At 71.4% G+C, this 114,931-nt stretch carries 99 protein-coding genes and 1 riboswitch; of the genes, 32 read left to right on the plus strand and 67 right to left on the minus strand.

What is annotated here, in order from left to right; genetic code table 11:
* The coding region (locus ABD691_RS07330; RefSeq protein ID WP_344678690.1) for a M14 family metallopeptidase at positions 1–837 on the plus strand (837 nt) is incomplete at its 5' end.
* 120 nt (positions 838–957) lie between these two features.
* A complete protein-coding gene (locus ABD691_RS07335; RefSeq protein WP_344678691.1) occupies positions 958–2,241 on the plus strand; it encodes a hemolysin family protein in 1,284 nt (427 codons plus the stop codon).
* A 162-nt stretch (positions 2,242–2,403) separates the two neighbouring features.
* Here the strand turns inward: ABD691_RS07335 and ABD691_RS07340 are convergent, their stop codons facing one another.
* From ABD691_RS07340 to ABD691_RS07370, 7 genes are all read right to left on the minus strand, one after another.
* Positions 2,404–2,562, minus strand: coding sequence for a hypothetical protein (locus ABD691_RS07340; RefSeq protein WP_344678692.1), 159 nt, complete (start codon positions 2,560–2,562; stop codon positions 2,404–2,406).
* A 77-nt stretch (positions 2,563–2,639) separates the two neighbouring features.
* Positions 2,640–3,278, minus strand: a complete 639-nt coding sequence (locus ABD691_RS07345; RefSeq protein WP_344678693.1) for an ABC transporter ATP-binding protein — start codon at positions 3,276–3,278, stop codon at positions 2,640–2,642.
* Positions 3,272–4,219 carry an ABC transporter ATP-binding protein gene (locus tag ABD691_RS07350; RefSeq protein WP_344678694.1) on the minus strand — a complete coding sequence of 316 codons (948 nt, stop codon included), beginning with the start codon at positions 4,217–4,219 and terminating at the stop codon, positions 3,272–3,274. The genes ABD691_RS07345 and ABD691_RS07350 overlap by 7 nt, the downstream gene beginning before the upstream one ends.
* 26 nt (positions 4,220–4,245) lie before the next feature.
* Positions 4,246–5,157: an ABC transporter permease gene (locus ABD691_RS07355; protein ID WP_344678695.1), complete on the minus strand. Its 912-nt coding sequence runs from the start codon at positions 5,155–5,157 to the stop codon at positions 4,246–4,248.
* Positions 5,150–6,124 (minus strand): ABC transporter permease, encoded by a 975-nt coding sequence (locus tag ABD691_RS07360; protein WP_344678696.1) that lies wholly within the window; start codon positions 6,122–6,124, stop codon positions 5,150–5,152. Before ABD691_RS07360 ends, ABD691_RS07355 begins: the two co-directional genes overlap by 8 nt.
* Positions 6,121–7,710, minus strand: a complete 1,590-nt coding sequence (locus ABD691_RS07365) for an ABC transporter substrate-binding protein (RefSeq protein WP_344678697.1) — start codon at positions 7,708–7,710, stop codon at positions 6,121–6,123. The genes ABD691_RS07360 and ABD691_RS07365 overlap by 4 nt, the downstream gene beginning before the upstream one ends.
* Positions 7,711–7,785: 75 nt before the next feature.
* On the minus strand, positions 7,786–8,412 hold the full coding sequence (locus tag ABD691_RS07370; RefSeq protein ID WP_344678698.1) for a GntR family transcriptional regulator: 627 nt from the start codon (positions 8,410–8,412) through the stop codon (positions 7,786–7,788).
* A 93-nt stretch (positions 8,413–8,505) separates the two neighbouring features.
* Here ABD691_RS07370 and ABD691_RS07375 point away from each other — a divergent pair, with 93 nt between their 5' ends.
* Complete coding sequence (locus ABD691_RS07375; RefSeq protein ID WP_344678700.1) at positions 8,506–9,297, plus strand: carbon-nitrogen hydrolase family protein; 792 nt, start codon at positions 8,506–8,508, stop codon at positions 9,295–9,297.
* Here ABD691_RS07375 and ABD691_RS07380 read toward each other — a convergent pair.
* Together ABD691_RS07380 and ABD691_RS07385 are read right to left on the minus strand one after the other, a co-directional pair.
* The gene (locus ABD691_RS07380; protein WP_344678701.1) at positions 9,281–10,195 is read right to left on the minus strand and encodes a CPBP family glutamic-type intramembrane protease; all 915 of its coding nucleotides are present in this window, start codon (positions 10,193–10,195) and stop codon (positions 9,281–9,283) included. The two genes, ABD691_RS07375 and ABD691_RS07380, sit on opposite strands and share 17 nt — an antisense overlap.
* The gene (locus ABD691_RS07385) at positions 10,186–11,409 is read right to left on the minus strand and encodes an MFS transporter (protein WP_344678702.1); all 1,224 of its coding nucleotides are present in this window, start codon (positions 11,407–11,409) and stop codon (positions 10,186–10,188) included. The genes ABD691_RS07380 and ABD691_RS07385 overlap by 10 nt, the downstream gene beginning before the upstream one ends.
* A 71-nt stretch (positions 11,410–11,480) precedes the next feature.
* Here ABD691_RS07385 and ABD691_RS07390 point away from each other — a divergent pair, with 71 nt between their 5' ends.
* Positions 11,481–12,443, plus strand: coding sequence for a helix-turn-helix domain-containing protein (locus ABD691_RS07390; RefSeq protein ID WP_344678703.1), 963 nt, complete (start codon positions 11,481–11,483; stop codon positions 12,441–12,443).
* Position 12,444: 1 nt separating this feature from the next.
* Here the strand turns inward: ABD691_RS07390 and nadC are convergent, their stop codons facing one another.
* The 3 genes from nadC to nadA are packed head-to-tail and all read right to left on the minus strand — an operon-like array spanning position 12,445 to position 15,922.
* Positions 12,445–13,293 carry a carboxylating nicotinate-nucleotide diphosphorylase gene (gene nadC / locus ABD691_RS07395; RefSeq protein WP_344678704.1) on the minus strand — a complete coding sequence of 283 codons (849 nt, stop codon included), beginning with the start codon at positions 13,291–13,293 and terminating at the stop codon, positions 12,445–12,447.
* Positions 13,290–14,894, minus strand: a complete 1,605-nt coding sequence (locus ABD691_RS07400; protein WP_344678705.1) for an L-aspartate oxidase — start codon at positions 14,892–14,894, stop codon at positions 13,290–13,292. Before ABD691_RS07400 ends, nadC begins: the two co-directional genes overlap by 4 nt.
* Positions 14,891–15,922 (minus strand): quinolinate synthase NadA, encoded by a 1,032-nt coding sequence (nadA, locus tag ABD691_RS07405; RefSeq protein ID WP_344678706.1) that lies wholly within the window; start codon positions 15,920–15,922, stop codon positions 14,891–14,893. Before nadA ends, ABD691_RS07400 begins: the two co-directional genes overlap by 4 nt.
* A gap of 215 nt (positions 15,923–16,137) precedes the next feature.
* Between nadA and ABD691_RS07410 the strand changes: the two genes are divergently transcribed.
* The 4 genes from ABD691_RS07410 to ABD691_RS07425 are packed head-to-tail and all read left to right on the plus strand — an operon-like array spanning position 16,138 to position 19,418.
* A complete protein-coding gene (locus tag ABD691_RS07410) occupies positions 16,138–16,803 on the plus strand; it encodes an NUDIX hydrolase (RefSeq protein ID WP_344678816.1) in 666 nt (221 codons plus the stop codon).
* A 23-nt stretch (positions 16,804–16,826) separates the two neighbouring features.
* The gene (locus ABD691_RS07415; protein WP_344678707.1) at positions 16,827–17,507 is read left to right on the plus strand and encodes an LON peptidase substrate-binding domain-containing protein; all 681 of its coding nucleotides are present in this window, start codon (positions 16,827–16,829) and stop codon (positions 17,505–17,507) included.
* 45 nt (positions 17,508–17,552) lie between these two features.
* Positions 17,553–18,911, plus strand: coding sequence for a DUF8017 domain-containing protein (locus ABD691_RS07420; RefSeq protein ID WP_344678708.1), 1,359 nt, complete (start codon positions 17,553–17,555; stop codon positions 18,909–18,911).
* A gap of 9 nt (positions 18,912–18,920) precedes the next feature.
* A complete protein-coding gene (locus ABD691_RS07425) occupies positions 18,921–19,418 on the plus strand; it encodes a GNAT family N-acetyltransferase (RefSeq protein ID WP_344678709.1) in 498 nt (165 codons plus the stop codon).
* Between the two features lie 4 nt (positions 19,419–19,422).
* On the opposite strand, the gene ABD691_RS07430 is transcribed toward ABD691_RS07425, so the two are convergent.
* Positions 19,423–20,043, minus strand: a complete 621-nt coding sequence (locus ABD691_RS07430) for a DUF2567 domain-containing protein (RefSeq protein WP_344678710.1) — start codon at positions 20,041–20,043, stop codon at positions 19,423–19,425.
* Positions 20,044–20,209: 166 nt separating this feature from the next.
* Here ABD691_RS07430 and ABD691_RS07435 point away from each other — a divergent pair, with 166 nt between their 5' ends.
* Positions 20,210–22,186 (plus strand): arabinofuranosyltransferase, encoded by a 1,977-nt coding sequence (locus ABD691_RS07435; RefSeq protein WP_344678711.1) that lies wholly within the window; start codon positions 20,210–20,212, stop codon positions 22,184–22,186.
* 172 nt (positions 22,187–22,358) lie between these two features.
* On the opposite strand, the gene ABD691_RS07440 is transcribed toward ABD691_RS07435, so the two are convergent.
* Positions 22,359–23,579 (minus strand): cytochrome P450 family protein, encoded by a 1,221-nt coding sequence (locus tag ABD691_RS07440; protein ID WP_344678712.1) that lies wholly within the window; start codon positions 23,577–23,579, stop codon positions 22,359–22,361.
* Positions 23,580–23,680: 101 nt separating this feature from the next.
* Positions 23,681–27,271, minus strand: a complete 3,591-nt coding sequence (dnaE, locus tag ABD691_RS07445; RefSeq protein ID WP_344678713.1) for a DNA polymerase III subunit alpha — start codon at positions 27,269–27,271, stop codon at positions 23,681–23,683.
* A 163-nt stretch (positions 27,272–27,434) separates the two neighbouring features.
* Here dnaE and ABD691_RS07450 point away from each other — a divergent pair, with 163 nt between their 5' ends.
* The 4 genes from ABD691_RS07450 to ABD691_RS07465 all read left to right on the plus strand — a co-directional run bounded on the left by ABD691_RS07450 (position 27,435) and on the right by ABD691_RS07465 (position 31,513).
* Positions 27,435–28,406, plus strand: a complete 972-nt coding sequence (locus ABD691_RS07450; protein ID WP_344678714.1) for an AsnC family protein — start codon at positions 27,435–27,437, stop codon at positions 28,404–28,406.
* Between the two features lie 330 nt (positions 28,407–28,736).
* The gene (locus ABD691_RS07455; RefSeq protein WP_344678716.1) at positions 28,737–29,837 is read left to right on the plus strand and encodes a Re/Si-specific NAD(P)(+) transhydrogenase subunit alpha; all 1,101 of its coding nucleotides are present in this window, start codon (positions 28,737–28,739) and stop codon (positions 29,835–29,837) included.
* Positions 29,838–30,140, plus strand: a complete 303-nt coding sequence (locus ABD691_RS07460; RefSeq protein ID WP_344678717.1) for an NAD(P) transhydrogenase subunit alpha part 2 — start codon at positions 29,838–29,840, stop codon at positions 30,138–30,140.
* Positions 30,137–31,513 (plus strand): NAD(P)(+) transhydrogenase (Re/Si-specific) subunit beta, encoded by a 1,377-nt coding sequence (locus ABD691_RS07465; protein WP_344678718.1) that lies wholly within the window; start codon positions 30,137–30,139, stop codon positions 31,511–31,513. The genes ABD691_RS07460 and ABD691_RS07465 overlap by 4 nt, the downstream gene beginning before the upstream one ends.
* An 18-nt stretch (positions 31,514–31,531) precedes the next feature.
* Here ABD691_RS07465 and ABD691_RS07470 read toward each other — a convergent pair whose 3' ends face one another.
* The 12 genes from ABD691_RS07470 to ftsZ all read right to left on the minus strand — a co-directional run bounded on the left by ABD691_RS07470 (position 31,532) and on the right by ftsZ (position 44,027).
* Positions 31,532–31,825 (minus strand): hypothetical protein, encoded by a 294-nt coding sequence (locus tag ABD691_RS07470; protein ID WP_344678719.1) that lies wholly within the window; start codon positions 31,823–31,825, stop codon positions 31,532–31,534.
* Between the two features lie 99 nt (positions 31,826–31,924).
* Complete coding sequence (locus ABD691_RS07475) at positions 31,925–32,812, minus strand: RluA family pseudouridine synthase (protein ID WP_344678817.1); 888 nt, start codon at positions 32,810–32,812, stop codon at positions 31,925–31,927.
* 41 nt (positions 32,813–32,853) lie between these two features.
* Positions 32,854–33,474, minus strand: coding sequence for a signal peptidase II (gene lspA, locus ABD691_RS07480; protein ID WP_344678720.1), 621 nt, complete (start codon positions 33,472–33,474; stop codon positions 32,854–32,856).
* Positions 33,475–33,500: 26 nt separating this feature from the next.
* Positions 33,501–34,850, minus strand: a complete 1,350-nt coding sequence (locus tag ABD691_RS07485) for an aminotransferase class V-fold PLP-dependent enzyme (protein WP_344678721.1) — start codon at positions 34,848–34,850, stop codon at positions 33,501–33,503.
* Positions 34,851–34,881: 31 nt separating this feature from the next.
* Positions 34,882–34,997: riboswitch (SAM riboswitch) on the minus strand.
* 131 nt (positions 34,998–35,128) lie between these two features.
* Positions 35,129–38,287, minus strand: coding sequence for an isoleucine--tRNA ligase (gene ileS, locus ABD691_RS07490; protein ID WP_344678722.1), 3,159 nt, complete (start codon positions 38,285–38,287; stop codon positions 35,129–35,131).
* A gap of 228 nt (positions 38,288–38,515) precedes the next feature.
* A complete protein-coding gene (locus ABD691_RS07495; RefSeq protein WP_344678723.1) occupies positions 38,516–39,004 on the minus strand; it encodes a hypothetical protein in 489 nt (162 codons plus the stop codon).
* Positions 39,005–39,145: 141 nt separating this feature from the next.
* Positions 39,146–39,976, minus strand: coding sequence for a DivIVA-like cell division protein Wag31 (gene wag31, locus ABD691_RS07500; RefSeq protein WP_344678724.1), 831 nt, complete (start codon positions 39,974–39,976; stop codon positions 39,146–39,148).
* Positions 39,977–40,023: 47 nt separating this feature from the next.
* On the minus strand, positions 40,024–40,308 hold the full coding sequence (locus tag ABD691_RS07505; protein WP_344678725.1) for a YggT family protein: 285 nt from the start codon (positions 40,306–40,308) through the stop codon (positions 40,024–40,026).
* Between the two features lie 19 nt (positions 40,309–40,327).
* On the minus strand, positions 40,328–40,954 hold the full coding sequence (locus tag ABD691_RS07510) for a cell division protein SepF (protein ID WP_344678726.1): 627 nt from the start codon (positions 40,952–40,954) through the stop codon (positions 40,328–40,330).
* Between the two features lie 70 nt (positions 40,955–41,024).
* Positions 41,025–41,756 (minus strand): YggS family pyridoxal phosphate-dependent enzyme, encoded by a 732-nt coding sequence (locus ABD691_RS07515; protein WP_344678727.1) that lies wholly within the window; start codon positions 41,754–41,756, stop codon positions 41,025–41,027.
* Positions 41,753–42,469: a peptidoglycan editing factor PgeF gene (gene pgeF, locus ABD691_RS07520; RefSeq protein ID WP_344678728.1), complete on the minus strand. Its 717-nt coding sequence runs from the start codon at positions 42,467–42,469 to the stop codon at positions 41,753–41,755. The genes ABD691_RS07515 and pgeF overlap by 4 nt, the downstream gene beginning before the upstream one ends.
* Before the next feature lie 97 nt (positions 42,470–42,566).
* A complete protein-coding gene (gene ftsZ, locus ABD691_RS07525; protein WP_344678729.1) occupies positions 42,567–44,027 on the minus strand; it encodes a cell division protein FtsZ in 1,461 nt (486 codons plus the stop codon).
* A gap of 373 nt (positions 44,028–44,400) precedes the next feature.
* Between ftsZ and ABD691_RS07530 the strand changes: the two genes are divergently transcribed.
* Positions 44,401–45,318 carry an SDR family oxidoreductase gene (locus ABD691_RS07530; protein ID WP_344678730.1) on the plus strand — a complete coding sequence of 306 codons (918 nt, stop codon included), beginning with the start codon at positions 44,401–44,403 and terminating at the stop codon, positions 45,316–45,318.
* Here the strand turns inward: ABD691_RS07530 and ABD691_RS07535 are convergent.
* The 5 genes from ABD691_RS07535 to ABD691_RS07555 form a co-directional block, all read right to left on the minus strand.
* Positions 45,309–46,268, minus strand: coding sequence for a helix-turn-helix transcriptional regulator (locus ABD691_RS07535; protein WP_344678731.1), 960 nt, complete (start codon positions 46,266–46,268; stop codon positions 45,309–45,311). The genes ABD691_RS07530 and ABD691_RS07535 overlap by 10 nt on opposite strands.
* A 527-nt stretch (positions 46,269–46,795) precedes the next feature.
* Positions 46,796–47,596: a carbohydrate ABC transporter permease gene (locus tag ABD691_RS07540; protein ID WP_344678732.1), complete on the minus strand. Its 801-nt coding sequence runs from the start codon at positions 47,594–47,596 to the stop codon at positions 46,796–46,798.
* Positions 47,589–48,476: a carbohydrate ABC transporter permease gene (locus ABD691_RS07545; RefSeq protein ID WP_425565007.1), complete on the minus strand. Its 888-nt coding sequence runs from the start codon at positions 48,474–48,476 to the stop codon at positions 47,589–47,591. The genes ABD691_RS07540 and ABD691_RS07545 overlap by 8 nt, the downstream gene beginning before the upstream one ends.
* A complete protein-coding gene (locus ABD691_RS07550) occupies positions 48,473–49,789 on the minus strand; it encodes an ABC transporter substrate-binding protein (protein WP_344678733.1) in 1,317 nt (438 codons plus the stop codon). The genes ABD691_RS07545 and ABD691_RS07550 overlap by 4 nt, the downstream gene beginning before the upstream one ends.
* Positions 49,790–49,912: 123 nt before the next feature.
* Positions 49,913–52,288 carry an ABC transporter permease subunit gene (locus ABD691_RS07555; protein WP_344678734.1) on the minus strand — a complete coding sequence of 792 codons (2,376 nt, stop codon included), beginning with the start codon at positions 52,286–52,288 and terminating at the stop codon, positions 49,913–49,915.
* A gap of 140 nt (positions 52,289–52,428) precedes the next feature.
* On the opposite strand from ABD691_RS07555, the gene ABD691_RS07560 reads away from it, so the two are divergent.
* Positions 52,429–53,280, plus strand: a complete 852-nt coding sequence (locus ABD691_RS07560; protein ID WP_344678735.1) for an urea carboxylase-associated family protein — start codon at positions 52,429–52,431, stop codon at positions 53,278–53,280.
* A 35-nt stretch (positions 53,281–53,315) separates the two neighbouring features.
* Here the strand turns inward: ABD691_RS07560 and ABD691_RS07565 are convergent, their stop codons facing one another.
* The 10 genes from ABD691_RS07565 to ABD691_RS07610 are packed head-to-tail and all read right to left on the minus strand — an operon-like array spanning position 53,316 to position 65,166.
* Positions 53,316–54,545, minus strand: a complete 1,230-nt coding sequence (locus ABD691_RS07565; RefSeq protein WP_344678736.1) for a nitric oxide synthase oxygenase — start codon at positions 54,543–54,545, stop codon at positions 53,316–53,318.
* A 48-nt stretch (positions 54,546–54,593) separates the two neighbouring features.
* Positions 54,594–55,346: a cell division protein FtsQ/DivIB gene (locus ABD691_RS07570; RefSeq protein ID WP_344678737.1), complete on the minus strand. Its 753-nt coding sequence runs from the start codon at positions 55,344–55,346 to the stop codon at positions 54,594–54,596.
* Between the two features lie 28 nt (positions 55,347–55,374).
* On the minus strand, positions 55,375–56,844 hold the full coding sequence (murC, locus tag ABD691_RS07575; RefSeq protein WP_344678738.1) for a UDP-N-acetylmuramate--L-alanine ligase: 1,470 nt from the start codon (positions 56,842–56,844) through the stop codon (positions 55,375–55,377).
* Positions 56,841–57,932: an undecaprenyldiphospho-muramoylpentapeptide beta-N-acetylglucosaminyltransferase gene (murG, locus tag ABD691_RS07580; RefSeq protein ID WP_344678819.1), complete on the minus strand. Its 1,092-nt coding sequence runs from the start codon at positions 57,930–57,932 to the stop codon at positions 56,841–56,843. Before murG ends, murC begins: the two co-directional genes overlap by 4 nt.
* 38 nt (positions 57,933–57,970) lie before the next feature.
* The gene (gene ftsW / locus ABD691_RS07585; protein ID WP_344678739.1) at positions 57,971–59,377 is read right to left on the minus strand and encodes a putative lipid II flippase FtsW; all 1,407 of its coding nucleotides are present in this window, start codon (positions 59,375–59,377) and stop codon (positions 57,971–57,973) included.
* Positions 59,378–59,384: 7 nt separating this feature from the next.
* Positions 59,385–60,818, minus strand: coding sequence for a UDP-N-acetylmuramoyl-L-alanine--D-glutamate ligase (gene murD / locus ABD691_RS07590; RefSeq protein ID WP_344678740.1), 1,434 nt, complete (start codon positions 60,816–60,818; stop codon positions 59,385–59,387).
* Between the two features lie 40 nt (positions 60,819–60,858).
* Positions 60,859–61,938 (minus strand): phospho-N-acetylmuramoyl-pentapeptide-transferase, encoded by a 1,080-nt coding sequence (mraY, locus tag ABD691_RS07595; protein WP_344678741.1) that lies wholly within the window; start codon positions 61,936–61,938, stop codon positions 60,859–60,861.
* Entirely contained in the window at positions 61,935–63,404 is a 1,470-nt protein-coding gene (locus ABD691_RS07600) for a UDP-N-acetylmuramoyl-tripeptide--D-alanyl-D-alanine ligase (protein ID WP_344678742.1), read from the minus strand. The genes mraY and ABD691_RS07600 overlap by 4 nt, the downstream gene beginning before the upstream one ends.
* Positions 63,401–63,535, minus strand: a complete 135-nt coding sequence (locus ABD691_RS07605) for a hypothetical protein (protein ID WP_344678743.1) — start codon at positions 63,533–63,535, stop codon at positions 63,401–63,403. Before ABD691_RS07605 ends, ABD691_RS07600 begins: the two co-directional genes overlap by 4 nt.
* Positions 63,532–65,166 (minus strand): UDP-N-acetylmuramoyl-L-alanyl-D-glutamate--2,6-diaminopimelate ligase, encoded by a 1,635-nt coding sequence (locus ABD691_RS07610; protein WP_344678744.1) that lies wholly within the window; start codon positions 65,164–65,166, stop codon positions 63,532–63,534. Before ABD691_RS07610 ends, ABD691_RS07605 begins: the two co-directional genes overlap by 4 nt.
* Positions 65,167–65,461: 295 nt before the next feature.
* Here ABD691_RS07610 and ABD691_RS07615 point away from each other — a divergent pair, with 295 nt between their 5' ends.
* A complete protein-coding gene (locus ABD691_RS07615) occupies positions 65,462–65,968 on the plus strand; it encodes a CHAP domain-containing protein (protein WP_425565008.1) in 507 nt (168 codons plus the stop codon).
* Between the two features lie 43 nt (positions 65,969–66,011).
* Here the strand turns inward: ABD691_RS07615 and ABD691_RS07620 are convergent, their stop codons facing one another.
* The 4 genes from ABD691_RS07620 to mraZ form a co-directional block, all read right to left on the minus strand.
* Positions 66,012–67,856: a peptidoglycan D,D-transpeptidase FtsI family protein gene (locus tag ABD691_RS07620; protein WP_344678746.1), complete on the minus strand. Its 1,845-nt coding sequence runs from the start codon at positions 67,854–67,856 to the stop codon at positions 66,012–66,014.
* Positions 67,856–68,509 carry a cell division protein FtsL gene (ftsL, locus tag ABD691_RS07625; protein ID WP_344678747.1) on the minus strand — a complete coding sequence of 218 codons (654 nt, stop codon included), beginning with the start codon at positions 68,507–68,509 and terminating at the stop codon, positions 67,856–67,858. The genes ABD691_RS07620 and ftsL overlap by 1 nt, the downstream gene beginning before the upstream one ends.
* 115 nt (positions 68,510–68,624) lie before the next feature.
* The gene (rsmH, locus tag ABD691_RS07630) at positions 68,625–69,611 is read right to left on the minus strand and encodes a 16S rRNA (cytosine(1402)-N(4))-methyltransferase RsmH (RefSeq protein WP_344678749.1); all 987 of its coding nucleotides are present in this window, start codon (positions 69,609–69,611) and stop codon (positions 68,625–68,627) included.
* Positions 69,612–69,845: 234 nt separating this feature from the next.
* Entirely contained in the window at positions 69,846–70,277 is a 432-nt protein-coding gene (gene mraZ, locus ABD691_RS07635; RefSeq protein ID WP_344678750.1) for a division/cell wall cluster transcriptional repressor MraZ, read from the minus strand.
* Between the two features lie 552 nt (positions 70,278–70,829).
* Between mraZ and ABD691_RS07640 the strand changes: the two genes are divergently transcribed.
* The 3 genes from ABD691_RS07640 to ABD691_RS07650 are packed head-to-tail and all read left to right on the plus strand — an operon-like array spanning position 70,830 to position 75,361.
* Positions 70,830–71,879 carry an AAA family ATPase gene (locus tag ABD691_RS07640; RefSeq protein ID WP_425565009.1) on the plus strand — a complete coding sequence of 350 codons (1,050 nt, stop codon included), beginning with the start codon at positions 70,830–70,832 and terminating at the stop codon, positions 71,877–71,879.
* A gap of 3 nt (positions 71,880–71,882) precedes the next feature.
* Entirely contained in the window at positions 71,883–73,127 is a 1,245-nt protein-coding gene (locus ABD691_RS07645) for a DUF58 domain-containing protein (protein WP_344678751.1), read from the plus strand.
* Positions 73,124–75,361 (plus strand): transglutaminase TgpA family protein, encoded by a 2,238-nt coding sequence (locus ABD691_RS07650; RefSeq protein WP_344678753.1) that lies wholly within the window; start codon positions 73,124–73,126, stop codon positions 75,359–75,361. Before ABD691_RS07645 ends, ABD691_RS07650 begins: the two co-directional genes overlap by 4 nt.
* Before the next feature lie 213 nt (positions 75,362–75,574).
* Here ABD691_RS07650 and ABD691_RS07655 read toward each other — a convergent pair whose 3' ends face one another.
* Both ABD691_RS07655 and ABD691_RS07660 read right to left on the minus strand, forming a co-directional pair.
* Entirely contained in the window at positions 75,575–75,997 is a 423-nt protein-coding gene (locus tag ABD691_RS07655; protein ID WP_344678754.1) for a DUF3040 domain-containing protein, read from the minus strand.
* A 277-nt stretch (positions 75,998–76,274) separates the two neighbouring features.
* Entirely contained in the window at positions 76,275–77,000 is a 726-nt protein-coding gene (locus ABD691_RS07660; RefSeq protein ID WP_344678755.1) for a class I SAM-dependent methyltransferase, read from the minus strand.
* Positions 77,001–77,141: 141 nt separating this feature from the next.
* On the opposite strand from ABD691_RS07660, the gene ABD691_RS07665 reads away from it, so the two are divergent.
* The 3 genes from ABD691_RS07665 to ABD691_RS07675 are packed head-to-tail and all read left to right on the plus strand — an operon-like array spanning position 77,142 to position 79,427.
* Positions 77,142–77,990: a ParA family protein gene (locus ABD691_RS07665; protein ID WP_344678756.1), complete on the plus strand. Its 849-nt coding sequence runs from the start codon at positions 77,142–77,144 to the stop codon at positions 77,988–77,990.
* Positions 77,987–78,622, plus strand: a complete 636-nt coding sequence (locus ABD691_RS07670; RefSeq protein ID WP_344678757.1) for a LysE family translocator — start codon at positions 77,987–77,989, stop codon at positions 78,620–78,622. The genes ABD691_RS07665 and ABD691_RS07670 overlap by 4 nt, the downstream gene beginning before the upstream one ends.
* A 7-nt stretch (positions 78,623–78,629) precedes the next feature.
* On the plus strand, positions 78,630–79,427 hold the full coding sequence (locus ABD691_RS07675) for a DNA-formamidopyrimidine glycosylase family protein (protein WP_344678821.1): 798 nt from the start codon (positions 78,630–78,632) through the stop codon (positions 79,425–79,427).
* Here the strand turns inward: ABD691_RS07675 and ABD691_RS07680 are convergent.
* The 7 genes from ABD691_RS07680 to rimO all read right to left on the minus strand — a co-directional run bounded on the left by ABD691_RS07680 (position 79,379) and on the right by rimO (position 86,018).
* A complete protein-coding gene (locus ABD691_RS07680) occupies positions 79,379–80,650 on the minus strand; it encodes a uracil-xanthine permease family protein (RefSeq protein WP_344678758.1) in 1,272 nt (423 codons plus the stop codon). The two genes, ABD691_RS07675 and ABD691_RS07680, sit on opposite strands and share 49 nt — an antisense overlap.
* Positions 80,651–80,819: 169 nt before the next feature.
* Complete coding sequence (gene pspM, locus ABD691_RS07685) at positions 80,820–81,686, minus strand: phage shock envelope stress response protein PspM (protein ID WP_344678759.1); 867 nt, start codon at positions 81,684–81,686, stop codon at positions 80,820–80,822.
* A gap of 73 nt (positions 81,687–81,759) precedes the next feature.
* Entirely contained in the window at positions 81,760–82,590 is an 831-nt protein-coding gene (locus ABD691_RS07690) for a PspA/IM30 family protein (protein ID WP_344678760.1), read from the minus strand.
* Between the two features lie 218 nt (positions 82,591–82,808).
* Positions 82,809–83,294, minus strand: a complete 486-nt coding sequence (locus tag ABD691_RS07695; RefSeq protein ID WP_344678761.1) for a helix-turn-helix domain-containing protein — start codon at positions 83,292–83,294, stop codon at positions 82,809–82,811.
* Positions 83,295–83,474: 180 nt separating this feature from the next.
* Complete coding sequence (locus tag ABD691_RS07700) at positions 83,475–83,966, minus strand: CinA family protein (RefSeq protein ID WP_344678762.1); 492 nt, start codon at positions 83,964–83,966, stop codon at positions 83,475–83,477.
* The gene (gene pgsA / locus ABD691_RS07705) at positions 83,963–84,559 is read right to left on the minus strand and encodes a CDP-diacylglycerol--glycerol-3-phosphate 3-phosphatidyltransferase (RefSeq protein ID WP_344678763.1); all 597 of its coding nucleotides are present in this window, start codon (positions 84,557–84,559) and stop codon (positions 83,963–83,965) included. Before pgsA ends, ABD691_RS07700 begins: the two co-directional genes overlap by 4 nt.
* A gap of 46 nt (positions 84,560–84,605) precedes the next feature.
* Positions 84,606–86,018, minus strand: coding sequence for a 30S ribosomal protein S12 methylthiotransferase RimO (gene rimO, locus ABD691_RS07710; protein ID WP_344678764.1), 1,413 nt, complete (start codon positions 86,016–86,018; stop codon positions 84,606–84,608).
* Between the two features lie 118 nt (positions 86,019–86,136).
* Here rimO and ABD691_RS07715 point away from each other — a divergent pair, with 118 nt between their 5' ends.
* The 4 genes from ABD691_RS07715 (at position 86,137) to ABD691_RS07730 (ending at position 89,251) form a co-directional block, all read left to right on the plus strand.
* Complete coding sequence (locus tag ABD691_RS07715; protein WP_344678765.1) at positions 86,137–86,640, plus strand: amino-acid N-acetyltransferase; 504 nt, start codon at positions 86,137–86,139, stop codon at positions 86,638–86,640.
* A 91-nt stretch (positions 86,641–86,731) separates the two neighbouring features.
* Entirely contained in the window at positions 86,732–87,250 is a 519-nt protein-coding gene (locus ABD691_RS07720; RefSeq protein WP_344678767.1) for an amino-acid N-acetyltransferase, read from the plus strand.
* Positions 87,251–87,360: 110 nt separating this feature from the next.
* On the plus strand, positions 87,361–87,909 hold the full coding sequence (locus ABD691_RS07725; RefSeq protein ID WP_344678768.1) for a phospholipase: 549 nt from the start codon (positions 87,361–87,363) through the stop codon (positions 87,907–87,909).
* Between the two features lie 127 nt (positions 87,910–88,036).
* Positions 88,037–89,251: an alpha-hydroxy acid oxidase gene (locus tag ABD691_RS07730; protein WP_344678769.1), complete on the plus strand. Its 1,215-nt coding sequence runs from the start codon at positions 88,037–88,039 to the stop codon at positions 89,249–89,251.
* 473 nt (positions 89,252–89,724) lie between these two features.
* On the opposite strand, the gene ABD691_RS07735 is transcribed toward ABD691_RS07730, so the two are convergent.
* Both ABD691_RS07735 and ABD691_RS07740 read right to left on the minus strand, forming a co-directional pair.
* Entirely contained in the window at positions 89,725–90,993 is a 1,269-nt protein-coding gene (locus tag ABD691_RS07735; protein ID WP_344678770.1) for a sialidase family protein, read from the minus strand.
* A 240-nt stretch (positions 90,994–91,233) separates the two neighbouring features.
* Positions 91,234–93,750 (minus strand): FtsK/SpoIIIE family DNA translocase, encoded by a 2,517-nt coding sequence (locus tag ABD691_RS07740; protein ID WP_425565012.1) that lies wholly within the window; start codon positions 93,748–93,750, stop codon positions 91,234–91,236.
* A 213-nt stretch (positions 93,751–93,963) separates the two neighbouring features.
* Between ABD691_RS07740 and ABD691_RS07745 the strand changes: the two genes are divergently transcribed.
* On the plus strand, positions 93,964–94,707 hold the full coding sequence (locus tag ABD691_RS07745; RefSeq protein WP_344678822.1) for a lysophospholipid acyltransferase family protein: 744 nt from the start codon (positions 93,964–93,966) through the stop codon (positions 94,705–94,707).
* Positions 94,708–94,731: 24 nt separating this feature from the next.
* On the opposite strand, the gene ABD691_RS07750 is transcribed toward ABD691_RS07745, so the two are convergent.
* The gene (locus ABD691_RS07750) at positions 94,732–96,567 is read right to left on the minus strand and encodes a coiled-coil domain-containing protein (RefSeq protein ID WP_344678772.1); all 1,836 of its coding nucleotides are present in this window, start codon (positions 96,565–96,567) and stop codon (positions 94,732–94,734) included.
* Between the two features lie 161 nt (positions 96,568–96,728).
* Positions 96,729–98,414 (minus strand): class I SAM-dependent DNA methyltransferase, encoded by a 1,686-nt coding sequence (locus ABD691_RS07755; RefSeq protein ID WP_344678773.1) that lies wholly within the window; start codon positions 98,412–98,414, stop codon positions 96,729–96,731.
* A gap of 398 nt (positions 98,415–98,812) precedes the next feature.
* Here ABD691_RS07755 and ABD691_RS07760 point away from each other — a divergent pair, with 398 nt between their 5' ends.
* Both ABD691_RS07760 and ABD691_RS07765 read left to right on the plus strand, forming a co-directional pair.
* Positions 98,813–99,679: a helix-turn-helix domain-containing protein gene (locus ABD691_RS07760; protein ID WP_344678774.1), complete on the plus strand. Its 867-nt coding sequence runs from the start codon at positions 98,813–98,815 to the stop codon at positions 99,677–99,679.
* A gap of 9 nt (positions 99,680–99,688) precedes the next feature.
* Positions 99,689–99,877, plus strand: a complete 189-nt coding sequence (locus ABD691_RS07765) for a DUF397 domain-containing protein (protein WP_344678775.1) — start codon at positions 99,689–99,691, stop codon at positions 99,875–99,877.
* A gap of 39 nt (positions 99,878–99,916) precedes the next feature.
* Here ABD691_RS07765 and ABD691_RS07770 read toward each other — a convergent pair whose 3' ends face one another.
* Complete coding sequence (locus ABD691_RS07770; RefSeq protein WP_344678776.1) at positions 99,917–100,744, minus strand: restriction endonuclease subunit S; 828 nt, start codon at positions 100,742–100,744, stop codon at positions 99,917–99,919.
* Positions 100,741–104,499 carry a DEAD/DEAH box helicase family protein gene (locus ABD691_RS07775; RefSeq protein ID WP_344678777.1) on the minus strand — a complete coding sequence of 1,253 codons (3,759 nt, stop codon included), beginning with the start codon at positions 104,497–104,499 and terminating at the stop codon, positions 100,741–100,743. The genes ABD691_RS07770 and ABD691_RS07775 overlap by 4 nt, the downstream gene beginning before the upstream one ends.
* Here ABD691_RS07775 and ABD691_RS07780 point away from each other — a divergent pair.
* From ABD691_RS07780 to ABD691_RS07790, 3 genes are all read left to right on the plus strand, one after another.
* Positions 104,479–105,237 carry a phosphodiesterase gene (locus ABD691_RS07780; protein WP_344678778.1) on the plus strand — a complete coding sequence of 253 codons (759 nt, stop codon included), beginning with the start codon at positions 104,479–104,481 and terminating at the stop codon, positions 105,235–105,237. The genes ABD691_RS07775 and ABD691_RS07780 overlap by 21 nt on opposite strands.
* A gap of 175 nt (positions 105,238–105,412) precedes the next feature.
* A complete protein-coding gene (locus ABD691_RS07785; protein ID WP_344678779.1) occupies positions 105,413–106,993 on the plus strand; it encodes an alpha/beta hydrolase in 1,581 nt (526 codons plus the stop codon).
* Between the two features lie 115 nt (positions 106,994–107,108).
* Positions 107,109–107,516 (plus strand): MmpS family transport accessory protein, encoded by a 408-nt coding sequence (locus ABD691_RS07790; protein WP_344678780.1) that lies wholly within the window; start codon positions 107,109–107,111, stop codon positions 107,514–107,516.
* 25 nt (positions 107,517–107,541) lie between these two features.
* Here ABD691_RS07790 and ABD691_RS07795 read toward each other — a convergent pair whose 3' ends face one another.
* The 6 genes from ABD691_RS07795 to thyX form a co-directional block, all read right to left on the minus strand.
* Positions 107,542–109,266 carry a ribonuclease J gene (locus ABD691_RS07795; protein WP_344678781.1) on the minus strand — a complete coding sequence of 575 codons (1,725 nt, stop codon included), beginning with the start codon at positions 109,264–109,266 and terminating at the stop codon, positions 107,542–107,544.
* A complete protein-coding gene (gene dapA, locus ABD691_RS07800; protein ID WP_344678782.1) occupies positions 109,263–110,207 on the minus strand; it encodes a 4-hydroxy-tetrahydrodipicolinate synthase in 945 nt (314 codons plus the stop codon). The genes ABD691_RS07795 and dapA overlap by 4 nt, the downstream gene beginning before the upstream one ends.
* Before the next feature lie 130 nt (positions 110,208–110,337).
* Positions 110,338–110,964, minus strand: a complete 627-nt coding sequence (locus ABD691_RS07805; protein ID WP_344678783.1) for a TIGR03085 family metal-binding protein — start codon at positions 110,962–110,964, stop codon at positions 110,338–110,340.
* A 35-nt stretch (positions 110,965–110,999) separates the two neighbouring features.
* A complete protein-coding gene (locus ABD691_RS07810) occupies positions 111,000–112,424 on the minus strand; it encodes a serine/threonine-protein kinase (RefSeq protein WP_344678784.1) in 1,425 nt (474 codons plus the stop codon).
* A gap of 97 nt (positions 112,425–112,521) precedes the next feature.
* Positions 112,522–113,961: a serine/threonine-protein kinase gene (locus ABD691_RS07815; RefSeq protein WP_344678786.1), complete on the minus strand. Its 1,440-nt coding sequence runs from the start codon at positions 113,959–113,961 to the stop codon at positions 112,522–112,524.
* A gap of 124 nt (positions 113,962–114,085) precedes the next feature.
* A complete protein-coding gene (gene thyX / locus ABD691_RS07820) occupies positions 114,086–114,838 on the minus strand; it encodes an FAD-dependent thymidylate synthase (protein ID WP_344678787.1) in 753 nt (250 codons plus the stop codon).
* Positions 114,839–114,931 lie beyond the last annotated feature (93 nt).

Below are 114,931 nucleotides of genomic sequence, written 5' to 3' on the forward strand. Positions count from 1 at the left end.
TCCAGCGTCGGCAAGTCCTTCGAGGGCCGGGACATCCCGCTGCTCAAGATCAGCGACAACGTCGCGCAGGACGAGGACGAGCCCGAGGTGCTGTTCAACTGCAACCAGCACGCTCGTGAGCACCTGACCACCGAGATGTGCCTGCGGATCGTCAACCGCTTCACCGACGGATACGCCAACGACCCGGCCGTCAAGGACATGGTCGACAACCGCGAGATCTGGGTCGTCCCGGTGACCAACCCGGACGGCTCGATCTACGACGTCGAGTCCGGCCAGTACCAGGGCTGGCGGAAGAACCGGCAGGACACCGGCACCGACACCAACCGCAACTTCGACTACAAGTGGAACTGCTGCGGCGGTTCCAGCGACGACCCGAACGCCGAGGACTATCACGGTCCGCACGCCGCCTCGGCGCCCGAGGTCGCGGCGCTGCAGAAGTGGGTCGACTCCCGCGTGGTCAACGGCCAGCAGCAGATCAGGGCCCACATCGACTGGCACACCTACTCCGAGCTGGTCCTGTGGCCCTTCGGGCACACCAGCGACGACGTCACCGACGGCATGACGCAGGAGGAGTACGACCGGTTCGCCAAGGTCGGCGGCGAGATGGCGCAGACCAACGGCTACACCCCGCAGCAGTCGAGCGACCTCTACGTCACCGACGGCGACACCACCGACTGGATGTGGGGCAAGCACAAGATCTTCTCGTTCACCTTCGAGATGTTCCCGTCCAACGGCGGCGGCATCGACGGGTTCTACCCGGACGACGAGGTCATCGAGAAGGAGACCACCCGCAACGACGCGGCCGTGGACATCCTGCTCCGCGAGGCCGGCGCCTGATCCGCCTGGCGCTGGGGCGAGGAGGCCCGGGGTTGCCGACGCGGCCCCGGGCCTTCCGCTTTCCCGGAGCACCCGGCCCGACAGCCGGTCTCCGGTGCCCTGGGATGTGAGAATCCGCAGGTGGACAGTGTGGTGTTCAACCTCGGTCTGGTGCTGTTGTTCGTGCTCGTCGGCGGGTACTTCGCCGCCGCCGAGATCGCACTGGTGTCGCTGCGCGAGGGGCAGGTGCGCAAGCTCGCCGAGCACGGGCGCGGCGGTGCGCGGGTGGCCCGGCTGCGGTCGGACTCCAACCGGTTCCTGTCGGCGGTGCAGATCGGCGTCACCTTCGCCGGGTTCTTCGCCTCCAGCTACGGCGGCGCCACCATCGCGGTCCGGCTGCAACCCGGGCTGGAGGGCTGGGGGCTGCCCGCCGCGCTGGCCGCGACCGTCTCGCTGGTGCTGGTGACGCTGCTGGTTTCCTACCTGTCGCTGGTCCTCGGCGAGCTGGTGCCCAAGCGCTTGGCGCTGCAACGCACCGAGCGGGTCTCGCTGGCCACCGCCGGAGTGCTCGACGGCCTGGCCACGGTGTGCAGGCCGCTGATCTGGCTGCTGTCGAAGTCGACCGACGGCGTGGTGCGGCTGCTGGGCATCGACCCGGGTTCCCACCAGCAGGAGGTCAGCCAGGAGGAGCTGCGGGACATGGTGCGCACCAGCGAGCAGCTGACCGTCGAGGAGCGCAAGCTGCTCGACGACGCGTTCAGCGCGGCCGACCGGGTGCTCAGCGAGGTGATGGTCCCGCGCACCGAGGTGGACTTCCTGGACCGCACGATGTCGCTGGCCGACGCGGTGGAGGAGGTCTCGGACAAGCCGCACTCGCGGTACCCGGTCATCCGCGACACCGCCGACGACGTCGTCGGGTTCGTCCACGTCCGCGACCTGCTGACCAAGGGCGCCGCGGAGGTTTCGACCATCGGCGAGCTGGCCCGGCCGGTGACCGCGCTGCCCGCGAGCAAACCGGTGCTGGCCGCGCTGACGGTGATGCGGCGGCGCGGCGGGCACCTGGCGGTGGTGGTCGACGAGTACGGCGGGACGGCGGGCATCGTGACCGTCGAGGACCTGGTGGAGGAGGTCGTCGGCGAGATCTGGGACGAGTACGACGCCGGAGCGGTCCCGGCGCGGCCGTCGCCCGCGGGGACGCAGGAGGTCGACGGGCTGCTGCACCGCAGCGAGGTGGAGGAGCAGACCGGGATCGAGCTGCCGGAGGGCCCGTTCGACACGCTCGCGGGATTCGTGCTCAACGGCCTCGGGAGGATGCCGGTCGAGGGCGACTTCGTGGAGGCGCTGGGGCACCGGTTCACCGTGCGGGCGATGGACGGCCGACGGATCGCCCGGGTGTTGATCACCCGGGTTGAGCCTGCGGATTGAGTCCGCGGAGTGAGTCGGCCGTTCGGGGAGGCCAGTCCTTTTCCGACGCATGGGACTCCGAAGCGGCAGGACCGCTTCGGGCCGCGCGGATTGGCCCCGGCCGAGCGGTCCGTCCACACAGGACACGCCGGCCGCCCCGGGCGAGCCAATCCGCGCTCCGCGTCACGACATCAGCAGAACCACGGCTCCCACCACGATGCCGATGACGACCACGGCCGCCGCCGTGATCATCACCCCCCGCAGCTTCGGCCGTTCCTGCGCGACCTCGCTCTGCGCGCGCTCGCGCCACTGCATGAACGTGGTGCCTTCGCCCTCGCTCACGATCTCTCCCCTGCTCGTCGGGTCGGTCCCTCGGACGCATGGCGTGCGACCGGCGGTTCCAACCTTGTCACAACGCCTCAGCGAGATCCGAGCCGCACGGTCCGCCGCGCCCAGCGTTCCAGCAGGCCGTCGTCGTGGCTGATGGCCAGCACCCCGGTCCGGTCCGCCGCCACCCGGTCCTCGACCACCCGGACGAGGGATGCCGTGGTGGAGGCGTCGAGCATCGCGGTCATCTCGTCGCAGATCAGGTAGCGCGGGCGCAGCGCGAGCGCGCGGGCCAGGCAGGCGCGCTGCAACTGGCCGTCGCTGACCTCGTGCGGCCTGCGCCCGAGCAGCTCCTCGGTCAGCCCGACCAGGTCCGCGAGCTCGGCGACCCGGTCCGCCGTCCCGGTGGCGCGCAGCGGCTCGGCCACGATCTCGCGCAGCGTGAACCGCGGGTCGACCGCCGGGCGCGGCTGCTGGAAGACCACACCGATCGCGGTGCGCTGCTCGCGCGGTGCGGAGTGGCGGAACCCGGTGACCGGCGCGCCGTCCACCGCGACCTGCCCGGCCCACGGGCGCTGGAGCAGCGCCAGCACCCGGGCCAGCGTCGACTTGCCGCAGCCGCTCGGCCCCGACAGGCCGACGACCTCGCCCGGCGCGATCTCGATGTCGACGCCGTCGAGCACCGGCACTCCCCTGCGGTATCCGGCGACCAGGCCGGTCCCGGTCAGCACGGCGGGTGCGCGGCGACCCAGCGGTCGCCGTGGGCTCGCAGTTCCGGATCTCCCGTGCAGGAGCCGGACGGACAGCGCTGGCAGAACACGCAACCCCATTCCCGTTCGAGGCGGTCGAGTTCGGTCAGGGCGGGCGGATGACCCGGGATCGGCTCGAAGCCGCCCTCCGGCAGCGCGCCGAGCAGACCCGCGGTGTACGGGTGCCAGGGATCGGCGAAGACCTCCTCGGCGGGCCCGGCCTCGACGATCCGGCTCGCGTACATCACCGCGACATCGGTGGCGACCCGCTTGGCCGCGGTCAGGTCGTGGGTGATCAGCAGTACCGCGCGGTCGTCGGCCGCGGTCTCGGCCAGGAGGTCCACCGTCCTGTGGACCAGTGGGCGATCCAGTCCGGTGGTCGGTTCGTCAGCCAGCAGCACCGGTGGATCGCCCGCCAGCGCCAGCGCGATCGCGACCCGCTGCGCCATGCCGCCGGACAGCTCGTGCGGGTAGTGGTCGAGCTCGTCCGGGCGCAGGCCGACGCGTTCGGCGAGCTCGTCGGGGCCCGCGCCCGAGCCCAGCGCGCGGATCGCTTCGACGAGCTGGCTGCGCGCGGTGCGCACCGGGGTCAAGTGCGTGCCCGCCGACTGCGGCACCAGCCCGATCCGCCGCCCGCGCACCCGCTCGGCCAGCACCTGCTCCGGCGCCGACAGCAGCTCGACGTCGCCGGTCACCGCCCGGCCGCGGACCTGCGCGTTGGCCGGGAGCAGCCCGAGCAGCGCCGAGGCCAGCACCGACTTCCCGCAGCCGGACTCCCCGACCAGCGCCAGCACCCGGCCGCGCTCCAGGCGCAGCGACGCGTCGGTGACCGCGCGGACCTCGCCGCGCCTGCCGAGCAGGAAGCGCACCGACAGCCGGTCCAGTTCCAGCAGGCTCCCGGTGCTGCCAGAACCAACGCTCACAGCACCAACATTCCCAGCACCAACGCTCACAGCGCCAACTCCGATCTGCGGCGGGGGACGACCCGGTCCCGCCAGGTCGCGGCCAGCCCGGACACCGCCAGCGTGGTGGCCACCAGCAGCAGCGACGGGAACGCGACGATCCACCACGCGCCCAGCAGCACCGCCTCCCGGCCGTCGCCGAGGATGTTGCCGATGCTGGCCAGGTGCGGCGGCAGCCCGAGCCCGAGGAAGCTCAGCGCGGTCTCGTGCCACACCGCGTGCGGCACCAGCAGCACCGCCGAGAGCGCGGCCTGCGGCACGACCGCGGGCAGCAGGTGCCTGCGCAGGATCCGCATCCGCGTCGAGCCGCCCGCGACGGCGGCGTCGATGTAGGGGCGTTCGCGCAGCGACAGCACTTCCGCGCGGACGATCCGCGCGACGGTCGTCCAGTGCGTGAGCGCGATCGAGAGCATGACCGCGCCGAGGCTTCCCCGGTACAGCGCGACGATCACGATGCCCAGCAGCAGGTGCGGCACCGAGTTGACGGTGTCGACCGCGCGCATCAGCAGCCGGTCGGTCCAGCCGCCGACCGCGCCCGCGACCGCGCCGACCAGCGATCCGAGCACTGTGGACACCACCGCGCTGACCGCGGCCACCAGCAACGAGATCCGCAGCCCGGCCAGCGACTGCACGAGCAGGTCCCGGCCGCCGGAGTCGGTGCCGAACGGGTGCGCCGGGCTCGGCGCCAGCCGGACCGAGTCGTAGTCGACGAGGTCGCCGCCGCCGAGCACCGCGGGCACGACCAGCGCCCCGAGCACCAGCGCGGCCAGGGTCGCCGCCGACCACCGCAGCCGCCCGTACCCGGAGGTCGTGCGCCCGCGCGGCGTGCCCGCGCGCCTGCGGCCCGCGGGGATCCAGGTGGCCTGGGCGCTCGCCCGTCCAAGATCGTGATCAGCCATCGGCGGCCACCCTCGGGTCGAGCGCGATCGCGGCGATGTCGGCGCACAGCGAGCCGAGCAGCACGGCGGCGGTCGCGGTCAGCGTCAGGATCGCCAGCAGCGGGTAGTCGACGGCGGTGGCCGCGGTGACCACGGCGGCGGCGACGCCGGGCCAGGAGAAGACCTCCTCGACCAGCACCGCACCGGTCACCAGCTCCGGCACCCGGGCACCGATCAGCGTCACGAACGGCAGCAGCGCGGTCGGCAGCGCGTGCCGGAGGACCACCGCGCGCTCGCCGAGCCCGCGCGCCCGCGCGCCGGTGACGTGGTCCTCGGCGAGCGAGGCCAGCATCGACTGCCGGACGTGCAGCACCAGCCACGGCGACTGTGAGATCCCCAGCACCAGCGCGGGAAGCGCGAGGTGTTCGGCGATCTGGCCGGAGGTCAGCGCGCTGCCCGCGTCGGTCAGCCCGGCGACCGGCAGCCAGCCGAGGCCGAGCGCGAACACCGCGATCGCCAGCAGCGCCAGCACGAACGGCGGTACGCCCTCCAGCGCGTGCCCGATCGCGGTGACCAGCCGGTCGGTCCAGCCGCCCTGCCGCCAGGCCGCGACCGTGCCCAGCACCAGCGCGATCAGCACGGCCAGCGCGAGCCCGGTGGCGGCCAGCAGCAGCGTCCACGGCAGCCGCTCGGCGAGGACCTGCGCGACCGGCTGGCGCAGCGAGCGGGAGTTTCCGAGATCGCCTTGCAGAACTCCGGTCAGCCAGCGCCAGAACTGCACCAGCACCGGGTCGTCGAGCCCGAGCTCAGCGCGCACCCGGGCGACGTCGGCGGCCGAGGCGCTGAACAGTTCCACTCCGTAGTACTGGTGGACCGGGTCGAACGGGGACGCCGCCGCGAGCAGGAACACCCCGACCGCCACCACCGCCAGCACGGGCACCGCGAAGCCGAGCCTGTGCAGGACCAGGCGCGTGATGGCACGGCTCACGGCTTCGGTTTCCAGGCTTCGAGGTTCCACCACGGGCCCCAGGTCGTGCCGTGGGTGTGCGGCTCGACCGGCGGCTGGTAGCCGTCCCACTTCCCGTCGCGCATCACGTAGCTGTGGTCGACGAACGCCAGGTACACCTGGCCGGGATCGGCGACGTAGGCGCGCTGCGCCCGCTTGTAGGACTCCGCCCTGGCGGCGGGATCGGTGTTCTGCCGCCCGCTGTCGAGCGCGGCGTCGACCTCGGCGTTGCGGTAGCGGCCGGGGTTGTTGTACGTGCCGGTGCCGATCACCGACGAGTGCAGCGCGGAGTACATCTGCGGGTCGGGGTCGATCGGGTTGCCGCCGCCGAGCACGATCCCGTCGGTGGCGATCCGCCCGGCGACCGCGGAGCGGTCCACACCGGCCAGCTCGACCTCGATGCCGACGGCCTTGGCGTCGGAGGCGAAGGCGCGGGCGAGGTCCTTGCGCAGGCTGTCGTCGGCGAAGTACATGACGGTGAACTTCGCGCGCTGCCCGCCGCGCTGGCGGATCCCGTCCGGTCCGGCGGTCCAGCCCGCGTCGTCGAGGATCTTCGCCGCCCTGGCCCGGTCGAAGCCGAACCGCGCGGCGGGCTCGTGGTAGGCGCCCATCGACTCCGGGACCGGCGCGTACGCGGGCGTGCCGTGCCCGCCGAGCAGTGCCTGGATCATGCCCTCGCGGTCGACGGCGTGGTTGAGCGCGAGCCGCACCGCCCGGTCACCGGCGACCGGGTGCTCGTTGGGCAGCGCGATCGTGCGGAAGTCGGCCGTGCGGTGGTGCACGGTCCGGTAGCCGTCCCGGCCGACGCTCTGCGCGAGCACCGGCGGGAGCACGGTGCCGTCGAACTCGCCGGACTGGAGGCGCTGGGCGCGGGTGTTGTCGTCCTTGGCGAACACGACCGTGACCTTGCCGACCGCGGGCGGGCCGGCCCAGTACGCCGGGTTGGCCTCCCAGGTCATCTGGTCGCCCTGCCGCCACTCGACCAGCCGGTACGGGCCGGTGCCGACGGGCTTGGTGTTGAGCTCGGAGCTCTCCAGCGAAGCGGGCTGGGCCAGCTTCTCGGCGGGGACGATGCCCAGCACGAGCTTCGACGGCCACGCCGAGTACGGGATGTTCAGGTCGAAGCGGACCGTGCGCGGGTCGAGGGCCGTCACGTTGGCGAGCATCGAGAAGTCGGAGGAAATCGTTGCGGCGTAAGCCGGATCGATGGCCGCGCGGTAGGTCGCCACGACGTCGTTGGCGTCGAACGGGGTGCCGTCGTGGAAGGTCACGCCCTCGCGCAGCCGGACCGTCCAGGACTTGGCGTCCGAAGTGGACTGCGGCGGTTCGGCGGCCAGCGCGGGGCGCAGGCTGCTGGTGCCGTCGAAGGCGAGCAGTCCGTCGTAGAACTTCGCCGCGCCTTCCTCGCCGTAGCCCAGCAGCGGGTTCAGGCTCTCCGGCTCGTAACCGTCGGCGAGCAGCATCGAGCCGGGGTCCGAACTCGCACCGGGGGTCGTTGGAGCGGTGCACGCGCCCAGCAGCGCCAGGGCGGCCGGGGCGGCGATGAGGAGTCCTCGACGATTGAGCACTCAAGCACCTTAGGTGCTGTTGCAAGTGCTTCTCAACAATGGGTTGGTTGCATTACAGGCACCTTCGGGTCGCGCTCAGCCCTTCAGCAGCACGCGCTGGGTCTCCTCCAGGTGCGCGGTGATCGCCTTCGCGCTCGCCTCGGCGTCGCCGGAAGCCAGCGCCTCGATGATCGCCTCGTGCTCGGCCAGCACCGCCTCCCGGCGGTCGGCGGCGCGGAACAGCGCGACGACACCGGCCCGGATCTGCCGCGCGCGCAGCCCGTCGTAGCTCCGGTCCAGCATCTCGTTGCCCACCGCGTGCACGAGCGCCGCGTGGAAGGCGTGGTCCCGGTCGATGAACTCGTGCGGGTCGTCGGCAGCCCGGAGCGCGCGCTGCCCCTCGAGTTCGGCACGCATGCGCTCCAGCGGAACCGCCGCCAGCTCCAGCGCCCGGCGCGCCGCGTAGCACTCGATCATGCCGCGGACCTCGAACAGCTCCCGGATCTCCTTGCCGCCGACCGGCGGGACGTAGGCGCCGCGCTTGGGCACGAGCTGCACCAGTTCCTCCGCCGCGAGCAGCAGCAACGCCTCCCGGATCGGGGTGCGCGAGACGCCGATCTCGTCGGCCAGGGCCTGCTCGTTGACGAACCGCCCCTGCATCGAGGGGTCGCCCAGGACCACCTCCTTGAGGTGGTCGTAGGCGAGCTGCCGTCCCGAGGTCATCCGGGGGCTCCTCCTGATCTCGGCCGTGCACCGCGACCGCAGTCTTGCATATTGTTCGTATACAGCAGTCGACGCAGAAGGGCGGAACCGCTGATGCGGATCGCACTGTGCCAGATCGTCTCCACCCCCGACCCGAAGGCGAACCTGGAGCTGGTCGCCGACGGCGTGCGCCGCGCCGCCGAGGCCGGTGCGGAGCTGGCGGTGTTCCCGGAAGCCACGATGGCGTGCTTCGGCGTGAAGCTCGGGCCGCTGGCCGAACCGCTCGACGGGCCCTGGGCGGGAGAGGTGCGGAGGCTGGCCGACGAGGCAGGCATCGCCGTGGTGGCCGGCATGTTCACGCCTGCCGACGACGGCCGGGTCGGCAACACGCTGCTGGTCACCGGCCGCGGCCTCGACGAGCACTACGACAAGATCCACCTCTTCGACGCCTTCGGCTTCGAGGAGTCGCGGAACGTCGCGCCCGGCGACCGGCCGCTGACCGTCCGGCTCGGCGGGACCACGGTCGGCTTCGCCACCTGCTACGACGTCCGGTTCCCCGGCCTGTACACGGCGCTGGCCGACCAGGGCGCGTCGGTGATCGTCACCTCCGCGTCCTGGGGCGCGGGCGAGGGCAAGCGCGAGCAGTGGGAGCTGCTGGTGCGCGCCCGCGCGCTGGACTCCACGTCGTGGGTGGTGGCCTGCGGCCAGGCCGACCCGCGCAGCGTCGGCCGCGAGCCCAGCGGCAAGGCGCCGACCGGGGTCGGCTTCAGCACGGTCGCCACCCCGCTGGGCGCGGTGCACGCGCAGCTGGGCGCCGAGCCGGACGTCCTCGTCGTCGACCTCGACCCGGACGCGGTGCGGGAGGCCCGGCGCGCGGTGCCGGTCCTGCTCAACCGGCGGTTCTGACGGTCCGCCGGTAGGCGATGACCGCGAGCGCGACCCCGACGGCGAGCACGGCGCTGGTGATCAGGCTGCCCTCGACGCCGAACTGGCCGCCGGTCAGCAGCGACGTGCTGCCGGTGGCCACCTCGGCGTCGAACAGCGTGGTCCGCAGGTTCATGCCGGAGACCTCGACGCCGAAGACGTTGCCCTGGAACCAGTTCCAGACCGCGTGGAACGCGCACACGCCCCACAGCCCGCCCTCGGCCAGCGCCCAGAACACCAGCAGCAGCGAGATCAGCGCCAGGTTCAGGCCCGGGACGACCCCGACCCCGGCGTTCGCGCCGTGCAGCGCGGTGAACACGACCGCCTGGACGACGACCGCGGCGGTCAGGCCCCACTTCCGGTAGGTGGTCTGGAGCAGGTAGCCGCGGGTGACGATCTCCTCGGTGCTGGCCTGCACCGCGAACCCGGCCAGCGCCAGCAGCACCCCGGCCGCCTGCGCGGGAACCGGACCGTCCATCGTGAACTGTCCACTCACGACGTTGGCCAGCACCGGGATCGACAGCGCCACCGCGGCACCGGCAGCGCCCAGGGCCAGGCGCTGGGGAACGCGGCTCGCGGGCAGGAACCCGACGCTGCCGAAGGGGCGGCCCTCCCTGAACCGGATCCACAGCCACAGCAACGCCGTCGTGCCGCCGAAGGCCAGCATCAGCACCATCTGGTCGGCCAGCGCCAGCCGCGGTTCGAGCAGCCCCGCCCCGGCGCCGGTGACCAGCGCCAGGACGAGCAGCGCCACCGCCTGCCCGACGAACAGGCACCCGAGCAGCACGACCAGCGCCAGGACCGGGCCGGTCGGCCGCCGGGCCAGGAAGATCCCGTCGAGCAGCGGTGACGGTGACTTGGCGCGTTCGCTCAGTTGCATGCCGCGCATCTTGCCGTTCGCACAGGACTTCGATCCGGCGCACCGCGTTTCGCGCCCTTCCAAGCGGTCCACAGCAGGGTGAGCACGGCGAGCGCGGCCAGGCCCACCAGCAGGACCGGCGCCGGAAGCCGGCTTTCCAGAACGGCCAGCAGGTACGGAACGCCGAATCCGAGGTAGGCCAGGGCCTGGAACGCTGCGGTGAGCCGGGCGAGGTCGTCGGCGCCCGCCATCCGTTGCACCTCGATCAGGCCGCACACGAGACAACACCCGTAACCCGCTCCCAGCACCGCCGACCCCACTGCGACCAGGACCGGCTGCGACACGGCCACCGCGCCGGCGCTGAGCAGCAAACCCAGTGCCACGATCCCCAGCGAGGTGGCGATGAGGTGCGGCTTCGCCGGACGGTCGACCCGCCGGGCCAGCGGCTGCACCGCGATCCCCGCGATCATGGTCACCGCGGTCACCACCGCGCCGAACAGCAGCGCGCCGTCGCCGAGGTGACCGCGGACGAGCCCGGGCAGGTAGGCGAGCCCGACCGACGACGCGCCGAACACCCACGGTGCGAGCGGGACGACAACAGCGCGGAACCGGCGCGCCGCTTCGGGATTCAGCCGCACGGGTGTCCACAGTGCTGCGTCGAGGTTCGCCGGACGGGTTTCCCGGGTCCGCGCGACCAACGGGATCGCCAGGGCGGTCAATGCCAGGTGTGGCACGTATGCCGAAACGGTCGGCGAAGGCGCCCATTGCGCCAGCAGTCCCGCGACCAGCGGACCTCCGGCGAAGCCCGCGGTCATCGCCACTGCCGCGCGCCGCGCGCCGGAGTTCCGCTCGCGTTCGGAACCGGAGGACAACTCCTTGATCCAGGCCGTACCGGCGCTGAAAGCAGCGCCGCTGGCCATGCCCGCGACCAGGCGGCCGGCGAACAACCACGGCAGCGATTCGCCACCGATGATCAGCAGCACGCTCGCGAGCAGCGATGTCACCAGCGCAGCGACGACGAGTCGGCGGCGACCGTGCTTGTCGGACGCGGGTCCACCGAGGAAAAGCCCGGGGATCAACCCGACGGCGTAAAGCCCGTAAGTCGCCTGGAGCATCGGTGCCGAGACGTCCGAACGGGTCTGGTACATCAGCAGCAGCAGCGGAGCGAACTGGTTGGCTCCCCAAGCCACCGCCGCTACCCCCAGGCCGACCGCGATCCACTCCCGTTTCCGCATGCCTGCCATGTTCGGGAGATCGCGCGCTCGCGACCAGTGACCAGATCGCCATGGTTCGTACAATTCCGGCCATGTCCACGGTCGCGCTGGCCGTCGCCGACGGCACGACGCTGTTCGAGCTCGCCATTCCCTGTGCCGTCTTCGGCTCGCCCCGCCCGGAAGGGGCGGGCAGTTGGTACGAACTGGCGGTCTGCGCCGACCCCGGCGCCCGCGTCGGGGAATGGCTCCGCGTGGAAACCCCGCACAGCCTCGAAGAAGTGGCCACCGCGCAGACCGTTGTCGTCCCCGCCTGCGACCAGGTCGTGACCAGTCCGCCGCCGGAACTCGTCGACGCCGTGCGCGCGGCCCACGAGCGCGGCGCGCGCATCGCGTCGATCTGCACCGGTGCCTTCGTGCTGGCCGCGGCCGGACTGCTCGACGGGCGGCGGGCGACCACGCACTGGATGCACGCCCACGAGCTGGCTCACAGGCATCCCGATGTCGAGGTCGATTCGCGCGTGCTCTACGTCGACGAGGGCGACATCCTCACGTCGGCCGGTCAGGCCGCGGGGATCGACCTGTGCCTGCACATGGTCCGGAAGGATCACGGTGCGGCCGTCGCCAACGCCGTCGCCCGCAGGCTCGTCGTCGCTCCGCACCGCGCCGGTGGTCAGGCGCAGTTCATCGCCCAACCGCTGCACGCCCGGGGCGGCAACGGGTTGAGCGACCTGCTGGCCTGGGCCGTCGAGCGCCTGCACGAACCGCTGACCACCGCGGACCTGGCCCGGCAGGCCCGGATGAGCCCGCGCAGCCTCGGGCGGCACTTCCGCACCGCCACCGGAACCAGCCCCCTCCAGTGGCTCCTGGCCCAGCGGATCCGCCGGGCGCAGGAACTCCTGGAGACCTCCGACGACAGCGTCGAGCAGATCGCCCGCAGCTGCGGCCTGGGAACGGCGACCACGCTCCGGCGCCACTTCAACACCGCCGTCGGCGTGCCGCCCGACGCGTACCGCCGCACGTTCCGCAGCGGCACCCGGCTCGTGCGACCGCGATGACCTACATGTCCAGCCCCAGGTCCAGCGCCGGGGAGGAGTGCGTCAGACCGCCGACGGCGAGGTACTGCACGCCGGTCTCGGCGTAGGCGCGGGCCACCTCCAGCGTGAGCCCGCCGGACGCCTCCAGCTCGGTCCGCGGCGACGCCAAAGCCGTGCGGCGGACGGCTTCGGCGCACTGCTCGGGCGTGAAGTTGTCCAGCAGCACCAGTTCCACCTCCTCGGCGAGGACCGCGTCGAGTTCGTCCAGGGTGGACACCTCGACCTCCATCGGCAGCCCCGGCGCGTGCGCGCGGCAGGCGCGGACCGCCGCGACCGCCGAACCGGCGGCCACCACGTGGTTGTCCTTGATCAGCACCGCGTCGCCCAGCCCCAGCCGGTGGTTGGTCCCGCCGCCGCAGCGCACCGCGTACTTCTGCGGCAGCCGCAGGCCGGGCAGCGTCTTGCGGCTGTCCCGGATCCGGCAGCCGGTGCCCGCCACCGCCGACACCCACGCCGCCGTGGCGGTCGCGATGCCGGACAGGTGGCACAGCAGGTTCAGCGCCGTGCGCTCCGCCGTGAGCAGCCCGCGCACCCGCGCGCGCACGCGCAGCGCGCAGTCGCCCGGTTCCAGCCGGTCACCATCGGTGCGCGAGGACAGGACCTCGTAGTCTCCCAGCACCGCATCCAGCACCGCGCGGACCAGCGGCAGACCCGCCAGCACGCCCGCGCGCCGGGTGTTGAAACCCGCCTCGGCGACCGCGTCGGCGGGCACCGTCGCCTCGGTCGTCGCATCCGGCCCGTAGCGCAGGTCCTCGTCGAGCGCGGCGCGGACCAGCGCCTTGGCCTCGGCCGGCCCAAGGCCCGCGATCATGCCACCCCTCCGATCAGCTCCGGCTCGGTCCGGATCAGCCAGCCCGACACGTCCAGCCGCAGCGCGATGCTGCGCCGCCAGCGCGCGTCGTCGGTGTCGGGGTAGTCCGTGCGCCGGTGGCAGCCTCGCGACTCGTTGCGGGTCTGCGCGGCCAGCAGCAGCGCCTGCGCGGTCAGCGCCAGCGACGAGTCCTCGACCGCCTGCCTGCTGTCGAGCGGCCGGACCGCACCCGCCCGGTCCAGCATCGTGGCCGCCTCGGACAGCGCCTCGGCCTCCCGGCGGATGCCCGCGGCGCGGCTCATCGTGCGTTGCAGCAGATCGCGGTCCACCACGGCCGCCGACGCACCCGCCACGTCCGGGCTGGACCTGCGGGTCCGCAGCCCGCACCGCCGGTCGTGCGCGACCGCATCGGCGGCCCGGCCGCCGACGACCAGCCCCTCCAGCAGGCTGTTGGACGCCAGCCGGTTCGCACCGTTCAGTCCGGTGCAGGCGACCTCCCCCGCCGCGTAGAGGCCCGGCACCGTGGTCCTTCCGTCCACACTGGACAGAACTCCGCCGCAGGAGTAGTGCGCGGCGCTGGTCACCGGGATCGGCTCCCGCACCGGGTCGATCCCGGCCGCGCGGCAGGCCGCGAAAACCGTCGGGAACCGCTCGGCGAACCCCGCGCCGATGCCGGTGGCGTCCAGGTACACGTACCCGGCACCGGTTTCGTCCGCTCGCCGGTAGATCGCCGCCGACACCACGTCGCGCGGCGCCAGGTCCTCCAGCGGGTGCTGACCGGCCATGACCCGCTCACCGTTGACGTCGACCAGCACCGCGCCCTCGCCGCGCACCGCCTCGGTGATCAGCGGCCTGCGCCCGCGCGCACCGCCCGGCGCGTAGAGGACCGTCGGGTGGAACTGCACGAACTCCAGGTCCGCGACCACGGCTCCGGCCCGCAGCGCCAGCGCGACACCGTCCGCGGTGGCGACGTCGGGGTTGGAGGTGGCCGAGTAGAGCTGTCCGAGACCGCCGGTCGCGAGCAGCACCGCGGGCGCGTGCACCACGCCCTGCCGACCTTCGGCGTCGAGCGCGACCGCACCGGCGATCGCGCCCCGGTCATCGCGCAGCAGCTCGACCACGCAGTGCCGCTCCAGCACCGGAATTCCGCCGTCCCGCGCGGCATCCGACAGCGCCCGCTGCACCTCGGCCCCGGTCGCGTCACCACCGGCGTGGATCACCCGGAACGAGCTGTGCCCGCCCTCGCGGGTGCGCGACAGCGAGCCGTCGGCGTCGGTGTCGAACAGCGCACCCAGCGCGCGCAGCCGGTCGATCGCCTCGGAGCCCGCGCCGAGGATCGACCGCACCGCCGCCCGCGAGCACAGGCCCGCACCGGCGGTCATGGTGTCCTCGACGTGACCGCGGACGCTGTCGGCCGGGTCGTGCTCGTCCGGGCGGAAGACGGCGACCCCGCCCTGCGCCCACGACGTGTTGCCCGCACCGGCGGCGTCCTTGCTCACCACCAGAACCCGCAGTCCCAGTTCCCGCGCCCGCAGCGCGGCGGTCAGCCCCGCGACACCGGAGCCGACCACGACCAGGTCGGCACCGGACTCCCAGGTCATTCGCCGCCCCCGGGCTTGCCGATGGCGATCATCCGCTCCACCGAACCGCGCGCCCGCTCGGCGACGTCGGCGGGCACGTCGACCTCGTCGGCCCCGTCCCGCAGGCAGCGCAGCAGCGCCGCCGGGGTGATCATCTTCATGTAGCGGCAGGAGGCGCGGTCGTTGACCGCGCGGAAGTCGATCTCCGGCGCGGCCCGGCGCAGCTGGTGCAGCATCCCGACCTCGGTGGCCACCAGCACCGACTTGGCCCCGGTCTCGCGGGCGGCGTCGAGCATCCCGCCGGTCGACAGGATCTTGACCCGTTCCTCGGGCAGCGTGCCCTCGCCCGCCAGGTACAGCGCGGAGGTCGCGCAGCCGCACTCGGGGTGGATGAACAGGTCCGCGTCCGGGTTCTCGGCCGCGCGGGAGGCAAGCTCGGGACCGTTGATCCCGGCGTGCACGTGGCACTCGCCGGCCCAGACGTGCAGGTTCTCCCGGCCGGTCGCGCGCCGGACGTGGGCGCCGAGGAACTGGTCCGGGCAGAACAGCACCTCCCGGTCGGCCGGGATGGAGCGCACCACGTCGACGGCGTTGGAGGAGGTGCAGCAGATGTCGGTCTCGGCCTTCACGTCCGCGGTGGTGTTGACGTAGGACACCACGACCGCGCCCGGGTGCTGGGCCTTCCACTCCCGCAGCTGCTCGGCGGTGATCGAGTCGGCCAGCGAGCAGCCCGCCCGCTCGTCCGGGATCAGCACGGTCTTGTCCGGACTGAGGATCTTGGCGGTCTCGGCCATGAAGTGCACCCCGCAGAACACGATGGTGCTTGCGCTGCTCTCGGCCGCGATCCGGCTCAGCGCCAGCGAGTCCCCGGTGTGGTCGGCCACGTCCTGGATCTCGGGCAGCTGGTAGTTGTGCGCCAGCAGCACGGCGTCGCGCTCGCGCGCGAGGTGGCGGACCTCCTCGGCCCACCGCTCGTCCGGGAGCACCCCGGTGTAGCCCGCGTCGGTCCGCTCCGACGTGCCCGCGAGCACCTGTCCGGTAGCCGCCATGTCGTCCTCCTCACGTGCGTCGCGGACAGACCCGCGACCAGTCGGCCGCGCGGTCCGGGAGGACCCGGCCCGCGCTTCCCCCTCCCCGGCGCGTGCCCGCCGGAAGGGTCTGATCCACCCCGGATGCCAGGCCCCGAGGTTTTCGCCTTAGAATCGAAAACGTGCCACATCGTAACACCCGAACGAGCGACGACAACGGCGACGCAGCTCACGAGGTGCTGGGGGCGGTGCTCCAGGCGCGCGACGGCGACCTGCGGGTGCTGCTCTGGCAGCGCGCCCAGCAGCCGCACCTCCACCGCTGGGCGCTGCCCGGCGGACGGCTGGCGGCCACCGAGGACGTGGAGACCTCCATCCGGCGCCAGCTGGCCGAGAAGGTCGATGTGCACAAGCTCAGCCACGTCGAGCAGATCTCGGTGTTCAGCGCCCCGGACCGGTTCCCCGGCCGCCGGGTGGTCGCGACCGCGTTCCTCGGGCTGGTCCCCTCCGACATCGATCCCGAGGTGCCCGCCGACACCCGCTGGCACCCGGTCGCCGACCTGCCCGACACCGCCTTCGACCACGGCGAGATCGCGCTCACCGCCCGCGACCGGCTGCGCGCCAAGCTCTCCTACACCAACATCGGCTTCGCCCTGGCCCCCGCCGAGTTCACGGTCTCCGAACTGCGGCGGATCTACTCGGCCGCGCTCGGCTACCAGGTCTCGGCGACCAACCTGCAGCGCGTGCTGTCCCGCCGGGGTGTGCTGGAAACCACCGGCCGCACCGTCTCCGCCGGTCCCAGCGGGGGCCGCCCGCCCGCGCTGTTCCGGTTCACCAACCGGGACCTGGAGGTCACCGACCCCTTCGCGGTCCTGCGCCCGCCGTCCCGTGGTGGCCAGGACTGATCCGGCCGACGTAGGTTGGGGCCGTGACGGACACGCTCCCGCTGTTCCCGCTCGGCACCGTGCTGCTGCCCGGCGCCTCGCTGCCGCTGCACGTCTTCGAACCGCGCTACCGCCAGCTGACGCTGGACCTGGTCAACGAGGTGGTTCCGGACCGGCGGTTCGGGGTGGTGGCGATCCGGCAGGGCTGGGAGGTCGGCGAGAACAACGTCGACTCGATGTACGACGTCGGGTGCTCGGCCCTGCTCCAGGACGTGCGGCAGCTGCCCGAGGGGCGCTACGACATCACCAGCACCGGCGAGCAGCGGTTCCGGCTGCTGCAGATCGACACCGAGGCCGCGCCGTACCTGATGGCCAGGGTGGAGTGGCTGCCCGACAGCGAGCCCGCCGACGACTCGGAACCGCTGCGCGACCGGCTCGCCACCGCCGCCCGGTCGGCGCACGAGCGCTACCACGGCACGGGCCTGCGAGGTGACCGCTACGAGGCTCCCGCCGCCGACACCGGCGCCGACCGGCTGGCCTACGCGCTGGCCGAGGACTGCGTGCTCAGCACCGAGGACCGGCAGGCGCTGCTGGCCGAGACCGATCCGCTCGTGCGGCTGCGACTGGTACGGAAGCTGATGCTGCGCGAGGCGGAGTTCCTGCGCGAGCTGCGCGCGGTGCCCGCGCCGCTGACCGAGTTCGCCGCCCGGAGCAGCGTGAACTGAGTTCCCGGGACATCGCCGACCAGGTCACTCGTTAGGATCACGGCCATGTCGACACCCGGGGGCTGGGGCGCGAACCCGTACGGACAGCCGAGCAACGACCCGAACAGCGGCGAGCCGCCGCAGGCGGGCGGGAATCCGCCGGGTCAGGGGGCGCCGGGCGAGGGGTCGCCCGGGGCGGCTTCGGGGATGTCGCCGTCTCCGGGGATGCAGTACCAGGGGTTCGGGTCCTTCCAGCAGCCGCCATCAGCCCAGCAGCCGCCGTCGCCCGGCGGGTTTCCCGCGCAGCAACCGTCTCCCGGCGGATTCCAGGCGCAGCCGGGCGGATTCCAGGCACAGCCCGACGGATCCCAGCCCTCCGGCGGGTTTTCCGCCCAGCAGCCGTCGACACCCGGCGGGTTTCCCGCGCAGCCCACGGGTTCCGAGCCCTCCGGCGGATTTCCGGCCCAGCCCGGCGGATTCCAGGCGCAGCCGGGGTTCCAGCAGCCCGGCGGATTCCAGCAGCCGCCGTCGGCGCCCGAGGGATTCCCGGCCCAGCAACAGCCCGGCAGCTTCCAGCAACCCGGCGGTTTCCAACAGCCCAGCCCCCAGCAGCCCGGCAGCTTCCAGCACCCCAGCAGCCCCCAGCAACCCGGCTTCCAGCAGCAGCCGAAGCCGTCGCGAGGTTCCCGCGGCTCGCTGGTCGCGGCGATCGCCATCTCCGCGGTGGCGGTGATCGCGATCGCCACCACGATCGTCGTGCTGGTCGTGAACTCCGGCGGAAACCAGGCCGCCCCCGTCCCGCCCGCACCGGTCCCGACGAGCAAACCGCCCGCGACCACCAGCAGCGAACCGCCCGCCCCGCCGGTCAGCGGTCCGCCGGTGGTCCCCGGCTGGCAGGCCGTCGCGGTGCCCCGGCGCTCCGCGCTCTACGACGCTCCGCTGGAGTGGTGGGTCGACAACCCGGACAACACCCACGGCTTCGGGTCGATCGACGACCCGGTCACCATGAGCGGCGTCTCGATCTTCCAGCCCGGGTTCTGCCGGGAGGACACCAGCAGCTTCCGCGCGATCGCGGGCGCCACCGCGCGCAAGGGCCCGGACGACGCCGCCGTCGCCACCGAGACCGCGCAGAAGCTGGTCCAGTTGGCCTACACCGTCGATGGCAAGCCTCCGCAGGCGCAGTTCTCCCCGCCGACCCCGGTGCAGATCCACGGCGGCCGGACCGCCATGGAGGTCAACGCCACCGTGACGCACCCGGCCCCCGGCGCGTGCGACTCGCCGACCGTGCACGTCACGATCCTGGCGACCAACAGCGACGGTCAGGGCTCGGTGGTGTTCATCTCGGTGGCCGACCAGGGCATCCCGGGCGCGATCACGCCGGACACCCTGCACCGGATGGCCGGCACCATGCGCCCCGCGGGCTGAGCGTCCGCAATGGCCCTGATCCGCCCCGCCGGTCCCGGCGACCTCGACCAGGTCGAGGAGATCTACGCGCACTACGTCACGACGAGCGTCGCGACCTTCGAGCTCGAACCGCCCGGTCCGGACGACTGGCGCGAGCGGCACGCGAACATCACGACCGGTGGCCTGCCGTTCCTGGTGGCAGAGGACGGCGGCGAAGTCCTCGGCTACGCGTACTGCTCCCCCTGGCGAACCCGCCCCGCCTACCGGCACACGGTGGAGAACACCGTCTACCTCGCGCCCTCGGCGACCGGCCGGGGCCTGGGCCGGGCACTGCTGGAGGAGCTGCTCGCCGAATGCGCCCGGACCGGGGTGCGCGAGGTCATCGCGGTGATCGCGGACTCCGGCGACCCGGCCTCGGTGCGGCTGCACGAACGCTGCGGGTTCACGCCCGCCGGACGTCTGAGCCGGGTCGGGCGAAAGCACGGGCGCTGGCTCGACACCCTGCTCTACCAGCGATCCCTGGCCTAGGAGGTCAGCGGAGGCGGCGGCCGAGGTCGTCGAGGCCGTTCCAGGAGGCGGCGAGTCCGTACGCCAGCGCCAGCGCCAGCGGCTGGGCGACGACCGCCCACATCGTGGCCACCTCGGGCGCCGCGGCGACGACCATTCCGGGCTTCGGCTGCGGCGGCAGCGGGTACAGCCCGGACGCGAAGGACGCGCCCATCTTCGCCGCGAGCCACCCGGCCACCAGCGCACCGAGCACGCCCGCGACCAGGAACACCGGACCGCGCCGATCGCGCAGCCGCCACAGCACGGCCGCGACCAGCAGCCCGGCCGCGAGGTTGAGCAGCAGGAAGATCGCCAGCGCGTCGAAGCGGTGGTAGCTCTCCACCATCAGCTGCGGCAGGAGCTCGCCGGACGGTCCCAGCACGGCGTTCTCCGCCGGGGCCAGCCGCGACCAGATCCAGGCCACCGGCAGCCCGACCAGCGCGACCAGCGACAGCGCGCTCACCGCTGGCAGCAGGTCCGCCTTGACCACGACCCGGGGCACCGCGCGCTCGTTGCGGAACTCCGGGAACTCCTCGGCCCCGGCGGGCGGGATGCGGATCGGCTCCGCGCGCGTGCCCGGCGGCTCGACCGGTCCCTCAGACGCCACTGCCGACCTCCCTCGCAGCTGCTCTCCGCCGAACCGCCACCCTAGTCCGTGCGGCGGAGGCGGTCGGCGCCCCGGTGCCGGTGGCCCGACGGTGGCCGCGAGTGCCCGCACGCACATCAACTATTCTGCGCGGGCCCCCCATCCCCTCCACCGAAGGACCAGCGAAGTGGCGGGAATTCTGCCGAGCCCCATGCTGACCGGCCCCGGTCCCGTCGACGAACCACGTCAGGACTCCGCGGTCAGACTCCCCCTGCGCAGCACCGTCGTGGAACTCCTGCTCGGCTCGGCCGTCGCGGTCGTGATCAGCATGGTGCTCCAGTTCGCCGTGGTGCGGCTGGGGATCAGCGAGCCGAGCTTCGCACCGGAGGCGCTGGCCGTCCTCGGCGCCGCCCTGGTGCTCACCGCGCTGTTCCTGCTGCTGGCCTTCGGCCACCGGCGTTCGCCGCACTGGCTGCGGCTGGGCGGGACGTGGGCGGCGCTGAGCGCGTTCACCACGCTCGCGCTGGCGATCCCGTTGCAGTCGACCCGCTTCTACTACGGCGGCGCCTCGATGGACAACGCCTTCCGCATGCAGTACATGACGCGGATGGCGAGCACGCCCGGTCTCGCCGACATGAACTACGCCGACACCGCGCCGTACTACCCCGGCGGCTGGTTCTGGCTGGGCGGCCGGTTCGCCAACCTCCTCGGCTGGGAGGGTTGGGCGGCGTACAAGCCGTACGCGTTGTCCTGGGTCGCGCTGACCGCGGTGGTCGCGTTCACGCTGTGGAGCATCGTGCTGCGCAGGCGGCTCGCGTTGCTGGCGGCGCTGGCGACCACGCTCGCGGGCATGCTGCACGGCATCGAGGAGCCCTACGCCTGGCCGTCGGCGGCGTGGATGGCCCCGGTCGCGGTGCTGGCCTGGCACGCGCTCCGGCGGGAGCAGCGGGCGCCGCGCTGGACGTTGGTCTGCGTGGGCGTCTACGTCGGCTTCGCCGCGATCACCTACACCCTGCACTTCGGTTTCGCCGTGCTGCTGATCGTGACGATGGCGGTGGTCATCGGCGTTTTCCGGGTGCACCAGGGAAACGCGCTGTGGCCGACCGCGCGCGGGCTGTTCCTGCGCCTGCTGCCGATCGGTGTGGTCAGCGCCCTGATCGCACTGCTGGTCTGGTTGCCGTACCTGCTGTCGACGCACTTCCTGCTCGACAACCCGCGCAGCGCCGCGCTGCACTACCTCCCGCCGGACGGCGCTTTCCTGCCCACGCCGATGACCGACGCGAGCGCGTTCGGCGGGCTGTGCCTGGCGGGCCTGGTGTGGCTGCTGCTGCGCTGCCGCCGCAACGAGATCGCGGCGGCGATGCTGACGATGGTCATCGCGGTCTACTGCTGGTTCGGGCTCTCGACGCTGGCGCTGATCGCCAAGACGACGCTGCTGGCGTTCCGCCTGAACGTGATCCTCGGTGCGGTGCTGGCCACCGCGGGCGTGCTCGGGCTGCTGGAGCTGGTCGGGTTCCTGCGGCGCAGGCTCGACGCGGCCTACGCACTGCGCATCTCCACGATCTCCTTCGCGCTCGGCCTGCTCGGCGCGGTCACGCTCACCCAGGGCGCGATCGGGACCGCGCTGGCGGATTCCACCGAGCGCGCCTACGCCGACTACTACCCCACCGGTGACAACGCGATGGGCGGGCGCGAGGAGGACCAGCCGGGGCACTGGGCGGGCGCGGTGTTCGCCACCATCGACGAGCTCACCGGCCGCGAGCCGCAGCAGAACATCCTGCTCAGCACGGACTACAAGATGATGTCCTTCCGCCCGTACTGGGGCTTCCAGCAGGAGACGCCGCACTACGCCAACCCGCTGGCCGACTACGACGAGCGCGCCGCGGTGGTCCAGCGCTGGACCACCGCGAAGGACTCCTCCGAGCTGCTGCACCAGCTCGACCACTCCCGGTTCGAAGCACCGAACGTGTTCGTCCTGCGGACGCCCTCGGAGGAGTTCGGGCCGGAGAACGCGGGCAAGTTCGCCCTACAGCTCAAGGGCGACGCCTTCCCGCAGCTGCCGAACGTCCGGGACTACAACGTCTACTTCGACCCGGCCGCGTTCGACTCCCCGGAGTTCGTGCAGCGCCAGGTCGGCCCGTACACGATCATCGTCCGGCGCTAGCGCCGTCCTGGCGGGGTTGGTACCGGGCTCCCCAGTACCAATCCCGCCAGGACCAAACACGCCAGAGCCGATCCCGCCAGCACCAAACCCGCCAGGGCCGATCCCACCGGTACCAAACCCGCCAGCACCGACCCCGCCAGAGCTAACCTCGCCAGCACCAACCCGGCGCGCGTCACGCGCCGGTGCGCACCGGAAGCTCCTCAAGACCGCGCATCAGGTTGCTGACCCGCCAGCGCAGGTCGTCGGCCGGCCCGTCCAGCGCCAGGTCCGGGAACCGCTCCAGCAACCGCCGCACCGCGATCTGGCCCTCCATCCGCGCCAGCGGGGCGCCCAGGCAGAAGTGGATGCCGTGCCCGAAGGCCAGGTGCCCGGTGGTGGTGCGCCGGATGTCGAAGACCTCCGGGTCCTCGAACCGCTCCCCGTCGCGGTTCGCCGAACCCAGCGCCACCCACACCACCTGGTCCGCCGGGATCTCCACCCCGCCGATCTCGGCGGCCTCGGTGGTGTACCGGAAGGTCGACTGCATGACCGGGCTCTCGAAGCGCAGCGTCTCCTCGATCGCGCCGTCGACCAGGTCGAGATCGGCGCGCAGGGCGGCGAGCTGGTCCTGGTTGGTCAGCAGCGCCAGCACGCAGTTGCCGATGAGGTTGACCGTCGTCTCGTGCCCGGCGACCAGCAGCAGGAACACCATCGCGATCAGCTCGCCCTCGGTGAGCCGGTCGTGGTCGTCCTCGGCCTCGATCAACGCCGTGAGCAGGTCGTCGCCGGGCTGGGCGCGCTTCTTGCCGAGCAGCTCGACGAGGTAGTCCTTCATCTGCTCCGACGCGGTCTCGATCGCCTGCTGGTCGGAGCTGTCCACCAGGACGTTGGACCACTCGCGGAACTCGTCCCGGCGCGACTCGTCGACCCCGAGCAGTTCGGTGATCACCTTGATCGGCAGCGGGAACGCGAACTCGTCGATCAGGTCGGCCGCGGGCCTGCCCTCGATCCGGTCCAGCAGCTCGGCGGTGATCTCCTCGATGCGCGGGCGCAGGGCCTCGACCCGGCGGGCGGTGAACGCCTTGACCACCAGCTTGCGCAGCCGGGTGTGGTCCGGCGGGTCCATGTTCAGCATGTGCGCGCCGAGGTCGGCGCTGAACTTGCGGCCGTCGGCGTCCGGTGGCAACTGCGACTCGATCAGGTCCGAGACCCGCTGGAAGTTCTTGGCGAACCGGGGATCGGCCAGCACCTGCCGCGCTTCGGCGTACCGGGTGACGATCCAGAGCGGGAAGCCGCTGTAGGCCCTGATCCGGTGCACTGGTGCTTCCGGGCGCAGGCGGGCGTAGTGCGAGTGCGGATCGGTCGCGAACGCCTCGTCGAACACCGGAAGTTCGGAGGTCTGGTTGCCGGTCATGGGTACCTTCCGAGATCGTCGTGGTGGTCAACTCCAGTTAACCGATCTCACCCATGGTTGTCACATGACAACTGAGAGCACCCTCAGCACCGACGCGGCGATCAGACCACGGCTTCGAAGCAACCCGCTCCGAGCAGCCCCTTCAGCTCGCCCTGCAGCCCGTTGTCGGTGGACACGAAGTAGTCGCTGGACAGCGCCAGCCGGGTCACCCCGCGCGGGCCCTGCAGCTTCACGTGCACCGGCACGGTGCCGGAATGCGCCTGCAGCGTGCGCTTGAGCTCGGCCACCAGCGAGCGGTCCACCCGGCTGGCCGGGACCTTGATCACGAAGGCCGGGCTGGTGCCGGGGTCGGTCTCGGCCGCCGAGATGTCCACCGGGACCGCGTCGGAGGCGAAGATGCTGATGGTGCCCTCGCGCTCGTTGATCCGGCCCTTGACCGCGATCGCGGTGTCCTCCACCAGGCAGTCGGCGAACATCTCGTAGGACTTCGGGAAGAACAGCACCTCCACGCTGGCGTCGAGGTCCTCGACGGTCACGATCGCCCACGGGTGGCCGTTCTTGTTGATCCGCCGCTGGATCCCCGAGATCATCCCGGCGATCTTGACCTGGTCCTTGCCCGCCTCGCGCTCGCCGCCGACCAGGTCGGCGATGCCGCTGTCCTGGTACGGCGCGAGCAGCCGCTCGGCCCCGTCCAGCGGGTGCGCCGAGACGTAGAGGCCCAGCATCTCCCGCTCGTAGGACAGCATCTGCTTGCGCGGCCACTCGTCCGGCGTGAACTGCAGGTGCGCCAGCGGCGACGCGGACTCGCCGCCGCCGGTGTCGTCCCCGCCGCCGAACAGGTCGAACTGGCCCAGCGCCTCCTGGCGCTTGAGGCCGATGACCGCGTCCACCGCGGCCTCGTGGTGCTGCGCGAGCGACATCCGGGTGTGCCCGAGCGAGTCGAACGCGCCCGCCTTGATCAGCGACTCGATGACCCGCTTGTTGCAGGCCACCGTCTCGGACTTGTCCAGGAAGTCGGTGAACGAGCTGTAGCGGCCCTTCTCCTCGCGGACCTTGGCCACCGAGGCGACCACGTTGGCGCCCACGTTGCGGATCGCACCCAGGCCGAAGCGGATGTCGGAGCCGACGGCGGTGAAGTCGTTGAGCGAGTCGTTGACGTCCGGCGACAGCACCTTCACGCCCATCCGCCTGCACTCGGCCAGGTAGACGGCCATCTTGTCCTTGTTGTCGCCGTTGGAGGTCAGCAGCGCGGCCATGTACTCGGCCGGGTAGTTGGCCTTGAGGTAGGCCGTCCAGTACGCCACGAGGGCGTAACCGGCCGCGTGGGACTTGTTGAACGCGTACCCGGCGAACGGCAGGACCGTCGCCCACAGCTTGTCGATGGACTCCTTGGAGAAGCCCTGCTCGATCATGCCCGCCTCGAAGCCCTCGAACTCCTGGTCCAGGACCTCCTTCTTCTTCTTGCCCATGGCGCGGCGCAGGATGTCGGCTCGGCCGAGGCTGTAACCGGCGACCTTCTGCGCGATCGCCATGATCTGCTCCTGGTAGACGATCAGGCCGTAGGTCTCGGCCAGGATCTCCCTGAGCGGCTCGTCGAGCTCGGGGTGGATCGGCTCGACCGGCTTCTTGCCGTTCTTGCGGTCGGCGTAGTCGTTGTGCGCGTTGACCTCCATCGGGCCCGGCCGGTACAGCGCGTTGCAGGCCACGATGTCGGCGAACTCGGTGGGCTGCATGCGCTTGAGCAGTTCCCGCATGCCACCACCTTCGAGCTGGAACACTCCCAGGCTCTCGCCCCGCGCCAGCAGCTCGTAGGTCAACCTGTCGTCCAGCGCCAGGTTCGACAGGTCGATCTCGCGGCCGTGGTTGGCCTTCACCATCTTCAGCGCGTCGCCGAGGATCGTGAGGTTCGAAAGGCCCAGGAAGTCCATCTTCAGCAGGCCGATGGCCTCGCAGGACGGGTAGTCCCAGCCGGTGATGATCGAGCCGTCGTCGCGCGCCCACAGCGGCACGGTGCCCATCAGCGGCTGCGACGAGAGGATCACCGCGCAGGCGTGCACGCCGGCGTTGCGGATCAGCCCCTCCAGACCGCGGGCGGTGTCGAAGATCTGCGACACCGACGGGTCGGTCTCGATGAGGTTGCGGACCTCGGCGGCCTCGGCGTAGCGCTCGTGCTGCGGGTCGACGATGCCCGACAGCGGGATGTCCTTGGCCGCGATCGGCGGCGGCAGCGCCTTGGAGATCTTGTCGGCGATGGCGAACCCGGGCTGGCCGTGGTGCACCCGCGCCGAGTCCTTGATCGCCGCCTTCGTCTTGATCTTGCCGAAGGTGATGACCTGGGCGACCTTGTCCCGGCCGTACTTGTCGATGGCGTACTGCAGCACCTCGTCCCGGCGGCGGTCGTCGAAGTCGAGGTCGATGTCGGGCGGGGAGTCCCGCTCCGGGTTCAGGAACCGCTCGAAGATCAGGCCGTGCTCCAGCGGGTCCAGGTTCGTGATGTGCAGGATGTAGGCGAGCAGCGAACCCGCGGCCGAACCACGGCCCGGACCGACGTGGATGCCCTGCGACTTGGCCCACCGGGTCAGGTCGCCGACGACCAGGAAGTACGCGCAGTAGCCCTTGGTGTCGAGCACGTCGAGCTCGATCTTGATCCGCTCCAGGCACTCCTCGGAGGCGCCGTTCGGGTACCGGCTCGGCAGGAACTGCTCGACCTCGGCCTCCAGCAGCTCGCGCTCGGTCTTGCCGCTGCCGTCGGTGACTCGCGGCATCCGGTCCTGGAACGACCAGACGTCCTCGTAGGACTCGACCATCTGCGCCACGAGCAGCGTGTTGTCGGCCGCGTCCGGGACCTCCTTGTCCCAGTACTCCCGCATTTCCTCGGCGGACTTGAGGTAGTAGCCGTCGCCGTCGAACTTGAACCGGCTCTCGTCGTTGAGCGTCTTGCCCGACTGCACGCACAGCAGCGCGCCGTGCGACTCGGCCTGGTCGACGGTGACGTAGTGGCTGTCGTTGGTGGCCAGCGGGCGGATGCCGAGCTGCTTGCCGATCTTGAGCAGGTTCTCCCGGACCGAGCGCTCGATCGGCAGCCCGTGGTCCATCAACTCCAGAAAGAAGTTCTCTTTGCCGAAAATGTCCCGGTAGTCGGCGGCGGCCTGCAACGCCTCGTCGTACTGGCGCAGCCGCAGCCGGGTCTGCACCTCGCCGGACGGGCAGCCGGTGGTGGCGATGATGCCCTCGGAGTACTCGGCGATCAGCTCCCGGTCCATCCGCGGCTTGCGGTACTGGCCCTCGAAGCTGGCCTTGCTGGACAGCGTGAACAGGTTGCGCAGACCGGTGCCGTTGCGGGCGAGCATCGTCATGTGCGTGTAGGCACCCGCACCGGAGACGTCACCGCCCTCGCCGTACTCGTCGGTGCCGCGCTGCTTGGCCTCGCCCCAGAACACCGGCTTCTTGTGGAAGCGGCTGGTGGTCCCGGGCGCCAGGTACGCCTCGATGCCGATGATCGGCTTGATCCCGGTCTTCCTGGCCTGCTGGTAGAACTCGTCCGCGCCGAACATGTTGCCGTGGTCGGTCATGCCGACCGCGGGCATGCCGAGCCGCTGCGCTTCGGCGAACAGCGCCCCGACCTTCGCCGCACCGTCGAGCATCGAGTACTCGGTGTGCACGTGGAGGTGGACGAAGGAGTCGACAGGCACGGAAAGTCCTCCCCTACGAATGGCTTGGCTGCGGAGAAACCCGGCGGGCTGCCAGCCTAACGCCAGCCGCGGATCGACTCGGCGACATCCCCGGGCGTTGCGCGGATCGCAAAGTCCGTGCCCTCCGCACGGTGATCGCCCGGAGCGGGTAGCGTGGCACGACGTGGCTGCCCCTGATCCCGTGGACGTGCGTCTGCTGTCCGTCGTCGCCGAGGCGGGCCGCGCGTCGGTGCAGGAGATCGCCGGTCGCCTGGGGATGGACATCCGCGACGTCGCCGCCCGGCTCGCCTCGCTGTCGACCACCGGCCTGCCGCTGGTCGTGGGCGTCGAGTGCGACCCGCAGGCCATCCGCAACGCGGTGGCCGCCGCGCAGGCGTGGACGCAGCAGGCCCAGGCCAGCGGGCCCTACCAGGTGCAGCAGCCGAACCCGGGCTACCCGCACAGCGGCGCGCACCAGGTGCACAACCACCCCAGCGGCCCGTACCACAACTACGGCGGCCCGAGCGGTCCGTACCAGACGCCCGGCGGCAGCGGACCGCAGCAGTTCGTGCCACCGGCGCAGCCGCCGTCGTTCGGCCCGCCCAGCGCCCCGGTGCCGCAGCAGCAGGCGCCGCAGGACCCGATGAACACCTGGGGCCCGCCCGGATCGGCGTCGTGGGCGCGCGGCGACCAGCAGCGACCGCAGCAGCAGATCCAGAAGGCGCCCGCCGGCCGCACCGGCAAGATCGGCAGCAAGCTCGACGTGGAGGGGCTGGAGGGCGAGCGGATCACCATCCAGCTCGTCGAGGTCGTGGACCCGGCGGATTTCCTGTTCACCGCCGCCGGGTACCAGCTGCAGGACGGCGAGCGGGCGGTCGTCGTGCACACCGAGCTGACCAACCGCGGCGCGATGCCGTTCTCGTCGCTGCCCGACCTGTACCTGGTGCTCGTCGCCGACGACGGCTCGACGGTGTCGAAGGCGCCGGTGTCGCTGTCCTCCCGGCCGCCGCACCGGATCGGCGTTCCGCCGGGCGAAACCGCGGGCGGGCACACCGTCTACGTGCTGCCGGAGGCGACCGAGCTGACCGCCGTGCGCTGGACACCGCGCCCCGGCGACGAGCAGCGCACGCTCACCTGGGACATCACCGACCTTTGAGCCGCCCGGGACCAACCTGGCCATCGTCCTCAAGCGGCCCAGCCGCTTAGCCCAAGCACGCAACCGGCACCGCCGCGGGTTCTCAGGCGTTCGCTGGCGAGGACAGCTTTTTCCGTCGTATTGGACATACGTCGGAAAAAGATCCCGCAGCCAGCGGGCGCCTGAGGTTCCGCCACCCACACCGCCACGCAAGGCGCAGCCCAGAGAAAAAGTCCCCTTGCGTCGAAAACACGTCGATCAGGGCGTGGCCCCTTGCGCGGCGACCGCCTCTGTGTGCATCTGGGGGTAACACGATCGTCACTGTCGGCTACCACCTCGGAGAGTGGTGCGATGACGGCACAGCAGGACGGCCGCCCCGTGATCGGGGTTCCGGCCGAGTCGTTGACCGGTGAGCGCAGGGTGGCCCTGGTGCCCCGCGTCGTCGAGCGCCTGCCCGCGATGGGGCTGGACGTCGTCGTCGAGGCGGGCGCGGGCAGGCCCGCGCTGATCCCGGACAGCGCGTTCGTCGCCGCGGGCGCGAGCATCGGCGACCCGTGGTCGGCGGACGTGGTGGTGAAGGTGAACCCGCCGACCGAGGCCGAGATCGGCAAGCTCGCGTCCGGGTCCGTGCTGATCGGGTTCCTGGCTCCGCTGACCGAACCGGACAACGTCGAGCGCCTGCGCTCGGCCGGGGTGACCGGCTTCGCCATGGAGTCGATCCCGCGGATCTCCCGCGCGCAGTCGATGGACGCGCTGTCGTCGCAGGCCAACGTGGCCGGGTACCGCGCGGTGCTGCTCGGCGCCAGCGAGTCCACCCGGTTCCTGCCGATGCTGACCACCGCCGCGGGCACGGTGAAACCCGCCGCCGCCCTGGTGCTGGGCGCGGGCGTGGCGGGGTTGCAGGCGCTGGCCACCGCCAAGCGCCTCGGCGCCCGGGCCACCGGCTACGACGTGCGGCCCGAGGTCGCCGACCAGGTCCGCTCGGTCGGCGCGAAGTGGCTGGACCTGGGCATCGAGGCCACCGGCGAGGGCGGCTACGCCCGCGAGCTGGGCGCCGACGAGTCCGCCGAGCAGTCCCGCAGGCTCACCGCCGCGATCAGCGAGTTCGACCTGGTCATCACCACCGCGCTGGTGCCGGGCAGGCCCGCCCCGCGGCTGGTGTCGGCCGAGGCGGTCGAGCGGATGCGGCCGGGCAGCGTGGTGGTCGACCTGGCCGGGGCGACCGGCGGGAACTGCGAGCTTTCCGAGCCCGGGCGCACGGTCGTCGTCCACGACGTCACGATCGCCGCGCCGCTGAACCTGCCCGCCTCGATGCCCGAGCACGCCAGCGAGCTCTACGCCCGCAACGTGCACGCGCTGCTGGAGCTGCTGGTCGTCGAGGGCCGCCTCGCGCCGGACTTCTCCGACGAGGTGCTGGCCGCGTCGTGCGTCACCCGTCGGGAGGAGTCGTAGATGTTCCTGGCCAATCTGGCGATCCTGGTGCTGGCCGGCTTCGTGGGGTTCGCGGTGATCTCCAAGGTGCCCAACACCCTGCACACCCCGCTGATGTCGGGCACCAACGCGATCCACGGGATCGTGCTGCTCGGCGGCGTGATCGTGCTCGGGTCCGGTGTGGACGATCCGCTGTCCAGGGCGCTGGCGCTGATCGCGATCATCTTCGGCACCCTCAACGTGGTCGGCGGTTTCCTGGTCACCGACCGGATGCTCGGCATGTTCAAGCACAGGCCCGAAAGCCGGAAGGGGGCGGAGAAGTGACCCTGCAGCCGGTGCTCTACATCGTCGCCTTCGGCATGTTCATCTACGGCCTGATGGGCCTGACCGGCCCGCGGACCGCGGTGCGCGGCAACTGGACGGCCGCGGCCGGGATGGTGCTGGCCATCGTGGCGACCCTGCTCACCCCGGACCTCCAGGACGGCTGGCTGATCGCGCTGGGCCTGGCGGTCGGCACCGTGCTCGGCGTGCCGGCGGCGCGGCGGGTCAAGATGACCGCGATGCCGCAGATGGTCGCGCTGTTCAACGGCGTCGGCGGTGGCGCGGTGGCGCTGACCGCGTGGGTCGAGTTCCGCGAGTCGGCCGGTTTCCTCGACGAGCCCGCCTACGTCGTCGTCTCGTCGCTGTTCGCCGCGATCATCGGGTCGGTGTCGTTCTGGGGCTCGCTGGTCGCCTTCGGCAAGCTCCAGGAGATCCTGCCCGGCAGGCCGGTGACCCTGGGCGCCGCGCAGGTCCCGGTCAACGTCGTGCTGGTGCTGGCCGCGGTCGGCTGCGCGGTGGCGGTCGGGCTCGGCGCGCGCTACGAGGTGCTGCTGGTCGGCCTGCTGGTCTTCGCGACGCTGACCGGGATCGCGGTGGTGCTGCCGATCGGCGGCGCGGACATGCCGGTCGTGGTGTCGCTGCTCAACGCCTTCACCGGGCTGTCGGCCGCCGCGACCGGGCTCGCGCTGGACAACACCGCGATGATCGTCGCGGGCATGATCGTCGGCGCGTCCGGTTCGATCCTGACCGACCAGATGGCCAAGGCGATGAACCGGTCCATCCTGTCGATCGTGGCGGGCGGCTTCGGCGGCGGCGCGCTGACCGAGGAGGTCCCGGCGGGCGGCACGGTCCGGTCCACCAGCGCCGCCGACGTCGCCATCCAGCTCGCCTACGCCGACCAGGTCATCGTGGTCCCCGGCTACGGCATGGCGGTGGCGCAGGCCCAGCACGCGGTGCAGGACATGGCCAAGCTGCTCGGCGACCGGGGCGTCGAGGTCAACTACGCGATCCACCCGGTGGCGGGCCGGATGCCGGGGCACATGAACGTCCTGCTCGCCGAGGCCGACGTGCCCTACGAGCGGCTCAAGGAGATGGACGAGATCAACGAGGAGTTCGCCCGCACCGACGTGGCCCTGGTGATCGGCGCGAACGACGTCACCAACCCGGCCGCCCGCGACGACCCCGGCTCGCCGATCTTCGGGATGCCGATCCTCAACGTCGACCAGGCCAGGACCGTGATCGTGCTCAAGCGCTCGATGCGCGCGGGCTTCGCGGGGATCGACAACCGGCTGTACTTCGACCCGCGGACCGCGATGCTGTTCGGCGACGCGAAGTCGTCGGTCGGCGAGATCATCGAGGAGCTGAAGGCCCTGTGACCGGGCGCCCCGGCTGACCTACTCGCCCCGTCGTCGGCGCAGCCAGTTCATCGCACCGCCCCGGCCGCGCTCCGGCCGGTCGCGGCTGCGGTACTCCAGCGTGGGCCAGTCCCCGGCGTCGTCGTGGCGCTCGATGTCGTCCGGGGCGCCCAGCACCGCCGGTCCCGCCTTGCCGAAGTCCTCGGCGGAGATGAGCCCGGAGTCCAACCCCGATGGCGGGGTGGAGGCGTCGATCTCGCCCAGCGGCAGTCCCACCGGCGGGGTCGGCGCGTCCGACTCCGGATCGAACCTGCCATCACCAGACCTGGACACCCGAATCTCCCGTCGCCGTCGCCGCCATTGCCCGAAACCGGGGCGTTTCCCCAAAAGTTCCGGGCATGTCCTCAAAGTTACGGCATGGTGGCGGGCGGGTCAGCCGTCGGCGTCGCGCAGGACGTCGAGCGCGTGCTGGAGATCCGCCGGGTACTCGCTGTCGAAGCTGACCCAGCGGCCGTCGGAGGGGTGCTCGAACCCGAGGGTGCGGGCGTGCAGCCACTGCCTGGTCAGGCCGACCCTGCGGGCCAGCACCGGATCGGCGCCGTAGGTCAGGTCGCCGACGCAGGGGTGGCGGACCGCGGCGAAGTGCACCCGGATCTGGTGGGTGCGGCCGGTCTCCAGCTTGACGTCGACCAGCGAGGCCGCGCGGAACGCCTCCGCGGTCTCGTAGTGGGTGATGCTCGGCTTGCCGCCGCTGACCACCGCGAACTTGTAGTCGTGGCGCGGATGGCGGTCGATCGGCGCGTCGATCGTGCCGCGGCTCGGGTCCGGGTGGCCCTGCACCAGCGCGTGGTAGCGCTTGTCGACCGTGCGCTCCTTGAAGGCGCGCTTGAGCACCGAGTACGCGTGCTCGCTCTTGGCGACCACCATGACGCCGGTCGTGCCCGCGTCGAGCCGGTGCACCACGCCCTGGCGCTCGGACGCGCCGGAGGTGGCGATGCGGACGCCCGCGGCGGCCAGACCGCCGACGACGGTCGGCCCCTCCCAGCCCGGGCTGGGGTGCACGGCCACGCCGATCGGCTTGTCCACCACGACGATGTCGTCGTCCTCGTGCAGGATCTTCAGCCCCTCCACCGGGACCGCGACGATCTCCGGCGGCTGCTGCGCGGGCGGCAGCGTGACCTCCAGCCACGCACCCGCGACCAGCCGGTCCGACTTGCCCGCGGGACTGCCGTCGAGCAGCACGTCACCGGACTCGGCCAGCGTCGCGACCGCGTTGCGGGACAGCCCGAGCAGCTTCGACAGCCCGGCGTCGACGCGCATGCCGTCCAGCCCGTCCGGGACCGGCAGCGTCCGCAGGTCGCTCACGACTTCGCCCGCTTCCGCTTGTGCACGGTGCCGTCGTAGTCGCGGCCCAGCAGCGACAGCAGGACCACCAGCGCGCCGCCGCAGACGATCGCCGAGTCGGCGAGGTTGAACACCGGGTAGAAGCGACCGCCGGGCGCGAGCACCGAGATGAAGTCGACCACGTGCCCCTGCAACGGCCCCGGCGCGCGGAAGATCCGGTCCACCAGGTTGCCGCACGCGCCGCCGAGGACCAGGCCCAGGCCGATCGCCCAGCCGGTCGAGCGCAGCTTGCGGGACAGCCAGACGATCACGCCCACGACCACGATCGCCAGCACCGCCAGCAGCCAGGTCATGCCGGTGGCCAGCGAGAACGCCGCCCCCGGGTTGCGCAGGACGTCGAGGTAGACCAGGCCGCCGAGCAGTTCGACCGGGGGCTCGCCCTCCAGGTTCGCCACCACCGCGATCTTGCTGACCACGTCCAGCCCGAGCGCCACGGCCGCGATCCCGAACACCAGCGCCAGCAGCCGCCGGGGCCTGCCGGGGTCACCGACCGGTTCGTTCGGGGTGTCCGCGTCGTCGGCGTTGTCCGCCACGGCCGCCTTCTCGGAGTCGGACTGCTCGCTGCTCACAGCCGCCATTGTCCCCGAACGCCCGGGCGGGCCGGTCACCGGCCGAGGAACGAGGGCACCTCGCGCGGATCGTCGACCGGCAGCCAGCGGCCGTCGGTCTGCTCGTAGCGCCACCGCGGCCCCTCGGTGACCAGGGCGTGCAGCGCGCTGACGAACCGGTCGACGTGCTCGACGGTGCTGCCGAGGCCGACGCTGACCCGCACCGCGCGACCGGAGTCCGAGCCCGCCTCGTGCAGCAGCCGCCGCACCGCGAGGTGCGCGCAGAACAGCCCGTCCCGCACGCCGATCCCGTGCTCGGCGGCCAGCGCGGCGGCCAGCAGCCCGGGGTCCTGCCCGTCGACGGTGAAGCTGACCACCCCGACCCGGTCGTGCTCGGCGCCGAACAGGCTCAGCTCGCGCAGGCCGGGGATCCGGCTCAGCCCGGCCCGCAGCCGCCGCAGCAGCACCTCCTCGTGGTCGCCGACGGCCTTCCAGTTCGCGGCCAGCTCCGCGCAGGCGGTGGCCAGCGCGTGCACGCCGACGGTGTTGGGCGATCCGGCCTCGTGCCGCTCCGGCCCGAGGTTCCAGCCCACCGAGGACTCCTGCACGGCGCGGGTCGCGCCACCGCCCGCCAGGTACGGGTCGGCCGCGTTGAGCCAGTCGGCGCGGCCGACGAGCGCGCCCGCGCCGAACGGGGCGTAGAGCTTGTGGCCGGAGACGGCGACGTAGTCGACGCCGAGGTCGGCGATCCGCACCGGGCGGTGCGGAGCGAGCTGGGCGGCGTCGAGCACGGTCCGCGCTCCGCGCGAGCGGGCGACGCGGGCGAGCTCGGCGACCGGCCACAGCTCGCCGGTCACGTTCGAGGCGCCGGTGATCACCGCCAGCCGCGGGCCCTCCGGGCACTCGGCCAGCGCGGCGTCGAGCGCGCGGACCGCCGCGGCCGGGCTCTCCGGCGCCTCGATCCGGCGCACCCGCGGCCCGCCCCACGGCAGCAGCGCGGCGTGGTGCTCGGTGTCGAAGACCACCACCGACGTCTTCCGCAGCAATGCCCTGGCCAGCAGGTTCAGCGAGTCGGTGGTGTTCCGGGTGAAGATCACCGAGTCGGTCTCGCGGGCACCGACGAACGCGCGCAGCCTCGCCCGCGCGCCCTCGTAGACCCGGGTGCAGACCTGCGAGGCGAAGCCGGCGCCGCGGTGCACGCTGGCGTACCAGGGCAGCAGCTCGTTCACGGCGTCCTGCACGGCGTCCAGGCACGGCGCGCTGGCGGCGTGGTCGAGGTTGGCGTAGCCGACCCGGCCGCCGGTGACCAGCGGAACGCGCAGTTCCCGGCCCACCACGGCGGGAATCCGCGCGGGGAAGTCCACACCGGACTGCTCGGGAACCTGGATCGGGGTGCTGACGGACACGATGCCCTCCTCGGGCCTCATGGGCCCCGCGGGCCCGCGCTTGCCGGGTCGCCCTTCACGACCGGCCAGGTCCTCACCCGGGGCACCCCACCGCGGTTGGAGGGTTGCCGGCCAGCAAGCCGGGGCTTGACGCTGGCACTCATGACCTTCGACCGGGAACCCTAGGCAGGTTCCCGCACCGACCACAACCCGCTTCCCACGACGCGGAAAGCGGCCTTCGTCACAGGGAAGCGGAGGTGGGCCCCGGGAAACCCCGGAGCCCACCCGCGATCAGCAGCTCAGACCTTCGCCACGGCCACCGAGATCTCGGTGCCCTCGCCGACGGTTCCGGTGAAACCGCCCGCGGCCTCGCCCGCGGCGACGTCGTCGGCCAGGGTCTCCCCCGCGATGAACTCGCGGTGCGCCTCGACCGCCGACCGCACCTCGGACGGCGCCGACACGGTCACCCGCACCCGGTCGGAGACCTCCAGCCCGGCTTCGCGCCGCGCCTGCTGCACGACCCGGACCACGTCGCGGGCCACGCCCTCCGCGGCCAGCTCGGCGGTCACCTCGGTGTCGAGCACGACCAGCCCGCTACCGCCGGGCAGCGCCGCCGCCGCGCCGGTGTCGGTCGACACCAGCCGCTCGGTGAACTCGTTGTCCTGCAACTCGATCCCGGCCGCGACCACACCGCCCGCGGGCGTGCGGCTCCAGTCGCCGGACTTGACCGCCTTGATCACGTGCTGGACGTCCTTGCCCAGCCGCGGACCGGCCTCGCGGGCGTTGACCGCGACCTCGAACCGGCCGTGCGCGGCGACGTCGGTGGTCAGCTCGACCTCCTTGACGTTGACCTCGTCGCGGATCAGGTCCGCGAACGGCCGCAGCGACTCCGCCTCCGGCGTCGCCACGACCAGCTTCGCCAGCGGCAGCCGCACCCGGCACTTGTTGGCCTTGCGCAGCGCGAGCGCCGACGAGCAGACCTGGCGGACCCGGTCCATCGCCGAGACCAGCGCGGCGTCCGCGGGCAGCTCGTCGACCAGCGGCCAGTCGGCCAGGTGCACCGAGCGGCCACCGGTCAGCCCCCGCCACACCGCCTCCGCGGTCAGCGGCAGCAGCGGCGCGACGACCCGCGAGGTCACCTCCAGCACGGTGTGCAGGGTGTCGATCGCGTCCCGGTCACCGGCCCAGAAGCGGTCCCTGGAGCGCCGGACGTACCAGTTGGTCAGCACCTCCAGGAAGTCCCGGACGGTGGCGCAGGCCCCGGCCAGGTCGAAGGCGTCCATCGCGTCCTGTACGTCGCCGACCAGCTCGTGGGTCTTGGCCAGCGCGTACCGGTCCAGCACGTGCTTGCTGTCCACTCTGGACCGCCCGTCGACGCCCTCGGCGTTGGCGTAGAGCGCGAGGAAGTACCAGGAGTTCCACAGCGGCAGCACGGCCTGGCGCACCGCGTCCCGGATGCCGCGCTCGGTGACCACCAGGTCGCCGCCGCGCAGGATCGGGCTGGACATCAGGAACCAGCGCATGGCGTCCGAGCCGTCGCGGTCGAAGACCTCGTTGACGTCCGGGTAGTTCTTCTTCGACTTCGACATCTTCAGGCCGTCGGAGCCCAGCACGATGCCATGCGCGACGACGTTGGCGAACGCGGGCCGGTCGAACAGCGCCGTGGCCAGCACGTGCAGCGTGTAGAACCAGCCGCGGGTCTGGCCGTTGTACTCGACGATGAAGTCGCCCGGGTAGTGGTGCTCGAACCACTCGGCGTTCTCGAACGGGTAGTGCACCTGGGCGTAGGGCATCGACCCGGACTCGAACCAGCAGTCCAGCACCTCCGGCACCCGGCGCATGGTCGACCTCCCGGTCGGGTCGTCCGGGTTCGGCCTGGTCAGCTCGTCGATCTGCGGGCGGTGCAGGTCGGTCGGGCGCACGCCGAAGTCGCGCTCCAGCTCGTCCAGCGAGCCGTAGACGTCGGTGCGCGGGTACGCCGGGTCGTCGGAGACCCACACCGGGATCGGCGAACCCCAGTACCGGTTCCGCGAGATGTTCCAGTCGCGGGCGTTCTCCAGCCACTTGCCGAACTGGCCGTCCCGGATGTGCTCGGGCACCCAGTTGATCCGCTGGTTGAGCTCGACCATGCGGTCCCGGAACTGGCTCACGGCCACGAACCAGGACGACACCGCGCGCTGGATCAGCGCGTTGTCGCAGCGCCAGCAGTGCGGGTACGGGTGGTCGTAGGTCTCGTGGCGCAGCAGCAGCCCGGCGTCCTTGAGGTCGCGGATGATCTGCTTGTTGGCGTCGAAGACCTGCTGGCCCTGGTAGGGCGCCACCTCGGCGGTGAAGCGGCCGTGCGCGTCGACCGGCACCACCGGCTCGATGTCGGCGGCGTCGGTGACGACCTTGTCCTCCTCACCGAAGGCCGGTGCGATGTGCACGATCCCGGTGCCGTCGTCGGTGGTGACGTAGTCGGCGGCCAGCACCTGGTGGGCGTTGTCCCGCCCGGCGAAGAAGTCGAACGGCGGGGTGTAGGCGGTGCCGAGCAGGTCGGCGCCCTTGAACCGCTCGACGACGTGCTCGGCGACGTCCTCGCCCAGCTCCCGCGCGTACGCGGCCAGCCGCGCCTCGGCCAGCACGTACCGCTCGGCGCCGTTGCCGCCCGGGGCGACCAGCGCGTAGTCGACCTCGGGGTGCACGGCGGCGGCGAGGTTGGACGGCAGCGTCCACGGCGTCGTCGTCCAGACCAGCGCGAGCGCGCCGTCGTAGGACCTGCCCGGCGCGTTGAGGCGCAGGCCGACGGTGACCGCCGGGTCCTGCCGCTGCCGGTAGACGTCGTCCATGCGGGTCTCGGTGTTGGACAGCGGCGTCTCGCAGCGCCAGCAGTACCAGAGCACCCGGAAGCCCTCGTAGACCAGGCCCTTGTCCCACAGGGTCTTGAACGCCCACATGACGCTTTCCATGTAGTCCAGGTCGAGCGTCTTGTAGTCGTTGTCGAAGTCCACCCAGCGCGCCTGGCGGGTGACGTAGTCCTCCCACTCGGCGGTGTAGCGCAGCACCGAGCTGCGGCACTTCTCGTTGAACGCCGCGACGCCCATCTCGTCGATCTCGGCCTTCGAGGTGATGCCGAGCTGCTTCTCGGCCTCCACCTCGGCGGGCAGGCCGTGGCAGTCCCAGCCGAACCGGCGCTCGACGCGACGGCCGCGCATGGTCTGGTAGCGCGGCACGGCGTCCTTGACGTAGCCGGTCAGCAGGTGGCCGTAGTGCGGCAGGCCGTTGGCGAACGGCGGACCGTCGTAGAAGACGAACTCGTTCGAGCCGTTGGCACCCGCCTCGCGGGCCTGCACGCTGGCCTGGAAAGTCTTGTCGTCGGCCCAGAAGTCCAGCACCTGGCGCTCGACGCCGGGGAACGACGGCTGTGCTTCGACGCCGCTCTCGCCTGCGCCGTCGAACCGAACCTTGGGATAGGCCATCGCGGATGTGCTCCTCGCGGTGTGTCGGGTCCACCCGGGGACGACACGGATGCCGCGGTACCACCCCGCTTGCCGCACGGCACAGCCGACGGCCACTCGATTGCCGGCTGTGACGGGCCGGACCCGTCCGGTTCTACTGAGGCCGCGCGGGCCCGTTCTTCCGGAGGCTCCCCGGTGATGGCCGGATCAGCGCCACTTGCGCTCAGGATAGCGCGCGGGCGCCACCGGTTATTCCGGGGTCGCGGCGCGGGCGGTGGCCACCAGCGCGGCGTCCGGTCCGCACACCGCGCACGGGCTGAAGCCCAGCTCGCGCGCCTCGCGCACGGGCAGCGGCAGCGTCTCCCGCTGCCCCACCCACGCGCAGGCGCGGAGGTGGTAGCGGGGCCGTTCGTCCACGACGACGACCTCCGCCGCCAGCTCCGACACCACGAGCGAGTCCGCCGCGTCGGTGTCCTCCTCCGCGGGCTCCTCCTCCGCGTCGAAGGACACCGGTTCCGCCTGCGCGGTCCGCTCACCCTCGGCCGCGGGCGGTTCCTGCGCCAGCGAGCTCGCACCCCGCCGACGCCGGAACCGGTCCACGACCAGCAGCACCGCGCCCAGAACACACAGCAGAACCGACGACCAGGCCCATCCGGGCTGGTCGACGGCGACCGCACCGACCAGCACGCCGCCCGCGGCGAGCACCAGCACCAGCACGATCACCAGCAAGAACCTCACACCCTCCGGCAGAGCCCCAACCCTGACCGAAACCCCAGTCCCGACCGAAACCCCAGTCCGGAAGCCGGAGGGCTGGCCCGGGAACGCCCCTCACCCCGAGGAGCCCTCCCCGACCGATCTCACCGCCCAGCGATCCGGAGATCAGCCTGCTTCGGCGGCGCGGGCCCCGAAGCTGTAGCTCTGCTGCCCGGACGCGCGGCTCCCGCTCTCGGCAGGCGCGGCGGAACCCCGGTCCTGGAGCTCGCGCAGCTGCGACTCCAGGTAGGTCTGCAGGCGGGTCCGGTACTCGCGCTCGAAGGTCCGCAGGGTGTCGATCTTCTTCTCGAGCGCGTTCTTCTCCTGCGTGATGTTGCCCATCACCTCGGCGTGCTTGCGCTGGGCGTCGCGCTCCAGCCCGGCGGCCTTCTCCCTGGCCTGCCGCTCCAGGGTCTCGGCCCTGGTCCGCGCGTCGTTGAGCATGGTCTCCGCACGGGTGCGGGACTCGTTGACCATGCTGTCGGACTTCGCGCGCGCGTCGGAGAGCAGCTGCTCGGACTTGGTCCGCGCCTCCGACAGCATGCCGTCGGCCTCGGCCTTGGCTTCCCCGGTCAGCCGATCGGCCATCTCCTGCGCGAGGCCGAGCACCTTGGCGGCCTGCACGTGGTGGTCGCCGCCCGGCGACGTCTGCTCAGCGGCGGTCGGCGCCGGAACCGGTGCCAGCCGGCGGGGTTCCTCCACGGGGGCCGGTGCGGAGGAGACCGCCGCCGACGCCGCCTGGCTGCGGGCGTCGTCCAGGTCGACCTGGGCGGTCTGCAGCTGGGACTCCAGCTGCTCCACCTGGCTGCGCAGGTCGTTGTTCTCCTCGACCAGCCGGGCAAGCTCGGCTTCAACCAGGTCGAGGAATGCGTCCACCTCGTCCTCGTTGTAGCCCCGCTTACCGATCGGAGGTTTGCTGAACGCGACGTTATGAACGTCGGCGGGGGTCAGGCCCACAAGATCACCTCACGCACTCCTCGGCTGCGGGTAGCCCGGGTTCCCCGTCACCCGGGCTGAACCAGTCGCATCAGTATGAACACGACCAGCAGCAGCACCATAATCGATAGGTCCAGTCCGACGCCGCCGATCCGGACCGTCGGGATCACCCGACGCAGCAGTCGGATCGGCGGGTCGGTCACTGTGTAGATGCTCTCCAACGCGATTGCAACCCCCCCAGCGGGGCGCCAGTCGCGCGCGAACACCCGAACGAGCTCGATCACGATACGTGCCGTGAGCAGCAGCCAGAAGAAGAAGAGAACGTAATAGAGGACGATCTGCGCCGGTTCCACGGGTCAACTGTGCCACCACTCACCCGTAGTTGAAAAAGGCACCCTCGGCGAGGCGCCGCTTGTCCTCGGCCGCCACGTCGACGTTCGGCGGTGAGAGCAAGAACACTCGATTGGTGACCTTCTCGATCGACCCGCGGAGCGCGAAAGCCAGTCCCGCGGCGAAGTCCACGAGCCGCTTGGCGTCCGCTTCGTCCATTTCGGTCAGGTTCATGATCACCGGAGTGCCGTCGCGGTACTGCTCGCCGATCGTGCGCGCCTCGCTGTAACTCCGCGGATGCAGAGTTGTGATCTTGCTCAAGTTGAAATGGCTGCCGGTGTCGGTTACGGCACGCAGGCGGGACACCGACTCGCGGTGCGCGTCGGCGCCCAGCGAACCGCGGACCGGGGTCTCCGGCGGCGACCACTGCCGCCGGGAACGCGCCGGTTCCCGGAAGTCCTCGCTGTAGTCGACGCCGTCGTCCTCGGGTTCCTGCTGGTAGCCGGACCGGTGCCCGGCCGGGAACCGCCTGCGGCCGCCGCGGTCGGCGTCGAAGGAGGAGTCACCGTCGGAGTAGCGGTCGCGGTAGGTGACCTCGTCGTCGTACTCGTCGACTTCGTCGGCCGGGACCATGCCGAAGTAGGCCTTCAGCTTGTGCAGAGCGCTCATCGGCATGCCCTTCCTCTGCGACTCCAAAGCAGCCGGGCACGAGCGGCCTACCCACGACCCCCCGATACGGCTACGGCGAGATTAACCGGCGGCCTCCGAGCAACGCGGTTCCGACACGCACCCGGGTCGAGCCGTGGGCTACGGCACTCTCCAGGTCGCCGCTCATTCCGGCCGACATGTCAACAGCTTCCGGGTAGTCCTCCCGAAGGTGCTGGGCAATCTTGGAAAGTGTGCCAAACGCCACATCGGGATCACCACCCAGGGGGGCAACGGCCATCACTCCCCGCAACCGAAGATCACTGTGCCGGGTGATCTCGGCGGCGAGCACCGGAACGTCGGTGGGCGGACATCCACCGCGCCCAGCGGCATCGTCGAGCCCCACCTGGATGAGCACGTCCAGCGGCGCGGTGCGCTCCCCCGCGGCGATCGCGTTGGCCGTCGCGCGTTGCAGCGCCTCGGCGAGCCGGGTGCTGTCGACCGACTCGACGACGTCGGCCCAGCGGACCACCGAGCGCGCCTTGTTCCGCTGCAACTGCCCGACCATGTGCCAGCGGGCGGAGGATTCCGGCCGCAGGGAAGCGAATTCGGCGACCTTGCCGCGCGCCTCCTGCTCCCGGTTCTCGGCGAACGCGGCCTGGCCCAGATCGGCCAGCAGCGCCGCGTCGGCGGCCGGGAAGGTCTTGGTCACCGCGAGCAGCTCGACCTCGTCAGGCCGCCGCCCGGCCGCCCGGCAGGCGGCGTCGACGCGCTCGCGGACCTCGCGCAGCGACTCGGCGATCTCGGCTCGGCGCTGCTCGCTCACCGGGCCTCCTCCTCTGCCCAGATCACCGCGGCGAACCGGCCGGTGCGACCGCCGTCCCGGCGGTGGCTGAACAGCTCCGGGGACTCCATGGTGCAGCGGGGGTCGACGCCGATCTTGGCGATCCCGGCGGCGGCCAGCTGTTCCCAGAGCCCGGCGCGGATGTCGAGCCCGGTGGTGCCCTTGCGGGTCTTGCACGCGCTGCCCGGCAGGTGCTCCTCGACGTCGGCCTGCATCGCCGGCGGGACTTCGTAGCACTCCCCGCAGGCCGCCGGTCCCAGCAGCGCCTCGACGCGGCCGAGGTCGGCTCCCGCCTCCCGCATCGCCTTGAGCGCCGAGACGACGACGCCGATGCGGGCACCGACCCGTCCGGCATGCACCGCCGACACCACGCCGGTCACCGGATCGCCGAGCAGCACGGGCACGCAGTCCGCGGTCAGCGCGACCAGCGCGAGCCCCGGCTCCGCGGTCACCAGCGCGTCGGTGGCTTCGACGGACTCGGCGCGCGGACCGTCGACGACCGTCGCGGTGCGGCCGTGGATCTGCTCCATCCACACCAGCCGGTCCTCGCCGAGGCCGATGCCTTCGGCGAGCTTGCGCTGGTTGGCCGCCAGCGCCGCCGGGTCGTCACCGACCCGGCCACCGAGGTTGAACGAGTCGAACGGCGGCCGGGACGCACCACCTTCGCGGGTGGTGATCACGCGACGGATCCGCACAGGCACTCCATCCCTTCGGAACGAAAAAAGACACCGGAGGCCGAAGCTCTCCGGTGTCGATTCTCGCTCATCGCGGCGCGCTCGCCGCCGCGCGGCTTCAACGGCGCATGAACGGCGGGATGTCGACGTCGTCGTCGTTGTCGTCGGTGACCGGCACGGCCCGGTTGGGCAGCGAACCGCTCATGCCGGAAGTGCCGGTGTGGCCGGGGTATCCGCTGCCGCCGGTGCGCGTGGGCACCGAGACGCTCTGGCCGCTGGCCGATCCGTCGCCGCCGAAGACGGGCTGGCGCTGAGTGAACCCGCCGCGCTGGTCGGCGTTCTGCTCCGGCTGCTGGGGTCGCTCGGGTTCCGGCTGCGGCTGCGCCGGCTGCGGAGGAGCCTGCTGCTGCGGCGGTTCCGGCTGGGGCTGCTCCGGCTGGGGCGCGGGCGCCGGGGCAGGCTGCGGAGCGGGCGCCGGAGCCGGTGCGGGCTCGGCCTGCTGCCGCGGGGGTTCCGGCTCGGGCGCGGGCTTGCTCTCCACGACCTGGCCCTCGGTGACCTTGCCCGCCTCGCCGGAGGCGACCGTGTCGCGGGAGCCGACCTTGGTCGGTTCGAGCTTCTTGTGCGTGGGCGTGCCCGCGTCGAACCCGGCGGCGATCACGGTGACCCGGACCTCGTCGCCGAGGGAGTCGTCGATGACCGTACCGAAGATGATGTTGGCCTCGGGGTGCGCGGACTCCTGCACCAGCGAGGCGGACTCGTTGATCTCGAACAGGCCGAGGTCGGAACCGCCCGCTATGGCCAGCAGCACGCCGTGCGCGCCCTCCATGGACGCCTCCAGCAGCGGCGAGTTGATCGCCTTCTGCGCGGCCTGCACGGCTCTGCCCTCGCCGCGCGCGGAGCCGATGCCCATCAGCGCGCTGCCCGCACCGGACATGACGCTCTTGACGTCGGCGAAGTCCAGGTTGATCAGACCCGGGGTGGTGATCAGGTCGGTGATGCCCTGGACACCGGAGAGCAGGACCTCGTCGGCGGAGCGGAAGGCGTCCATCAGGCTGACCCCGATGTCGCCGAGCTGGAGCAGCCGGTCGTTGGGGATCACGATGAGCGTGTCGCAGCAGTCGCGCAGCTCCTTGATGCCCTGCTCGGCCTGGTTGGCGCGGCGCTTGCCCTCGAAGGAGAAGGGGCGGGTGACCACGCCGATGGTCAGCGCGCCGAGCTTGCGGGCGACCGAGGCGATCACCGGGGCGCCACCGGTACCGGTGCCGCCGCCCTCGCCCGCGGTCACGAAGACCATGTCCGCGCCCTTGAGGACTTCCTCGATCTCTTCCTTGTGGTCCTCGGCGGCCTTGTGCCCGACCTCCGGCGCGGCGCCCGCGCCCAGACCGCGGGTGAGCTCGCGGCCGATGTCGAGCTTGACGTCGGCGTCGGACATCAGCAGGGCCTGCGCGTCGGTGTTCACCGCGATGAACTCGACACCCTTGAGCCCGACCTCGATCATGCGGTTGACGGCGTTGACACCGCCACCACCGATGCCGACGACCTTGATCACCGCGAGATAGTTGTGCGGGGGCGTCATCGGATCCGCCTTCCTGATCGTGGCTCTGTGCTCTCCTGCTGACTCGACCGCCGGGACACCTCCGCCGGGCGTTGTCAACCCCGTGCGGACGGTAGGCATGCCGATGCCCGTGAGTCCAGCAGCCACGCCGCGCGCCGTACCAGGTGTGTCGCGCCGCGCTCAGAGCCGAGCTCGGTCCTCCCCTTAGTGCGGCGATCGCGTCCGAAACGTGATCACCGTGGAACACCGTACCGCGCGCACCGCCACCCTGGACGAGGCACCGGTGTCGGGCACCCCGCATTCTGCCGGAAATCCCGACTCGCGGTGTCCGGTTTCGTCCCGACCATCGGAAGCGTCGGCTGAACTCCCAGTGCCGGGAAGGAAAACGTCAGGGATGAGCACAGCACTGCACGGCAGGGTCGCGCTGGTGGCGGGCGCGACGCGGGGCGCGGGAAGGGGAATCGCCGTCGAGCTCGGCGCGGCGGGGGCGACCGTGTACTGCACCGGGCGCACCACCGCGGAGCACCGCTCCGACTACGACCGGCCGGAAACCATCGAGGAGACCGCCGAGCTGGTGTCCCGGGCCGGTGGCACCGGGATCGCGGTCCGGGTCGACCACCTGGTGCCCGGCGAGGTCCGCGAGCTGGTAGAGCGGATCGACGCCGAGCGGGGGCGGCTCGACGTGCTGGTCAACGACATCGGCGGCGAACACCTCATGTACTGGCACAAGCCGGTCTGGGAGCAGCCGCTGGACAAGGGCCTGCTGCGGCTGCGGCTGGGCATCGACACGCACATGATCACCAGTCACTTCGCGCTGCCGCTGATGATCCGCAGGCCGGGCGGGCTCGTCGTCGAGCTGACCGACGGGACCGCGGAGGTCGCCGAGCGCTTCTACCGCGGCGCCGAGGGCGCGTTCTACGACCTCGCCAAGAGCGCCGCGCACCGTTTCGCCCGCGCGCAGGCCGAAGAGCTGGCCCCGCACGGCGGCACTGCGGTGTCGCTGACGCCGGGGTGGCTGCGGTCGGAGATGATGCTCGACCACTTCGGCGTCACCGAGCAGAACTGGCGCGACGCGATCGAAACGGTCCCGCACTTCGCCATCTCGGAGACGCCCCGGTACGTCGGGCGGGCGGTCGCGGCGCTGGCCGCCGATCCGGAAGTCGCGCGCTGGAACGGGAAATCGCTGTCCAGCGGCGAGCTGGCGAAGGTCTACGGGTTCACCGATCTCGACGGTTCGCGACCGGACGCCTGGCCCTACATCACCGAGGTCGAGTGGGCGGGCAGGCCCGCCGACGTCACCGGCTACCGGTAGAGGTCGGTGAGCCGGGCGGCGCTGGCGGCCATCCGCTCCCGGAGCGCGGCCGGAGCCAGCACCTCGGCCTCCGGGCCGAGTTCGAGCATCTGGTCGTAGGCGACGTCGAGCGACTCGACGGGCAGGGTCACGGTGGTCCGGCCCTGCTCGTCGGGTTCGCCCGCGACCGCCTCGCCGAGGGCCGCGCGGTCGGCGACGACCTGGAGCTTGCGCAGGCCGGGCCTGGTGACGCGGACGACGATCCGGGTGGTCAGCAGGGACCTGGCGAACTCGGCCGCCCGACGCTCCCAGAACTCCGGCAGGTCGAACGTCTCGTCACGGCTGAACCGCTCCTCGGACACCTCGACCCGGGTGAACCGGTCGACCCGGTAGACCAGGAACCGGTGGCCGCTGCGGGCCGCGAGGTACCAGACGCCCGCCTTGAGGACGAGGCCGTGCGGTTCGAGCTCGCGGCGGACCTCGCCCTCGCCGCGGCGGTACCAGGCCGCGATGGTCAGGTCGCCCCAGACCGCGCGGGCCACCTCCGCCAGCCGCGGCGGGGTTTCCGGCTCCCGGAACCAGCGCGGGGCGTCGAGGTGGAACCGCTGGCCGACCCGGTTCGGCGCGTCCCGGAACGGCGGGGCCAGCGACGCCGAGAACTTCAGCCGGGCCGCCGCGACCGCCTCGGACAGGCCCATGTCGCGAGCCGGTCCCGGCACCCCGGCCAGGAACAGCGCCTCGGCCTCGGCCCGGTGCAGCCCGGTCAGCCGCGAGCGGTGCCCTTCGATCAGCCGGTAGCCGCCTGCCCGCCCGCGCTCGCTGTAGACCGGAACGCCCGCCGCCGACAGGGCGAGCACGTCGCGGGTGATCGTCCGCTCGGACACTTCCAGCTCGCGCGCGAGCTCCGCCGCGGTCATGGTCCCTCGGATCTGGAGCAGCGACACCAGGGAGATCAATCTAGATGCACGCATTGCGGTGGGAGGGTACGACGGGGGGGTGACAGCGGGGTGGAAGCATGAAGCCCAGCCTGTCGTCGACCGAAGCGGCTTTGGCGGGTTGGGTTCTTTTGGGCTCGTGGTTCTGGGGCGCTCGCCGCCCCCAGACCCCCGGCAGGTCTCCGGGACCGAAGCGGCTCTGCCGGTTCGGAGTCCGGTAGGGCTCGTGGTTCCGGGGCGCTCGCCGCCCCCGGACCCCCGGCAGGTCTCCGGGATGAGTGGGGGCGGTTCGCTGCGGTTCGGTTGGGGTGGTTCTCATCCCGTCGACCTCCACGGAGGGCTATCAGACCGCGTCAAGGGGGCGGTTTTGCTCGGGCGCTGCGGTTTTCTTGTCTGTGCCCCCTTGACACGGCCTGATCGGGCTGGCGCCAGGTCGACGGGATGAGAACCGAACCCCGCCCTTGTGCGGGGAGACTTCAACCCAGCCCTTGTAGGTGGGGACCTCTACCCCGCCCTTGTGCGTTGGCCTAGTGGCCGACGCGCTTCAAAGATCACCGACGACCTCACTTCAGGCCGGTGGTCTTGAGTGAGGCGACCAGCCAGCGCTGGCCGATCAGGAACACCAGCACCGTCGGGATCGCCGCGAGCATCGCGGCGGCGATGACGTAGTGCTGCTTGCTGGCGTACTGGCCCTGCAGCGACGCGATGCCGACCTGCACCACCCGCAGCGACTCGTCCTGGGTCACCGCCAGCGGCCACAGGAACGAGTTCCAGTTGGCCAGGAAGAACAGCACCGCCAGTGCCGCCAGCATCGGGCGGCTCAGCGGCAGGATCACGTGCCAGTAGATCCGCCAGTGCCCGCAGCCGTCGAGGTGCGCGGCCTCCTCCAGCTCGCGCGGGACGCCCAGGTAGAACTGCCGCAGCAGGAAGATCCCGAACGCGTTGAACAGGCCGGGCACGATCAGGCCCGCGTAGGAGTCGACCATGCCCAGGCCGCGCACCACGATGAACAGCGGTACCAGGATCACCGGCAGCGAGATCAGCAGCGTGGCCACCACCGACGCGAACGCCAACCCCCTGCCCCGGAACGCCAGCCGGGCCAGCGCGTAGGCGGCCATCGAGTGCAGGAACAAGGCGATCACCGTGACCGTGATCGCGACGAAAGCGCTGTTGGCCAGGTACCGCAGGAACGGCACCTCGGTCAGCACGTAGACCACGTTGGACAGCGTCAGCTCGCCGGGCCAGCCCGCCGAGTACAGCTCCGACTCCGGCCGGAAGGCGCTCAGCAGCAGCCACAGCAGCGGTGCGACGGTGACGAGCGCGATCGCGTAGGCCGCCACGGCGCGGCCGGTGTGCTTACGCATGGTCGAAACGACCTCCCCGCGTCAGCGCGAACAACCCCGCCGTGACGGCGCCGAGCAGCACCACCAGCAGCGCGCAGATCGCCGCCGCGTAACCCAACCGGCCGAACTGGAACGCCTGCTGGTAGGCGTAGTAGACGACGGTGGACGTGGCGTTGGCCGGACCGCCGGAGGTGGTGACGAAGACCAGGTCGAACGCCTGCAGCCCGGCGACCGCGTTGATGGTGGCGGTCACCAGCACGAAGAAGCTGGTCGGCCGCAGCATCGGCCAGGTCACGTGGCGGAACCGGTGCCAGCGGCCCGCACCGTCCACAGTGGCCGCGTCGTAGTACTCGCGCGGGATGTCCTGGAGCCCACCGAGGAAGATCAGCATCTGGTAGCCCATCAGGAACCACACGCTGATCAGCACCAGCGTGAACAGCGCCAGCCCCGGATCGCCCAGCCAGGACACGCCCTCCAGCCCGACCGCGGCCGAGATCCGGCTGACCACGCCGGTCTTGTCGGTGAGCATGAACTGCCAGAGCAGGCCGATGACCACCAGGCTGACCGCGTTGGGCAGGAACAGCGCCGCGCGCACCGCGCCCACTCCCGGGAAGTGGTCCCTGACCAGCAGGGCGAGCCCGAGCGCGACGACGAAGGTCAGCGGCACGAACATCAGCGCGTACATCGCGGTGATCCCGAAGCTGCGCCACAGCAGGCCGTCGCCCGCCATCAGCCGGAAGTTGTCCAGGCCCGCCCACTCGACGTTGCCGAAGCCGTCGACGTCGAACAGGCCCACCACGAGCGCGAGCGCGGTCGGCACCAGCACGAACAGCAGCAGGCCCAGGCCGTCCGGGGCGAGGAAGGCGAACGCGGCTGCGGAGTCGGATCGGCGGCGGTTCACTGGATCGCCGCCCCCTCGTAGGTCGACAGGAAGGTGTCGATCTGCTCGGCCGCCGACGCCGCTGCCGAGGCCGGGTCGGCACCGTCGAGCTGGCACGCCTGGAGGGCGTCGGAGACGGCCCGGTAGACCTCCGGCGGGTAGCGCGGTTCCGGCCGCGCCTCGGCCATCACCTGGTCGGCGAACACCCGCATCGGGCCGTCGCCGAAGGCGCCGCGTTCCTCGGCCGCGCGCCGGACCGAGTAGCGGGGCGGGAGGTTGGACTTGGCCTCGGTGTTCCAGCGGCGCATCCGGTCGATGCAGGACGGTTCGAAGGAACCCAGCGCCCACGCCACGAACTCCGCGGCGGCCTCCGGGTTCGCACCCCTGGCGTTGGCCACCATCGCCCAGCTGCCCAGGACCGTGGTGTAGGCGCCGCCGGACGGCGCGGGCAGCGGGGTGACGCCGTAGCGGAAGTCCGGCGCCTGCTCGGCCATCTCGGCGATCCCCCAGATGCCGGTCTGCTGCATCGCGCAGAACTCGCCCGCGATGTTGGAGATCGTGTCGTTGCCGCCCTCGCCCTGGACCCGGCGGGGCGCGGCGCCCGCGCGGACCGCGTCCTGCCAGAACCGCAGCGCCGCCTGCACCTGCCTGCCGGAGAAGGCCGCCCGGCTCTGGCCCGGGGCGAAGACCTCCCCGCCCGCCATCCACATGCACTGGTACCAGGTGAAGTTCTGGTAGTAGCCCGGGTTCGTCTCGAACAGCAGCCCGAAGCGGTCCGGGGTGGTCAGCCGCTCGGCGAGGCCGAGCAGGTCGTCCCAGCTGCGCGGGAGATCGCCCTCGGACAGCCCGGCGGACTCGAACGCCTGCTCGCCGTAGTACAGCGCCAGCGGCTCGATCTCCATCGGCAGCCCGTAGACCCGGCCGTCGACGAGCCTGGTCTCCAGCACCTCCGGCAGGAAGTCCTCCCGCACGCCCGGTGCCAGGTGCGGGGTGATGTCGGCGAGCGCGCCTCCGTTGTAGTAGCGCAGGAAATCGCCGGGGCTGAGCAGGAAGACGTCCGGTCCGGCTCCCGCGCTGAACGAGGTCTGCAGGGTCGGGCCCGACTTGTAGTCCTTGTTCGGCACGTAGCGCAGCCGGACCTTGACGTCGTGGGTGGCGTTCCAGTCCTCGGCGAGCTGGACGAACCAGTCGCTCTGGCTCTTGGTCTGCCCGCCGGGGCCGTAGAAGTTCCACAGGCTGATCTCGCGCGGGTTCCGCGCGGGCGCGCAGCCGGCCAGCACGGGCCCGGCGACCGCCGCGGCGCCGACGCCGCGCAGGAATCCGCGCCTGCTCAACCCGGTTCCCGCTAATCGCACCCCAGCACCCCCTCGGAAAACGTTTGCTGACGCTAGGACCGCGCTCTTGACCACGTCAATGCGCCATTCGTGTTGGTGCCCGGAATCGTGTTGGTACGCCGATCAGCCGCTGACGCTGGCGAAGAACCGCTCGATGCGCTCGTCGCCCGCACCGCGCAGGATCTCGGACGGGTTGCCCTGCCGCAGCACCCGGCCGTTGTCCAGGAACACGACCCAGTCGGCGATGTCGCGGACGAACCGCAGCTCGTGGGTGACCACCAGCATGGTCCGGCCCTCCTGCGCCAGGTCCGACATCACCGACAGCACCTCGCCGACCAGCTCCGGGTCCAGCGCCGAGGTCGGTTCGTCGAACAGCAGCACGCTCGGGTCCATGGCCAGCGCCCGTGCGATCGCCACCCGCTGCTGCTGCCCGCCGGACAGCTCGTGCGGGTAGCGCTGCCAGTGCTCGGCGAGCCCCACCTTGGTCAGCAGCTCCGCCGCCCGCGCGCGGATCTCCTCCGGCGCGCCGATCCGCAGGTACGACGGCGCGAGCAGCACGTTGTCCAGCACGGTCAGGTGCGGGAAGAGGTTGAAGTGCTGGAACACCATGCCCACGTCGCGCCGCTGCGCGGCCAGCTCCCGACCGCTCGCGGGACGCCCGTCCGGCCGCCTGCCGATGACCCGGCCGCCGACCTCGACCGTGCCCGCGTCGGGCTGTTCCAGGTGGTTGACCACCCGCGCCAGCGTCGACTTCCCCGAACCCGACGGCCCCACCACCGCGACGACCTCGCCCTGGTGCACCGTGAGGTCGATGCCGTCGAGCGCGACGCGGCCGTTGAAAGACCGGCGCACGCCGCGGACCCGCACGACCTCGCTGCCCGTGTGCGGGACGCGCCGCCGCGCCATCCGAGGCGTGCCGACGACGTCGAGATCGGCGCCCGGCGAGCTGCCGGACCGGCCCTCCCGCGCCTTCCGGTTCACGTCCAGCCGCCGTTCGACGACCGCCCGGACGCGGTCGAACAGCGTCACCAGGACCACGTAGAAGATCGCCACCGCCAGCAGGGTCTCCAGCACCTTGAAGTTCTGCGTGTAGAGCCGCTGCCCGACGAGCAGGATCTCGGCCAGCGAGATCGAGCTGACCAGCGAGGTCAGCTTGAGGATGGTGATGAACTGGTTGCCCAGCGCGGGCAGCGCGACCCGGAACGCCTGCGGGATCACCACCAGCCGCTGCACCCCCCAGTACGGGATGCCGAGCGCGCGGGCCGCCTCGCCCTGGCCGACCGACACCGCCTTGAGCCCGCCGCGGTGGATCTCGGCGATGTAGGCGGTTTCGCTGAGCACCAGCGAGACCAGGCCGACGACGAACGGGCTGCCCAGCACCGGACGCAGGTCGGGGATCACCTGCGGCAGGTTGTAGACGAAGATCAGCAGCACCAGCAGCGGCAGGCTGCGGAAGAACCAGACGTAGGCCGCCGCGGGCGCGCTCAGCACCCGCAGCCGGGAGCGGTTGAGCAGCGCCAGCACCATGCCCAGCACGGTCGCGATGCCCCAGGCCAGCACCGCGAGCACGGCGACCATCAGCGCCGCCTTCCACAGCTCGGCGTTGCCGAACAGGCTGAGCGTGTAGGCCCAGTCGAACCCGGGCGCGTCGGCGGCGGTCCGGTCCCCCAGGTTGGCCCGCACCAGGTCCGGATCGACCGGGCGCAGGTTGTACCGCTGGAGCAGCCGGTCGTAGCCGCCCTCCGCCTTGAACCGCTCCAGTGCCTGCTCGACCTGCGCCTTGAGCTCCGGATCGCCGTGCGCCAGGCCGATGCCGACCGAGGTCGGGTACAGCAGTTCGGCGCTGCTGATCACCAGCGCCCGCCCGGAGTGGTCGACGGCCGCCTTGGCGACCGCGGCGTCGGTGGCCTGCGCGTCGAGCTGCCCGGCGATCAGCGCCTGGGTGGCGACCGGATCGCTGGCGAACTCCCGGACGTCGACCGGCGGCTGCCCCCGGCCCGCGCAGTCCGCGCTCGCCTGCTCGCGGAGCTGGGTGACGATCTGCCCGCCCTTGATCACGCCGACCCGGCGGCCGCACAGCTGAGCCGGGGTGACCGGCCGCTCCGCCGAGTCGGAGCGCACCACCAGCGAGTTGCCGGTGGTGAAGTACGGCACGAAGTCGATCTCGGCGGCGCGCTGCGGGGTGATGTAGAGCGCCGAGATCGCCACGTCGTAGCGGCGCGCCTTCAGCCCGGCGATCAGCTGCTCGAAGCTGGTGTCGACGAACTCCGGCACCAGCCCCATCCGGGCGGCCAGCTCGCGGTCGAAGTCGATGTCGAACCCGGCGGGGCGGCCGGCGTCGATGCTGTTGTACGGCGGGTAGGTCAGGTCCACGCCGACGGTGAGCTTGCCGGGCGCGACCAGGTCAGGACCGCCGCCGGGGGTCGCGGCGGTCGGTGCGCAGCCGGTCAGCAGCAGGGCGATCAGCAGGAGGATGGCGGGTCTCGGGTTGCACCGCATAGCGCTGTGTTCCGCTCCCGGGTTGGCTTGCAGGGCATCGTGCGTGGTTTCCGATCGTGATCATGCCAGCACGCTCCGACACCTGTACGCGGTACGTTCGCATCCGAGGAGTTCCCGATCGGCGAACGGAGTGAGCGAAGTTGAACGAGCGGGCAGCCGCGTACCAGGCCACCGAGGGTGGCGCGCTCGACGTCGACACCGGTTTCTACGACCGGGTGGCAGTCGCCCCCGGCACCCATGAGCTCGTCGAGTCGTTCGAGGTCCCGATCCGGTCCGGGCGCGCGTGGCACGTGCCCGCCGGACACCTGTGCCGGATCGTCTCGGTCGCCGGGCCGCAGGTCGGCGACCTGAACGTCTGGAACGCCCACGACCCGCGGGAGCGGATGTGGGCCGCCCGCACCCGCCAGCTCCAGCGCGCGCACATCAGCACCTACGACCGGATCTGGTCCACGCTGCCGTTCCTGCGCCCGCTGCTGACCGTCACGGCCGACTCGCTGGCCGGGTACGGGGAGGACGAGCACGGCGGGCGGGTGCACGACCTGCTCGGCAGCCGCTGCGACCCGTACGTGAACCGGATGCTCACCGGCGAGGACTTCGACTTCCACTGCCACTCGAACCTGACCAGGGCGGTGCTGCCGCACGGGCTGACCGAGTTCGACGTGCACGACGTGCTCAACGTCTTCCAGTGCACCGGGCTCAACGACGAGGACCGGTACTTCATGAAGGCTTCTCCGGCCCGGGCCGGGGACTACTTCGAGTTCTTCGCCGAGATCGACCTGCTGCTCGCGTTGTCGACCTGTCCCGGCGGGGATCTGTCGGTGCCGTTGTGGGGGCCGGAGGCCCGGGATCCGCTGGAGGTTTGCCGGCCTCTCGGGGTGGAGGTTTACCGGGCGGAGGCGGGGCTTTTGGAGGGGTGGGCTTCGCCGCCTCGCGCTGCTTACCGGAACCTGCACGGGGTTCGGCGTCCTGAGTGGACCGACGTGGGCCGGTGATTGGGCACGGTTCGGTTGGGGTGGTTCCGCTCCCGCTAAGCGAACCGCGGTGGTCCGCCGTGCAAGGCGCGTCTTGTCGCGTCGTCGTCGGTGAAGAAGTCCGGTAGCTGGCGGTCGTTGTCGTAGTAGCGGTGGAAGACCGGGGTCTGGGCGCCCGACATCGGGGGGACGATCCAGCTCCAGTCCACCGGGCACTTCCGGCCCGCCGACTCCTCCCTCGCCAGGTGGGTCAGGAAGCGGTGGGACTCCGTGTGGTGGTCGGTGATCGTCACCCCGGCCTCGTGGTACGAGTGCTGGACCGCTCGGGTCAGTTCCACCAGTGCCCGGTCTCGCCACAGGGTGTCTTCGCGCGAGGTGTCCAGGCCGAGGCGTTCCGCCAGCATCGGCACCAGGTCGTAGCGGTCGGGGTCGGCCAGGTTCCTCGCTCCGATCTCGGTTCCCATGTACCAGCCGTTGAACGGCGCCGCCGGGTAGGAGACTCCGCCGATCGACAGGCGCATGTTGCTGATCACCGGGACCGCGTGCCAGCGCAGGCCCAGGGCGCCGAACCACGGCAGGTCCGGGTGGGTCAGCGGCACCTCCCGCACCACGTCCGCGGGCAGCGCGAACATGTGCGGGCCCTCGTCCAGGGTTTCCACCACCAGCGGGAGAACGTCGAAGGCTCCCGGTTCGCGCGGCGGTCGCCAGCCGAAGCTGCGGACCGCCGCGGTGAAACCCGTGTAGCGGGGATCACCGAGCACGCTGCCGTCGCGGCGCTGGTACCCGGCGTAGCGGATCAGCTGTTCGTTCCAGATGCGCGGCGCCGGTCTGCGCGGTGTCTCCGGCGGGAAGATGCTGATCACCGGGCGGATCTTGCCGTTGTTGGTGGCCATCCGGAGGTGCTGCACGCAGTGCGCCGCCACCCCGGAGACCGTGTGCACGTCCCGCAGGTCGCGGACCTTCAGGCTCTTCCAGTACAGGCGCCCGATGCACCGCGCGCTGTTGCGCCACGCCACCCTGGCACCGAAGGTCAGCTCCGCCTCGGTGTGCCGGTAGGTGCCGACGGTGTCCACTTCGTACCGCATGCGGTCGAGCCGCTGCTGCAACGAACCGGAATCCCGGTTCTCCGCGTGGAACATCCGGAGGAACTCCTCGGCTTCGGCGACGTCCACCGCTTTCGCCTGCGCCGAGCGGAGATTGGTGACGCGGAGCCGCCTGGTCGGCTGCGAAGCCCTGCTCGCACCGGAGAAGAACGACTCCGGCGCTTCGCCACTCACCCTGAACACAGGTCACACGTTAGCGCGACGAAGCCGATCTTGAGCGGCAGCCGGTCCTTACCTGCCGACAGTCGGCAGCGCCGTGCTGGACACGTCGTAGACCCGGCCCGGCCGGGTCAGCAGCGGCTGGAGGATGGCCGCCTTCCGCGCCGAATCGCGCACGTCGCCCCAGTGCACCTCGCGGTCGCCCCGCAGCTGGAGGCGCAGGTCGCGCTGGTTGTCGGCGACCACCGCGAGCACCTCCGACCGCACCTGCGGCGGCAGCGAGGTCAGCACCGCCATCCCACCGCGCACCGCGGGATCGTCCGGCGCCTGCGAGCGCGCCTCCAGCCGCGGCAGGTCGGCGGGCGCCTGCGGCGCCTGGTCGAACGGCACGCCCGCCGCGTCGATCAGCTGGAACCCGGTCTCGGTCACCCGGTACGCCACCGGCAGCCGCTCCTCGACCACCAGCCGCACCGTCGACGGCCACGACAGCTCCACCTTCGCCGCCGCCACCTTCGGCAGCGCGCTCAGCCGCGAGCCGATCTCCTCGGAGTCGACCCGCAGCATCGGCTCGCCCAGCTGCACCCCGGCCGCGGACAGCACCTCCTGCTCGGTGAGCTTCGAAGTGCCCTCGACCCGCACGGTCCGGACGCCCAGCAGCGGCGTGAAGTACCCGACGACCACCAGCAGCGTCACCAGCGCCAGCACCGCCAGGACCACCCACCGACCCCAGCCGCGGGCCGCCACGCCACCGCGCACCGGCCGTCCCCCGGTGCTGCGGCGCACCCCGGGACGAGCGGTGCTGCGGTCGCGCGACGGGGCGTTCATCCCGCCGCACCCCCTCGGCCGGGCGAGCTCATTCGTCCTCCTCCGCGCCCCGCTCGCGGTCGATCTCGGCCAGGATCTCCGGGCCCAGCATGGTCACGTCCCCGGCACCCATGGTCAGCACCAGGTCACCGGGCCCGACCAGCCCAGCCACCAGCGGCGCGGCAGCGCTCAGCGACGGCTCGTAGTGCACCCGCTCCGCGGGCAGCGGCACGTCGCCCGCGATCAGCTCACCGGTCACACCCGGCTGCGGGTCCTCGCGGGCGCCGAACACGTCGAGCACGACGACCTCGTCGGCGAGCCCCAGCGCGGTCGCGAACTCCGCCGCGAACGCCGCGGTCCGCGAGTACAGGTGCGGCTGGAACACCACGACCAGCCGGCCGTCCCCGACCACCGGCCGGGCCGCGCGCAGCTGCGCGTCCACCTCCGTCGGGTGGTGGGCGTAGTCGTCGTAGACCCGCACCCCGTCGGCGCGGCCCTTGAACTCGAAGCGCCTGCGGACCCCGCCGAACGCGGCCAGCCCCTCCAGCAGCCCCTCCAGCGGGGCGCCCAGCTCCAGCCCGGCCAGCACGGCGGCGACCGCGTTGCCCGCCATGTGCTCGCCCGGCACCGACACCACGACGTCGACCAGCCGGCCCGTGAGCTCCACGGTCACCACGCCCGAGCTGTGCTCCGGCCGGTAACCGACCATCCGCGCGTCGGAATCGCCGGTGACCGCGTGCCCGTAGCGGCGCACCCGGACGCCCTCGGCCTCGGCGCGGTCGGCCAGCAGCGCCGCGCCCGGGTCGTCGGCGCAGGCGATCAGCACCCCGCCCGGCTCGATCCGCTCCACGAACCGCTCGAAGACCGCCGTGTACGCCTCGGCCGTGCCGTGGTGGTCGAGGTGGTCGGGCTCGACGTTGGTCACCACCGCCACCGACGGCGCGAAGACCAGGAACGAACCGTCGCTCTCGTCGGCCTCGGCCACGAAGATCCCGCCGTCGCCGTGGTGGGCGTTCGCGCCGGACTCGTTGAGGTCGCCGCCGATCGCGAACGACGGGTCCAGCCTGCAGTGCTGCAACGCCACGGTCAGCATCGACGTCGTCGACGTCTTGCCGTGGGTGCCCGCGACGCAGGCGACCCGGTGGTCGGCCATCAGCGCGGCCAGCGCCTCGGCCCGGCGCAGCACCGGGATCCCGCGCTCCTGCGCGGCGACCAGCTCGGCGTTGTCCCGGCGGATCGCGGTGGACACCACGATCGCGCTCGGGTCCTGGTCGAACTGGTCGAGGTTGTCGGCCTGGTGCCCGAGCGCGATCCGAGCGCCCTGCGCCCGCAGCGCGAGCACGGTGCGCGAGTCCTTGGCGTCCGAACCCGACACCTGCTGCCCGCGGGCCAGCAGGATGCGCGCGATGCCGCTCATGCCGGCCCCGCCGATGCCGACCAGGTGCATCCGCTCCAGCAGACCAGCCACGTCCGAAGTGGACGGATCCAGCCGCGGCTCGCCGACCGCGTCGGTCCTCATCGCCCGGCCACCTCCAGCACGATCTGCGCGAGCACGCGGTCCGCCTCGCGGTGCCCGGTGCTCAGCGTCGCCCGGGTCATCTCCTGCAGCCGCTGCGCGTCCCGCGCCAGCGGCAGCACTTCCTCGACCACCCGCTGCGGGGTCATCTCCTCGTCCGACACCAGCCGCGCGCCACCCGCGGTGACCACCGGCTGCGCGTTGAGCGCCTGCTCGCCGTTGCCGTGCGGCAGCGGCACGAACACCGCGGGCAGGCCGACCGCCGACACCTCGGCCACGGTCATCGCGCCGGACCGGCAGACCACCAGGTCGGCCGCCGCGTAGGCCAGGTCCATCCGCTCCAGGTACGGCACCGCCGTGTACTGCGGCGCGCCCGGAACCTGTTGCACCGCAAGGGTGTTCTTCGGCCCGTGCGCGTGCAGCACGCCGATGCCCGAGCGGCCCAGCGCCTCGGCGGCGCCGGAGAACGCGTTGTTCAGCGTGCGGGCGCCCTGCGATCCGCCGAAGACCAGGATCGTCGGCGCGTGCGGGTGCAGGCCGAAGAACTGCCGCGCCTGCATGCGCAGCGCCATCCGGTCCAGCCGCGTGATCGACTCCCGCAGCGGGATGCCGATCGTCTGCGCCCCGCTCAGCCCGCTGTCCGGGGTCGCCGACAGCACCCGTTCGGCGAATTTCGCGCCGACCTTGTTCGCCAGCCCCGCCCGCGCGTTGGCCTCGTGCACCACGATCGGGAGGCGGCCCCGGGCCGCCAGGTAGGCGGGCAGCGACACGTAACCGCCGAACCCGACCACCACGTCGGCCCCGACCCGCTCCAGCACGGCCCGGGTCTGCCTGACCGACTCCCGCACCTTCAGCGGCAGCTTCAGCAGGTCCACGTTCGGCTTGCGCGGCATCGGCACCGGCGGCACCAGCTCCAGCGGGTAGCCCCTGGCCGGGACCAGCCGGTTCTCCAGTCCGCGCTCGGTGCCGAGCGCGGTGATCCGCGCGTCCGGCCGCAGCCGCCGCACCGCGTCGGCCAGCGCCAGCGCGGGTTCGATGTGGCCCGCGGTCCCACCCCCGGCCACCACGACCGACGGCGCCCGCCGCGCCATGGCGTCACCCGCGCCGTAACCGGCCGCTTGCTGCCCGCTCAACGATGTCCTCCTCGTGTCTGTGCCCGGGAACCGGGCCCGCTGCGCGCGCCGCGCGCCCGCGCCTCCCCGGATCCCCGGCGCTTGGCCGGTGCCCCGGGGGTCTTCACCCCGGGGCGGCTCGGTGGCGTGCTCGCCCGCGTCGGCCGCCGCTTCACCGGCGGCCGGTAGGGCTGCGGGGTCGGCAGCCGCAGCAGCCTGCCGACCCGGCCCGGTCCCAGAGACCGTAGCGCGGCGATCGCCTCCGGCTCGTGCCGGGCGAAGTTCGCGAGCAGGCCGAACACCAGCATGGTCGTCACCACCGACGACCCGCCGGAGGAGATCAGCGGCAGCGGCAGGCCGGTGATCGGCAGCAGCCCCACTACGTAGCCGACGTTGATGGCGGCCTGCCCGACCAGCCACACCGTCAGCGTCGCCGAGACCAGCCGGATCCACGGGTCGGTGTTGCGGGCGGCGATGCGCATGCCCACGTAGGCGGTGGTGCCGAACAGGACCAGCACCAGCGTGCAGCCCACGAACCCGAGCTCCTCGCCGATCACCGCGAAGATGAAGTCGTTGTGCGCGTTGGGCAGGTACTGCCACTTCGACCAGCCCTGGCCGAGCCCGCGGCCGAACAGGCCGCCGTCGGCGAGCGCGTACTTCGCCTGCTGCGCGTGGTAGCCGCGGCCCGCCGGATCGGAGCCGGGGTCGAGGAACGTGGTCAGCCGGGCCATCCGGTAGTCGGCGACGTAGGTCAGCACGACCCCGGCGGTCAGCGCGCCCAGCAGCACGACCCCGAACAGCCGCAGCGGCGCGCCCGCGAACCACAGCAGCGCGGCCAGCACGATGAACAGCGTGAGCGTGGAACCGAGGTCGGGCTGCAGCATCACCAGCGCGAACATCAGCAGCGCGCCCGGCACCACCGGGACCAGCAGGTGCCGGTACTGCCCGAGCAGCCCGCGCTTGGTGACCAGCACGTGCGCGCCCCACAGCGCGAACGCGACCTTGGCGAACTCGACCGGCTGGAAGGAGATCCCGGCGATGATGAACCAGCTCTGCGCGCCGTTGACGGTGGCGCCCAGCGGGGTCAGCACCAGCACCAGCAGCCCGAGGCAGCCGGTCAGCATGATCAGGCTGTAGCGGCGCATCAGGCGCACCGGCACCCGCACCGCGATGTAGAACAGCACCAGTCCCGCCAGGCAGTACAGCACCTGCCTGCCGAAGACGTTGTAGGTCGAGCCGGCCTTGTTGAACGAGTCCACGCTGGACGCCGACAGCACCATGACCAGGCCGAACACCGTGATCAGGCCGAAGACGGCCAGCAGCAGGTGGAACGAGGCCAGCGGCCGGGTCAGCCAGGCCGTCAGCGGGGTGATCAGCGCGGCGGGGCCGCGGTTGGCCTGCCGGGTCCGGGTCGCGCTCGGCATCGCCTGCTCACCCGCCGTTGGCCGGCACCGCGGCCAGCACCGCGCGGACGGCGTCGGCGAAGGCCCGGCCGCGGTGGGCGTAGTCGGTGAACATGTCCATCGAAGCGGCGGCGGGGGCCAGCAGGACGACCGAACCGGGCCGCGCGAGTTCACTCGCCAGGCGGACAGCGGGAAGCATGCCCGCATCGTCTCCCGACTCCACCTCCCGGACCGGAACATCCGGGGCGTGTCGGGCCAGCGCCTCGGCGAACCGGGACCGGTCCCGGCCGATGAGCACCACCGCGTCCAGCCGGTCGGCGTTGCTCGCGACCAGTTCCTCGACGTCGGCGCCCTTGAGCAGACCGCCCGCGATCCACACCACGCGCGGATGCGCGCGCAGGGCCGCCGCGGCGGCGTGCGGGTTGGTCGCCTTCGAATCGTCCACATAGGACACACCGGCGGCCTCGGCGACCGGGACCGAGCGGTGCGCGCCGGGCTCGAAGGAGCGCAGCCCGTCGGCGACCGCGTGCGGTCCGATGCCGTAGGCGCGCGCCAGCGCGGCGGCGGCGAGCGCGTTGGCGGTGTTGTGCGGGCCTGCGGGGTGGACGTCGGCGAGCGTCGCGAGCGGGACGCGGTCGCCGAAGGCGCGGTCGACCAGCTCGCCGCCGTCGATGCCGAGCTGGCCCTCCGCCGGGGCGGACAGCGTGAACGAGACCCGCCGGGCCCGCGGTCGCGCACCCGCGTCGGCCAGCCGCGCGGACCACTCGTCGTCGGCGTTGTGCACCGCGACCGCGTTGCCCGCGTAGACCTTGGACTTCGCCTCGCCGTAGGCGTCGAGCGTGCCGTGCCAGTCGAGGTGGTCGGCGGCGAGGTTGAGCACGACGGCCGCGTGCGCGGCCAGCGAGTCCGACCAGTGCAGCTGGAAGCTCGACAGCTCCACCGCTAGCACCTGGTGCCCGGCCCGCACCGCGTCGACCACCGGCAGGCCCACGTTGCCGCAGGCCACGACGTCGACACCGCCCGCGCGCAGGATCGACTCCAGCATGCCGACGGTCGTGGTCTTGCCGTTGGTGCCGGTCACCGCCAGCCAGGTGGCCGGCGCCGCCCGCCTGCCCGTCGGATCCGGGCCGGCTTCCGCCTTCTCCTGGTCCAGCCGCCAGGCCAGCTCGACCTCGCCGATCAGCTCCACCCCGGCCGCGGCGGTCGCCGACAGCAGCGGCGACTCCGGCCGCCAGCCGGGGCTGGTGACCACCAGGTCGGTGCCCGCGGGCGGCTCGGACAGGCCCGCCACCAGCTCGGCGCCCTGCGCCTGCAACGAGGCCAGCGCCGCCAGCCGGTCGCTGGACGCGTCGGTGACGGTGACCGACGCACCCGCCGCCAGCAGCGCCTCCGCGGCCGACCTGCCGGACACCCCGGCCCCGGCCACCAGCACCTGCTGCCCGTCGAACCGACCTGTCGTCACCGAGCCTCCCGTCGTCGTCGCCCTGCTGCCCGCCACCCGGTCAGCCCACGCCCGCGGGCAGCCAGTCCGCGTAGAACAGGCCGAGGCCGAACATCGCGCTGATCGCCGCGAGCACCCAGAACCGGATGATCACCGTGGTCTCGGCCCAGCCGGCCAGTTCGAAGTGGTGGTGGAACGGCGCCATCCGGAACAGCCGCCGCCTGGTCGAGCGGAACACCACGATCTGCATGACCACCGACAGCGCCTCGACCACGAACAGGCCGCCGATGATGATCATCAGCAGCTCGGTGCGGGTCACCATCGACAGCCCGGCCAGCAGACCGCCCAGCGCCAGCGAACCGGTGTCGCCCATGAAGATCTTCGCCGGGGCCGCGTTCCACCACAGGAACCCGACGCAGGCGCCCATCGCGGCACCGGCCACCACGGCGATGTCCAGCGGGTCGCGGACCGTGTAGCAGCCGGTCAGCGAGGCCGCGAGCGCGCAGTTGTTGCGGAACTGCCAGAACGAGACCACCACGTAGACCGCGAGCACCATCGCCGCGGTGCCGCCCGCCAGGCCGTCCATGCCGTCGGTGAAGTTGACCGCGTTCGACCAGCCGCTGATCGCGATGTAGGCGAAGATCACGAACCCGACCGAGCCGAAGGAGATCACCGTGATGTCGCGGATGAACGACAGGTGCTCCGAGGCCGGGGTGACCCCGGCGTTGTTGGGGAACTGGATCGCCAGGATCGCGAACAGCACCGCCGCGACCAGCTGGCCGACCAGCTTCGCGGTCTTGTTCAGCCCGAGGTTGCGCTGCTTGCGGATCTTGATGAAGTCGTCGAGGAAGCCGACCACGCCCAGCGCGGTGGTCAGCCCGAGGACCAGAAGGCCGGACACCGAGGGCGACTCGGTCGGCCCGCTCACCGTCAGGTGCGTGACCAGGTAGCCGGCCCACATGGCGACCAGGATCGCCATGCCGCCCATGGTGGGCGTGCCGCGCTTGGCGGCGTGCGACTGCTGCACCTCCTCGCGGATCTCCTGGCCGAAGCCCTGCCGCGAGAACACCCTGATCAGGTAAGGCGTGACCAGGATCGAGACCACCAGCGCCACCGCGGCGGCGACGAGGATGCTCTTCACGCCGCACCCCCGCTCGGGCGCTCGTCGAGCAGCGCCTCGGCGACCCGCCACAGGGCCGCCACCTTCGACGCCTTGGCCAGCACGACATCACCGGGTCGCAGCTCGGCGCGCAGCAGCGCGACGGCGGCGTCGACATCCGGCACCAGAACCGACTCCTCTCCCCATGAACCTTCCAGCGACGCACCGTGGTGCATTCCCGCCGCCTGGTCCCCGACGACCACCAGCCGGTCGATGTTGAGCCGGACGGCCAGCCGCCCGATCTCGTCGTGCGCTTCCGCTCCCGCCTCGCCCAGCTCGCCCATGACGCCGAGCACCGCCCAGGCCCGGCCGGGACGGCCGCGGGTCATCGAGGCGAGCGTCTTCAGCGCCGCGCGCATGGACTCCGGGTTGGCGTTGTAGGCGTCGTTGACGACGGTGACGCCCTCGGCGGTCTCGGCGACCTCCATCCGCCGCGCCGACACCCGGCGCACCTCGCCCAGGCGCTGCGCGACCTGCTCCAGCGACGCGCCCAGTTCGAGAGCGATCGCCGCGGCGGTCAGCGCGTTGCCGACGTGGTGCTCGCCGTGCAGCGGCAGCGTCACCCGGGCCGAGCCCTCCGCGGTCACCAGCGTGAAGGTCGGCCGCGCGTGCTCGTCGAGCTCGACGTCCTCGGCGCGCACGTGCGCGGAGGGCGCCTCCCCGACGAAAACCACCCGCGCGGCCGTGCGAGCGGCCATCGCCGCGACCAGCGGGTCGTCGGCGTTGAGCACCGCGACCCCGTCGGCGGGCAGCGACTCGACCAGCTCGCCCTTGGCCCGCGCGACGGCTTCCTGCGAGCCGAACTCGCCGAGGTGCGCGTGCCCGACGTTGAGCACCGCGCCGATCCTCGGCGGCGCCACCTCGCACAGCTTCGCGATGTGCCCGACGCCGCGGGCGGACAGCTCCAGCACCAGGTGCCGGGTGTCCTCGTCGGCGCGCAGCGCGGTCCAGGGGTGGCCGAGCTCGTTGTTGAACGAACCCGGCGGCGCCACCGTGGGCCCCATCGGTTCCAGCAGCTGCGCGATCAGGTCCTTCGTGGAGGTCTTGCCGGACGAGCCGGTCACGCCCACCACGGTCAGCTCCGGCAGCCGGTCGACGACGTACCTGGCCAGCTTCGCCAGCGCCGCCAGCACCGCGGCCCCGGAACCGTCGGTGTCGCCCGCCAGCGCCATGACGCCGGAGGGGCCACCGGTCTCGACCGGCGGCACGATCACCGCCGGGGCGTCGACCTCCCGAGCGGCCAGCACGCCCGCCGCGCCGCCCGCCACCGCCTGCGCGGCGAACTCGTGGCCGTCCACGCGTTCTCCCGGCACGGCGACGAAAAGCCCGCCCGGGGCCAGTTTCCGGGAGTCGAACTCCACGCTCGCGGTCACGGTTTCCGAACCGTCCGCGCGATGAAGCCTGCCGCCCACCGCCTCCGCGATGTCGGCCAGGCTGAGCCGGATCACCTTGCCTCCTCGGTGTTCTGCGGGACACCCGCACCCGGGCTGTTCTGCCGGACACCCGAACCCGGGTTGTTCCGCGGCGGGGCCCCCGCACCCGGCCGGTCCTCACGAGCCGACGACAGAGTCTGGCTCATCGAGCCTCCTCGGTGTTCTGCGGGGCACCCGCACCCGAGTTGTCCCGCGGGGAACCCGAGTTGTCCTGCCGGGCACCCGCACCCGGAACCCGCGGAGCATCCCGGTGGGCTCCGTTGCTCGGCCCTCCCAGCCGCCTGCGCAGCGCGGCGGCGAGCTCTTCCCGGTCGGAGAAGGGGTGCACCACGCCCGCCACCTCCTGTCCCGTCTCGTGGCCCTTGCCCGCGACGACGACCACGTCGCCGCCGGAAGCCCGCCGCACCGCCTCGGCGATGGCCTCCCGCCGGTCGCCGATCTCGACGACCTCGCCGCGTTCGGCCGCGGGAACCTCCGCGGCGCCCGCGAGCATCGCCGCGCGGATCTCGGCGGGGTCCTCGCTACGGGGATTATCGTCGGTGACGATCAGTAGTTCGGACCGGCGTGCGGCGGCCTCTCCCATCAGCGGCCGTTTGGCGACGTCACGGTCGCCGCCGCAGCCGAGGACGACGATCACGCGGCCCGCGGCCTGTGCACGCGCCGCGTCCAGCACCGCCGACACCGCGCCCGGCTTGTGCGAGTAGTCCACCACGGCGGTGAAGTCCTGCCCGAGCGCGACACGCTCCATCCGGCCGGGCACGTCGACCTCGGCCAGCCCGCGCTCGATCGCCTCGACCGGAACCCGCGCGGCGTGCAGGACGCCGATGGCCAGCAGCGCGTTGGCGATGTTGAACGGACCGGGCAGCCGCAGCCGCATCCGCAGCTCCAGCCCGTCCGGGCCGTGCGCGGTGAACTCCTGCTCCCCGGTCGGATAAGCGGTCACCTCGGTGGCCGTCCAGGTCGCGTCGCCGGTGGTCGACACGGTGATCGTGCCCGGCCCGACCAGCCGCTCGCCCCACTCGGTGTCGACGCAGACGACCTCGCGCTCGGAGCGGCCGTCGAACAGCAGCGCCTTCGCGCCGAAGTAGTCGTCGAGGTCCCGGTGGAAGTCCAGGTGGTCCTGGGAGAGGTTGGTGAACCCGCCGACCGCGAAGCGGGTGCCCGCGACCCGGCCCAGCGCCAGGGCGTGGCTGGAGACCTCCATCGGCACGTGCGTGACGCCCTGCTCGACCATCACCGCCAGCAGCGCCTGCAGGTCCGGCGCCTCCGGCGTGGTGAACGCGCTGTCCAGCCGCTCACCGGCGATGCGGGTCTCGACGGTGCCGATCAGCCCGGTGGTGAACCCGGCCGCGGCCAGCGCGGACTCCAGCAGGTAGGTCGTGGTGGTCTTGCCGGAGGTGCCGGTGACGCCCAGGATCGACAGCTTCTCGGAGGGGTGGCCGTAGATGGCCGCGGCAGCGGATCCGAGAACGGCGCGCGGGTCGTCGTGCACCAGCAGCGCGACCCGGCCCGCGGTGACCTCCGGGTGCTCCAGCAGACCCGCCCTGACCACCCCGGTCTCGTCGGTGAGCACCGCGGTCGCACCGGCGTCCAGCGCGGTGCCCGCGAAGTCGGCGCCGTGCACCCGGGTGCCGGGCAGCGCGGCGAACAGATCGCCGGGGCGGACGTGTTGCGCCCGCAGCGTCGCGCCGGTCACCGACCGTGGCGCGGAGGGGTCCTGACCAGGCACGGCGGCGATGCGCGCGCCGATCAGTCCGGCAAGTTTCTCGGTGTCCACCGGCTCGACGCTCTTGGGGCGAGGCGGGGCTGTCGCGACCGCGGAAGGCACGTCGCAACAGGCTACCGGTACCACCTGTCGGGTCATCCTCATGGTCGGCCGCGCGTTCGACAACCGAGCGCCTGCTCCGCCCGGATCAAGCCGCTGGCCCTTTCGCAGCAGAATCCGGCGAACTCCGCCCGTGGCCCCGCCGGTCGCCCGCACGACCGTTCGCCACAGGGCGCTGCGCTGTTCATCCGAACTTCGTGGTGCACGGCCGTGGTGATCGATAACGTCCGTTCCGCCTGGTTGGAAAATGCCTCACCTAGGAGGAAACGTGAACCGACGCCTGAGCCGGTTAGCCCTCGCCGGTGCCGCAGCCGCAGCCGTCACCCTGTTCCCGCTCACCACCACGCCCGCACCGGTCGCCGAGGCGGCCCCGGTCGTCGCCCCCGCCGCCGACCCGGCCGACGGTACCGCCGAAGGCGCGATCGAGTGGTTCAAGGGCAAGCAGGGCAACACCTCCTACGAGGGGCTCTGCGAGAAGGCGGTCGAGAACGCCTGGGGCACGACCGGCGTGTGGCCGTCGGCCATCGCGCACTGGGAGGGCGCGGTCAGCGCGGGCAAGGCGCACAAGGGCGACACCAACCCGCCCAAGGGCGCGTTCGTGTACTGGAACATCAGCCAGTACGGCCACGTCGGCATCGCCGACGGCAACGGCGGCTTCTACTCCAGCGGCATCGACGGCGCCATCGGGCACCAGGACAGCTTGTCCTACTTCGGCAACTACCTCGGCTGGAGCGACCCGCAGGTCCCGGCCTGATCCCGCGGGGTCGTGAGCGGCCCGGCCGCTCACGACCCCGGCCTCACGGCACCTGGAGGACCTGCACCGGCGCGGGCTCCTTCGACAGCGGGATCTGGTACCGCTGCGTCATGAACGACGCGATGTCGTGGAACAGCGGCGCCGCGGTCTTGTTCCGGACCGGCTCGTCGAGCATCAGGCCCACGACGAACCGCGGGTTGTCGGCGGGCAGGATCCCGGCGAAGGTGATCATGTGCTGCGACTGGCTGTAGCAGCCGCACGCCGGATCGATCTTCTGCGCGGTCCCGGTCTTGCCGGAGACCTGGTAGCCCTCCACCGCCGCGGACGGCGCGGTGCCCTGCTGGTGCGGCGCGTCCTGCACGACCGACCGCAGCATGTCCCGGACCGTGTGCGCGGTCTCCGGGCTCACCACCCGCACCGGCTCCGGCGCGGGCCGCGGCACCCGGGTTCCGTCCGGCCGGATCTCCGCGGAGATCACCCGCGGCGGAACCCGCACCCCGTCGTTGGCGATCGCCTGGTACATCCCGGCCATCTGCAGCACCGTCATCGAAAGCCCCTGCCCGATCGGCAGGTTCGCGAACGTCGTGCCCGACCAGCTGGAGCGCGGCGGGACCACGCCCGCGCTCTCGCCGGGCAGCTCGATGCCGGTCGTGCTGCCGAGGCCGAACCTGTGCACCAGGTCGTTGAACCGCTCCTCGCCGAGCCGGTCGGCGACCATCAGGGTGCCGACGTTGGAGGACTTGCCGAGCACGCCGGTGAAGGTCAGCGGCAGCGTCCCGTGCGGCCAGGCGTCGCGGACCGTCGAGTCGGCGACCTTCACGCTGCCCGGCACCTGGAGCACCTCCTCCGGCCGGACCACCCCGTGCTCGATCGCGCCGGCCGCGGTGATCACCTTGTTCACCGACCCCGGCTCGAACGGCGTGGTGACGGCCGGGTTCGCCAGCGCGTCCTTGGCCCAGGTCGCCGGATCGTCGCCCGGGTTGAAGCTCTTGCCGTTGGCCAGCGCGTAGACCTCGCCGGTCTTGGCGTCCAGCACCACGGCGCTGCCGCCCTTGGCCCCGCTCTCGGCGACGTAGGACGCCAGCTGGTTCTGCACCCTGAACTGCAGGTCGGAATCGATGGTCAGCTGCACGTCCGACCCCGGCGTGGCCGCCTCCAGCTCCCGCTCGGTGCCCGGGATCACCAGGTCGTTGCTGCCTCTGGCGGTGTCCGAGACCTTCACCCCGTCCCGGCCCGCCAGCGCCTTGTCGAGCGTGTTCTCCAGCCCGAACAGGCCCTTGACCTTGCGCTCGTCCATCTGCCACTTGGCAGCGCCGACGATGTTGGCGCCGACGTCGTCGGCCGGGTACTCGCGCACCGCGCGGTACTCGGCGCCGATCTGCGGGTACTTCTCGGTGATCTCCCGCGCGACCGCGGGGTCGACCAGCGGCCCGAAGTAGGTGAACTGCTGGCCCGAGGACAGCACGTCGTAGACGGCCTGCTCGGGCAGCGCCGCACCGACCCGCTCGTGGACGAACCGCGCGATCTCCCGCTTGTACTGCTCGCCGGTCGGTTCCTTCGGGTTCTTCACGTGCGCCTCGTCCTGCTTCTGGACCAGGTCGCGCGGGTTGGCGTAGAGCTGCCTGGACTCGCTGCTGAAGGCGAGCACGTTGTTGCTGCGGTCGAAGAAAGCGCCCCGCTGCGCGGGGATCGCGGCCCGGGTGAGCCGCTGGCGCTCGGCCTCGTTGGACAACGCGCTCGCCTCGAAGCCCTGGACCCAGATCAGCTTGCCCGCGGTCATCACCAGCGCGACGACCAGCAGGATGCGGCCCACGGCGAGCCTGCGGTGGCTGCCCGCGACATCCGTGCGCGCCGTCCGGCGCCCGGGCCGCACGCCGCTGCGGGCCATCAGCGTGCCTCGACCGCCGGAGCACCCGCGGCCTGCTGCGGCGGCGCGGGCGGAGCCTGCACCGGCGGTGCCTGCACCGGAGGCGCGGGCGGCTTGGGTGCCTCGGCGGCCTGCGGGTCACCGACGACCGTGACGGTGCCGTCCGGGTTCGGGACCAGGTGCGCGGGCGGCGGCGCCGGGACCAGGCCCTGCCGCTCGGCCTCGCGCTGCAGCGCCGGCGTCGAGTCCAGCGCGCTGACCTCGAGCATCAGCTGTTCCTTCTGCTCGTTGAGCGCGTTGATCCGGGCCTCGTTCTGCTGCAGCTCGTAGGACCCGCTGACCGCGGCGATCGACAGCCACAGCGTCGCCAGCAGGCCGACGGTGAGCATCCCCATCCCGGCCACCACCAGCGAGGCCCGCGAACCGGCGACCTTCTCCTGCAGCTTGGCCGCCGAGCGGCCGACCCGCTGCGGGCGCCGCTGCTCCCCGGGCTGGCGCTGCGTGCGCGGCCTGCGCTCGGTGGCCTCCCGCAGCGAGCGGTCCCGCCGCTCCTCGCGGCGGGCGTAGGCGCGTTCGGCCGCGGCCGAGCGGGTCCGCTTCTTCTTCTCGGTCTGCTCGCGTTCGGTGGTACCGGTCCGCGAAGTGGTCGTCCTGGTGCGCGCCGGTGCTGTCATACCGCCTCCTCAGTCATGCGGGGCGTCCGCACCCGGCCGGTCCGCTCCTGCGGACGGACGCGCCCCGCGGGACACCCGCCCCCGATCGGCCGCACGAGCCGGGAAACCTGCTCGCTCATGGGCCCTCCTGGATCCGCTCCACCGCGCGCAGCCGCACCGACGCGGCCCGCGGGTTGGCCGCCGTTTCCGCCTCTCCCGCCAGTTCCGCGCCGCGCGTGAGCAGGCGCAGTTCCGGCCCGTGCCCCGGGAGTTCGACCGGCAGGTCGACCGGGGTGCGCGACTTCGCCCGCTCGGCGAAGGCGCGCTTGACCATCCGGTCCTCCAGCGAGTGGTAGGACATGACGACCATCCGGCCGCCGACGGCCAGCGAGTCCAGCGCCGCGGGCAGCGCCCGGCGCAGGACGTCGAGCTCGGCGTTGACCTCGATCCGCAGCGCTTGGAAGGTGCGCTTGGCCGGGTGCCCGCCGGTGCGCCTGCTGGCCGCCGGAACCACGTCGTAGAGCAGCTGCACCAGCCGCTCGCTGCGCTCGAACGGCGCCTTCTCGCGCTCGCGCACGATCGCCGCCGCGATCTTCGAGGCGAACTTCTCCTCGCCGTACTCGCGCAGGATCCGGGCCAGCTCCCCCGCCGAGTACGTGTTGAGCACGTCGGCGGCGGTGCGCGGGGCACCGGAGTCCATCCGCATGTCCAGCGGAGCGTCGTGGGCGTAGGCGAAGCCGCGGCCGGTTTCGTCCAGCTGGAGCGAGGAAACGCCGAGGTCGAACAGCGCTCCGTCCACCCTGGACAGACCGAGGTCGGCGAGGACCTCGCCCCACTCGTCGTAGACGGCGTGCACCAGGTGGATCCGGTCCGAGTACGGGGCCAGCCGCTGCCCGGCCAGCCGCAGCGCCTCCGGATCGCGGTCGAGCCCGACCAGCGTCAGCTCCGGGTGCGCCGCGAGCAGCGCCTCCGAATGCCCGCCCATGCCGAGGGTCGCGTCCACGACCACCGCGGGCCCGCCGGACAGCGCGGGCGCCAGCAGCTCAAGAGTCCGTTCCAGCAGCACCGGGACGTGCCGGTCCCGCGCGGGACCGCCGCCCTGCCACTGTTCATCGCCGGCCATCGCGGTCCCTCCCTCCCGCAAGCCTGGTGCGCCGAGCACCGCAACCGGTCCGCGGCGTGCGAACGCCGGTCGTGCGGTGCACGGGATGTCCCCCCAGAAACCGGATCCCGTCAGGTCCCCGCCCGCCCGTCGCGTCCTGATGCCGGGGAAGGTGCACCAGGCGTGCGATAGCCGAGCGGACCGAGGCCTCACGAAACCCGGTCGCAGGTCGTCGCGTGTTCAGTCGAACCCCTCCTAGAAAACCCCGGGCAGCACCTCCTCCCGGGCCTGCGCGTAGCCCTCCTCGTGCTCGTCGAGGTAGGTCTGCCAGCGCTCCGCGTTCCAGATCTCCAGCCGGTTGATCGCGCCGATGACCACGCACTCCTTGGTCAGCCCCGCGTACCGGCGCAGCTCCGAAGCGACCGAGATCCGCCCCTGGCCGTCCGGCTGCTGCTCGTCGGTGCCCGCGAACAGGTACCGCTGGTAGGCGCGGACGGACTCGTTGGTGAACGGCGCTTCGGCCACCTTGCGGGCCATCTGCTCGAACTCCGCGCGCGGGAAGACGTAGAGGCAGTGGTCCTGTCCCTTGGTGACCATCAACCCCCCTGCCAGTGCTTCCCGGAACTTCGCGGGCAACGTCAGGCGCCCCTTGTCGTCCAGCTTGGGGTGGTGCGTACCGAGAAACATCCCGGCCACCTCCCCCGCCGGCCGCGCACGAGCGAGTCAGCGCCGGCCCGCACCGGCCGCCTTGCCCGGACGGCCAGCTACCCGGCCGACCGACTGCTTCGGCTGGACAGCTGCTCTGTCCGACCAACTGCTCTGCCCGACCAACTGCTCTGGAAGCAGGACCCCCGTTCGCCCCACCGTCACCCACACTACCCCACTTCGCTCCACCGTCAACACGAATCGTCGCGGTCGCCCCCGGAAGCCTTAGGCCATTTGTGCAGGTAGCGCCGTTGTGGGGCGGGGTGGGGGATTCCGGGCACCGAGCCCGGCCACCGCGGCGGCGGTCGCCGCTATGCTCGGGCCCCCACCTCCACCCCCGCCACGGCGGTGGGGCGGAGTGGGGAGCCGCCGCTCGCGGCCGGTGCTTCGGAACCGGGTCCCGGTTTGGCACACTGCATGGGCGCGCCGCGGTGAGCGAGATGATCGACTTGTCGTTCCGGGGCGACCGCACGAGCCCGGCGCCCTCGGGCTCGCCGACGGCCGCGGAAACCCGGGAGAGCACCTGGAGGTTGCGTGACGTCCAAGATCCACACGTCCGGCACGGCGGTGACCGGTGACGGCGCCCACGCGGCCGGCGGAGGGCGCGGCCCGGTGCCACCGGGTCCGGTGGACGTCGAAGCGCTGCACCGCACCGTCCAGCGGATCGCCGCCAACGTCGAGCAGGTGCTCGTCGGCAAGCCCGAGGTGGTCCGGATCGCGCTCGTGACGATGCTGGCCGAGGGCCACCTGCTGGTCGAGGACGTCCCGGGGGTCGGCAAGACCTCGCTGGCCAAGGCGCTGGCCCGGTCGGTCGACTGCACCGTGAGCCGCATCCAGTTCACCCCGGACCTGCTGCCCAGCGACATCACCGGCGTGTCCATCTACAGCAGGCAGGCCGAGACCTTCGAGTTCCGCCCCGGCCCGGTGTTCGCCAACATCGTCGTCGGCGACGAGATCAACCGCGCCTCCCCGAAGACGCAGTCCGCGCTGCTGGAGTGCATGGAGGAGAACCAGGTCACCGTCGACGGCGAGACCTACCCGCTGCGCGCCCCGTTCATGGTGATCGCCACCCAGAACCCGATCGAGATGGAGGGCACCTACGCCCTGCCGGAGGCCCAGCGCGACCGGTTCACCGCGCGGGTCTCGATCGGCTACCCGGACGCGAAGGCCGAACTCGCGATGGTCGACGAGCACACCGGCCACGACCCGCTGCGCGAGCTGCGGCCGGTCGCCGACGGCGCCGAGGTGCAGGCGCTGCTGCGCTCGGTGCGCGGCATCCACGTCAGCACCGAACTGCGCCGGTACGTGATCGAGCTGGTCACCGCGACCCGGCACCTGCCGGAGCTGCGGCTGGGCGCCTCGCCGCGGTCGACGCTGCAACTGGTCCGCGCGGCGAGAGCGCAGGCCGCGCTGTCCGGGCGCCCCTTCGTGATCCCCGACGACGTGCAGGCCGTGGCCGTCCCGGTGCTCGCGCACCGGCTCGTGCTCACCAGCGAGGCCCGCGCCACCCGCCGGTCGGCGTCCGATCTGGTCCGCCAGCTGCTGGCGCGGATCCCGGTACCGCGCGGCGAGGGCGGCAGGTAGGCCGTGCTCTCCGGACTGACCGTGCGCGGTCGCTGCCTGCTCGCGGCAGGGGTGGCCGCGGGCGTGTGCTCGCTCGTGCTCGACGAGCGCGATCTGCTGCGGGTGTCGGCGTTCGTGGCCGCGCTGCCGCTGCTGGCGGCGCTGCTGTCCGGGCGCTCCCGCGTCGGTCTGACCGCGCGGCGCGAGCTGGTGCCGTCGCGGGTTCCGGTCGGCACCCGGTCCGTGGTCCGGCTGCACGTCTCCGGCGGCGGGCGGCTGCCGGTCGGCGGGCTGAACCTGGAGGACGGCACCCCGCACGCGCTCGGCGGCCGTCCCCGGTTCCGGCTCCACGACCTGCCCCGGCGCGGCGGCACGGTCCTGGAGTACAAGGTGCGGCCGGCGCTGCGCGGGGTGCACCAGATCGGCCCGCTGCGCACCCGCGTCGGCGACCCGTTCGGCCTGGCCGAGTTCGAACGCGAGCTCGCGGGCCGCAGCAGGCTCGTCGCGGTGCCGGAGGTCTTCCCGCTGCGCGGACTTCCGCCCGGTTCCGGGCTCGGCACCGGCGAGGACGGCACCACCCGCCTGCGCGCCGGGCACGGCGACGACGACGCGATGGTGCGGCAGTACCGGCAGGGCGACGACATGCGGCGGGTGCACTGGAAGGCCACCGCGCGCCGCGACGAGCTGATGGTCCGGGTCGAGGAACGCCCGTGGCACGGCGGCGTCACGGTGCTGCTCGACCGGCGCTCGGCCGCGCACCGCGGCACCGGGCCGCGGGCCAGCATCGAGTGGGCGGTGTCGGCGGCGGCGAGCATCTGCGCGCACCTGCACCGGCACGGCCAGCACGTCCGCCTGCTCACCGAGGACGGCCACGTGCTCGCGGGCGGCCCGGGCCCCGCCGACGGCGGTCACGACGACGCGGCGGTGCTGGACGCGCTGGCCGCGGTGCGCCCGTCGACGCAGCGGGACCTGGTCTGCGGGCAGGATCCCGGCGGCGGCCAGGAGCTGATCGCGGTGCTCGGCGAGACCACGACCGCCGGGGTCGCCGAGCTGGTCCGGCTCCGTCCACAAGGGACTCGGAGCCTGGCGGTGCTGCTGGACGTCCGGGCCTGGGCCAGGCAGGCCGACGGCGGCTTCGACCCGGAGCTGACCGCGCGCAGGCTGCGGACCGCGGGCTGGACCGTGGTCGTCGTCGACGGGCCGCGCGCGCCGATCGCGCAGGTGTGGTCCCGGCTGTGCGCGGAATCCGGATCGGAGGTGGCGTCGTGACCGCCAGGAACGTCGACACCTCGGTGGTCGCCACGATCGCGGCGGCGCTGGCCGTCGTCCTGTCGGCGACCGCGTTCTCCGGTGTCCTGGCCGACGCGCGCTGGGTGCTGCCCGCCGCGTGCACCGTCGGCATCATCGCCGGTGTCGGCGTGCTCGGCCGCTCGCAGCGCTGGTGGCCGGTGGCGACGGCGCTCGCCCAGCTCGCGGCGTTGATGATGGTGCTGGCGACCCAGTTCTCCGGGAAGGCCGTGCTGGGATTCCTGCCCGGCCCGGCCGCCTTCGGCGAGCTCGCCGACCAGTTGGGGCTGGCGCTGGACCTGGTCCGCGAGGGCGTTCCCCCGGTACCGGCCGAACCGCAGTTGCAGTGCCTGGTCTGCCTCGGGCTCGGCGTGGTCGCGGTGTTCGTGGACGTCATCGCGGTCGCCGGAGGTGCCCCGGCGGTGGCCGGTCTGGTCCTGCTGTGCGTGTTCGCGATTCCCGCCTCGCTGGCCGACAACATGCTGCCGTGGTGGAGTTTCGCGGCCGGTGCGCTGGGATTCGCGCTGCTGCTCGCGTCCGGCGGGCCGCAGCGGCGGTGGCAGCGCCGGGAGCGCGGCGACACCGTCGCAGGCACCCTGTTCGGCCGCACGACCACCGCGGTGGCGGGAGTCGCGGCGGTGATCGCCCTGCTGACCGGGTCGGTGTTCACCGGCGTCGGCACCGAAGGACGGCTGCCGGGCGCGGGGACCGCCGGTTTCGGCGGCACCGGCGGCGGGATCGGGCTGCAACCGTTCACCTCGCTGCGCGGCCAGCTCGACCGCAGCCGCACCGTCGACCTGTTCCGGGTCCGCGGGCTGACCCAGGAGACCTACCTGCGGGCGCTCACGCTGCGGAAGTTCAACCCGCAGAAGGGCTGGGAGCTCGACGGGCTCACCCAGGGCGTGGACGCGCAGCAGGAGTTGCCGCTGCCCGACGGCACCGAATACGCGGTCGGAACGCCGATGAAGGTCGACATCGAACCGCTCGGCTACCGGGACCCGTGGCTGCCGGTGTTCGGCACGCCCACCGTGGTCGGCGGGATGGGGCCGGACTGGCGCTACGACCCGGCCGCCGGGATCGTGTTCACCCAGACCCGGCAGCAGAGCCGCCCCTACAGCGAGCAGCTGTTCGTGCCCTCGCCCACCCCGGAGCAGCTGCGGGAGGCCGGCGGTCCCGTCCGGATCGACCCCGCCTACCTCGACACCAGCGGTATTCCGCCGCAGGTCGCCGATCTCGCCAAGCGCCTGACCGCAGGCGCACCGACCGACTTCGACAAGGCCGCGGCGCTCAACCACTACTTCACCGACCCCGCCAACGGTTTCGACTACGAGCTCGAAACCGCGCCGCCCACCGGCGGGGACGGGCTGTCGGACTTCCTGTTCCGCGGCAAGCGCGGCTACTGCGAGCAGTTCGCGTCGTCGATGGCGGTCCTGCTGCGCGCGTCCGGCATCCCCTCGCGGGTGGCGGTCGGGTTCACCTCCGGCTACCGGGACGGCGACTCGCGGGTGATCACCACCGACGACGCGCACGCCTGGGTCGAGGCGTACTTCCCGGGCTGGGGCTGGACGACGTTCGACCCCACCCCGCTCGACGACGGGCGCACCGCGCTGCCGGAGTACCTGCACCAGGAACGCCAGCCCCAGGCCCTGCCTCCGCCGCCGGGGCAGAACACCCCCGCGCCTCCCCCGCCGAGCGGCCAGGTCCCGCAGCCGGGGCAGCCGGAGACCGGCGACCAGCACATCGCCGACCAGCCGCAGGAACGCGAGACCGCTCCGGCGGTGTGGCCGCTGGTGCTGCTGCTCGTGGTCGTGCTGGCGCTGCTCGCGGCGACTCCGGCCGGGGTGCGCGAGGCGCGCAGGCGCCTGCGGCTGCGCGCGGTCGACGCCGGAGCGCCGGACTCGGCGGAGCTGGCCTGGCGCGAACTGCTCGACGAGTTCTGGGACCGGGGTTCGAAACCGGAGGACACCGACACCGCGCGCCGGGTGGCCGCCGGGCTGGTCGAGCAGCACGCGCTGGACGCCGAAGGCTCGCGCGCGGTGCGAGAACTGGTCACGTCGGTGGAGAAGCAGTGGTACGGCCCGGGCGACGGCGTCCCGGACGACTCGGTCAGGACGTCGCTGCGGGAAGCCGTGGACAGCCTGCACCGCAGCGAACCGCTCAGCTGGCAGGCGCGGCTGCTGCCCCGGTCGGTGCTGGGCCTGCTCGGCCGGGGCTGATCACGCCGCGCGGGACCGGACCGCGCGGGATCGCGCCAGCAGGATCGGAAGGAGCGCGGGCGCTGCGAGCATCCGGCGGAGGGCTGGGATCAGCGGGCGCGCGACCGGGATCAGCGGGGGCGCGACTGCATCCCGCGCGGGCCCGGGAACGTCCGGCGCAGAGCAAACGATCGCCGTTCGCGAAGCGGACGGCGATCGTTGCTGAAAGCCGGATTACTGGTCGAAGCGCTTTCGGAAGCGCTCCTCCATGCGCTGGGTGAACGAGCTGCGGCCCCGTTGCTCGGGCTTGCGGCGACCACCGCCCGCGGCGGGTTTCCCGCCGCTGCCCTCGGCCTCCGCCTCGGTGTCCTCCCCGCCGCCGCGCATGGCAGACCAAACCATCAATGTCCCGCCGAACATCACGAGGAAGCCGACCACGCTCACCACGGGGATATCGGCCGGTTTGACCGGTATCACCACGCCGAGCACCAGCAGGATCAACCCCAGCGCGAACACGGCGATGCCCTGCAGGCGCCGCCGCCGGGAGGGACGGTGCAACCGTCCTCCGCGCACGGTGGAGGCGAACTTCGGATCCTCGGCATAGAGCGCGCGCTCGATCTGGTCGAGCAGTCGCTGCTCGTGCTCGGAGAGTGGCATGGCTCCTCCTCCGGCACAGTGTCTCAGTGGCGCCGGAGACCCGGAGGGAGTCTTTCCCTGCGGGCGGGGGATCCGGCGAACGCTTGGGGGCGTCACCCTTGAGGATACGGTTCCGGCGACGCGACGACTACCCGGTCCCGCGACGAGAGCGACGGGAGTTGCCGACATCATCCCGTCGGGGCAGTGCGCCCGGACCCTTCCCTCACTCGCAGCAAGCGTCCGGCGCGTCCGGCGCACCGCTGGTCCGCTCGGCGGAGCGTCAGCTGACGGACCGTGATCAGCCGGCCACCCGGCCGATGGCGTGCAGCCTGGAGGCGATCTCCCGCAGCGGCGAGCTGACGGCGGCGGCGCGCTCCAGCTCGGCCAGCGCGTCCGATCCGGACTCCAGCACCGACCCCGGCACGAGGTCGCTGAGCACGCCCTGGCCCTGGATCAGCTCCACGGTCAGCCCGGCCTCGGTCATCGACCGCTCCAGACCGGCGGAGTCGAAGCGGCGCAGCAGCGGATCGGTGGTCCCGTCGTCGAGCCTGCCGTCCGGATCCTGGAACAGCCGCAGCGCCTCGGCGACCCGTCCGGCCAGCGCCCGCCCGAGCACCGCCGCGTGCCGGTTGGCCACCAGCACCGAGACCGCCCCGCCGGGCGCGGTCGCCGCGGCCATCTCGCGCAGCGCCCCGGCGACGTCGTCGACGACCTCCAGCAGCCCGTGCCCCAGCACCAGGTCGGCGCCGCCTTCCGGGCGCACGACGTGCAGCGCGTCGGTGTCGCCCTGCAACGGCGTGATCCGGTCGGCCACCCCGGCGTCGCTGGCGCGGCGTTGCAGCGTCGCGAGCGCGTTCGGGCTCGGGTCCACCACCGTCACCGCGCATCCCGCGGACGCCAGCGGCACCGCCCACACCCCGCTGCCCCCGCCGACGTCGAGCACCCGCGGCGGCTCGCCGCCCCGGCGCAGGCGGGCCTGCGCGACTTCGGTTTCCAGCACCTGGTGGACGGCGTCGGATCTCATGGCTTGCAGCGTAATGGCCGGTCACCCGGGCCCCGCAGCTGGCGTGGGCTCGTGGATCAGCTGCCCGGCGACCTGGCCTTCGAAGAACCGCAGTCAAAGACGAGTTCGAAGGAGGGTTCCCCGGTTCCGTAGGCTACGGGCGTGCATACGGTGGCAGTGCTGAGTCTCAAGGGTGGCGTGGGCAAGACGACCGTGGTGCTCGGCCTCGCATCGGCCGCCATGCGCCGCGGCGTGCGAACCCTGGTCGTGGACCTGGATCCGCAGTGCAACGCGACCGCGTGCCTGGAGCCGGACGACACCGCCAAGGAACTCGGCGACGTCCTCGCCGACCCGACCCCGGAGGTCCTGCGCGCCGCGGTCGCGCCCAGCGCCTGGGGTGAGGAGGTCGACGTGCTGGTCGGCTCCGAGGACGGCGAGCTGCACAACGGCCACCACCCCGACGACGGGCAGCTGGCGCGGTTGACCACCGCGCTGTCCCGGCTGGACGAGCTGATCGCCGACGGCGAGCTGCCCTACCAGCTGGTGCTGCTGGACTGCCCGCCGTCGCTGGGCAGACTGACCCGGTCGGCGCTGGTCGCCGCCGACCGCGCGCTGCTGGTCACCGAACCGACGATCTTCGCGGTCTCCGGCGTCCAGCGCGCCTTCGAGGCGGTCCAGGCCGAGCGCGAGAGCAGCAACCCCCGGCTGCAACCGCTGGGCGTGGTGGTCAACCGGGTCCGGCCGCGGTCGCACGAGCACCAGTTCCGCATCGAGGAGCTGCGCGAGATCTTCGGCCCGCTGGTCATGCCGGTCGCGCTGCCGGACCGGCTGGCCGTGCAGCAGGCCCAGGGCGCCTGCATGCCGATCCACCAGTGGGGCACTCCGGGTGCGCGCGAGGTCGCGCTGGCGTTCAACCTGCTGCTGGCCCGCGCGCTGCGGGCCGGGCGCGCCGACCGCTACGCCGAACCGGAGGAGTTCGACGAGGACGAGTTCGAGGAGGCGTCGGAATGACCAGCACCCTGTTCGCGGGGTTCGTCCTCGTGGCCGCCATCGGCGTGATGACCCCCGGGCTGGACGTGATGCTGGTGCTCCGCCAGTCGCTGCTGGGCGGCAGGCGGACCGGCGTGGCCGCGGTCGTCGGGATCTCGCTGGGCTGCGTGGTGTGGGGAACGGCGAGCATCGTCGGCCTGACCGCGCTGCTGACGGCGTCCCGGCTGGCCTACGACGTGGTCCGACTCGCCGGAGCCGCGTACCTGCTCTACCTGGGCGGCACGGCGCTGTGGAAGTCCTTGCCCCGCAACCGGAAACCGGTCGACGAGCAGCAGCTCCCGGCGCGGCGGCAGAGCAGCTGGGCCGCGCTGCGCACCGGCCTGCTGACCAACCTGCTCAACCCGAAGGTCGGCGTCTTCTACATCAGCCTGCTGCCCCAGTTCCTGCCCGCCGGTCCGCAGGCGCCCGCCTGGGGCGCGCTGCTGGTGGGCGTGCACGTCTCGCTCGGCCTGCTGTGGCTGACCGGGCTCACCTGGATCGCCGGGCGCGCCAGGGCGCTGTTCCAGCGCGACCGGGTGCGGGCGTGGATGGACCGGGTCACCGCGAGCGTGCTGGTCGGCCTCGGGTTGAAGCTCGCGCTCGAAGGGCGGTGAACCGGGACTGCCGGAGGGCGACACGGTTTTCCTGACCTGCCATCGGCTGCACGACGCGCTGGCGGGCGAGGAGCTCACGCGCGGCGAACTCCGGCATCCCCGGCTCGCGACGGCGGACCTGGCCGGGCGGACGGTCCGGGAGGTGCGCCCGGCGGGCAAGCACCTGCTGCTCCGGCTGGACGACGACCGCACCCTGCACAGCCACCTGCGGATGGACGGCGCCTGGCACCTGTACGCCCCCGGCGAGCGCTGGCGGCGGCCGGGTCACCAGGCCCGCGCGATCCTGAGCACCGCGCAGCGCACCGCGGTCGGCTTCAACCTGCACGACCTCCACCTGGTGCGCACTGCCGACGAGCACCGGCTCGTCGGCCACCTCGGTCCGGACGTGCTCGGCCCGGACTGGGATCCGGCCGAAGCCGTCCGCAGGCTCACCGCCGACCCGGACCGCGAGATCGGGCTGGCCCTGCTCGACCAGACCGTTCTCGCCGGCGTGGGCAACATCTACAAGACCGAGGTGTGCTTCCTGCTCGGGCGCACGCCGTGGAGCCCGGTGTCCGAGGTCGACGCCGCCGAAGCGGTCCGGCTCTCGCACGAGCTGCTGCTCCGCAACGCCTGGCACCCCGAGCAGTCGACGACCGGCAGGCGCGGCGCGCGGCACTGGGTCTACGGCCGCCGCACCTGCCTGCGCTGCGGCGGTCCGGTCCGCCGCGGGACGCAGGGGACCGAGGAGCGCGTCGCGTACTTCTGCCCGAACTGTCAGCGCGGGGCGTCGCGGATGTCGGCGAGCCGCCGCAGGATCGGGTAGAGCAGCACGATCCCGACCGAGCCCCACACCAGGCCGGTGACCCGCAGCGCGCCGATCGACAGCGTCAGGTCGCCGACCCCGGCGATCACCGCGGTGCCCAGCACCGCCACGTTGACCGGATCGGCGAAGTCGACCCTGGCCTCAAGCCAGATCCGCACGCCGACCAGTGCGAGCATCCCGAACAGCACCAGCGTCGCGCCGCCGAGCACGCCCAGCGGGATGGTGTTGATCAGGGCGGCCAGCTTCGGGCAGAACGACAGCAGGACCGTGGCCAGCGCCGCGACCACGCACGCCGCCGTCGAGTAGACCCGGGCCGCGGCCATCACGCCGACGTTGGCGGCGTAGGTGCTCAGCGCGGAACCGCCCGCCGAGCCGGACAGCGTGGTCGCCAGCCCACCGCCGATCAACGCGTCGCCGACGCTGCCGTCGAGGTCGCGTCCGGTCAGCGCGGCGACCGCCTTGAGGTGCCCGACGTGCTCGGCGACCAGCACGATCACCAACGGCAGCAGGAACGGCATCACCGACAGGTGCAGCTGCGGCGAGATCACCTCCGGCAGCCCGAACCAGGGCGCGTCGTGCAGGGCGGTGAGCCGCTCCGGGTCGAGCTCCCGGGTGATCGCGGCGTAGGCCCAGCCCAGCAGCACGCCGAGCAGCACCGAGCTGCGGCCCCACAGGCCCCTGCCGAGGACGGTGCCCAGCACGACGGTGCCGAGGGTGATCGCGGCGGCGACCGGGTGCTTGTCGATGGACGACACCGACTGCGGGGCCAGGCTCAGCCCGAGCATCAGCACCACCGCGCCGGTGACGATCGGCGGCATCGCCGATTCCAGCAGCCGAACGCCGAGGGCCTTGACCGCGATGCCCACCATCGCCAGGACCACCCCGACGAGCACGATCCCGCCGAGCAGTGCGGCCGGTGGCGCGCCGCCGGTGGTCGCCGCGGCGCCCAGCGGCACGACGAACGCGACCGAGGCGCCGAGGTAGGAGGGCACCCGGTTGCGGGTGACGACGACGAACAGCAGGGTGCCGAGCCCGGAGAACAGCAGCGTCGTGGTGATCGGGAACCCGGTCAGCAGCGGCACCAGCGTGCAGGAGCCGAACATGGCGAGCAGGTGCTGCATGCCGAGGCCGACGGTCAGCGGCCAGCTGAGCCGTTCCCCGGAGCTGACGACGGCGTCGTTGAGCAGGTTGCGACCGTTGCCGTGCACGGTCCACAACGCCACGTCGTCCTCCCCGACCTCCCCGCCCGACCGGGGATCGCACCACCGTCCGTGGTGACAACGGGAAGATTACTATTTCGCATCACACAATCAAGACACGCTGAACTCGTTCGGGGGAAAACTCAACTACCAGCCGTTATGCCAAGCCGGTCGGCGTGTCGCTCGGACGAGGTCACGCGGGTTGGCCGGGGCCCTCCCGGCGCACCGAGCGCGGATCGGTGAGATCGGCCACCCGGCCCGGGCCGGACATCTCCCGCAGGCCCTCGGCGAGCCCGGCGAGCCGGTCGGTGGCGTCCTGGATCAGGTGCTTCTGCTCCGGCGCACCGCTGGCGGCCACCGCCCGCCCGGCCGCGGCGACCAGGCCGCCGTACCCCTCGACGCCCTCGTCCAGCTCGGCGCGCAGCCTGCGCACGTCGGCGGTCAGCGCGTCCCGGTCGGCCGCGGCGACGTGCGGCATCGCCGCCTCCACCGCCTGCAACCGGTCCGCGACCTGCCGCAACGCGACGGCCGTCTGTTCGGCGGTCGCCCGCGCGTCGGCGACCTCGCTCCCGCTGCCGGTCGACGCGAGCTGCGCGAGCGCGCCGTGCAGGCCGCGCTCGGCGTCCCGCAGGCGCTGCATCGGCTCCCGCGCCTGCGAGCCGACCGGCGGCAGCTCGACCGACGGTGGCGGCGGTTCCGGCAGCGGGGTCCGCTTGAGCCTGCGGTAGCGCACCCCGGCTCCGACCGTCGCCGCGCCGGTCGCGACCGCGAGGCCGCCGAGGCCGAAGACCGCGCCCTGCTGCGCGACCTCACCGATCGCGCCGCCTGCCGACCACATCGCGTCGAGCGCGTAGGAGCCGTACGAGCTCACCCCGAGCACCCCGGTGGTCACGGCGCCGCCGATGGTGGCGCGCCGCGCCCGGTTGCGCTGCCGGATCAGCCGGGCGCGCGGATCGCGCCACTTCGCCACCAGCCGGCGGACGCTGCTGAGACCGGGGCCGCGCAGGTGTTCCAGCGCGGCCTCGCCCAGTTCCGCGAGTTCGTTCCTGCCCCGCTTCACCGCTGCTCCCCAATGCAGGTCCGCCGGAGGGTTCCAGCTGGTTCCCGCCCGTCTGTCGGTTCCGGCCCGGCTGTCAGTTCTGGCCCGTCTGCGGGTTCTGCTGCTGCTGGCGGGTGGCCGGCTCGGCGGCGTCCTGCCCGCTGGTCACCTGCTGCTGGCCACCGGTGACCTGCTGCTGGCCACCGCCGCCCATCGACGCCCGGATCTGGGCGAGCCTGCTGGCGCCGGCGGCGTCGACCGACGCCTGCTGGACCTCCAGCATCCGGCCCTGCACGCTGTTCTGGGCGAGCTCGGCCTCGCCGAGCGCGGTGGTGTAGCGGCGTTCGATCTTGTCCCGGACCTCTTCCAGCGAAGGCGTGTTGCCCGGCGCGGCGACCTCGGTCATCTGCCGGAGCGAGGACGAGACCTGCTCCTGCATCTTGGCCTGCTCCAGCTGGCTGAGCAGCTTGGTCCGCTCGGCGATCTTCTGCTGGAGCACCTGCGCGTTGCGCTCGACGGCCTGCTTGGCCTGCTCGGCGGCGCCCAGCGACTGGTCGTGCAGGGTCTTGAGGTCCTCGACGCCCTGCTCGGCGGTCACCAGCTGGCTGGCGAGCTGGGTGGCGGTCTCCTCGTACCGCTGGGCCTTGGCCTCGTCGCCCTCGTTGCGGGCCTGGTCGGCCATCACCAGCGCCTGGCGCGCGGAGGCCTGCAGCTTCTCGACCTCGCCGAGCTGCCGGTTGAGCTTCATCTCCAGCTGGCGCTGGTTGCCGATGACCGAGGCGGCCTGCTGCGACAGCGCCTGGTGCTGCCGCTGAGCTTCCTCGATGGCCTGCTGGATCTGCACCTTCGGGTCGGCGTGCTCGTCGACCTTCGACGAGAACGACGCCATCAGGTACTTCCAAGCCTTCACGAACGGATTGGCCATCTCCTCCGCCTGCCTTCTCTCCTGCTCGGCTCCCACGAGGCACAACGAAGCCGTGTGCCCACAGGTTCCATCGTGTCAGGTCGTGGTACGCGCTTCCACCAGACCCAGGAGATCTCCGGGATTTTCCCCGAGTCGCAACCTGACCGCGACGAACCCGCGCCGCGCAGGCCGAACGGGCCCGCGATCGGTTCAGATCCGACCGCGGGCCCGGGCAGGTCTCAGGCGGCGACGACCACGCCGCCGGAGGTGCGCACCGGGGCCCCGATGCGCTGGCTGAGCACCGGCTGCAGGCGCAGGTCGCCCGCGGAGTCCTCGATGGACACCCTGGTGTCCGGCTCCTGGTGCGCCTCCGCTCCCGCGAGCTCGCCCGCCGACAGCTCGGACTCGGACAGCTGGGTGCCGATCAGGCTGGGCACCAGCCGGCCGCCGTCGATGTCGGTGGCCTGCTCCACCGTGGCCGGGGCCATCAGCGAGCCGTCCATGTCACCGGCCACCGTCACCAGGAGCTCCGGGAGCGGCAGTTCCAAGGCGTCGCAGATGGAGGCCAGCAGCTCGCTGGACGCCTCCTTGCGGCCCCGCTCCACCTCCGAGAGGTAGCCGAGGCTCACCCGGGCAGCGCGCGAGACGTCCCGCAGGGTCCGAGACTGAGCGGTCCGGGCGCGGCGCAGTCGTTCACCGACAGCTTCCCGCAACAACACGGTCATCTCGCGCCTCCCTTCTTCGTCGCCTTCCGCGTGCGCTACGCGCCATCGCTCCCTACGTTACTCATCAAGTGCCATCCACGAGAACGATCAGCGACAAGTCCGCCAAGGGCGAACGTGCCGCCCGTCGGGTGGGAAGCGCGACTTGCCGCTGCGCACGGTCGATCCGGTCCGTCGGATCACTCAACGCAGCAGTTCCAGGAACTGTTCCAACGCCACCCGAACGGCCGCAGCCCGCACCAGGTGCCGGTCGCCGCCGAGGTGCACGGACCGGACCGTGGTCCCGCTGGGCCCGGCGAAACCGAGGTGCACGGTCCCCGGCGAGATGCCGTCCTGCGGATCGGGACCCGCGACACCGGTCAGCCCGATGCCCCAGTCCGCCGCGCAGCGCCCGCGCACGCCGGTCGCCAGCATCTCGGCGACCACCGGGTGCACCGCGCCCTGCTCGTCGAGCAGGACCGGGTCGACCCCGAGCAGGCTCGCCTTGAGGTCGGTCGCGTAGACCACCATGCCGCCGCGGACCACGTCGCTCGCCCCGGGCACGTCGGTGAGCGCGGCGGACAGGATGCCCGCCGTCAGCGACTCCGCGGTCGCCACCGTCTCGCCGCGCGACCGCAGCGCGTCCAGCACGGACACCACCTGCTGCCGGGGCACCCCCAGCGCTTCGACGATCATGCGTGCCGGGCCCGCCTGCCGACCGCGCGCAGCCGCAGCGCGCGCACGACGTAGTCGATGCCGGTGATCACGGTCGCCAGGACGGCGGCGCCCATCACGATCCAGCGGGCCGGGTCCGCCCAGTCGCCCAGCGGCAGCAGGTACAGGCCGATGGCCAGCGCCTGCAGCAGCGTCTTGAGCTTGCCGCCGCGGCTGGCCGGGATCACGCCGTGCCGGATCACCCAGAACCGCAGCGCGGTCACGCCCAGCTCGCGGCCGATGATCACCAGCGTGACCCACCAGTGCAGGTCGCCGAGCAGGCTCAGCGCCACCAGCGCGGAACCGGTCAGCGCCTTGTCCGCGATCGGGTCGGCGACCTTGCCGAAGTCGGTGACCAGACCTCGCCTGCGCGCCAGGTCCCCGTCGATGCGGTCGGTGATCGAAGCCACCGCGAACACGCCGGTCGCGATCCAGCGCCACAGCACGTCGTGGCCGTCGTCCCAGAACAGCGCGACCAGGAAGACCGGGACCAGCGCCAGCCGCGACATGGTCAGCACGTTGGCGATGTTGAACAGCGGCACCACGCGCTCCTCGGCCGCGCCCTCCCGCGTCATGTCCACCCCGCCGAGCCCGGTCGGCCGCGAGAAGAACGAACCCCGGTCATGCGCCCTCCTCCTGACACGGCCGCACCACGAGGTCGACGCCTTCGCTGCCGACCACCCGGCACCGGAGCACGTCGCCCACTGCGACCTCCCCAGCATCGGTGACCAGGCATTCGCCGTCCACCTCCGGGCCCTGGTGCTCGGCGCGGCCGGCGACCTCGTCGTCGGTGCGCTCGACCAGGACGCGGACCTCGGTGCCGACGCGGTCCTCGGCGCGCTGCGCGACCAGCTCGTCGGCCAGGCCGGACACCTGGTCGACGCGGGCGGCGATGACGTCGGCGTCGAGCTTGCCGTCGAAGCCCGCGGCCTCGGTGCCGTCCTCGTCGGAGTAGCCGAAGACGCCGATCGCGTCCAGCCGGGCGCGGGTGAGGAAGTCCTGCAGCTCGGCGAAGTCCTCCTCGGTCTCGCCGGGGAAGCCGACGATGACGTTGCTGCGGATGCCCGCCTCCGGGGCGAGCTCGCGGATCTGGTCGATCAGCGCCAGGAACGACTCGGTGGAGCCGAACCGGCGCATCCGCCGCAGCACCTTCTCGCTGGAGTGCTGGAAGGACAGGTCGAAGTAGGGCGCCACGCCCGGGGTGCTCGCGATCGCCCGGACCAGGCCCGGCCTGGTCTCGGCGGGCTGGAGGTAGGACACCCGCACCCGGTCGACGCCGTCGACGCCCGCCAGCTGCGGCAGCAGCGTCTCCAGCGCGCGCGGGTCGGACCTGTCCTTGCCGTAGGAGGTGGAGTTCTCGCTGACCAGGAACAGCTCCTTGGCGCCCTGCTCGGCCAGCCACGCCGCCTCGCCGAGGACCTCCTCGGCGGACCGCGAAAGGAAGGAGCCGCGGAACGACGGGATCGCGCAGAACGAGCAGCGCCGGTCGCAGCCGGAGGCCAGCTTGAGCGCGGCCACCGGCGAGTCGTCGAGCCTGCGGCGGGCGATGCCGCGCGCGGAGGGGATCCAGCCGTGGCCGGGCACCGAGATCCCGGCCGCCGCGGCGGGCCGGGCGACCGGGGTGATCGGGAGCATCTTGCGGCGGTCCCGGGGCTGGTGCGCCTCGATGCCGCGGCCGGCGAGCACGTCGTCGAGCCGGTCGGCGAGGTCGCCGTAGTGGTCGAAGCCGAGCACGGCGTCGGCCTCGGGCAGGTGCTCGGCGAGCTCGGCGCCGTAGCGCTCGGCCATGCAGCCGACGGCGACGACCTTGGCGCCGGTGTCGGAGGCGGCCAGCAGGGTGTCGACGGAGTCCTTCTTGGCGGACTCGACGAAGCCGCAGGTGTTGACCACGACGACGTCGGCGCCGGACTCGTCGTGGACGAGGTCCCAACCGCGCTGGTGCAGGTTGCCCGCGAGCTCCTCGGAGTCGACCTCGTTGCGCGCGCAACCGAGCGTGACCATGGCGACTCGGCGAGAAGAGTGCTCGACAGACATGCGTCGAGCGTATCGCCCAGGGCTTTCCGGCCCGTGCACGAGCCTGCCTCCGGCGGAGCCGGGCGAGATCGACGTTACCCTCCCCGGTCAGCACCGTTCAGGTTAGGCTTACCTAACTATGACGTCTGTGCAGGTTCGGCCCGCGCGCATCCGAGACGTGCGCGCCATGAAGACCCTGATCGACCACTACGCGGGCAAAGTGGTGCTGGCCAAGGATCTCGTCACGCTCTACGAGGACATCCAGGAGTTCTGGGTCGCCGAGGCGGATGACGTGATCGTCGGCTGCGGAGCCCTGCACGTCCTCTGGGAGGACCTCGCCGAGATCAGGACGGTCGCGGTCAACCCGCTGAGCCACGGCCTCGGCATCGGCAACGCGCTGGTGAAGTCCCTGATCGGCACCGCGAGCGACCTCGGCCTGGCGCGGATCTTCGTGCTCACCTTCGAGACGGAGTTCTTCGGCAGGCACGGGTTCGTGCCGATCCGGGACACCCCGGTCCCGCCGGAGGTCTACGACGAGATCCGGCGCTCGCCGGACGAAGGCGTCGCGCAGTTCCTCGACCTCGCCCACGTCAAGCCGAACACGCTCGGCAACACGCGCATGCTCCTGCACCTGGACGCCTGAGCCGGCGCGTTCCGGACGCCTGAGCTGGCGCATCCCGACACATGCGGAATACCGCATGCCCACGGGAACCGGGACGGCTAACATGTCCCCCATGCATGACTATGCGCCCAAAGCGATAGTGATCCGAAAAGCCCGGATCGCGGACGTCCGGGCGATCAAGGCGCTGGTCGACAAGTACGCCGGGAAGGTGCTGCTCACCAAGCAGCTCGTCACGCTCTACGAAGACGTCCAGGAGTTCTGGGTCGCCGAGGCGGATGACGTGATCGTCGGCTGCGGAGCCCTGCACGTCCTCTGGGAGGACCTCGCCGAGATCAGGACGGTCGCGGTCGACCCGACCGTGCGCGGCAAGGGCGTGGGGCACCAGGTGGTCCGCAGGCTGATCGAGGCCGGGCGCGAGCTGGGGCTGGCGCGGATCTTCGTGCTCACCTTCGAAACGGAGTTCTTCCGCCGCCACGGCTTCGAACCGATCGACGGCACGCCGGTGACGCCCGAGGTGTACGCGGAGATGCGCCGCAGCGTCGACGAAGGCGTGGCCGAGTTCCTGGATCTGCCGTTCGTCAAGCCGAACACGCTCGGCAACACCCGGATGCTGCTGGAGCTGCACGGCTGAGCACCGAACCGTAATCGTCCTTTCACGTGGAGATCGCGCGAGCGCATCCCGGACACCGGCCGCGACCGATATAACACGGTGAGTCATTCGCCTGATCCGAGGAGATCACCGTGAAGAACTCACCCGGGCGACGCTTCGCCGCCGCGGCGGCGGCCTCGGGAGCCCTGCTGCTGACCGCGGGCACCGCCCACGCCGACGACGACCTGCGGCAGATCACCGACCGGTACCTGTTCGAGATCTCGCTGCCGGAGTTCGTGGACGTGCGCGCGGAGAAGCCGTACCCGGACCAGCTCGACTGGTCGTCGGACAGCTGCTCGTGGTCGCCGGACGAGCCGCTGGGCTACGACTTCTCCTCCAGCTGCGACCGCCACGACTTCGGCTACCGCAACTACAAGCGGCAGGACCGCTTCAGCGAGGACAACCGGCTGCGGATCGACGACAACTTCAAGGCGGACATGTACTCGGGCTGCGGCGACGACGCGGCCTGCAAGGGTGCGGCCAACGTCTACTACTTGGCGGTCCGCCAGTTCGGCGGGTCGAGCGCGTCCACCGCCGACGCGCTCCAGCAGGCGGACGTCAAGCCGACGTACGGCGCGCGCGGCGAGGTCGTGTCGTACTCGGCGCGGACCGCGGCCGGCGAGGTCGTCGAGGTCCGCTGAGGCGTCCCGGGGCGCGGTCGAGGCGGTCGCGTGGTCGGGTCGGCCGCGCAGAGCGTCGCGGCCTCGGTTCAGCCACGCGGAGATCGGTAACGTGCCTCTCGCACGCGCGAGAAAGGAACGGTTCCCGATGGTACGGCGACAACTGCCCCGCTGGTCCGAACTCCGACCGCTGCTGCGGATCGAGCCGCCGAAGCTCGACCTCACCGAGCGCAGGCTGGCCCGCGCGCACTCCATCGGCGACCTCCGGTCGATAGCCCGGCGCCGCACGCCCCGCGCGGTCTTCGACTACACCGACGGCGCGGCCGAGGGCGAGACCAGCCTGCTCCGCGCGCGACGGGCGTTCCGCAACGTGGAGTTCCACCCCTCCGTGCTCCGAGATGTGTCCGATGTGGACACGACTACGACGATCCTGGGCCGGCCGTCGGCGTTGCCGTTCTCACTGGCCCCCACCGGGTTCACGCGGATGATGAACCACGAGGGCGAACCCGCGGTGGCCCGCGTGGCCGAGAAGGCCGGAATCCCGTACGCACTGTCCACAATGGGCACGACGTCCCTGGAGGACACCGCGGCAGCGGCCCCGGACGCGCGCAAGTGGTTCCAGCTCTACGTCTGGCGCGACCGCGCGGCGAGCCGCGACCTGGTGCAGCGCGCGAAGGAAGCGGGCTACGAGTCGCTGATCCTCACGGTCGACACCCCGGTCGCGGGTGCCCGCCTGCGGGACCTGCGCAACGGGCTGACGATTCCGCCGGCGCTGACGCTGAAGACGATCGCGGACGGTGCGATGCACCCGGCGTGGTGGTTCAACCTGCTGACGACGGAGCCGCTGTCGTTCGCCACCTTCAGCCGGTGGGAGGGCACGGTCGCGGAACTGATCAACGAGATGTTCGACCCGACGCTGAACTTCGGCGACGTGGAGTGGCTGCGCGAGGCCTGGGACGGCCCGCTGGTGATCAAGGGCATCCAGAACGCGGCCGACGCGGGCCGGGTGGTCGAACTCGGCGCGGACGCGGTGATCCTGTCCAACCACGGCGGCCGGCAGCTGGACCGAGCGCCGACGATGCTGGAACTGCTGCCCGCCGCCCGCGAAGCGGTCGGCGACCGCGCGGAGATCCTGCTCGACACGGGAATCCTCAGCGGAGCCGACATCGTCGCGGCACTGGCGCTGGGCGCGGATTCCTGCCTGGTGGGCCGGGCGTACCTGTACGGGCTGATGGCCGGAGGCCAGCGCGGCGTCCAGCGCGCGGTGGACATCCTGCGGACCGAGATCGTGCGGACCATGCAGCTGCTCGGCGTCCGCTCGGTCGGTGAGCTCGACAGCTCGCACGCCGCCCTCCGCCGCTGAGGCGTCGGCACCTTTCAGCGCGAGCCGCTACTCGGCGGCTCGCGCTGCGCGTCCGCCCGACGCCCACACCGAACCGGCGGCCGACACGCGCACGCGTGTCGCGGCCCCGGCGCTCATACCACCCCGACACGCCGCCGCGCGTCGGGCAGCCCCGCCAACAACCGACACACCGGCGCGTGTCGGGCAGCCCCGCCGGTCCCCGACACGCCAGCGCATGTCCGACTCGATCAACAACCGACACGCTCGCACGCGTCCGGCTTCATCTCCCCGACACGCCCGGGCGTGTCGGGCACCAGCCACGTCCGACACGCCGATACGTGTCGGATGGGATCAGGATTGGATCAGGATCGGTTCAACACCCCGACACACCGACGCGTGTCAGCGCCTCGAAAGCCACGGCCCGCCGAAACAACCCAACCCCGCCAACCGCAACCAAACCCGCCCCACTGCCCCCGAGACTCAGCCCCCGCCCCTCAGCGCCCGGACCGCGAGTCCATCGGCCGCGCCGCGGGCGCGGCAGCGCCGGCACCGTCGATCGGCCCGACGCCGAACCAGGCCTCGCAAGGTCCGCCGATGTACTTCTCGTAATCGGTCGTGATGTGGATGACCGACTCGCCGTCCTCGGTCGGCAGCACGGTCGGGCTGAAGTTCCGGCAGACGTTGCCGTGGTTGTAGTTGATCTGCACCGGCGCGGGGATCTCCCGCCACGGCTTGCCCAGGTTCGACGGGTCGTCGCTCACCAGCAGCGTCCTGCCGTTGCCCGGCGCCAGCCCACCGCGGTCCAGCGCCAGCAGCTGGTACGCCAGCAGCAGCCTCCCGTTGCGCCCCGGCCCGGGCGCCCAGGCGATCGTCGGCGTCCCCAGCGGCTGCGCGCCCGTGTTCGACGTGATCTCGGTGCCGAGGTCGTACGGGTCGCCCCAGTCCCAACCGTCCTCGGAGGTGCGCATGTACACGGTGCAGATGTGGTCCGGGTCGTAGTTGCAGACCTCGTAGACCATCACGTACGTGCCGTCCGGCAGCTTCCGCACGCCCGCCATGCCGGGCCGGACCGTGAACTTGTCGTTCTTGATCGTTTCCTTGAGATCCGTCCAGTTCAACCCGTCCCTGGACCGGACCTGCACCATCTTCTGGTCGTGCTTGGGATCGCCGTCGTCGGAGTACAGCGCGACCAGCTCACCCTGCGCGGAGACGGTGAACTCCGGCTCCCACACCCCCGGCCCGCGCGGCGCGTCGACCATCGTCGACAGGAACTTCCAGGTGCGCCCCTGGTCGTCGCTGCGCCACACCCGGATGCTGGCCTCGCGCTCCTCGGCATCCGCGCCGACACCGGCGGTGCCCGCCCACAGCAGCGTCCCGGCGGGCATGTCACCGACCTGCCGCGGCAGCTCGTAGATCGTCGAGCAGCACATGCCCTTGGTGTTCTCGCCCTCCGGGTCGCGGATTTCGCCGACCTGCCGGAAGGACTTCCCCTCGTCAGTGCTCTCGTAGATCACCGCGCGCCCGGCGTTGTCCACATAGGTCGTCATGCTCGCCAGCACCCGGCCACTGCCCTCGCCGTGCTCCAGCCGGATCGCCCGCGGGTAGCTGCTGCCGCCCTGCCGCAGCATCTCCCCCTTCTCCACGTCAGCGGGAGCCACGTCACTCGCCGGCGGCTCCGTTCCCACCGCGGTCTGGTGCAGACCGGCCATCATCAACAGCGACAGCACGATCGCCGAACCTGCGCGGACTTTCCTGCCGGACATGTCGGGGGAACCTCCGGAAAAATCGCGGAATCACCGGCCGTGGTCAATACCGACCTCAGATCTGCGGCGGCGAATATATCGCACCAAACCGGCACTTAAACCGCACTGAAGAATTCATTCAGGGCAATCCGGAAGACTCCGAACGGAGCAACGCGAACAATGGCCGAGAACTATCGGGAAAACGAGAAGTGAAATGCGAAAAACGGCAACGGCCCGGCGTCCGGAACGCCGAGCCGTTGGTCACTCCTCTCCGCCGGGCGGAGGCCCGCCCCGGATCGAGTACAGCGCGTTCTCCAGCTCGTCCGGCTTGACCAGCACCTCGCGCGCCTTCGACCCCTCCGACGGCCCGACCACGCCGCGCGACTCCAGCAGGTCCATCAGCCTGCCCGCCTTGGCGAACCCGACCCGCAGCTTGCGCTGCAGCATCGACGTCGACCCGAACTGGCTGGTCACGACCAGTTCGGCGGCCTGGAGCAGGACGTCGAGGTCGTCGCCGATGTCGGAGTCGACATCCTTCTTCTCCCCCGCCTTGGCCGCGGTGACGCCGTCGGTGTAGTCCGGTTCGGCCTGGTCCTTGGTGAAGGAGACGATCCGGTGGATCTCCTCGTCGCTGACGAACGACCCCTGCACCCGCACCGGCCGGGACGCGCCCATCGGCAGGTAGAGCGCGTCGCCCATGCCGATCAGCTTCTCCGCGCCCGGCTGGTCGAGGATGACCCGCGAATCGGTCAGCGAGGAAGTGGCGAATGCCAACCGGGACGGCACGTTGGTCTTGATCAGACCGGTGACCACGTCCACCGAGGGCCGCTGGGTCGCCAGCACCAGGTGGATACCGGCCGCCCGCGCCTTCTGCGTGATCCGCACGATCGCGTCCTCGACGTCGCGGGGCGCGGTCATCATCAGGTCCGCCAGCTCGTCGACGATCGCCAGGATGTAGGGGTACGGCCGGTACTCGCGCTCGCTGCCCGGCGGCGCGGTGATCTCCCCGGAGCTCACCTTCGCGTTGAAGTCGTCGATGTGGCGCACGCGGTTGACCTGCATGTCCTGGTAGCGCTGTTCCATCTCGTCCACCAGCCAGCCCAGCGCCGCCGCGGCCTTCTTGGGCTGGGTGATGATCGGCGTGATCAGGTGCGGGATGCCCTCGTACGGCGTGAGCTCCACCATCTTCGGGTCGATCAGGATCATCCTGACCTCCTGCGGGGTGGCCCGCGCCAGCAGCGACACCAGCATCGAGTTGACGAAGCTGGACTTGCCGGAACCGGTGGAGCCCGCGCACAGCAGGTGCGGCATCTTGGCCAGGTTCGCGGTGACCATGTTGCCCTCGATGTCCTTGCCCAGCCCCATCACCAGCGGATGGCCGTCGGCGGTGGCCTTCGAGGAGCGCAGCACGTCGCCGAGGCGGACCATCTCGCGGTCGCTGTTGGGGACCTCGATGCCGACCGCGGACTTGCCCGGGATCGGTGCCAGCAGCCGGACGTTGTCGGTCGCGGCGGCGTAGGCGATGTTCTTGGTCAGCGCGGTGATCTTCTCGACCTTCACGCCCGGGCCGAGCTCGACCTCGTAGCGGGTGACGGTCGGGCCGCGGGTGAACCCGGTGACCTGCGCGTCGATGTTGAACTGCTCCAGGACCGCGGTGATCGCCTCGATCATCGAGTCGTTGGCCTTGCTGCGGGCCTTCGGCGGGTCGCCGTCCTGCAGCGCCTCCAGCGGCGGCAGCTGGTAGTCGCCCTCGACGGTGCGGCTGATGTGCGGCTTGGCGTCGTCCTCGGCGGGCGGTGCCGCGGGAACCTCGGCGGGCTTGGGCGCCGGCTTCGGCTTGGGCTTCGGCCGCTCCGGCTCGACGTCGTCGAGGGACAGCTGCGAGTCCTCGGACATCGCGGCCTGCCGCCGCCGGGACGGGCGCCGGAGCTTGACCTCGGTGGGCTCGCGCTCGTCCGGCGGCTCCGCCGCCTGCTCCTCGTCCTGGCCCAGCCCGCGCAGCCGCGCCGGGATCTCCCGCACCGCGGTGCCGGTCAGCACCAGGAACCCGAACAGCCCGACCAGCACGAGGACCGGAACCGCGACCCAACCGGTGAGCCCCTGGGCGAGCGGACCGCCCGCGACGAACCCGATCGCCCCGCCCGCGCCGGGCCACAGCGCGAGGTCCTTCGGCGCGCCGGAAGCGATGTGCAGAACCCCGAGGACGGCCAGGACCAGCAGCAACGCACCGATCACCACGCGCGGGCGCGCTTCCGGGTTGGTCTCGGTGCGCATCAGCACGACCGCGGTGATCAGCAGGACCACCGGCAGCACCACCGCGGCGTCGCCGATGATCGAGCGCAGACCCCAGTCGAACCACTGGCCGACCGGACCGCCCGCGTGCCACCACACCCCGGCGGCGGCGACGACCGCGATGGCCAGGAAGATCAGCGCGAGCCCGTCGCGGCGGTGCGCGGGGTCGAGCTCCTTGGTACGCCCCAGCGCGCGGAACATGCCGCCGACACCGCGGGCGAGACCGCGTCCGACGCCCGCGTTCTTCCGCGATCCGGAACTCCGCTTCGCTCCGGAGCTCTTCTTCGGCGGGGTGCGGCGCGGCGCGTGGGTCGATGACGGTCGCGGCGCGGAACCTCCGCTCGAAGAGCTCCGCCGGGTTCCGCCACCCTTCGCCGCGGAGCCGCTACTCCGGGTCGTGCCCTTGCTCCGCGAGGACCCCCCGGAAGTGCCCTTTGCAGGGGTTTTCCGCGTCCCTCCGGTAGGCCCAGTCGTCCGGCTCGCCATGCCCCACACGGTATCTTTACCCACCTCTCCGGTCACACCAGCCACAGGAGAGTGAGCGGGCGCTGGATTTTCGGGTGATCCGCTCCTGCGCGGGCGTGGTTCGTGGGATGCTCGGACATCATGGTTGCCCTGCCGTCGACACCGCACGAGCCGACACGCCGAAGCGATCGGGACAAGCTCTACCGCGACGCGCCGAGGCTGTGGCGTGCGCTGATGCTCGTGGACCGCGCGGTCATCGCGCTCACCGGCAAGCTGGTGGTCACCGGCGACGTGCCGGACGCGCTGCGCGGCAAGCCGCTGCTGCTGGCGTCGAACCACATCGGCAACCTCGACGCCCTGGTGCTGATCGCGGCCTGCCGCCGCAGGCGGATCGCCCCGCGCTTCCTGGCCACCGGCGGCCTGTTCGACGCCCCGGTCCTGGGCTGGGTGCTGCGCAAGAGCAAGCACGTGCGCGCCGACCGGGGCAAGGCCACCGCCGCCGAAGCGCTCGACCGCGTCGTCGACGCGCTGCGGGAGGACCACCGGCCGGTGCTGATGTACCCGGAGGGCCGCATCAGCCTCGAACCGGGCTTCTGGCCGGAACGCGGCAAGACCGGCGTCGCGCGCATGGCGCTGGCCTCCCGCGCCACGGTCGTCCCGATCAGCCAGTGGGGCGCGCACGAGGCGATGTGCTACGGCATGGTCCGCGTCGAGAGCCGCGGTGACCTGTGGATCCTGTTCTCCTCGTGGCTGCGCGCGATCCGCCGCCGCCCGACGATGAAGGTGCACTTCGGCGCGCCGGTCGACCTCAGCGACCTGGCCGCCGAACGCACCGGCGACGCCGCCCGCGCCCGCGACCGCATCATGCGCGCGATCACCGAGGGACTCGTCCCGCTCCGCGCCGACGAGCCGGACTTCCCGGCGCACCAGGACCCGACCCGGCCGGTCACCGACAAGCCCAGCCCCTGGCGGGCCTGAACCCACGGGCACGTACCGGGACCTTCAGTTGGTCATCTTGGTTCGCAGGTGCGCACCGATGTAACCGACGTACACCTTGCCAGTCGCGGCTGTGGCGTCCAGGTAGTGCATCCGGGGGCTGATCATCCCGAACTTGGCGATCTTGAAATGGGCACCCATGTACGCACGCCTACTCACGTCGAACTCGGGCGGCACAGGGAGTTCCCGAGCACCCCGGAGCTTGGCGTTGCGGCGAACGTCCTCGCTCTCGTCCCTGGCGTGGTTCTTGGGCGAGTATCCGTGGCACCGGTCCGGCAGATTGCGGAGATAGCCGTCGACGTCGCGGTCGCATCGCCCTTCGGCCGACGCACGCGCGTAGTCCTCCAGGGCAAGCAACGCCTCCCAGGTCTTGCCTGCCCAGACTCCCATCCGGTCCCGTTCTTCCAGCTCGAAGGTTTTCTCCTTGTCCCCGGTGAACTCCACGTACGACAGCTCGTCGAACCGGGCAAGCACGTCGAGAAACGACTCCGGCAAGCCATCGAGCTCGGATTCCACCGGCTGTGACCACGCGTCGTCCCATCGCTGGGCATCGGCGAGCAGCCGTCGAAGGTGTCCGGTCGTGGCGGTTTCCTTCTTCAGGTCCGCCCGCGCCTCGGCGAGCTCCAGCGTCTCGTCATCCAGTTGTTCGCTGATCTCGTCGAGTGAACGTTGGAGTTCGGCGTTGCGCTTCTGCAGTTCTTCGAACCGCTGCGACAGAGCAGCCCGGTTCGTCTGTTCGCGTTGCCTTGCTTCGGCGAAGCCGATGAGTTCCCGCAGTCGTTCGACGCTCAGCTCGCCATCGAGTTCGTCGTGGAGCACCCGGAGCAGCTCGGCGTCCCGGAGGTCGACCGCGACCCGATCGGCTCGAATACCAGGGAGGCCCGTGTCAACAACACCTTGCGAGGTCGCGGCCCCGCGTACGGCAACCGGTTCCGCGTCGTCGCCGACCAGGATCTGGTCGAGCTGCTTCTCGAAGTGCTGATCCAACCTGGTAATCGTTTTAGGCAGTCGGGACTCGATAGCAAGATCCCGGGCACGCCAGCCAAGCAATCTGGCGAGACGCTGCGTGTCGTCCTTGACGATCCGGCTGGTGCTGAGGACTCGATGCCGGAGGGCGTCGGCCGCGTCGCCGAACTCCACCCCGGGCAGGAACGTACGCATCGTTCCGGGAACCACCGCATGACTTCGTCCCACCGCCCGGGAGAAGATCTCGGTGGCCTCGGGGTCCAGCACGTAGCCGGACCCGATGCCAACGGTTTGGTTCAGCAGTTTCCCGACGTGTTTGAGCCAGTCGTACTGCGGCAGGAGGTCAGCGCTTCCAGCAAGATAGACCGGGCCTCGGCGCTTGGGATCGCCGACGACGTCGACGAGTTCCAGAGCTTCGTCTCCGAAAACGCGACGTGGTCCGGTTTCGAGCCGGGCGCTGCTGTCCCGAGCAGGAAGTACAGCTAGCAGATCGCGTACGAGCCTTGGAGTGGCGGTCCATTGCCTACGTTGCCGAGGCTCATCATCATCGTCGGAGAGCACTTCGGGATTCGTGACATCCAGCCACACGACGGCAGGATCGTCCTTGCCCGGGACCAGGACGGTGAGCTGACTTGTCCACGCTCCCTGCGGCTGATTCTCGACGATGCGCACGCGCATCGCGTACGAACCGTCCAGCCCCATGCGTTCGAGCATGATGCCGTCGACGTCGTCAGCCAATCGCGCCGAGGCACCGAGCTGCAGCGCGTCCGCGTCGTACTTCTTATGCACCAACCAAGAGCGCAGCTGCTCGCAAGTGAGCGCGGGGATGTCCCGATTCCCCTGCTCCACTTCGAAAACGCTGCGGTATCCCAGCATACGACTCCCTCGTCGCTTCTCCTCGAACGTCGTCGACCCCGCCGCGCCAGCCGAGGTGGCGCGTCGCGGGGCCGTACGGGCAACCACAGCAGACCTGGATTACGTTGCACACCAACGTGATCATGCTGTGACTACCCGTCACACGAGGAGAGCAGTCCGATTCAGTCGGTAGATTCGTCTTCCTTCGCCGTGGTTCCCAGTGCCTCGGCGACGGCAGCAAACTCGGACAGCGCGGCTTGCAGGTCCTCGACGATCTCCGCGGCGATCACTTCCGGCGGCAACAGCGAGTCGGCGTCCTCGGCGGAGTCGTCCTTGACCCAGCCGATCAAGTCCAGGTTGACCTTGTCCCGCGCGACGAGTTCGTCGTAGTCGAAGATCTGGACCAGGTCGTTGGGCTTGCGGTCCTCGGGACGGTCGGCCGACAGGTACCAGTCGACGAAGTCGTCGAGGTGGTCGGCGCGCAGCGCCTTGGTCTTGAGCGTGAAGTGCTGGTTGGTGCGGAAGTCGTACACGGCGAGCTTACTGGTCAACGGCTGCCCTGGGGTGGGCACCTTCGAGTCGAAGAACAGCACGTTCGCCTTGACCCCGCCGGCGTAGAAAATCCCGGTCGGCAGCCGAAGCAGGGTGTGAACGTCGTAGTCGTGCAGCAGGTTCCGCCGGATCGTCTCGCCGGCGCCGCCTTCGAAAAGCACGTTGTCGGGCAGAACCACGGCAGCACGGCCGGGAATGTCGAGCTGCTTGGCGATGTGCTGGACGAAGTTCAGCTGCTTGTTCGTGGTGGTGACCCAGAAGTCGTTACGGCTGTAGGCGACGTCTTCGCGGGTCGCTTTACCGTCCTCCCCGACCACCGTGATCGAGGATTTCTTGCCGAACGGCGGATTAGCCAGCACCAGGCTGGATTTCCGGCCGCCCATGGCAAGCGCGTCCTCGACGTGGATCACCTGGCCACCGTCCCAGGATCCGATGCCGTGCAGCAGCAGGTTCATCGCCGCCAGCCGCGCGGTTCCGTGCACCAGCTCGGTTCCCCAGATGTTTTTGCTTGCCAGCGCACGGAGTTCGTCACGGTCGAGCTCGGCGGCGTGCTTGTCGACGATATGCGCGTACGCGGCGAGCAGGAATCCGCCTGTGCCACAGGCCGGGTCGGTGATGGTGTCCTGCGGCGTCGGACGCATGCACCGCACCATCGCGTCGACCAGCGGTCGCGGCGTGAAGTACTGGCCCGCACCGGTCTTCGTGTCGGCGGCGCCACGGGACAGCAGTTGCTCGTAGGCGTCGCCGTTGACGTCCGTGCCCTTGCCCGACCAGATCTCCTTGTTGATCAGATCGTTGATCAGCTTCGAGAGGTTGGCTGTGTTCTGGACCCGGTTCTGCGCCTTGCCGAAGATCAGGTTCAGCGGCGTGCCTTCGGGTTGGTCGCCGAGGTCGGCGAGCAGCCGTTCGTAGCGGTGCTTGAGCTCGTCGCCCTGGGTGCCTTCGAGTTCTTCCCAACCACGCCCCTGCCAACTGCTCGGCAGAATCCGCTCCGGGGCCAGTGGGTCAGTCTCCCGCTCGTGCGCGATCTTGAGGAACAGCAGGAAGGTCAGCTGTTCCACGTAGTCGATGGTGGAGACGCCCTCATCGCGCAGGACGTTGCAGTAGCTCCACAGCTTGTCGACCAAACGACGGGTTTCGGCCTGGTTCTGGGCGGTGCTCACCGTGCTCCTCACTGACGCGACCGGACGCGTACTGCTCGCCGGAACAAACGATTTTCCCACGGACGCACGACATGAGTGCGGCCGGTCGGCGCTCGGGGGAGGGGAGGCGCGCCGACCGGCCGCGAAGGTTCGATGCCGAGTGGTCGGGGGCAATCGGCATCGAACCGGCCTGCGGGATCAGGTGGAGTTCACCACCGGAACTCCTCGATCAGAGCCGTGTTGCATTCCAGGCAGGTCGGCGCGGTGCACCAGTCCATCTCGCTGGACTTGGCCATCGCCACCTGCGCACCGCAGACGGCGATGTCGCTCGACTGGCTTCCCAGCGCCGACCACGAAACGCGTGCCGCACGAACGTCTGCCGGGTCGGATCGGGCACCGGAAGCCAGTAGTGCCGCCGCACCGGTTCGCTCATCGACACGCTCCCATCTGATCAACCGAGTCGCCGCAAGCTTAAAAACGCAGATGCAGTTTTACTAGTCGCTCAATGTGATTACTTTCGAGTGGGTGCGACTTATCGAATACTCTTCGCGTGGACCACGAGGAGGCGATGGATGGCAACACCGACGGTTCGACGGCTCCAGCTCGGCAACGAACTCCGCCACGCGCGGCTGAAGGCAGGCCGCGAGCAGGCGGAAGCCGCGAAGGAACTGGACTGCGCGGACAGCAAGATCAGCCGTCTCGAACAGGGCACCGGCGGCATCAGCAAGGGCGATCTCAAGCTGCTGCTGGAGTTCTACGGCGTCGATCCGCAGGAGTCCCAGTGGCTGTTCGAGCTGGCCAAGACCCGCAGCGCCCGTGGCCGTTGGAGCGGCTATCGCGCGGTCTTCCCGGAGTGGTTCCGCATGTACATCGACTTGGAGACCGACGCGGAGAACCTTCGCCAGGCGAAGACGGAGATCGTGCCGGGCGTCCTCCAGACCGAGGCGTACATGCGGTCGCTGCACACCGCCTCGGTCCGCCGTGACGACGAAGGCGTCGATGCTTTGGTCGCATCTCGGCAGGAACGACAGCGGACGCTCGAACGCGACAAGCCACCGACGCTGTCGTTCGTGCTGTCCGAGTCATGCCTGCGCCGACAGGTCGGCACCACCGAGGTCATGCGCGAACAGCTAGACCACCTCCGTGATCTGGCTCAGCGGCCAAACGTGAACATCCAGGTTATGCCGTTCAATGCAGCAACTTCGACCGGCGGTATCTCCTACGACTTCACGCTGCTTCAGATCCCGTCCAACGGCATCGCCGCCGATCTGGAGTTCGTCTACGTCGAGTGCTTCGACGACGCCCGGTACCTCGACTCGAAGGACGCCGTCGCCGCATACAACGGGCTGTGGAACCGACTTCAGGCAGCAGCGCTCGGCCCGAAGGAGTCGCTGGACCTCATACACTCCGTAGGACAGGAGCACTCGGAACGAACATGAGGTCCCGCCATGTGTCAGCACGACTTATCGGACGCGAAGTGGTTCAAGAGCAGCTACAGCCCGACGCAGGACGAATGCGTCGAAATCGCGCTCGGGCCTGACGTCGTCGGAGTCCGCGACACGAAGGACCGCGACGGCGGCACGCTCGTCTTCGACGGCGCAGCGTGGTCCCGGTTCCTGAACCACCTCAAGGGGTAACGCGCCGACGCGGGTGCCACAGCCAGGCACCCGCGTCTCTCACAGCCCAAGATCCAGCGCGTCCTGCTTGTTGGGCTCCGGCAACGACCGGTCAGTCTTGCTCTCTCGTGCAGGCACAGCCGCCTTCGCCCGCGACTTCCGCGCCCGCTTCACCTTAGATGCGCTTTCCCGCTCCGCCCGAATCCGCTCCAACAGCAGGGAGGCAGGCTCGTCGGTGGGATCCTGCTCCACCAATCGCCCGGCGAACGACTCCCGCAGCAACGACCGGCGAAGCTGCTCTGCACGTCCTTCTGCACCTGAAAGGTTCCCGATTTTTCGAAGAATCCCAATGCCCGCGTCGACACGGGACAAGTAGCCTTCGAGACTTGCAACGATCCGGCGCTGTTCCGCCAGCGACGGGAGAGGGGTATGCCACTCAGTTAGCCTCGCCGCCCCAAGATGATGGATTCCCACGCCGCGAGAGTGCTCGACGAAAGCCCCGCGAAGAGCTTCTCCTTTCAAAAACAAAAGCAGGAACCTCGGGTCGACTTCCTTGCTCGGCCGAACTCTGATCAACGTGTTCTGAAAGCAGCATCCATCGATCTCACCGTTCCACATGGCAGGTTTTCCTACCTCAGAAGCACTCCCCGACGCTTCACTCAAAACAATGTCACCACTGCGCAGCTGGTAGGTCTCAGCTTCGTCGTCGGTGAAGTTCATCTCCTTCACATCATCGAGCTTCAATCCGTCCCAGCCCACATTGGCGGCACGCAGATACGGACGCATCTGACTGCCGTTGTGGTTTTTGGGCGACCGTTGCCTACCGAGTCGCACCTCCGCGATCTCCCCCAAGGTCGTCCATTCCCAGCCGGTGGGTAGGTCGCTCACGCGCTCAGCTCCTGGTTCAGGTCGTCGAGGATGTCCTTCGCGCGGTCGCCGAAGGCGGAGGCGAAGGCGCGGCTGCCGCCGTGCTCGGCAAAGGGTACGTCGTTGAGGTCGGCGGTCTGGAAGGTGACGTTCTTGGCGATGACCCGCACCACCTGGTCCAGCCACCACCGCTGGTCCACGGTGAACGTGGTGCCCTGCTGTTCCTGCCGCAGCAGCCAGCCCGCGAACCGCTCTTCCACGATGCTGCCGTACGGGCGGATCTTGTCGTCCATGCCGAGTTCGTGCCGCAGGATCGTGATCAGCTCCGCGACCCCCGGACTGTTCCCGTTGCGCTTGGCGACCGCGCCGAGCTTGTCGTAGGCGTCCAGCAAACGTTCCGAGGTCCAGTTGAACGGCGGCCGTTCCAGCTTCTTCGCCAGGTCTCGAAGCTTCCCGAAAACCTCGCGCGGATTGCGGCGTTCACGGAACGCGAGCTCGAACACGGCAATCTCGTCCCGGTGCGTGGCCAGGTAGTCGCGGAACGAGTCGACGACCTGTTGTGCGCGTTCCTCCTCCGTCAAGCCTCGGCTGACGGTGATCTCGTCCTTACTGATGTCGTCGATGACCAGGTCGTGCGAGCGCCGGAGCTGAAGAACCCGTTCCCGCAGCTCCGGATTGTCGGCCAGCGGCCGGATCGCGTCCGCAAGCATCTGCTCGACCGCAGGTCTCCCCGCCGACACGTCACCACCGGCCGCTTCGATCGCCTGCTCCCGCACCTCCGCCTGTCGCTCGGGATCCCCGGCATGGACCAGTCCACGGGATATCTCCTGCAACGGCTGCCCGGCCATGTCCTCGACCCCGGCCCGCTCGTCGTCATGGAGCTGGTGGTTCAGCGCGGCCAACCGCGCACCCAGCGTCTGCGCCTCGTCGGAATCCAGCGTCAGCGACCCGGCCTTCTTCAGCAGCTTCTCCAGGCTGATCTGCCGCTCGGTGAAACGCTCCAACGGCCTGGTCTCGATCCGCGGCGAATCGGTCACGCCCACCGCGTCGACGATGACGAAATGCGTCTTCTCCGCCGCGTCCGGCGTCACCCGGCGCAGATCGGCCGCATCGATCGTGCGGGCACCGCGGCCCTTCATCTGCTCGAACAGCGACCACGTCTTGGGCTCCCGCAGGAAGAACACGCACTCCAGCGGCTTCACGTCGGTCCCGGTCGCGATCATGTCGACCGTCACCGCGATCCGCATCTCCGCCGAGTTCCGGAACTCCTGCAACCGGTCCTTCGCCTTCTTCGCATTCGCCGTGATCTTCTGGCAGAACGCATCGCCCTCACCGAACACCCGGCGAACCTCGGCGACCACTTCCTCGGCGTGCTCGTCGGTTCGCGCGAAGATCAGCGTCTTCGGCACGTACTTGCGTTCCCGCCCGGTGACCGCCGGCGGGAAGATGTGCGTGAACAGCTTGTCTCGGAACTCCGTGATCACAGTGCGCAGGCGGTCCTTCGAAAGGACCTTCCTGCCCTCCTGGTTCGGGGTGTAGACGTAGTCCTCATCCAAGTCCTCCAGCCGTTCCCTGCGGGTCTTGGTGTTGCGGATCTGCACCACATTGCCGGCACCGATCGTCGAACCCTGCTCCCCGATCCGGGTCCCGATCCGATAGACCTCGAACGGCACGTTCACGCCGTCGATCACCGAATCCTCGTAGCTGTAGCGGCTGACCTCGTTGGCGTCGAAGAAGCCGTGGGTCACCGGCAGCGCGGTCGCCGTCAGCCCCACCAGGAACGCGTCGAAGTACTCCAGCACCGCCCGCCACTTGCCATAGATCGACCGGTGACACTCGTCGACCACGATCAGATCGAACGCCTCCGGCGGGATCTTCTGGTTATAGCCTACCTCGGCCGGTCCATCTGGCAGACCTGCCAGGTCGTCATCATCGGCGACGTCAGCGGGAATTTCCCGATCGGTCAGCGCCAGCCACAACCGCTGGATCGTCGAGATGACCACGCTGCTGGAGTCCAGCACTGTCGACCCCGACATCCAGCCCACGTTGTAGAGCTCCCCGAACTTCCGCCCGGTGTCCGGGGTGGTGAAGTTCTCGAACTCCGACAACGCCTGGTCGCCCAGGTTGTTGCGGTCGACCAGGAACAGCACCCGTTTTCCCCCGGCATGTTTGAGAAACCGGTAGCTGAAACCGGCCGCCGCGTACGTCTTGCCCGCGCCGGTCGCCATCTGGATCAGTCCGCGCGGGAAGTTCTCAGCCCACGACTTCTCCAGGCCGGTGATGGCGTCGAACTGTGCGGCGCGGAGTTTCGTCTTGTCCAACGGCACATCCGGCAACCGCGTGAGTCGCGCACGCAGCGTCGGATGGGTCTCGTCCTTGTCGGCGTTCCGCATCCACGCCGCGATCGTCTCCGGTTGGTGGACAGCGAACACCCGCCGGCTCCGCGGCTTGGGGTCCAGCTCGTTGCGGAACCGAGTCTCGTTGCCATCGGTGGCGTACTGGAACGGCAGCTCCGCACGCCAAGCGTTGGACCGCTGGTCCTGCGTCAAGCCCTCGGCATAGCGGGACGCCTGCGCTTGTGCCTTGGTCAGATCCTCGCCTTCACGCTTCGCCTCGATGACACCGACCAGCCGGGTCTTCACATACAACAAGTAGTCGGCATAGCCACCGTCGGTGTAGACCTCCTTGACCGCCACACCAGTAGCCACGCCCAGGGCCTTGTTCGGAACGTCCTGGACAGCCCACCCCGCCGCGTTCAGGAGCTCGTCCAGGCGCTCGCGAACCTGTGCCTCTGTCAGCGGCGGTTCGCAGGCACGCCGCGAGCGACGCACGAAGTCCTCGCGCTCGCGCGTGGAAACCTTCTCCGGCTTTGCGTTCTCCCGCTCCTCCAACAAACGCTGGAGATCGTCGGAGAGCCGATCGGCCACCGACCGCCAGTGCTCCTGCTCCGCGCGGGACTGCTCCAGATCGAGCTCGGCCTGGTTTCGCGCGCTCTCCGCATTGTCCAACGACGAACGCAGCTCGTCGAGCTCGGTCCGATACCGGTCGACCTCCTCGTTCAGCTTGTTCAGCTCCGCACGTTCGGCCAGCGACGTCGGCTTCGGCTCGACCTCCGGGCGCGAGGGAGGAGCGAACGCACGCACCGTGCGGTCGTCGGTCTCGATCCGCAGTCGCCAACTCGCCAGCACGAAGCACCGTCGCACCGCGTCCAACGCCTGATTACGTGAGGCGTAGTACTCGTGCGCGGCTTGGTTGCCGAGATCCTTGAGCTTGGACAACGCATCGAGCACCATGCCATCGACTGCGCCCTGATCGGTCAGTGCATCGAGGCGCGGTCCGAGCATGGTTCTCGCACCGAACCGAAGACCGCTTCGCGTGCAGAGCCATTTCACCAGCACCTCGGCGAACTGCCGCGCCCGGAGAGCGGCGATCGACGGTTCGGAAAAGACGTGGTGCTCGGCACTAGCCCCCAGTGCGGCCAACAACAGGTCCTCGTTGGTCAGAAAGCTGAAGTTCGGCGACTGCCGCGCCAACTCCGCCATTTGCTGCTCGACCGGACGTTCGTCCGCAGCCATCATCGCCCTTCCCCAGAAGCGTGAACCGAACAGACCAACGTAGCAATCCGACCACGCAGCGTACAAGAGGGAAGTTCGCGTTGTCCTCGGGTCCGATCGCGTCACCGACAAGCCCAGCCCCTGGCGGGCCTGAACCGAATTCGGTTGAGCCCGGCGTCCCCGGTCGTGAACGCTCCGGGGATGACCGCAGCGATCGCACATCTCAGCGACCCCCACCTCGTGACGGACGGTCCGGCCGAACCGGCGGCGGCGCTCCGCGACGCGCTCGCCCGCGTCCTCGCCATCGACCCGCGACCGGACTGCGTGGTGATCACCGGTGACCTGGCCGACCGGGGCGAGCCGGACGAGTACCGGGCGCTGCGCGAGGTGATCGACGACTTCCCGCTACCGCTGCACCTCGCCGCGGGCAACCACGACGACCCCGAAGCACTGCGGGTGGAGTTCGGCGGAACGAGCTTCCTGGGCGGTGCGCGAGAATCGCACTACGCGGTGAACTACTCCGCGTTCACACTGGTCGTCCTGGATTCGCACGTGCCGGGCTCGCCGGGCGGGCACCTGGGAACGGCCCAGCTGGAATGGCTCGGCGGAGTTCTCGCGCGCAGGCCGGACGTTCCGGCGATCGTCTGCCTGCACCACCCGCCGGTCCCGATCGGCATCCCCTTCCTGGACGGGATGGCGCTGGCCGACGGCCCCGAACTGGCCGAAGTGCTCGCGGGTCACCGCAACGTCGCCCGGGTGCTGGCGGGCCACGCCCACCGGCCCGCGACCGCCGCCTTCGCGGGCACCACCCTGACCGTCGCTCCCAGCACGCACCTCCAAAGTGGACTCGCGCTGAGCGGCGGCGTCCCCGATTTCCTCCCGGAACCGGCGTCCTTCCTGCTGCACCTCGACACCGGCGCGTGCTGGGTCACCCACACCGTCCCGGTCGCGGGAAGCTGACGCGAGATCACCCAGCGCAGCACGCAAAAAACCGAAGGAGTGATCGAGTCCGGCGAACGGGTGAGGCCAGTTTGCGCCAACATCCCGCATCGACTGGCGGAACGTCGTCGCGCCTGATCACACTGAGCGCCGATTCACTCGAAGATCCTGCGGATCCGGACAGACAGGTATCGCGATGAAGAAGATCGCCACCGCCGCGACGGCAGTCGGCCTCGTGCTCAGCGGGCTCGCCATCGCCCCGGCCACGGGGACCGCCGCACCGCCGGAGTTCACCCCGGCCCCGATCCAGTGGGGCCCCTGCCAGGACGAGGAACTGCAGAAGGCCGGAGCGGAATGCGGCATGCTCGGCGTGCCGCTCGACTACGCGGACCCGGCGGGCGAGCAGATCCAGCTCGCGGTGTCCCGGATCAAGCACTCCGTGCCCGGCGACCAGTTCCAGGGGCCGATCCTGGTCAACCCCGGCGGACCCGGCGGTTCCGGGCTCAGCCTGTCCACGCTCGGCGCGTCCGTGCCGAAGGACGCGGGCAAGGCGTTCGACTGGATCGGCTTCGACCCGCGCGGCGTCGGTTCCAGCAAGCCCGCGCTGTCCTGCGATCCGAACCACTTCTCCTACAACCGGCCCGACTACGTGCCGACCACGCCCGAGCTGGAGCAGGAGTGGCTGGCCCGCTCCGAGGGCTACGCCAGGGCGTGCGGGAACAACGGCAAGCTGCTCGACCACATCAAGACCACCGACTCGGTCGAGGACATGGAGAGCATCCGCAAGGCGCTGGGCGCCGAGCAGATCAACTACTACGGCTTCTCCTACGGCACCTACCTCGGCCAGGTCTACGGCACCCTGCACCCCGAGCGGATGCGGCGGGTCGTGATGGATGGCGTGGTCAACGTCAACGACATCTGGTACCAGGCCAACCTGAACCAGGACGTGGCGTTCGACCGCAACATCAACATCTACTTCGACTGGATCGCCCGGCACGACTCGACCTACCACCTGGGCACCACCGGCGCCGAGGTCGCCAAGCAGTTCTACGACCAGCGCGCCCGCCTCGACGCCGAGCCCGCCGGCGGGATCATCGGCTCCGACGAGTGGACCGATCTGTTCCTGCGCGCCGGCTACAGCCAGACCGGCTGGGACAAGCGGGCCAAGGCGTTCTCCGGCTGGGTCCACAACGGTGACTGGGCGCCGCTGAAGGAGCTCTACGACAGCGCCAACACCCCCGGCGACGACAACGGCTACGCCGTCTACAACGCCGTGCAGTGCAGCGATCTCCAGTGGCCGAAGCGGTGGGAGCAGTGGCGCGAGGACAACTGGGCCACCCACGAGAAGGCGCCGTTCGAGACCTGGGCGAACGCCTGGTACAACGCGCCGTGCCTGTCCTGGCCTGCCAAGCCCGGCAAGCCGGTCGAGGTCGACGGCGGTGAGGTCGGCAGCGCGCTGCTGATCAGCGAGGAGCTCGACGCGGCCACGCCGTTCCCGGGCGCGCTGGAAGCCCGCAAGCGCTTCCCGAACGCCAGCCTGATCAGCCTGCCCGGCGGCACCACGCATTCGGGCTCGCTGGGCGGCAACACCTGCCTGGACGACCAGATCGCCGACTACCTGGCGACCGGCAAGCTGCCCGAGCGCAAGGAGGGTGACGGACCCGACACCACGTGCGAGCCGCTGCCGCAGCCCGAGCCGGAAGCCCCTGGCGTGGCGAGCACCCGGCCGCAGCAGCCCGCCGCGCTCCAGGAAGCGCTCCAGTCCAACTGGCGCTGACCTCGGTCCCAGCAGCGCCCCGGCCCACCTCGGGCCGGGGCGCTGCTGGCGTCCCGGTCGGCGAGTTCGTGTAGAAAAGGCCACGTACCCACCAACGCCCCGGAAGGACTTCGAGGTGAGCCAGGCCCCGCGAACACAACCCAAGGTCGCCGCGCTCGTCGGAGCCGCGACGCTGTTCGCGCTCGCCGCGGTCGGCTACTCGATCTTCCCCCGCCCGGCCGCCGAGGGCGTCCCCGACGCCGCCCGGCACGTGGTCTACGAGGTCTTCGGAGACGGTGACGTCGCCGACATCACCTACACCGACGACGGCGGCACGCACACCGCGCAGGAGCAGAACGCGCCGATGCCCTTCCGCAAGGAGTTCCGGCTGGAGGAGGCCGCGTTCCAGGTGTTCACGCTGTCCGCGCAGAACGCCGAGGAAGGCCCGATCACCTGCCGGATCACCGTCGACGGCGAGGTCATCGACGAGACGACCTCGGTCGGTGCGTGGGAGCTGGCGCTGTGCAGCGACTCGTCGATGTGACCCGAGTTGCCGATCCGCCGCGGGGTCAGGAACCGACGGGCAGCACGTTCGGCACGATCATCGGCCGCCGCCGGTAGGTGTCGGCCACCCACCGGCCGACCACCCGGCGCACCGCCTGCGCGATCCGGTGGGTGTCGGTGATGCCCTCGGACTCGGTGCGCGCGAGCTCCATCTCCACCAGCGGCACCACTTCGTCGAGCGCCTTGGGGTCGTCGGAGAACCCGCGCCCGGAGATCGTCGGCGAGGACACCGCGCGCCCGGTCGCCGCCTCGACGGCCACGTTGATCGCGATGAACCCGCCCTCGCCCAGGATCAGCCGGTCCGACAGCGTGGACTCGCCGACGTCGCCGACCGACAGCCCGTCGACGTAGACGTGCCCGACCTCGACCCGGCCCGCGATGGCGGCGATCCCGTCGACCAGGTCGACCACCACGCCGTCCTCGGCGATGACCACCCGGTCCGCCGGAACCCCGGTCAGCCGCGCCAGTTCGCCGTTGGCCCGCAGGTGCCGCCACTCGCCGTGCACCGGCATCACGTTGCTCGGCCGGACCGCGTTGTACAGGTAGAGCAGCTCCCCCGCCGACGCGTGCCCGGAGACGTGCACCTTCGCGCCGCCCTGGTGGATCACGTCGGCGCCCAGCCGGACCAGGCCGTTGACCACGCCGAACACCGCGGTTTCGTTGCCCGGGATCAGCGAGCTGGCGAGCACCACCGTGTCCCCGGCGCGGATGCTGATCTGCTTGTGCTCGCCGCGCGCCATCCGCGACAGGGCCGACAGCGGCTCGCCCTGCGACCCGGTCGAGACGAACACCACCTGCTCCTCGGGCAGGTCCAGCGCCGCGTCGAGCTCGACGAGCAGCCCGTCCGGGACGTTCAGCAGCCCGAGCTCGGCGGCGATGCCCATGTTGCGCACCATCGAGCGGCCGACGAAGCACACCTTGCGCCCGTGCTGGACCGCGACGTCGAGCACCTGCTGCACGCGGTGCACGTGGCTGGCGAAGCACGCGACGATCAGCCGCTGGGTCGCCTTGCCGATCACCCGGTCCAGCACCGGGCCGATCTCGCGCTCGGGGGTCACGAACCCGGGCACCTCGGCGTTGGTGGAGTCGACCAGGAACAGGTCCACGCCCTCGTCGCCGAGCCGGGAGAACCCGGCCAGGTCGGTCAGCCTGCCGTCCAGCGGCAGCTGGTCGAGCTTGATGTCACCGGTGTGCAGCACCACCCCGGCCGGCGTGCGGATCGCCACCGCCAGCGCGTCCGGGATGGAGTGGTTGACCGCGAAGAACTCCAGGTCGAAGATGCCGTGGGTGCTGCGCTGACCCTCGCTGACCTCCACCAGCGTCGGGCTGAGCCGGTGCTCCTTGCACTTCGCGGCCAGCAGCGCGAGCGTGAACCTCGACCCCACCACCGGCAGGTCGGGGCGCAGCCGCAGCAGGAACGGGACCGCGCCGATGTGGTCCTCGTGGCCGTGGGTGAGCACCAGCGCGTCGATGTCGTCGAGCCGGGACTCGATCGGCTCGAAGTCCGGCAGGATCAGGTCGACGCCGGGCGCGTCGTCCTCCGGGAACAGCACCCCGCAGTCGACGATCAGCAGGCGGCCGGCGTGCTCGAACACCGTCATGTTGCGGCCGACCTCGCCGATGCCGCCGAGCGCCACCACCCGCAGGCCGCCGTCGGCCAGTGGCGGCGGTGGTGTCGCCGATGTCGGCGTCACCGCGTGGTACTCGGTGGCTGTCGCCTTCGCGCTCAACGCTGGGTCACCTCTGCTGCGGCATCCGGATTGACCAGTACCAGGCCAGCATCCCACAGGTCGCTGGTGATCAGGCGCACCTGCTCGTCGGTCGCCGCGGGCAGCGGCAGCCTGGGCTGGCCGGTCTCGTACCCGCAGAGCCGCAGCGCGGTCTTGGAGAAGATGACGCCACCGACGAAGTTCATCGACCGGTACACCGGCAGGAGTCCATTGTGGACCTCGCGGGCGGCGGTGATGTCGCCGGACTCGTAGGCGTCGAGCATCTGCCGCAGCCGGTCGCCCACGACGTGGCCGATCACGCTGACGAAGCCCACCGCGCCGACCGACAGCCACGGCAGGTTCAGCGGGTCCTCGCCTGAGTAGTAGGCCAGGCCGGTGTTGGCCATGACCTCGCTGCCCGCCAGCAGGTCGTGCTTGGAGTCCTTGACCGCCTTGATCCTCGGGTGCTCGGCGAGCCGCTTGAGGGTGTCGACCTGGATCGGCACCACCGACCGCGGCGGGATGTCGTAGAGCATCACCGGCAGCCCGGTGGCGTCGGCGACGGCGGTGAAGTGCGAGAGCAGGCCCTCCTGCGGCGGGCGCGAGTAGTACGGCGTGACCACCAGCAGGCCGTGCGCACCGGCCTTCTCCGCCGCGCGGGCCAGCTCCACGGAGTGCACGGTGTTGTTCGTGCCGGCACCGGCGACCACGGTCGCCCGGTCACCGACGGCCTCGACCACCGCTTGCAGCAGGCGCGCCTTCTCGCCGTCGCTGGTCGTCGGGCTCTCCCCCGTCGTGCCGTTGACGACCAACCCGTCGTTGCCGACGTGGTCGACGAGGTAGGCGGCGAGCTCCTGCGCCAGGTGCAGGTCGAGTTTCCCCTCCTCGTCGAAGGGCGTCACCATGGCGGTCAGGACCCGGCCGAACGGACGGCCCGGGGTGGCAGTGGGGCAGACGGTCATAGCCCATGACGCTACCTGGTCAGCCCACCGGTCAGCGCGCCCGGACGCGGGTGTGAAAACCCCGCGCGAACGGTTCGGCGAAACTGTGGTTCTTCCTGCTCCCGGCCTCGGCCCCGGCCGGATTTTCCGCTCAGACCGAGCGGCGCAGGTCCTCCACGGCCATCACGTCCGCCTCGTTGCCGTCGAAGGTCACGCGCGCCTCGCGGCGGCTGAACGCGTGCAGCAGCAGCTCGCTCGGCTCCCCGTTGATGCGCACCGTGCGCGGTCCGCGACGGGCCGCGATCTCGGTGCCGTCCGGGCGGCGCAGCACCACCCCGACCGGGCTGCGCCCGTAGAAGACCTTCGCCGACCGCGACAGCGCCTTCCACAGCGCCTCCTCGCGCTCCGGGTCGGCCGGGCGCGGCTGCCAGCCGGGCCGGGCCCGGCGGACGTCCTCGTGGTGCACGAAGAACTCGGCGCTGTTGACGGTCTCGTCCACTGCGGACAGCCCCAGCGGGTTCCACTTCGGCGGCCCCTGGCGCACCTGGTCGACCAGCTCGCCCCACGGCTTGGCCCGCAGCTCCGCCTCGATCCGCTCCCCGCGTTCGGCGAGCGCCTTGACCAGCTTGCCCGCGAGCGCGTCCGGCCGCCGCTCGCGCACCACCAGGTGCACGGCGAGGTCCCGCGTGGTCCACCCCCCGCAGAGGGTGGGAGCGTCCGGTCCGATCTGGTCGAGCAGATCGCACAGCTGCCGGCGCTCGTCGTTGGCCACACCCATGTGACCACTGTAGCCGCACAGGTGGCGGGCGGTGATCAGTTCGCGGTGGCCTTGGCCGTCAGCTGCTCGCCGTCGGCGGTGTAAAGGCCGCAGAAGACCGCCTGCGAGCCCTGGTCGTCGTCATCGGCGTTGCTGTTGGCCTGCGCCTGCCGGTGCTGGTCCCACGCGCGCTCGGTGGGTACGAGCGCGACGTAGCGCAGCGCGGCGTCCTTGCCGGGGAACACGATCTTGTTCGACGCGAAGTAGGCCGAGCACAGCCCTTCGCCGAAAGCGACGAGGCGGTCGTGGCCGGGGTAGTCCACATCGGTTTCGCCGCTGCCGAACACGTAACCGTAGGTGTAGATCTCGAAGTCGTGCGGCGTGGAGCAGTCCGCGGACTGCGCCTTCGTGAGGGTCGCGCCGCGTGCCAGCTGCCCGTTGGAGCAGTTGTTGGAGTCGAAGAAGTACGTCGCGATGTCGCCGCCCTCGCCGTAGGTCAGCGTCGGGTCCATGGCTGCCGGCGCGGACTCGGCGAACACGAACCTGCCGACGACCAGCCCGACCACGAACAGCACCACGGCCGTCACGGCGACCGCGGCGATCCACGGAGCCCGCTTGCGCGGTTGCGGCTGCGGCGGCACTGCGGCCGCAGGCCGGGGCCCGCTGTCCAGCAACGCCCTCGCCTGCTGGGAGGTGAACCTCGCGTTGGGGTCGCTGATCAGCAGTCCCGCGATCACCGGTCCGACACTGCCGTGCGGGCGGGTTGGGCGTGGGGTCTCGTTGAGCACCGCGTTCAGCGTCGCGGCCGTGGTCTGCCGCTCGAAGGGCATCCAGCCCTCGACCGCGAAGAACAGCGTCGCCCCCAGCGACCACAGGTCACTGGCCGGTGCGGCGTCGGCGCCCTGGATCCGCTCCGGCGCGACGAACGACGGCGATCCGACGATCGCGCCGCTGTTGGTGAGCCGGGGGTCGTCGAGGATCTGCGCGATGCCGAAGTCGGTCAGCTTCGCCCGGCTCTCGGCGACCATGATGTTGCTCGGCTTGACGTCGCGGTGCACGATCCCCGCGCGGTGCGCGCTCTCCAGCGCCGACAGCACCTGCCGGGCGATGTCGGCGACCTCCTCCGGGGGCAGCGGGCCGCGCTTGGCGACCAGCTCGGACAGCGTGACCGCCTCCACCAGCTCCATGACGATGAAGGTGACGCCGTGCTCGGCCAGCACGTCGTGGACCGTGACCACGGCCGGGTCCTTGAGCCGCCCGGCGGTGCGCGCCTCGCGCAGCACCCGGTCCTCGTAGAGCCGCCGCTCGGCTGGCGGAACCCCGTCCGGCAGGTGCAGCTCCTTGATCGCCACGTCGCGGCCGATCACGCCGTCCCACGCGCGCCAGACGACGCCCATCCCGCCGCGCCCGAGCTCCCGGATCACCTGGTAGCGCCCGCCGATCACCCGGGCCTGCTGCCCACCCCCGGGGTAATGCACCACTGCGTCGTCCTCCCCCTGCACACACCGGATCGTGGCGTCATCCAACCAGATGACGAGTCGGCGGATCTGGTACTTCGGCCAGGTTCTGAGCGGCTGATCAGTTCAGCGTGGCCTTGGTGGTCAGCGGACTGCCGTCGGCGCTGCTGAGACCGCAGTAAACGGTCTGCGAGCCCTGGTCGTCGTCCTCGGAGCCGGCGTTGTTCTCCACGGTGCGCCGGAGGTTCCAGATCTCCTCGCTCGGCACCAGCGCGACGTAGCGCAGCGCGGTGTCCTTGCCCGGGATGACGATCTTGTTGGACGCGAAGTACGACGAGCACAGCCCCTCGCCGTAAACCTTCAGCCGGTCCACGCCCGGGTAGTCGACATCGCCGCTCGAACCGAAGATCTCGCCGATGGCGAAGATCTCGTGGTCGTGCGGGTCGGTGCAGGAGGTGGAGTCGGACTCGCGGAACGATCCGCCGGGTTCCAGCTTGCCGTTCGAGCAGCCGGTGGAGTCGAAGTAGACCTGCTCCAGGTCCCCTCCGACGCCGTAGACCAGCGGCGGATCCATCGCCACCGGGCGGGAACCGCCGAAGGCGAACCGGTCGACCAGCAGCCCCGCGGCGAACAGCACCACCGCCGCGACGGCCGCGACAGCGATCCACGGCCCCTTCCGGCGCGGGGCGGCGATCGCCGTTGGAGCCGGGCCGACGGGACGGGTCTGGTCCACCGTCCTCGCGCTGTCCAGCAGCGCGCGCACCTGCGGTCCGGTGAACCGGGCCTTCGGGTCGCTGATCAGCAGACCCGTGATCACCGGACCGATCGCGCCGTGCGGGCGGGTCGGGCGCGGCGGCTCGTTGAGCACCGCGTTCAGCGTCGCCGCGGTCGTCTGGCGCTCGAAGGGCATCCAGCCCTCGACCGCGAAGAACAGCGTCGCCCCCAGCGACCACAGATCGCTCGGGGACTCTGCGTCGGCGCCCTGGATCCGCTCCGGTGCCATGAACGACGGCGATCCGACGATCGCGCCGCTGCTGGTCAGCCGGGGGTCGTCGAGGATCTGCGCGATGCCGAAGTCGGCCAGCTTCACCCTGCCGTCGGCGACCATGATGTTGCTCGGCTTGACGTCGCGGTGCACGATCCCGGCCGCGTGCGCCGACTCCAGCGCCGAAAGCAGCTGCCGCGCGAGGTCGGCGACCTGGTCCGGCGGCAGCGGCCCGCGCCGGGCGACCAGCTCGGTCAGCGTGACGGCCTGCACCAGCTCCATGACGATGTAGGTGGTGCCCGCCTCGGCCAGCACGTCGTGCACCGTGACCACCGCGGGGTCGTTGAGCCTGCCCGCGGTCCGCGCCTCGCGCAGCACCCGCTCCTCGTAGACCTGCCGCTCGGCGGGCGGAACCCCGTCCGGCAGGTGCAACTCCTTGATCGCGACCTCGCGGCCGATCACCTGGTCCCAGGCCCGCCAGACGATCCCCATGCCGCCGCGCCCGAGCTCCTGGGTCACCTGGTAGCGGCCACCGATCACGCGGGCCTGCCGCCCGGTCCCGGGGTGTTGCACCACTGCGTCATCCTCCACCGACCGGAGCGCGCACGATCACGCAGCGCTCACACGAAGAACCCGATGGCTCATCCAAGCAGACGAGCGATCGGGTTCTTGGACCTCGCGAACGCGCTTCCGGTTCCGGTCAGCCTTCGGTGACGTACGGGCTGGACGCGACCTCGGTGCCGTCCTTGAGCGCGGTGATCTCGAAGTCCCCGAAGACGTTCGGCGCGGCTTTCCGCAGCTGACGCAGGCACTCGACGGCCAGCGCGCGGATCTCGACGTCGGCCTGCTCGCTGGCCCGCATGGCCACGAAGTGCCGCCACGCCCGGTAGTTGCCGGTGACCACGATCCGGGTCTCGGTCGCGTTCGGCAGCACCGCCCGCGCCGCCTGCCGGGCCTGCTTGCGGCGCAGCGTGGCCTTGGGCTCGTCGGCGAACTTCTCCTGCAACGCCTCCAGCAGGTCGTTGTAGGCAGCCGCGCTGGCCTCAGTGGCCTTGACGAACTTCTCGTGCAGCTCGGGGTCACCAGCGATGATGTCGGGCTCGACCACCGCGGCGTCGCGCTCGGGCACGTACCGCTGCGACAGCTGCGAGTACGAGAAGTGCCGGTGCCGGATCAGCTCGTGGGACAGCGACCGCGAGATGCCGGAGAGGTAGAACGACACCGTCCCGTGCTCCAGCACCGACAGGTGCCCGACCTCCATGATGTGGCGCAGGTAGCCGAGGTTGGTGGCCGTGGCCGGGTTCGGCTTCCGCCACGACTGGTAGCACGCCCGCCCGGCGAACTCGGCCAGCGCCTCGCCGCCCTCGGCGTCGGTCGTCCAGTCCACGTCGGCCGGCGGGAAGAACTCCGTCTTGCCGATCAGCTGAACCTTCGGCGGCACGATCTCAGTCACAGCGAACAGACCCTTCCCTGCTGTTCAGCGGCGGTCCACGACCACCGCACCCATCCGCGGTTTTCGAGCCTAACGGGAGACCGCGACGCAACG

Source organism: Saccharopolyspora taberi (assembly GCF_039534165.1).
In the GTDB taxonomy this organism is placed as follows: domain Bacteria; phylum Actinomycetota; class Actinomycetes; order Mycobacteriales; family Pseudonocardiaceae; genus Saccharopolyspora_D; species Saccharopolyspora_D taberi.

What these genes read in the sequence shown, in the direction of transcription:
- ABD691_RS07355 (WP_344678695.1), bottom strand. Translation starts at nt 5,157, where the DNA reads ATGGCTGATCACGATCTTGGACGGGCGAGCGCCCAGGCCACCTGGATC.
- ABD691_RS07660 (WP_344678755.1), bottom strand. Translation starts at nt 77,000, where the DNA reads ATGAGATCCGACGCCGTCCACCAGGTGCTGGAAACCGAAGTCGCGCAG.
- ileS (WP_344678722.1), bottom strand. Translation starts at nt 38,287, where the DNA reads ATGGCCTATCCCAAGGTTCGGTTCGACGGCGCAGGCGAGAGCGGCGTC.
- ABD691_RS07690 (WP_344678760.1), bottom strand. Translation starts at nt 82,590, where the DNA reads ATGGCCAATCCGTTCGTGAAGGCTTGGAAGTACCTGATGGCGTCGTTC.
- mraZ (WP_344678750.1), bottom strand. Translation starts at nt 70,277, where the DNA reads ATGTTTCTCGGTACGCACCACCCCAAGCTGGACGACAAGGGGCGCCTG.
- ABD691_RS07620 (WP_344678746.1), bottom strand. Translation starts at nt 67,856, where the DNA reads ATGGCCCGCAGCGGCGTGCGGCCCGGGCGCCGGACGGCGCGCACGGAT.
- ABD691_RS07455 (WP_344678716.1), top strand. Translation starts at nt 28,737, where the DNA reads ATGACGGCACAGCAGGACGGCCGCCCCGTGATCGGGGTTCCGGCCGAG.
- ABD691_RS07475 (WP_344678817.1), bottom strand. Translation starts at nt 32,812, where the DNA reads ATGCGCGTCGACGCCGGGCTGTCGAAGCTGCTCGGGCTGTCCCGCAAC.
- ABD691_RS07400 (WP_344678705.1), bottom strand. Translation starts at nt 14,894, where the DNA reads ATGACCTGGGAGTCCGGTGCCGACCTGGTCGTGGTCGGCTCCGGTGTC.
- lspA (WP_344678720.1), bottom strand. Translation starts at nt 33,474, where the DNA reads ATGGCGGCTGTGAGCAGCGAGCAGTCCGACTCCGAGAAGGCGGCCGTG.
- ABD691_RS07440 (WP_344678712.1), bottom strand. Translation starts at nt 23,579, where the DNA reads ATGACCGGCAACCAGACCTCCGAACTTCCGGTGTTCGACGAGGCGTTC.
- ABD691_RS07460 (WP_344678717.1), top strand. Translation starts at nt 29,838, where the DNA reads ATGTTCCTGGCCAATCTGGCGATCCTGGTGCTGGCCGGCTTCGTGGGG.
- ABD691_RS07700 (WP_344678762.1), bottom strand. Translation starts at nt 83,966, where the DNA reads ATGATCGTCGAAGCGCTGGGGGTGCCCCGGCAGCAGGTGGTGTCCGTG.
- ABD691_RS07760 (WP_344678774.1), top strand. Translation starts at nt 98,813, where the DNA reads ATGGCAACACCGACGGTTCGACGGCTCCAGCTCGGCAACGAACTCCGC.
- ABD691_RS07530 (WP_344678730.1), top strand. Translation starts at nt 44,401, where the DNA reads ATGAGCACAGCACTGCACGGCAGGGTCGCGCTGGTGGCGGGCGCGACG.
- ABD691_RS07540 (WP_344678732.1), bottom strand. Translation starts at nt 47,596, where the DNA reads ATGCGTAAGCACACCGGCCGCGCCGTGGCGGCCTACGCGATCGCGCTC.
- ABD691_RS07370 (WP_344678698.1), bottom strand. Translation starts at nt 8,412, where the DNA reads ATGACCTCGGGACGGCAGCTCGCCTACGACCACCTCAAGGAGGTGGTC.
- pgsA (WP_344678763.1), bottom strand. Translation starts at nt 84,559, where the DNA reads ATGACGCGGGAGGGCGCGGCCGAGGAGCGCGTGGTGCCGCTGTTCAAC.
- ABD691_RS07385 (WP_344678702.1), bottom strand. Translation starts at nt 11,409, where the DNA reads ATGCGGAAACGGGAGTGGATCGCGGTCGGCCTGGGGGTAGCGGCGGTG.
- murG (WP_344678819.1), bottom strand. Translation starts at nt 57,932, where the DNA reads ATGGCGCGGCGGGCGCCGTCGGTCGTGGTGGCCGGGGGTGGGACCGCG.
- murC (WP_344678738.1), bottom strand. Translation starts at nt 56,844, where the DNA reads ATGAGGACCGACGCGGTCGGCGAGCCGCGGCTGGATCCGTCCACTTCG.
- ABD691_RS07735 (WP_344678770.1), bottom strand. Translation starts at nt 90,993, where the DNA reads ATGTCCGGCAGGAAAGTCCGCGCAGGTTCGGCGATCGTGCTGTCGCTG.
- ABD691_RS07380 (WP_344678701.1), bottom strand. Translation starts at nt 10,195, where the DNA reads ATGCAACTGAGCGAACGCGCCAAGTCACCGTCACCGCTGCTCGACGGG.
- ABD691_RS07780 (WP_344678778.1), top strand. Translation starts at nt 104,479, where the DNA reads ATGACCGCAGCGATCGCACATCTCAGCGACCCCCACCTCGTGACGGAC.
- ABD691_RS07720 (WP_344678767.1), top strand. Translation starts at nt 86,732, where the DNA reads ATGCATGACTATGCGCCCAAAGCGATAGTGATCCGAAAAGCCCGGATC.
- ABD691_RS07615 (WP_425565008.1), top strand. Translation starts at nt 65,462, where the DNA reads ATGCCTCACCTAGGAGGAAACGTGAACCGACGCCTGAGCCGGTTAGCC.
- nadA (WP_344678706.1), bottom strand. Translation starts at nt 15,922, where the DNA reads ATGGCGGCTACCGGACAGGTGCTCGCGGGCACGTCGGAGCGGACCGAC.
- dapA (WP_344678782.1), bottom strand. Translation starts at nt 110,207, where the DNA reads ATGACCGTCTGCCCCACTGCCACCCCGGGCCGTCCGTTCGGCCGGGTC.
- ABD691_RS07535 (WP_344678731.1), bottom strand. Translation starts at nt 46,268, where the DNA reads ATGCGTGCATCTAGATTGATCTCCCTGGTGTCGCTGCTCCAGATCCGA.
- ABD691_RS07740 (WP_425565012.1), bottom strand. Translation starts at nt 93,750, where the DNA reads ATGGCGAGCCGGACGACTGGGCCTACCGGAGGGACGCGGAAAACCCCT.
- rimO (WP_344678764.1), bottom strand. Translation starts at nt 86,018, where the DNA reads ATGTCTGTCGAGCACTCTTCTCGCCGAGTCGCCATGGTCACGCTCGGT.
- ftsL (WP_344678747.1), bottom strand. Translation starts at nt 68,509, where the DNA reads ATGACAGCACCGGCGCGCACCAGGACGACCACTTCGCGGACCGGTACC.
- ABD691_RS07425 (WP_344678709.1), top strand. Translation starts at nt 18,921, where the DNA reads ATGGCCCTGATCCGCCCCGCCGGTCCCGGCGACCTCGACCAGGTCGAG.
- ABD691_RS07730 (WP_344678769.1), top strand. Translation starts at nt 88,037, where the DNA reads ATGGTACGGCGACAACTGCCCCGCTGGTCCGAACTCCGACCGCTGCTG.
- ABD691_RS07570 (WP_344678737.1), bottom strand. Translation starts at nt 55,346, where the DNA reads ATGAACGCCCCGTCGCGCGACCGCAGCACCGCTCGTCCCGGGGTGCGC.
- ABD691_RS07510 (WP_344678726.1), bottom strand. Translation starts at nt 40,954, where the DNA reads ATGAGCGCTCTGCACAAGCTGAAGGCCTACTTCGGCATGGTCCCGGCC.
- ABD691_RS07805 (WP_344678783.1), bottom strand. Translation starts at nt 110,964, where the DNA reads ATGGGTGTGGCCAACGACGAGCGCCGGCAGCTGTGCGATCTGCTCGAC.
- ABD691_RS07390 (WP_344678703.1), top strand. Translation starts at nt 11,481, where the DNA reads ATGTCCACGGTCGCGCTGGCCGTCGCCGACGGCACGACGCTGTTCGAG.
- ABD691_RS07775 (WP_344678777.1), bottom strand. Translation starts at nt 104,499, where the DNA reads ATGTGCGATCGCTGCGGTCATCCCCGGAGCGTTCACGACCGGGGACGC.
- ABD691_RS07750 (WP_344678772.1), bottom strand. Translation starts at nt 96,567, where the DNA reads ATGCTGGGATACCGCAGCGTTTTCGAAGTGGAGCAGGGGAATCGGGAC.
- ABD691_RS07715 (WP_344678765.1), top strand. Translation starts at nt 86,137, where the DNA reads ATGACGTCTGTGCAGGTTCGGCCCGCGCGCATCCGAGACGTGCGCGCC.
- ABD691_RS07375 (WP_344678700.1), top strand. Translation starts at nt 8,506, where the DNA reads ATGCGGATCGCACTGTGCCAGATCGTCTCCACCCCCGACCCGAAGGCG.
- ABD691_RS07670 (WP_344678757.1), top strand. Translation starts at nt 77,987, where the DNA reads ATGACCAGCACCCTGTTCGCGGGGTTCGTCCTCGTGGCCGCCATCGGC.
- ABD691_RS07745 (WP_344678822.1), top strand. Translation starts at nt 93,964, where the DNA reads ATGCTCGTGGACCGCGCGGTCATCGCGCTCACCGGCAAGCTGGTGGTC.
- ABD691_RS07765 (WP_344678775.1), top strand. Translation starts at nt 99,689, where the DNA reads ATGTGTCAGCACGACTTATCGGACGCGAAGTGGTTCAAGAGCAGCTAC.
- ABD691_RS07555 (WP_344678734.1), bottom strand. Translation starts at nt 52,288, where the DNA reads ATGCGGTGCAACCCGAGACCCGCCATCCTCCTGCTGATCGCCCTGCTG.
- ABD691_RS07695 (WP_344678761.1), bottom strand. Translation starts at nt 83,294, where the DNA reads ATGACCGTGTTGTTGCGGGAAGCTGTCGGTGAACGACTGCGCCGCGCC.
- rsmH (WP_344678749.1), bottom strand. Translation starts at nt 69,611, where the DNA reads ATGGCCGGCGATGAACAGTGGCAGGGCGGCGGTCCCGCGCGGGACCGG.
- ABD691_RS07785 (WP_344678779.1), top strand. Translation starts at nt 105,413, where the DNA reads ATGAAGAAGATCGCCACCGCCGCGACGGCAGTCGGCCTCGTGCTCAGC.
- nadC (WP_344678704.1), bottom strand. Translation starts at nt 13,293, where the DNA reads ATGATCGCGGGCCTTGGGCCGGCCGAGGCCAAGGCGCTGGTCCGCGCC.
- ABD691_RS07605 (WP_344678743.1), bottom strand. Translation starts at nt 63,535, where the DNA reads ATGAGCCAGACTCTGTCGTCGGCTCGTGAGGACCGGCCGGGTGCGGGG.
- ftsW (WP_344678739.1), bottom strand. Translation starts at nt 59,377, where the DNA reads ATGCCGAGCGCGACCCGGACCCGGCAGGCCAACCGCGGCCCCGCCGCG.
- ftsZ (WP_344678729.1), bottom strand. Translation starts at nt 44,027, where the DNA reads ATGACGCCCCCGCACAACTATCTCGCGGTGATCAAGGTCGTCGGCATC.
- ABD691_RS07655 (WP_344678754.1), bottom strand. Translation starts at nt 75,997, where the DNA reads ATGCCACTCTCCGAGCACGAGCAGCGACTGCTCGACCAGATCGAGCGC.
- ABD691_RS07420 (WP_344678708.1), top strand. Translation starts at nt 17,553, where the DNA reads ATGTCGACACCCGGGGGCTGGGGCGCGAACCCGTACGGACAGCCGAGC.